A 114298-nucleotide genomic window follows, 5' to 3' on the forward strand; every position below is an offset into this window, starting at 1 on the left:
CAGCCCGGGGACGGTGAACGACTGGATGGGGTCGACCTGCGGGGAGTTCTTCGGCGAGCCGCCGATGTCGCCCAGCGGCTCGAACCAGCGCTTGGCCAGATAGGTGGTGGCGCCGAGGGCGAGGATGTTCATCGCCACACCGGAGATGATGTGGTCCACCCCGAAGGTGACCGTGGCCACCGCGTGGATCAGCCCGCCGAGCGCGCCGCCGAGGACGCCCGCGAGCACCCCCACCCAGGGGTTGGTCTGGTAGCCGGCCCAGGCGCCGAAGAAGGTGCCGAGGATCATCATGCCCTCGAGGCCGATGTTGACCACACCGGCCCGCTCGGACCACAGCCCGCCGAGGCCCGCGAGGCCGATGGGCACGGCCATGGAGAGCGCGGCGCCGATCTGCCCGGCGGAGGTGACGCGGTCGAAGTCCGCCTGCTGGGCGGCGTCGACGAGCGTCCGCAGCACCGACAGCGCGACCAGCGCCCCGGCGATGATCAGCAGCACCTTGCCCAGGGACATCCGGGAGGCGGGCCCGTTCCCCTTGCCCGGCGCGCTCGTGCTCTTGGTGGTGGTCACCGTGGCACTCATGCCGGCACCTCCTGCTTGTCCGTACCCTTGTCGGCCTTGGCCTGGGCGGCGAGCTCCGCGCCCACCCGCTGCTGCTGGCGCTTGAGCCCGTAGCGGCGCACCAGTTCGTACGCGATGACGACGCACAGGACGATCACGCCCTGCATCACACCGACGATCTCCTTGTCGTAGCCCTCGAACTCCAGGCGGTTGGCGCCGCGCTCGAGGAAGCCCCACAACACGGCGGCCAGGCCGATGCCGACCGGGTTGTTGCGGCCGAGCAGCGCGATGGCGATACCGGTGAAGCCGATGCCGGTGGGGAAGTCGGAGGTGAACTGGTGGGTGTCGTTGAGCAGGGTCGGCATGCCGATCAGACCGGCCATCGCGCCCGACAGCAGCATGCTGGTGAGCACCATGCGCTTGACGTTGACGCCGCTGGCCTGGGCGGCGGACTCGGAGCGGCCCACCGCGCGCAGATCGAAGCCGAACCGGGTGCGCCCGAGCAGGAACCAGAAGCCGACGCCCGCGAGCGCCGCGACCACGATGAAGCCCCAGATGGGGTCGAGGTCGCCGCCCGCCGGGATGGTGAAGAAGTGGCTGGAGGACGGCAGCGGGTCGGTGGCCACGATGTTGGTCTGCTTGTCGAGGTCGGCCAGCCGCCCGTCCACCAGCAGATAGCTGATGACGATGCCCGAGAGGGAGTTCAGCATGATGGTGCTGATCACCTCGCTGACGCCCCGGTAGACCTTCAGCAGACCGGCGATGGACGCCCACATGGCGCCGACGAGCATGCCGACCAGCAGGATCAGCGGGATCTGCACCAGCCCGGGGAGCTTCAGCGCCCCGCCGACGACGGCGGCGAAGAAGGCGGCGAGCCGGTACTGGCCGTCGACGCCGATGTTGAAGAGGTTCATCCGGAAGCCGATGGCCACCGCGAGCCCCGCCAGGTAGTACGTGGTCGCCTTGTTGAGGATGTAGACCTGGCTGTCGGCCTTCACGCCGTAGTCGAACATGATGCCGAAGGCGTTGAACGGCTCCTTGCCGGTCGCCAGCAGCACCAGCGCGGTCACCACGAACGCGGCGGCGAGCGCCAGCACCGGGGCGGCGACCGCGAGCAGCACCCGCTCCTTGTCCAGCTTCTTCATCGGTCCTCTCCCCCGGTCGCGGCCTCGGCCTCGGTTCCGGCCTCGCTCTCGGCCCCGGTCGCGGCCCCGTCACCGGAGGCGGCCCCGGTCCCGTCGTCCGCCGGGCCCTCCAGATGGCCGGAGGCGGCGCCGGTCATGGCCGAACCCAGCTCCTCCGGGGTGATCGTGGCGGGGTCGGCGTCGGCGACCAGCCGGCCGCGGTACATCACCCGCAGGGTGTCGGACAGGCCGATCAGCTCGTCCAGGTCAGCCGAGATCAGCAGCACGGCCAGGCCGTCCCGGCGCGCGGCGCGGATCTGGTCCCAGATCTGCGCCTGGGCGCCCACGTCCACACCCCGGGTGGGGTGCGCGGCGATCAGCAGCTTGGGGTGGTGGCTCATCTCCCGGCCGACGATCAGCTTCTGCTGGTTGCCGCCGGACAGCGAGGCCGCGGTGACCTCGATCCCGGGCGTACGCACGTCGTACTCGGCGACGATCCGCTCGGTGTCCCGCCGGGCGGCGGCCGGGTTGAGCAGCCCGCCCTTGCTGTTGGGCTCCTCGGTGACATGGCCGAGGATCCGGTTCTCCCACAGCGGCGCTTCCAGCAGCAGTCCGTGCCGGTGGCGGTCCTCGGGGATGTAGCCGATGCCGTCCTCGCGCCGCTTGCGGGTGGGCGCGTGGGAGATGTCGGCGCCGTCGAGGGTGATGGTGCCGGCGTCGGGGTCGCGCATGCCCATGATGGCCTCGACCAGTTCGGCCTGGCCGTTGCCCTCCACACCGGCGATGCCGAGGACTTCGCCCTTGCGGATGGCGAAGTCGATGTCGTCGAGCACGGCCCGCTCGACCCCGTCCACATCGGTGGCGGTCAGCCGGAGCGCGTCCACGACGAGCATGTCGGTGTCGGTGACGGTGGATTCGCGGGTCTCGGGCGAGGGCAGCTCGCTGCCGACCATCAGCTCGGCCAGCTGCCGGGAGTTGGTCTCGGACGGCACGACGGAGGCGACCGTGGTGCCGCGCCGGATGACGGTGATGTCGTCCGCCACGGACAGCACCTCGCCCAGCTTGTGCGAGATGAACAGCACCGTCAGGCCCTCGGACTTGAGCTCGCGGAGGTTGTCGAAGAGCGCGTCGACCTCCTGCGGGACGAGCACGGCGGTCGGCTCGTCGAGGATCAGCGTCCGGGCGCCCCGGTAGAGGACCTTGAGGATCTCCACGCGCTGACGGTCCGCCACGCCCAGGTCCTCGACGAGGGCATCGGGGCGGACGCCCAGCCCGTAGGCGTCGGAGATCTCCTTGATCCGGGCGCGCGCCTTGCCCGCGATGCCGTGCAGCTTCTCGGCGCCGAGGACCACGTTCTCCAGCACGGTGAAGTTGTCGGCGAGCATGAAGTGCTGGTGCACCATGCCCACGCCGCGGGATATGGCGTCCGCCGGGGAGTGCAGTTCCACCGTCTCGCCGTCGATCGCGATGGTGCCCTCGTCCGGGCGCTGCATCCCGTAGAGGATCTTCATCAGGGTCGACTTGCCCGCGCCGTTCTCGCCCACGAGGGCGTGCACGGTGCCGCGGCGCACGGTGATGTCGATGTCGTGGTTGGCGACGACTCCGGGGAACCGCTTGGTGATTCCGTGGAGTTCTACGGCGACGTCGGTGACGGCACCGGCGGGAGCGCCCTTGGGTGGGCTGGCGGCTTTGATGGCGCACTCCTGAGGGGCGGAGGGGGGTGGGGCTGGCCGGGGGCCGGACCGGCCGGGGTGCGCCACGGACCCGGGCGGACCGGGGGCGGTTGCCCCGGCGGCCCCTGGGCGGTTGCCCGGGCCGGACCCGGGGCGGTTGCCCGGGGGTCTCGTCGCGGGTCCGTGGCGCGAGGGGTCAGTCCTTGTAGGTGTCCTGCACCTTGATCTGACCGTCGATGATCTTCTTCTTGGCCGCCTCGATCTTCGGCTTGATGTCGTTGATGAAGCCGCCGGAGTAGGAGAGGGAGACGCCGCCGCGCTTGAGGTCGTAGGTCTGGACGCCGCTCTCGGGCTTCTTGTCCTTCACGACGCTCTTGATGAAGTCGTAGACCGAGCCGTCCACGGTCTTGACCATGGAGGTCAGGATCGACTTCTTGTACTGGGCCAGGCCCTTGTCGTAGTACTGGTCGCCGTCGACGCCGATCGACCAGGTGCCCTTCTTGCCGGCGGTCGCCTCGATGGCGCCCGCGCCGGAGCCGCCGGCCGCGGAGAAGATCACGTCGACCTTGTTGGAGAGCATGCCCTCGGCGATGTCCTTGCCGCGGTCCGGCATGCCGAAGCCCTTGGGCGAACCGACCTGCACCCACTGGACGTCCAGGGACGCCTTGGGGTTGGTGTCCTTCAGGCCCTGCTGGAAGCCGCCCGCGAACTTCTTGATCAGCGCGCTGTCGGTGCCGCCGATGAAGCCGACCTTGTCGGACTTGGTCTTCAACCCCGCCGCGACGCCGGCGAGGTAGGAGCCCTCGTGCTCGGCGGAGACCAGGCTGGCCACGTTCTTGGCGTCGACGACCGAGTCGACGATGGCGAAGTCGGTGTCCTTGTACTTCTTGGCGGCCTTGGTGAGCGAGGGGGTCCACGCGTAGCCGACGCCCACGACGGGGTTGTAGCCCGCCTCGGCGAGGCTCGCCAGCTTGTCGTAGCGGTCGGCGTCGGTGTCGCCGTCCTTCGCCGTCAGCTCCTTGCCCTTGACGTCGAAGTCCTTCAGGGCCTTGTCATAGCCCTTGGCGGCGGAGTCGTTGAAGGAGTGGTCACCGCGGCCGCCCACGTCGTAGGCCAGACCGACGCCGGCGTCCTTGCTTCCCTCTTCGGAACTGCTGCCACACGCGGTGACGGAAAATGCGAGAGCCGCGGTGGCAATGCCCGCGACAGCTATCGTGGATACCCGGCGCACGAGGGTCCCCTCTGATGATCTCGAAGCGCCCCTTGCGGCGCTGGCTCCGCCGCATCGTAACGCGCGTAGATGCCAGATAAAGGCCCCCTCGGAAGCCGTTATCGGATCGTCGCGAACCTCTCGTGTCCGCCGGGTCTACACAACGTTTCGGGCGGGCAAAACGGCCGCGATTGCGCCCGGTACGTCCCGGTATGAACCCACCGGACAAGCTCCGGGATCGAGGAGGAGGGCCGGGTTGGCCCGGCCCTCCTCCCCCACCACTGGACGGGCGGGCCCGTCTGTCAGCCGAGGGGTGCGTCAGATGAGCGGAGCCAGAGCCGCTGCCCGCCGGGGGACACGGTCAGCCCGAAGTCGCCGGAGTCCGGACTGCCGTCGCTCACGTAAGCGTCGTGCACGACAGCGGCCTCCTCCCACAGCCACCGTGGGCCGTACTGCCACACCTCCTCCTGGGTCACCGTGGCCGCCGACCCGTTCCCATCGCGGAGCCAGATCCGATAACTGCCGTCCCCCGCCGCGCCGCCCGGTTCCGCTGTCCACTGGGAGGTCTGGGCCGGGTCGCTCCGAGCGCGTCGGCATGAACCGCGCACCGCCGACGAACCGGCCGGAGGCCACCCCATCACCGCCCACATCGAGCGGTACCAGCGCCCCGGACCAGAAGTCTCCCGCCAGCGGGGCGAGGATGCGCCCGCCCGGCTTGGTCTGCCGTACCCACGCGTAGGGGATGCGGCGCACCGAACAGGTCGCGATGATCCGGTCGTACGGTGCCCCGGCCTCCCACCCCCGCGCGCCGTCGCCCCACACGACGGCAGGGCTGTACCCGGCCTCCTCGATGACCTTCGCGGCCTTCCGCGCCAGCACCGGATCGACCTCGACGGTGGTGACGTTCCCGCTCCCCAGCCGCGCGGCGAGCAGCGCCGCGTTCCAGCTACTGCCGGTGCCGACCTCCAACACCCGCTGCCCGTCGGCGACCTCCAGCGCGGTGAGCATGCGCGCCACCATCGTGGGTATGGAGCTGGACGAGGTCGCGATCCCCGGGCCGTCCCCTTAGCCCGTCGTCCACCTGCGTCACGATCGGCGCATCCCGGTAGACCAGGTCCCACCACGCCGCGTCCGTCGTCATGGGAACGCAGGTGGCCCGCTGCTCCCAGATCTCGCCGGGGATGAAGTGGTGGCGCGGGACGGCGTCGAAGGCCGGGCGCCAGGCTTCCGGCAGCTCACCGGACGCGGTGAGGGCTTCCAGCAGCGCCGCGTGACGCGGTCGCCAGTCCTCGGCCATGGGCCCTCACTTCTCCCTCGGGGGCGGCGTGCCGTCCGGCGGGGGCGGGGGCGTCCACGGCTTGATCGGAGCGGGATCGCCCTTGTGCTTGTTCTCGACGGTCACAGTTCCACCTCCTGGGTCCGGTCGCCTGGGCGCCCGCGTAAAGGCCCGCTCCGGCCGGTCCGTCCCCACCGACAAGGGAGCGGCCGGGGGGCTTTCTCGTACGGGCACTCCAGCCCGCGGTTCGGATCGGGACTGCCGCGCAGCCTCCTCATAGGCACGGAGCAACCGCTCCCCGGTCTCGCACCCGGCGCCGGGCGTCCGGCAGGCCGGGCAGCCCGCGGCGTGTTCGATGGCGGCGCGCCACGCCTCGTCGGCGAACGGATCCTTGGTTTGCTCGGCGGCCGTCCATCGGGTCCTGCCCTGGTCGAGCACGCGGCGCCTTGCGACGGCCTCGGCGACGGCAGCGCGCTGGTAGGTCCGGGTGTGGCGCGGGCAGGCGTAGATGGTGCGTCCGGCCCCGCTGCCGCCGTGCTGGACGTCGACGATGACCGGTTCGTCGGTGGGGAGTTCGCAGCGAAAACAGGTCTGGCGGCCCTGCGGGACCGGGCCCAGCTCGGCGCGGTCGGCCTCGGCCAGCGCTCCCCATAGCTTGACGGCGTCGGTGAGGTAGTACTCGGCCGAGAGCGGCACACGCCAGTGGGTGCCGGGGCCCTCCGTCCTGGAGGTGGGCGGCACGCCGATGTAGGTGCGCTCATCCGTCAGCTCGGTGAGGACGCGGACCTGCCGCAGGCGCCAGCTCGTGGCGGAGCCTACGTCGACGAGCCAATAGAGAGGACCGTGCTTGTCCTGGATGACGGCGCCGGTCTCGTCGCCGAGAAGTTCCAGGGCGCGTTCGCCGACGGTCGGGGCTGCGCGGACGGCATCCCACCATGTGCCCACTGGTAACGCCTCAATGTCCTTGGTGTTCTGCGGTGTCCACAGCGCGTCTGCGGCCTTCATAGGGATGCCTCCGGAGGTGCGTTTCGCCTCATGCGTCAAGAGAAACGCGCACGCCACGTCGCCGTCCCCACCTCATGCATCACACGCTGTGCGTATGCGGAACCTGCATACGCATGTAGCTGGACCGCTACGGTGGGTACCTCCTTATTGAGGATGTCACCGCAGACCGGGACCGTGTATGGGGCAGTTGGCGCAGCACGCCAGCGCAGGTGAGACCATCTCAGCCGCTCGACGCGCGCGTGGATGGACCCAGAAGCAACTGGCCGATATGTGCGGGTACAGCCAAAGCACCATCAGCCGTCTAGAACGCGGCCGCCAGTCAGCACGCGACATCGATGTACTCGCGCTCGTCGCCGACCGGCTCGGTATGGCCCCCTCCGAAGTCGGGCTGGCGGGGGACGCGCTACACAATGCTGACGTGAATCGTCGCGACTTCCTGGGCACAACCGCAGCAGTAGCCGGTCTCGGCATCCTTCCCACCTCGACCAGCGTCGCGACCCGTCGCCCGGTCAATCCGGCGGTCGTTGGTCACTTGCAACAGCTCCGCGTCACTCTCGTCCAATCAGACGGGCTTTACGGACCGCACGCCGCGATCAGCGCCGTCCATGACCACCTCGTGGTCATCGAGCAGCAGTTGCTTCCCGGAGCACATGGCCCCCTCCGCAGGGAGATCCTTCAAACCGGTGCGGAGTGGGCCGAGTTCGCCGGCTGGTTGTACGAGGACCTCGGCCGCCCCGAGCAGGCTCTATGGTGGTCCGACCGGGCGATGGAATGGGCGCAGGAAGCGGACGATCCCGTGCGGCAAGCCTTCATTCTGATGCGCAAGGCACAGCAGTCCGTCGGGCTTGGACAGCAGCAGCGGGCAGTCGGCCTGGCGTCGGCCGCCCTCCGGGTACGCGGCGATGTGCCCGCACGTGTCCGCGCCTCCGCCCACCTTCAGGCAGCACACGGCCTTGCCCTCATCGGAGGCGAACTGCCAACCCTCCGCGCGCTCGATGCCGCTCAGGCCCTCGTCGAGGGACACGCGGCTGTAAACGATCAGCTCGGCGGCTACTGCAACCACGCCTACGTCCACGCTCAGCGAGCAACGTGCTACCTCCGGCTGGGCAAGCCCACGGACGCCGTGACCACCTACCGGCAAGCCCTGGACCACTGGCCGGCCATATACCAGCGCGAGCGCGGCCTCCACCTGGCCCGGCTCGCCATCGCACACGCCGCCGACCGTGCCCCGGACGCAGCCTGTGCCACCGCCATGCAAGCACTGGAGATCAGTCGTGAGACCGAGTCGCGTCGCACCACGGCAGAGCTCCGGCGAGTCATCACCGGCTTGGCACCGTGGCGACGCACAGCGATGGTGCAAGAACTGACGGAAGCAGTCGCTGCCGTGTGACTAGGCTGCCCGGGACCAAGATCTGTCTGGAGGAGCCCATGCACATCAGCGAGCTGGTTGGCGCGGACGAGTGGCACACGGTCGATGGGCGGCCCTTCGTCGTCTACAAGTACGCGGCCACGCTGGATGGCCGGATCGCCGCGGCGGACAGCACCAGCCAGTGGATCACCAGCGCGGAGTCCCGGGCCGAGGTTCACGCGCTACGTGCAGCCTGTCAGGCAACCGTCGTCGGTTCCGGCACCCAGCGGGCCGACAACCCCCACCTCGCCGTGCGCTCGGTGAAGGACGACCCCAACCTGAAGGTGGCCGTACCGGTTGATGAGCAGCCGTGGCGCGTGATCGTCGACACCAACGCCCGGACCCCAGCTGATGCCCGGGTCCTCGACGATGCCGCACCCACCATGATCGCCGTGGCCGATGACGCCGACGCGTCCCACCTGGACGGCGTGGCCACAGTCGTACGGCTGCCCCGTGCGAAGGTCGGCCTGGACGTGGAAGCGCTCCTCCGTGAACTGCACCAGCGCGGCGTGCGCGGGATGTTCCTCGAGGGTGGCCCCACTCTCGCCGCGTCGTTCGTATCGGCCGGGCTGGTGGACCGCATCGTCGCGTACATCGCGCCCGCGCTCCTCGGCCGCGGAAAGAGCGGGCTGGAGGGTGGCACCATCGAGACGATCGACGACATCCTCCGGTGCGAGCTGGTGGACGTGGCCCGGTCCGGCCCGGACGTCAGGCTGATCGCACGCCCGCAGCGCTGAGCGGTACCCACGCAGAGCGCGGCCGACTACTCGCGACGCGCTGTCGACGCGTCGTCCGGCCTTCGCCCTGGTCGACCAGCGCTCCAGCAGTACGGCGTTCGCCGCTTCGTACGCTTGGCGGTTTGCCGTGCGCCGGGCATGACGAAAGCCCCCCGCCCGGCACGCGGGCTCGACGAGGGGGCGTACGTCAGAAGCGCCCGGCGGTCCGGTGCGAGCGCGGGCCGGGCGGCGTACGCCACCCGGGCGCCAGAACTACGCGTTCCGCTCCAGCAGCACCGCCGCCGTGAACAGTTCCACGCCCACCGCGATCGCGCCCTCGTCCACGTCGAAGTCGCCCGCGTGGAGGTCGCGCCGGGTGGTGTCGCCGGCCTTGCGGACGCCGAGGCGGGCCATCGCGCCGGGCACCCGCTCCAGGTACCAGGAGAAGTCCTCGCCGCCGAGGGACTGCTCGGTGCCCTCGACCGCGTCCGCGCCACGGCGGGCGATCATCGCGTCCCGCAGCAGCTCGGCGGAGCTCGCCTCGTTGACCACCGGCGGGACCCCGCGGATGTAGTTGATCTCCGACTTGGCGCGGTGCAGGGTGGCGATCTCGTCCACCGCGGCATGGACCAGGTCGGGCGCCTCCCGCCAGGCGGGCAGGTCCAGGCAGCGGACGGTGGCGGACAGCTCGGCGTGCTGCGGGATCACATTGCAGGCGTGGCCCGACTCCACCCGGCCCCAGGTGACGGCCAGACCCGAGCGGGCGTCCACCCGGCGGGCCAGCAGCGCGGGCACCTCGGTGATCACCTTGGCGACCGCGGTCACCAGGTCGGTGGTCAGATGGGGGCGCGCGGTGTGGCCGCCCGGTCCGTCCAGCGAGACCTCCAGCCGGTCGCAGGCCGAGGTGATCGGCCCGACCCGCAGCCCGATCCGGCCGACCTCGACCTTCGGGTCGCAGTGCAGGGCCAGGATCCGGCCGACGCCGTCCAGCACGCCCGCCTCGATCGCGTCGGCCGCGCCGCCGGGCAGCACCTCCTCGGCGGGCTGGAACAGCAGCCGCACCGGACGCGCCAGCCGCCCCTCGCGGGCCAGCTCGGCCAGGACCAGACCGGCGCCGAGCACCACGGTGGTGTGCACATCGTGGCCGCAGGCGTGGGCGCGGTCGGCGACCGTCGAGCGGTAGTCGACCGTCTTGGTGTCGGGGATGGGCAGCCCGTCGATGTCCGCGCGCAGCGCCAGCAGGGGCGCTACGCCGTCGCGCGGGCCGATGTCACAGATGAGACCGGTGCCGGAGGGCAGTACCCGCGGCTCGAGTCCCGCCTGCTCCAGCCGCGCCTTGATCGCGGCGGTGGTACGGAACTCGCAGTTGCCGAGCTCGGGGTGCATATGCAAGTCGCGCCGGAAGGCGATGAGTTCGGCACGCAGCTCGTCGGGGAGCGTACCGGGCAGCGCGGGCGCGTCGGCGGGTGTGACATCGGTCGCATCGAGGGACATCAATTGCTTCACCTGAAGAAGCGTAGAACGCCAGGTGGGTCCACCGAATGTCGATCAACAAAATTTCAATCTGTTCGGGTACGCAAAAGTACCCACCCCGCTGCATGATCCTCCTAGTCAGGGGGTATAACAGCGCTTTTCCCGGTCGGCCGCGGGTGAGATGTGCCACACGGCCGTACGGGCGACGAGCTCAGAAGCTGAGACGCCTCAGGACGCCGCGACCGGTCTCAGGACGCCGCGACCGGTGCCGCGGGCGGTCCCGGGTTCGCCGGCGGGGCCGCGTCCCTCGGCGGGGGTGGCCCCGGCTGCGGCCCTGTCTGTGGCCCCGGCTGCGGCCCCGAGTCCAGTCGGCGCACATCGCGTGCCGTCCCGGTGACCCCGGACAGGAAGCCCTGGGCACGCGGGGAGGCGTCCCTGGTCAGCCAGGCGGGGTCCACATCGCAGACCGCGACCTGGACGCCGGTGCCGACGAGCGCGAGCGGCAGGGTGTGCACCACGGTCGATGGGAAGCTCACGATCGTGTGGCCGATGGGGCCGCGGCGGGCTATCAGCTCGAGCGGCAGATCGGGCCGTACGATCTCCAGACCCACCTCGGCCGAGACCCGGTGCAGCTTCTCGGCGCTCTCCCGGCGGTGGGCGAAGTAGCGGGTGGCGCCGTGGGCGCGGGCCAGTGAGCCGACCGCCTCCAGATAGCGCTCCAGGTCCACCACGCCCGTCTCGACCAGGGACGTGCCCACCAGGTCGGTGCCCCCGGTGAGCCGGGGCGGGCCGAACCGGGCGCGGGTCCAGGCGAAGTCGTTGGCGGTGATGGTGACCCCTGCGGGCGGCTCCACCGGCATCGAGCTGAAGACCTCGACCCGGCGCTTCGTTCCGGGGGTGAGCCGGCGGCGCGCGGTGGCGGAGACCGGCGCGAAGACCATGTCGCGCGGCCCCTTGCTGCCGCGCCGGTGCCAGCGCACCAGGGGCTCCCCCTTGGCCAGCTGGGAGATGAACTCCATGGTGGCCGTGCCGTCGTCCACCACGACCAGGTCCTTGGCCCGGGTGAGGGTCAACAGCAGCTGGACATAGCGGGAGAACGGATCGCCTATGACGATCCGCCCGGCCCGGCGCAGCGGTCCGCGCAGCCCGCCGATGGTCTTGATCGGCGCACCGGCCCCGCCGCGCGCGTCCTCCCAGCGCACGGCGAAGCCCTCGTCCCGCGCCAGCTCGGCCATCCGGCGCAGCTGGCCGCGGGTCATCGGATCGTGCGGGGAGAGCACCACCACGGTGAGGTCCTGGGGCGCCGTGGCCCCGGGGCCACCGGCGCGCTGGGCCTCTGGTCCCCCCGCGCGCTGGGCCCTGGGGCCCGCGGCGCGCTGGGCGTCGGCGTACGCCCACTCCAGCACGTTCAGCAGCTGGACCGGGCTCTCGACGAAGGCAAGCGTGGCCGGAGAGGCAGGGGCCGGAGAGGCAGAGGGAGCAGCGGAGACCATCGCACCGTCCAAAGGCAGGGCCCGGAAGCGGCGGGCAGCCCCCGACGAGTCAGGGGTGCCCGCCGCTTCCGGGCGAGGGCCGGGCTCACCGGCCGGTGGATTCACGGCAGAGTGCCTCAGACCGCGGCGGGCTCGCGGTCGGCGGACTCGGACTCGGACTCGGCGACGACGCCCGCGACACGGCGGAGCTTCTTCATCGGGCCGAGCTCGCTCTCGTAGACCTTCTTGACGCCGTCACCGAGGGACTCCTCGATGGTGCGGATGTCCCGCACCAGCCGCGTCAGGCCCTGCGGCTCGACCGAGGCGGCCTGGTCCGAGCCCCACATGGCGCGGTCGAGGGTGATGTGACGCTCGACGAACGCGGCACCGAGCGCCACGGCGGCCAGGGTGGTCTGGAGACCGGTCTCGTGGCCGGAGTAGCCGATCGGCACGTTGGGGTACTCGGCCTGGAGCGTGTTGATCACGCGCAGGTTGAGCTCCTCGGCCTTGGCCGGGTACGTGGAGGTGGCGTGGCACAGCAGGATGTTGTCGCTGCCCAGCACCTCCACCGCGTGGCGGATCTGCTTGGGGGTGGACATGCCCGTCGACAGGATGATCGTGCGGCCGGTCGCCCGCAGGGCGCGCAGCAGCTCGTCGTCGGTCAGCGAGGCGGAGGCCACCTTGTGCGCCGGGACGTCGAACTTCTCCAGGAAGGCGACGGCCTCGGTGTCCCACGGGGAGGCGAACCAGTCGATGCCGCGCTTGGCGCAGTGCTCGGAGATGGCGCGGTACTCGTCCTCGCCGAACTCCACGCGGTGGCGGTAGTCGATGTAGGTCATCCGGCCCCAGGGGGTGTCACGCTCGATGTCCCACTGGTCGCGGGGGGTGCAGATCTCCGGGGTTCGCTTCTGGAACTTGACCGCGTCACAGCCGGCCTCGGCGGCGGCGTCGATCAGCTTGAACGCGTTCTCCAGGTCGCCATTGTGGTTGATGCCGATCTCACCGGTGACGTACACCGGGTGGCCGGGGCCGGCGGTCTTCGCGCCGAGGGTGCGGAGGCGAGAGTTGGAGCTCACTTAAGACAGTTCCTTTCCGAGAATCCACGAGGCGATCTCGCGGATCGCGCCGTCCCCTCCGGGGGTGGAGGTGACCGCACGTGCGGCGCCGCGCACGACGTCGTGCGCACCTGCGACCGCCACGGGCCAGCCGACGAGGCCGAAGCACGGGAGGTCGTTGACGTCGTTGCCGACGTAGAGCACGCGCTCCGGCGCGATGCCCTGCTCCTCGCACCACTGCTTCAGTGCGAGATCTTTTCGGTCGATGCCGTGGAGCACGGGGACCTGGAGTTTGCGGGCCCGTGCGGCGACGACCGGGTTCTTTTCCGTGGAAAGGATCAGCAGCGCCAGCTCAGCGCGGCGCAGGGCGGCGATCCCGAGCCCGTCGCCGCGGTGCACGGCCACGAGCTCGCGTCCATCGGAGTCGACGAGCACCCTGTCGTCGGTCTGGGTGCCGTCGAAGTCGAGTACCACCGCGTCGATGTCGTCGCGGGTGGGGAGGGCGCCCGGCCGCTCGGCGTCGAACAGCGGGGCGAGCGCGCGGGCGCGGGCCAGATCGTGCGGATCGTCGATCTCCAGCACCCGGGCGGGGTCGGTGCGCACCAGGTCGGTGCGGCCGAAGAACCGGTGCCCGGCCTTGCGGAAGCCGCGCGCGTCCATCGCGTAGGCGGCGCCGGTCTCCAGGAAGTCCTGGGGGCGGTCCTGGCGGCGCGGGCGGTACGACTTGTCGTGGTTGACCCCGTCGCCGCCGTCGTCTTGCGGGTTCTCGCCCTCGCGCCAGACGAAGCCGTGGAAGGTGGCGACAGTCAGGGCGGTGTCGGCGCCCTTCTCGGCGACCGCCGCGGCCACCCCGTCGATGTCCTCGCTGATGACGAAGGGGCTGGTGCACTGCACCAGGAGCACCACGTCCACGGTGGTGCCGTGCGAGGCCTCGTAGGCGTCCATCGCGTGGATCACCGCCGCCTCGCTGGTGGCGGTGTCCCCCGCGATGTCGGTGGGCCGCTGGACGACCACCGCGCCCGCGCCGCGCGCCGCGGCCGCGATGCCGGTGTCGTCGGTGGAGACGACCACGTCCGTCACCAGGCGGCTCGCCCGGCACTCCATGACCGCGCGGGCGACCAGCGGCACGCCGCCGACGGCGGCGAGGTTCTTCGCGGGGACGCCCTTCGATCCGCCGCGGGCGGGGATCACGGCGAGCACACACGGGCTCGGGGCGGTCATGGCGGCTCCTTCAGGGGTTGCAGAGGTGATCGAGGCCGTCCCGGCCTCCTCTTGAGAGGCCCCCAGGGCCTCCTCTTGGTTCGCGCGCGAGTCGCCGCTCACAGCTCCCCCATCCGCCGGATGACGGGAGCCACCCGCTGGACGCCATGGCGGTAGGCGCCGCGGGCCGCTTCCCGCATCGTGTTGCGCACCACCCGCCGCAACGCGGAGACCTGCGCCTCGTCCTCGGCGGAGGCCCCGGGGCGGGGTGAGCCGTCCGGCTCGAAGCCGTACCGGGCGAGCCGGCCGGGCAGATAGCCGGGTGCGGTGACGGGGGTGTAGAAGGGGGCGAGCGGCGGCAGGGCCGGTGCGGCGGCCAGCTCGGCCACCCGCTCCCGCGCGGCGTCGAACCAGGTCTCGTACGGCCCGTCGGCGGCCACGCCCTGGCGGCTGAGCCACTCGGCGTCCGGCTCGGGCCGGTACCCGGCGTCCAGCTGGTCCCAGGAGGCAAGGCAGCCGGAGCCGAGGAAGTGGTGGTTGCCGAGCGTCTCGCGCACCCCGAGGTCGGTGAGGACGGCGGTCGGTACGGAGCGGTGCAGCGACTCCAGGGCGGCCGTGGAGCTGACCGTGACCAGCAGGTCGGCGGTGTCCAGGACCTCGCCCATGTTTCCGTAGGCGAGCCGGAAGTTGGCGGGCAGGTTGTCGCCGAACTTCGCGATCAGCTTCTGGTAGGGAAGCTCCTCGATATGGGTGGTGTGCTCGCCCGGCTTGGAGCGCAGCTTGACCACGACCTCGCGGTCCGGGTGGCGGCGCGCGTGCTCCACCGCGCGGCGCAGCAGATAGGTGCGGTCGGCGCGGTTGTCCGGGACGGACGGCTGGACGGCGAACACCACCGTGCCGCCCGGGTACTTCCGGCCCAGCCGCGCCTTCTCGTCGTAGCGGTCGCCGCCGAGGAAGGGCAGCGCGCACTCCACGACGCTCTCCGCGTCGGCGCCGACACCCTTGTAGACATCGCGGAAGCGCTCGGCGTCATGGCGCGAGTTGGCCAGCACCACATCGGCGCCGTGCCGCAGCAGCAGCCCGTCGGCCAGCTTCTCGTAGACGACCCCGACATAGCCGGTGACGACCACGGGGCGGCGGTCGGCGCCCTCCCAGGCGTGGCGCAGCCCGTGCAGCATGGCCTGGACGGCGCCGCCCACCAGGGACAGGACGATCACGTCATAGCGCTCACGGTCCACCGCCCGTACGAATTCCACGCCCGTGACCTCGCGCATCGCGTCGGCGCGCACCCCGACCTCGGTGAGCTGCCGGGCGGTCGGCGTGGCGCGGCCGCGCAGCAGGAAGCCGTCGAGGCGGCGCTCCGAGGCAGAACCCGACCCATCCGGTACGAGGCGATGCGCGGTGAGCGCGCCCCATTTCCACCGGGTGTCGGAGTCGGCGAGCACGGCGACTCGCACAGGGGATTTGGTACGTGAGGACACGTCGGAGACGCTAGGAAGCGTTGTCGATTCACGGCCCAACGCAAGAGCAACAAAGGGTTAACAGAACGTCGACGGTTGGAGAATCAGCTGGCGGGAGCGGCGGGTTAACCGTTCCGACGTCCTTCGTTCACCTTTACGTACACCCTAGGTCAAGACGAATGCCGACCGGCGACCTAGCGTCACCCGCGTGGTTAAGCTCTCCGTCATCGTGCCGTTCTACAACGTGCAGACCTATGCCCCCGACACGCTCAGAAGTCTGCGCGCGAACGCGCGTGAGGACTTCGAATTCATTCTCGTCGACGACTGCGCCACCGACGGGACCCCGGAGATCCTGGAGCGGGCAGAACGCGACCTTCCGGGGGCCGTCTACGTACGGCATGAGAAGAACGGTGGGCTGGCCACCGCGCGGAACACCGGCCTCGACAACGCCACCGGGGAGTACCTCGCCTTCCTCGACGGCGACGACTGGCTGGCCCCCGGCTACTACGCCCAACTGCTCGCGGCGATCGAGGACTTGGGGTGCGACTTCGTCCGCACCGACCATGTCCAGTGCACCGCCCGGGCGCGCTCCATCACCCGGGTGCCGCACGGCCGCCGCGATGAGGTGATGAACCCTCGGGACGTGATCCTCCCGGCCGACCGCTCCACCTCGGTCGACTACCCCTACGCCTGGGCGGGCATGTACCACCGCCGCCTGGTCGACGAGGGGCTGCTGCACTTCACCCACGGGCTGCGCACCGCCGAGGACCGGCCCTGGATCTGGCGGCTGCACCGCGAGGCCCGCAGCTTCGCCGTTCTCGGACTGGCCGGGGTGTTCTACCGGCGCGGGGTTTCCTCCTCGCTCACCCAGATCGGCGATGTGCGGCAGCTCGACTTCATTCGCGCATTCGACCAGGTGATCGAGGAAACCGCACGGGACCGCGACGCCGACGCCCTGCTGCCGAAGGCCGTCCGCACCTATTGCGCGATCATTTCCCACCACCTCGGCAACATCGAGAGATTCGAACCACAAGTGGCACGCAAACTCCGTTCCATGTCGGCGGCGGCGATGAAACGCATGCCCCAGGACGTATTGAAGGACGCACTGGATTCCATGGACTATGAGCGCGCCGCGCGACTGCGGCGAGTCAAGCGCCGGTCCGCGGGGGCGGAGGTGGCGGCCTGATGTCCGCCTACAAGCCCCTGGCGGAGCGCAAGCGCACCCAGATCTTCCTCTCCTCGACCCTCTACGGGGCGGCGACCCTCGCGGCCGCGATCGACGCGGGCAGCGTCGGCCCGGCCGACCGCCGACTGCTGCTGATCAGCAACAACGCCGCGACGCCCGAGACCACCCCGCCGGTGGACGAGATGCCGGGCTTCGAGCGGCTGCGCGGCCGCTTCGACCGGGTGCTGTCCTGGAACGAGACGATCTCGCCGTTCCACCCCGGCGGCTGGGCCCCGCGCATCGACGACGCACCGCTCTGGGAGCGCCATCTGCGGCTGCTGTGGAACCTCGGCGACGACAAGGTCGAGCTGATCCTGGAGTCCATCCAGGTCAACCCGGCGATGGCGGTCGCCAATGTGTTCCAGGGCGCGCCCATCGACGTCTACGCGGACGGGCTGATGAGTTACGGCCCGACCCGCAACAAGCTGGACCCGCTGATCGGCACCCGCATCCGCCGGCTGCTCCACCTCGATCTGGTGCCCGGGCTGCGGCCGCTGCTGCTGACCGAGTTCGGCGTCGAACCGGAGATCCTGCCGACCGAGGTGTTCACCAAGGTGCTCACCGAGGTGGCCGAGGCCGCCCCGCGCGGCGTCGCCTCGGCCAGCGAGCGGATCGCGGTCGGGGGTGGCCCGGCGCTGATGCTCGGCCAGTACCTGTCCGCGCTGGACATCCTCTCCCCGCAGGAGGAGGAAGAGCTGCATCTGCGGATGCTGCGCGGCGCCGTGGCGCTGGGCCACCGCACCGTCGTCTTCAAACCGCACCCCACCGCCCCGGCCCGCTGGTCGCGGATGCTGGAGAAGAAGGCCGCCGAGCTGGGCGCGGAGCTGACCGTCATGGACACCCCGGTCCTCGCCGAGGTGCTGTACCAGCGGATGAGCCCGTCCCTGGTCATCGGCTGCTTCTCCACCGCGCTGCTCACCGCCGACGTCTTCTACGGGCTGCCGGTGGCCCGGATCGGCACCGACACGCTGCTGGAGCGGCTCACCCCGTACCAGAACAGCAACCGCATGCCGGTGACGATCGTGGACGCGCTGCTGCCCGACCTCGAGGACCACAAGGCGGTGGCCGCCGCCCAGCCGGTGGACGAGCGGGCGGGCAAGCGGCTGACCGGGCTGGTCTCCGCGGTCGGCTTCTGCATGCAGGCCAAGATCTACCCAGATCTGCGGCCCGCGACCGAGCGCTATCTGGCCACCCACCTGGACGACACCACCTGGCGCTACTTCAAGAAGCGCCGGCTGACCGCGCTCGCCCTGCCCGGGGCGGTGCCCTCCCAACTGGCGTTCATCCCGCGCAATGAGACGGTGCGCAAGGTGGCGCGCCGGGCCCGGGCCCTGAAGCGGGCCGCCCTCAAGCGGACGGTCACCGGATGAGCGCGCCGCCGGCCCCCGACACCGGGCCGATATCCGACTCGGACACCGAGCGGACATCCGACTCGGACACCGGGCCGATATCCACCGCCGACACCGGGCCGATATCCACCGCGGCGGCGACGGCTCCCACACCGGCGCCGCCGCGCGCTCCCGACATGGCGTCGCGCGCCCCCGACACAGCCCTGGAGCGATCCGCCGAGCGCACCGCCAAGGCGGCAGCGCGCGGCGGAGGCCATCCGGTGCGGCTGCGGGCGCTGGACGGGCTGCGCCTGCTCGCCGCGCTCATGGTGGCCGCGTACCACTACGGCGGCCGCGACGGTGAGATAACCGAGGCGTGGGGCTCCTCGCCCCGCGCCCAGTTCCCCACCCTCTCCAGCTACTTCGCCTACGGCTGTCTCGGCGTCCAGATCTTCTTCGTCATCAGCGGCTTCGTCATCTGCATGAGCGGATGGGGACGGCCGCTGCGCTCGTTCTTCGCCTCCCGCGTCTCCCGCCTCTACCCCGCCTACTGGGTCGCGATCATCCTGGTGACCGGCGTCTTCGCACTGCCCTGGGTCGCCTACAAGGCGGTGTCGCCCAGCGACGCGCTGGTCAACCTCACCATGCTCCAGCAGCCGCTCGGCGTGGACCGGGTGCTGGGCGTGTGCTGGACGCTGTGGGCGGAGCTGCGCTTCTACGCCCTCTTCGCGCTGTTCGTGGTGCTCCCGGGCGCGACTCGGCACCGCGTGGTGCTCTTCTGCGCCGTCTGGACGCTGGGCTCGGCGTTCGCCGAGGCGTCGGACCTGCCGCTGCTGGACGTGGTCCTGATGCCGGAGTACTCCTCGTACTTCATCGGCGGCATGGGCATCTATCTGCTCCACCGCTTCGGCCATGACGCCCTGGCCTGGGGCATCATCGGGATCAGCTTCCTGATCGGCCAGCACTACGCGATCCGCGAGCTGTGGCACCCGGCCAACATCGACGCCTTCTCCTACCGGTCGGCCACCGGCATCATCGCCGTGGTCGCCTTCGGCTATGTGGCGGTCACGCTGATCGCGCTGTCCAAGCTGAACTGGGCCGACTGGCGCTGGCTCACCATTGCGGGCGCGCTGACCTACCCCTTCTACCTGGTCCATGAGCATCTGGGCTGGGTGGTCGTCTGGGTGCTCCACCAGAAGCTGGGCATCCCCTCCTACGGGACGTTCGCCCTGACCGTGCTGGTGATGCTGGGCCTCGCCTGGTTGCTCTACCGCTTCATCGAGCAGCGGTTCACGCCGATGATCAAGCGCTCGCTGAGCGCGGTTCGGCTGTAAGGGCCGCACGCTCTCAGGGCTCCCCTCACTGTTCCGCGGCTCGCGGCTCGCGGCGAGTGGAGCCCTACGCGTTTCGCCTACGCGTTTCGCTGGGCCAGCACCTGGTCGATGACATGACGTGCGTTGGCCGCCATCACCGGATTCGTCTCGCGGTAGTACGGGAGCTGGATGAGCGCCATGCTCAGGGCCCAGCCCCGGCCCCGCGCCCAGGTGGCGTCGTCCACGCCGAGCGCGGTACGGAAGTCCTCCCGCACCGACGCCGGGAGCAGATTCCAGGCCGGGATCAGATCGCAGGCGGGGTCGCCCACCCCGGCGGTCCCGAAGTCGATGACGGCGCTCAGCCGCCCGTCCACGACCAGCAGATTGCCCGGCATCAGATCGGAGTGCACCCACACCGGCGGCCCGTCCCAGCCGGGCGCCGCCAGCGCGTCCTCCCACGCCGCGGTGGCCGCGTCGGTGTCGATCGTGCCCGCTGGTCCGCGCAACAGGCCGATCGCGGTACGGGTCTCCTCGTCCACCTCCCGCAGGGGTCCGCCGCGGTACGCGGGCGGGCCGTCCGCGGGCTCGATCGCGCGCGCAGCGCGAGGATGAACTCCGCGAGGTCGGCGGCGAGTGCCCCGGGCCGGGCGACCCGCCCCTCGCGCGGGTTCTCCCCGTCGAGCCAGCGGTGCACGGTCCACGGCCAGGGAAAGCCGTCGCCCGGCGCGCCCCTGCCGAGCACCGCGGGGATGGCGACTGGCAACGCGGGCGCGAGCCGGGGCAACCAGTGGTGCTCCCGCTCCACGTCCCCGGCGCCGCCCGGGACCCTCGGCAGCCGTACGGCGAGATCGTCGCCGAGCCGGAACAGGGCGCCCGCCGTGTGGTGGGGCTCCGCCCCAGACCCCGGACGGGCAGCCGGGTTGTGCGCGGGCATCCGCCGCACCGCGTGCCGACCGCCACCAGCCCGCCGGTGCAGGTGCTCATAGCGCTATGGTCGGCCCGTCAACCCCCAGGGGTTCGATCAGGGCGAACCCCAGGGCTCCGCCCCCGGACCCTGGCCAGGCGGCCAGGGTGTGCGCGGGCGCCTGCCCGGTCATCCGGCTCGTCCGAGCCCCGGGGTCCAGGGGCGGAGCCCCTGGTTACGGGAAGGGGCGGGTAGGGGAAAGCCTCGATGTGCGGCTCCGCCGCGTGGTCCGCCGGACATCCCGTGGGGGTGCCCGGGGTCAGAGCCAGCGCGGGGCGTCGGCTCCCAAGTGGCCCGGTGGGCGGGCCCAGTTGAGCGGACCGTCCGGGGTGGCTATCGGCGAGCGGGCGTGGTGCAGCGTGCCCAGGTCGGAGGCGGTCTCGGTCAGCCAGGGCGCCGGGTCATGGGCGGGGCCGCCCACCGGGGCGGCCGGGGCGATGCCGTGGGTCAGCCAGGACGCGGTGCCCGCGAGGGAGAGCCGCAGATGGCGTCCGCCGCCGGTGTCCTGGCGCTCGGTCAGCGCCCGCAGCACCGCCGCCGCCAGCAGATAGCCGGTGCCGTGGTCGAGCGCCTGGGCGGGCAACGCCCCCGGGTGGCCGTCGCCGTCGCCATCGCCCTTCGCCTCGATCGCGGCGATGCCGGTGGCCGCCTGGACCAGGCTGTCGAAACCGCGCCGCCCGGCCCAGGGCCCCGACCAGCCCCATGCGCACAGCTGGGCCACGACCAGCCCGGGGTGGCGCTCCAGCAGGGCGTCCGGGGCGAGCCCGAAGCGGTCGAGCGCACCGGGGCGGTAGCCGGTGACCACCACATCGGCGTCGGCGAGCAGCGCCTCGAAGGTACGGCGGTCCTCGGGCGCGGCGAGGTCGAGTGCGGCGGAGCGCTTGCCGAAGCCGGTGTCGGCGTGGGCGTCCGGATCCTCGGGCAGCCGGGGGGAGTCGATACGCAGTACGTCGGCGCCGAGCAGGGCCAGGGTGCGGGTGGCCACCGGCCCGGCGATGACCCGGGTCAGATCGAGTACCCGCACGCCACTCGCGGGCAGTGCTCCGGTCGCCGTCGATGCACCGCCCGTGGGCAGCCCTCCGCTCACGGGCCCCGCGCCCACGGGCCCCGCGCCGCTTGCCGACGGATCGCCGTTCGCGGGCCGGGGGGCCTCCCCGAGGCCGCGCGGGGCGCCAGCCCCGACCCTCCGCGTCTCGATCAACGGCAGTGCGCCCAGCGGGATCTCGCTCTCGCCCGGCTCCGCCACGGCCACGGCCAAACCGCCCGCCGCGTAGACGGTCTCCTGGATCGCGCGGGCGGGGCGGGCCGCGAGCGCCGCCGCGAGTTCGTCCGGCCCGCTGTCGCCTGGCAGGCCGAGGGCGGTGAGCAGCCGGGCGCGGTGGTGCGGGTAGTTGGCGTGCGTACGGACCCAGCCGTCGGCCGCGCGCCAGAAGCCGGACAGCGGGGCGAAGTTGGTGGGTTTCCGGCCGTCGATCCGCAGGTGCCGTTCGCTGACGAACGCGGTGGCGACGGCGCCCTCGTCGACCCGTACCGCCGGAACGGCCCCGCCGCCGGAGCGCCGCGCGCCCAGTTCGGCTGCGGCCAGCGAGCACACGCCCACGGTGGCGCGGGCCAGTTCGGCCACGGGCAGCCGGGCGGGCAGCCCGCCGCCCACCGGGCGGTACGTCACCTGCTCCAGCAGCGCCGGGTCGCCGCCGAGGGCGGCCCAGGCGTGGGCGGTGGCCGCGTCCCGCGTGTCCCGCGTGCCCCGTGGTGGTACATCGCTCCTCGTCATGCGCTCATTGTGCGCCTGGGCGCCGGAGGGCCGGAGGGCCGGAGCGTCTGGGCATCTGGGCGCCCTACGGTTGGTGCCCCGCCCCCTCCTCCTGGTCGGGGACGGAGAGGGCGGGCCGTGCGAGGTGGGTGACGGGGCTACGCGGCGCCCGCCTGCCGGTAGAGGCCGAGGGCCTCGTTGCCCAGCGTCGGGTGGTATTCGTTCGTGCCCGCGCTGACGCTGATGTTGCCGATCAGATAGCCCGCGCCGCCCGAGAAGTCGGCGAGGAAGCCGCCGCCGCTCGACCCACCGGTCTGGACGCAGTCGATGCCCCACATCGTGGAGCCGGGGCGGCCCGCGTCGGCGAACTCATTGCCCTCGCAGTGGTTCAGCCGCTCGCCGTTGCCCTCGGCGGCGGAGCCTCCGTAGCCGAAGGAGTGGACGTGGCGGCCGGTCTGCGAGTTGAAGGCGATGCCCTGGGCGCCCACGGTGTCGGCCAGGGTGCGGCCGTTCAGCGTGTTCATCACGGCGAAGGCGTAGTCCCAGTTGGCGTTGCCCCGCGTGGAGACGTACTGGGCGTCCCAGAAGAGGCGGCGGGCGGCGAAGGTGCCGTAGGGGCGGTTGCCGTTGTTGTAGCCCGGGATGAAGACCCAGTTGCGGTAGCCGGTGCCGGTGGCCGCGTCCACGGTGCAGTGGCCGGCGGTGAGCACGACGGACTCGTTGTCGCTGTTGGCGACGGTGGCGGAGCACGCGAAGGTGCCGCCGGAGGCGTTCTGGAAGAAGACCTTGCCCGCCGTGGTGCTGATCAGGCCGCCGCCGGTCCAGGCGGTGGGGGACGTGGCCCGGGGCGAGGGCGCGGAGGCGGGGGCGGTGGGGCCCGGGAGCGGGGGCACGCTCACCCGCTCCCCCGTGGTGGGCGCCGGGTCCGCGAGCTTCGCGGTGCGGGCGGCGGGCAGAGTGGTGACGTCCCTGGCGGTGCGCAGCCGTTCCGCCGTCCAGAAGCGGACGGCGGCGCGCTGCTCCTCGGTGGAGATGGAGGTTCCCTGAGCGGAGGGAGCAAGGTGGGATGGGGATGTGACGGCGTGGGCGGCGGTTCCGGCGGTCCAGCTGAGGGTGGCGAGGGTGAGGGCGCTGAATAAGGTGGCGACACGTCTCATGCGGTCGGCTCCAAGTCCGTTGGAGGTGCCCGAGAGCGTCGGACAACGTTGTCCGACGCTTTGTCGCCGGTAGGGTGCCACGACTGGTCCAGACCTGCCATGAGGCCGGACATCACAATTAGGGATCCCCCTAGCGCATGCGCGATGCGCCCTCCCACCGCAGCGGTGCCTGTTGCGGATGCTGGTCCGGGCCCCGGCGGAACCGCAGGGAGTGCCACCTCCCGGACCGCCGGAAGCGCCAAGACCGCCAGGCGCGCCGGGCTCAGTTCCCCACGCCGAGCCCGGACATGAACACGGCCGGGTATCGATCGCCGCGCGCCGCACCCAGCGGCACCGCCTTCTCGATCTCGGCGAAGTCGTCCGCGGTGAGCTCCAGCTCGATCGCGGGCAGCGCCTCGGCGAGCCGTTCACGGCTACGCGCGCCGATCAGCGGCACGATCTCCTCGCCCCGCGCGGCCACCCAGGCGATGGCGAGCTGGGCGACGGTGCACCCCTTCGTCTCGGCCACCCGGCGCAGGGCCTCCACCAGGGCGAGGTTGTGTTCCACGTTCCCGCTCGCGAACCGCGGGCTGAAGGCGCGGCTGTCGCCGGGGCCGCCGGTGTGGCCGGGGGACCAGTGCCCGGAGATGAGACCACGGCTGAGGACGCCGTACGCGGTCAGGCCGATGCCCAGCTCCCGCAGCGTGGGCAGGACCTCCGCCTCCACCGCGCGGGAGACCAGCGAGTACTCGATCTGGAGATCGGCCACCGGGTGCACGGCGTGTGCCCGGCGGATCGTCGCGGCGTCGACCTCCGAGAGGCCGAGGTGGCGTACGTACCCCGCGTCGATCATCTCCTTGATCGCGCCCACCGTCTCCTCGATGGGCACCGCCGGGTCGAGCCGGGCCGGGCGGTAGATGTCGATGTGATCGGTGCCCAGCCGGTTCAGCGAGTAGGCGAGGAAGTTCTTCACCGCCTCGGGCCGGCCGTCCATCCCGCCGAACTCCTGGCCCGGCCCCCGCAACATGCCGAACTTCACGCTCAGCTGGTAGCTGTCCCGGTCCCGGCCGCGCAGCGCCTCGGCCAGCAGCAGTTCGTTGTGGCCCATGGCGTAGAAGTCACCGGTGTCGATCAGCGAGACGCCCGCCTCCAGCGCGGCGTGCACGGTGGCGATGCTCTCCGCGCGGTCGGTCTCGCCGTAGACACCCGACATGCTCATCGCGCCCAGTCCCAGCGCGGAGACGGCCGGACCGGTGCTGCCCAGGGTTCGTGTCTGCATCGTGTTCTCCTCGCGTTGTCTCACGTCGTCCACGTCGTCTTACGTCGTCGATCCGCCGCCCACTGTGGGCCCTCGCCGCGACGTACGGGAGCGGAGCGTTCATCCAGGGATCGGCGCTCCCTGGATGGGCCCGTCCGCCGCGAGGACCATGAGGGCATGCAGCGTGACCAGCTCGCCGACTTCCTGCGCCGCCGCCGTGAGGCGATCCCCCCGGCCGAGGTCGGTATCGCCGAGGGCCCCCGCCGCCGCACCACCGGTCTGCGCCGGGAAGAGGTGGCCATGCTCGCCGGGGTGTCGGTGGACTACGTCGTACGCCTGGAGCAGGGCCGCAGCAGTCAGCCCTCGCCCCAGTTGCTCGGGGCGCTGGCCCGCGCGCTGCGTCTGTCCGACGACGAGCGCGACCATCTGTTCCACCTCGCCGGGCACCGGCCCCCGCTCGCCGACGGGGCGGCCCGACTGGCCCGCGCCGGTCTGATGCGCATGCTCGACCTGCTCGGCGACACCCCGGCCATGGTGCTGTCCGACCTGGGCGAGGTGCTCGCCCAGAACCGGATGGGCATCCTGCTGGCGGGCGACCACAGCGGCTTCACCGGCGACCGGCGCTATACGGCCTACCGCTGGTTCACCGACCCCGCCGCCCGCGCCGTCCACCCGCCCGAGGAGCGGGAGCACTACGCCCGCAGCATCGTGGCCGACCTGCGCGCGGCCGCCGGCCGTCGCTCCGGCGACCCCACGGTCACCGGCCTCGTCGACCGGTTGCGGGCCGCGAGCGCCGACTTCCGCCGGCTCTGGGCCGAGTACGAGGTGGCGGTCAGGCGCGCCGACCGCAAGACCGTGCTGCACCCGAGGGTGGGGCGGCTGGCGATGGACTGCGAAACCCTCGTCACCCCCGACCTGGGGCAGCAGTTGCTGGTGCTCACCCCGGCGGACGCCGAAACCCGCGAGCGGCTGGACCTGTTGCGGGTGCTCGGCATCGAGGAATTCCCCGCAGAGGAATTCCCCATGGATTTCCCCCCGGAGGAGGCGGGCCCGGGCGAGCGGTGAAGCGGGCCGCCCGCAGCGAGCACGGTCGCGGTACTGAGTACTGACTACTGGCGTGAGGCCGCCGGGGCCAGGGTCGCCTCGCATCGGCATGACGGGCGAGACGGTCGACCCGGCGCCGACGCCGACGCCGACGCTGATCGCGGACGCGGTGATCGACGGCGCGGCCGTGTTCGACGGCGACGCGGTGATCGACGGCGCGGAGCGCGGCCTGGGCCACCTGAACCACCTGGGCCGCCTGGGCCGCGACCACTGGCACGTCTGGCAGCACGCCAAGGGCGGCGCCATCGCGATGTGCCCGCTCCCCGGGACGGACCAGTTCCGCCCACGCGCGGCGATGGCCGACCGCTTCCGCGCGGACCGGACCTTCCTGATAGGCGACGCCGCCCACATCCACTCCCCGGCGGGCGGCCAGGGCCTCAACACCAGCGTCCAGGACGCGTACAACCTGGGCTGGAAGCTCGGGCAGGTGCTACGGCACGGCGCGGACCCGGTGCTACTCGACAGCTACGAGGCCGAACGCCTGCCGATCGCGGCGGGCGTCCTCGGCATCAGCACCCGCATCCACCGCGCCCACCGCGCGGGCGACGCGGAGGGGCGGCGCCGCACGAGCGAGGTCCACCAGCTGGGCCTGTCCTACCGGGAGGGCCCGCTGGCGGTGGACGAGCGGAACGACAGGGACGAGCAGCACCGGTTGGGAGCCGGTGACCGAGCCCCGGACGCACCGTGCGCCCTGCCGGACGGAACGCCCATCCGGCTCTTCGACATCCTGCGCGGCCCGCACTTCACCCTGCTGATCGTCGGCGACGCGGCGCCGCCCGCGCCGGACGCCGACTTCGGGGGCCTCGCCCCGACGCTGGGGGCGGCCGGATGCGTGCGCACGATCCGGGCAGGCGGCCCGTCCCCCGATCTCCTGGACCCGAACGGCCACCTCACCACCACCTACGGCCCCGCCCCGGCCCTCTTCCTCATCCTCCCGGACGGCTACGTCTGCTGGGCGGCGGACGGCGCCCGGGTGCGTCCCCTACTGACGCGTTGACCGAACTCAGGTCGGCGGATCTTTCCCCTCCCCGCCCCTTCCCTCAACCATGGGTTCCACCCCCGGCCCCCGGAGCCGACGAACCGACCGCCGTCACGAACACCTGCACCGGCGGGCTGAACGCAGTCGACACGCCGACGCAGCGGACGACCGGACAGACACCCGCCCACATCCGGGCCGCTCCGACAGAGCCCGGGCCAGAGCCCTGATTCCACTCCGCCCCTCCCCCCCGGGCCGAGCCCCGTTTCGCTCCACCCCTCGCCCCCGGGACCGACGAACCGACCCTCGTCGCGAACACCTGCACCGGCGGGCTGAACGCAGTCGACACGCCGACACAGCGGACGACCGGACAGACACCCGCCCACATCCGGGCCGCTCCGACAGAGCCCGGGCCAGAGCCCTGATTCCACTCCGCCCCTCCCCCGGGCCGAGCCCCGTTTCGCTCCACCCCTCGCCCCCGGAGCCGACGAACCGAGCGCCGTCGCGAACACCTGCACCGGCGGGCTGAACGCAGTCGACACGCCGACGCAGCGGATGACCGGACAGACACCCGCCCACATCCGGGCCGCTCCGACAGAGCCCGGGCCAGAGCCCTGATTCCACTCCGCCCCTCCCCCCCCGGGCCGAGCCCCGTTTCGCTCCACCCCTGGACCCCCGGGACCGACGAGCCGACCCTCGTCGCGAACAGCTCACCGGGCAGGGCGCCAGCCGCGCCACCCGGGACGCGGCCGGGGTCTGGGGCGGAGCCCCAGTTGCGGGAAGGGGCGGGGAGGGGAACAGCCCGCCGCAGGCGCCAAGGCACGCCGCGCCGCGCAGACCCGAGCCCCCCGACGCAGCCCGGCCTACGCGAAGTCCAGCAGCACCTTGCAGGACTGGCTGCGGTCCGCCGCCAAGGCAAACGCCTCCGCCGCCTCCCCCACCGACCGCACCCCGCTGATCAGCGCGTCGAACGACGGCTCAGCCGCCAGCAGCCGCAACGCATCGTCGAACTCGGCGTGGAAGCGCAACGCGCCCCGCAGTTCGATCTCGCGGCTGACCAGTACGTTCCCGGCGAACGGGCTCTGCCCCGGTGGCAGCATGCCCAACTGCACCACCACCCCGCCGCGCCGCACCCTCCGCAGGCAGGTGTCGAGTCCGGCGGCCACGCCCGACGCCTCGATGGCGACGTCGAACTCGGCCGAGGGCCAGTTGGGGTCGTCCGGGTCGTCGGCCCGTACGCACGCGGTCGCCCCGGCCGCCGCCGCGAACTCCAGGGCACGGGGCAGCAGATCGGTCGCCGTGATGGTCGCCGCGCCCGCCGCGCGGGCCGCCGCGATGGTGAGACAGCCGATCGGACCGGCACCGGTGACCAGCACATGACGGCCCTTCACCGCGCCCGCCCGCCGCACCGCGTGCAGCGCGACGGACAGCGGTTCGGCGAGCGCCGCCCGGCGCGGGTCCAGCCCATCGGGCAGGGCGCGCAGTTGCGCCGCCGGGACGGTGATACGGGAGGCGAAGCCGCCCTGGACGTGGGGGAGGCGCGCGGCGCTGCCCAGGTAGCGGGTGTCGCGGCAGACGTTGGCGCGGCCGTCGGCGCACTCGGGGCACACCTCGCACGGCGTGGCCGGGTGCACGGCGACGGGGGTGCCGACCGAGGGCCCGGTCGCGCCCTCGCCGTACGCCATCACCGTGCCCACGACCTCATGTCCCAGCACCATCGGCTCCTGGAGCCGGAAGTCGCCCACCCCACCGTGCCGGTGGTAGTGGAGATCCGATCCGCAGATCCCGCCGTAGCGGATCGCCACGAGCGCCTGCCCGGACGCCGGTTCCGGCTCCGGGAGTTCCTCGACCCGTAGATCACCCTGTCCGTGGATCACACAGCCCAGCACCATTCGCCCAGCCTCCTCAAGCTCACCTGGTATCCCAGCGTTCACAGCCCGTCAGGGCTCACAGCACGCTCGTCATGCCGCCGTCTACGTACAGCACCTGTCCGCTCACGAAGTCCGCCGCCGGGGACGCGAGATACAGCAGCGCCCCGATCAGGTCCTCGGTGCGGCCCCAGCGCCCGGCCGGGGTCCGGCCGCGCACCCAGGCGCTGAACTCCTCGTCCTCGACCAGCGGCCGGGTCAGCTCGGTCTCGATGTAGCCGGGGCCGAGCCCGTTGACCTGGATTCCGTACCGGCCCCAGTCCGCGCACATGCCCTTGGTGAGCATCTTCAGCGCGCCCTTTGTCGCCGCGTAGGGCGCGATGCCGGGGCGGACCACCTCGCTCTGGAGGGAGCAGATGTTGACGATCTTGCCGTGGCCGCGTTCGGTCATCCGGCGGGCGGCCTCCCGGCCCACCAGGAAGGCGCTGGTGAGATTGGTGTCCAGGATCTGCCGCCAGGCGTCGTCGGTGAACTCCAGCAGCGGCGCCCGGTTCTGCATCCCGGCGTTGTTGACCAGGATGTCGAGCGGGCCCACCCGCTCCTCGACATCGGCGATACCGGCGGCGACGGCCGGGCCGTCGGTGACGTCGAACGCGGCGGTGTGCACCTCCGCGCCTCCCGCCCCTCCCGCGCCTCCCGCGCCAACTCCGCCGTCGGCGCCCCCGAGTTCGGCGGCGGCCTTCTCCAGGGCCCGCGGATCGCGCCCGTTGAGCACCACCGTGCAGCCGGCCTCCACGAGCCCCCGCGCGAGGGCGTGGCCGATGCCCCGGCTGGAGCCGGTGATCAGCGCGGTGCGGCCCGCGATGTCGAAGAGCGGATGTGTCGCCATGGTGTACGTACCCCTACCTCTTACTCGGTGCTAGATCACCAGTGACAGCAGCAGGACGAAGACGAGCCCGACGACGGAGATGATCGTCTCCATCACCGACCAGGTCCGCACCGTCTGCCCGACGCTCATCCCGAAGTACTCCTTGACCAGCCAGAATCCCGCGTCGTTGACATGGCTGAAGAAGAGCGACCCGGCACCGATGGACAGCACCAGCAGCGCCACATGAGTGTTGGACATATCGGCGGCCAGCGGTGCCATCAGCCCGGCGGCCGAGATCGTGGCCACCGTCGCCGAGCCCGTGGCCAGCCGGATGGCGACCGCGATCAGCCAGGCGAGGAGCAGCGCGGAGACGTTCCAGTCCTTCGAGATGTCCATGATCATCTTGCCGACGCCGATGTCGATCAGCGTCTGCTTGAAGCCGCCGCCCGCGGCGACGATCAGCAGCATGCCCGCGATCGGGGCGAGCGAGTGCTCGACGGTGGAGGAGAGCCGGTCCCGGGTGAAGCCCGCCGGCCGACCCAGCGTGAACATGCCCACGAGCACGGCCGCCAGCAGGGCGATCAGGGGGTTGCCGATGACGTCGGCGACCCGCTGGACGCCGTTCTCCGGGTCGTCCACCACGATGTCGACCAGTGCCTTGATCAGCATCAGCACGACCGGCAGCAGCACGGTGAACACGGTGACGCCGAACCCGGGGCGCCGCTCCAGCTCCTCCGACGGACGCGTGGGCATCAGCCGGTCCGGCGGGGTGACGTCCACCCAGCGGGCGGCGACGCGCGAGAAGACCGGGCCCGCGATGATCGCGGTGGGGATGGCGATGAGGACGCCGAGCGCCAGGGTGATCCCCAGGTCCGCGTGGACCGCGTCGATCGCGGCGAGCGGGCCGGGGTGCGGCGGCACCAGGCCGTGCATCACGGAGAGGCCCGCGAGCGCCGGGATGCCGATCCGCATCAGGGAGAAGTTGCCGCGCTTGGCGACCAGCAGCACCACCGGGATCATCAGCACCATGCCGACCTCGAAGAAGAGCGGCAGCCCGATGATCCCCGCGATCAGCACCATGGCCCAGGGCATCGTCCGGTTGTTGGCCCTGGCGAGGATCGTGTCGACGATCTGGTCCGCGCCGCCGGAGTCGGCGAGCAGCTTGCCGAGGATCGCGCCGAGTGCGATCAGCACGCCGACGCCCGCCACGGTCGATCCGAGACCGGCCGAGAAGCTGGTGATGACCTTGTCGAGCGGGGCTCCCGCGACGGCGCCGAGCGCCAGCGAGCCGATCGTCAGCGACAGGAAGGCGTGCAGCTTGGTCTGGGTGATGAGCAGGACGAGAACGGCTATGCCGACGAGGACGGCTATGCCGAGCTGTGCGTGACCGGCCGACGTGATCGGGTCGACGGTGTCCGCTGCCAGCATCTCGGCGCTGAGTCTGGTCACGGGCGGGTTTCCTAACGTGCGTTACTGATGTTCGAGCCGCCGCAGTTCGGCGGCGGCCCGCTCGGTGATGACCTCGGGTTCGGGGGAGATGTCGACGGCGACGCCGTACTCGTCCGGCTGGAGCGGTTCGAGCGTGGCGAGCTGGGAGTCGAGCAGGTCCCCGGAGAAGAAGTGGCCCTTGCGCTCCTTCATCCGCTCGGCGATCCGCTCGCGGTCACCGGTCAGGTGGAGGAAGACGATGCCGGGGGCGGCGGACCGCAGCCGGTCGCGGTACATCCGCTTGAGCGCGGAGCAGCTCACCACTCCCCCGCCCTCGGCGTGGGAGTGGGCCCAGGCACCGATGGCGTCGAGCCAGGGGCGACGGTCGTCGTCGTCCAGCGGGGTCCCGGCCGACATCTTGGCGATGTTGGCCGGTGGGTGGAAGTCGTCCGCCTCGGCGTACGGGACGCCGAGCTCCTCCGCCAGCAGAGGGCCGATCGTGGTCTTGCCCGTACCGGACACTCCCATGACCACGACTACCTGGGGGGCGTGCATTGTGTGAACCTCGCTGTCTTCTTCGACCTCGGCGCCGCCGGACACTCAACCCCACAGATACGACGTATTCAAGAGTCCGTGACTTAAAAGTCATACTTATTTGATGGACGGGTGGCCGCGTAGGCTGAGCCCATGGACGAACAGGGGCCCGAGGGCCGTGGTCAGAGGCCCAGGGGCCGGGGGCTGCACGACCGCGTCCTGGAATCCCTCGGCCCCGCGATCACGGCGGGCGACTACCCGCCCGGCACGGTGCTACGCACGGACGAACTGGAGCGGCGCTACGACGTCTCCCGCACGGTCGTCCGGGAGGCGGTGCGGGTCCTGGAGTCCATGCACCTGGTGGAGTCCCGCCGCCGGGTCGGGGTGACGGTGCGCCCCACCGAGGAGTGGGACGTCTTCGACCCCCAGGTCATCCGCTGGCGCCTGGCCGGCCCCGACCGCCCCCGCCAGCTCCGCTCCCTCACCGCCCTGCGCTCGGCCATCGAGCCCGCCGCCGCCGGGCTGGCCGCCGAGCACGCCACCCCGGAGCAGTGCGCCGAACTCACCGGGCACGCGCTCAACATGGTGGCCACCTCGCGCGGCCAGCAGCTCCCCGCGTACCTGGTCCACGACGTGGCCTTCCACCGCGTGATCCTGCGCGCCTCGGGCAATGAGATGTTCGCCCGCCTCGGCGACGTCGTCGCGGAGGTCCTCACCGGCCGCACCCAGCACCGCGTCATGTTCAGCGACCCCGACCCGGAGGCGGTCACCCTCCACGTCCGCGTGGCCGAGGCGGTCCGCGCGGGCGACGCGGAGGCGGCGGAGCGCTATACGAAGGAGATCACCGTGGGCGCGCTGCGGGAGCTGGACATCCTGGCGCCCTGAGGACGACGGGGCGCGGGTTGCGTCGCCGGGCGCCGGAGCCGCGGGGGTGGGCGCCGGTGGCGGCCTCCGTACGCCGATGGCCCGGGGTGCCTCCGGACTGCGGGCAGCAAAGGGGTCCGGGCACCCCTTCGAAAAATGCTTGATATGGCGCAACTAATACGTCAAGCGATTTCGGAGGAGGTACCCCAACCTCGTGGCACTCCGAGTCTGCCCGAGGGCAGACCGTGCGCTCCGGTCAGATCTGGTTCTCACCCCCGTCGACGTAGAAGTTGGCGCCGAGGACGAAGCTGCTCTGCTCGGAGGCGAGGAACGCCACGAGCCCGGCGACCTCCTCCGGGCGTCCCATCCGGCCGATCGCGGTGGTCGTGGCGAGGTGTGCCTTCAAGTCGGCCGCCTTGCCCTCGCCGGCGAGGGCCGTGATCGCCGGAGTCTCGATCGGGCCCGGCGAGATCGCGTTGACCCGGATGCCGCGGCCCTTGAGCTCGTTGGCCCAGGTCCGCGCGAAGGACCGGATCGCGGCCTTGGACGCCGCGTAGACGCCGAACGCCTCCGTGCCGTTGTCGGCGGCGGTGGAGGCATTCAGGATCACCGAGGCGCCCTCGTTGAGCAGCGGTAGCGCCTTCTGCACGGTGAACAGCTTGCCCCGCACATTGACGGCGAAGGTCCGGTCGAGGTGCTCCTCGGTGACCTCCTCCAGCGTCGCGAAGTCGGCGGTCGCCGCGTTCGCGAAGACCACGTCAAGGCCCCGGCCCCGGGCGCGGACCGCGTCGTAGAGCCGGTCCAGATCGGCCAGGTTCGTGACGTCACCCGCCACCGCGGTGGCCCTCGCCGGGCCGATGGCCTCGATGGCCGCGTCCAGCTCGGCCTTCCGCCTGCCGGTGATGAACACGTGCGCTCCCTCGGCCGCCAGCCGTACGGCGGTGGCCAGGCCGATCCCGGTGCCGCCGCCGGTGATGACGGCGGTCTTGCCCTCAAGCTGTCCCATGTCAATGACCTCCATAAATTTCGGTACCGTTCGGTACCGAAATCGAGCGTAGCGCACTTCTGCACCGACCGGTACTGAAGAGGTATCCTGAAGGGCATGAAGACGCGGCAGCAGGCACCGATCGGCCGACCGAGGGGGTTCGACGCCGACGAGGCCCTCGAACGCGCCATGCGGGTCTTCTGGGAGCAGGGTTACGAGGGCGCCAGCCTCACCGACCTGACCAGCGCCATGGGCATCACCCGCACCAGCATGTACGCGGCCTTCGGCAACAAGGAGGACCTGTTCCGCAAGGCCCTGGAGCGCTACTCCGAGGGCCCCGCCGCGTACGCGGACCGGGCCATGCGGGAACCGACCGCCCAGCAGGTGGCCACCGCGTTCCTCCACGGTTCCGTCCGGGCCACCACCCGCCCCGGCTGCCCCGCCGGATGCCTCGGCGTCCAGGGCTCCCTCGCCGCCGGCGACCCCGGGCGCAGCGCCCGCGACGCCCTCGTCGACTGGCGCAACGAGGGCACGGCCCGCCTCCGCGACCGGTTCCGGCGGGCCGTCGACGAAGGCGACCTGCCACCGGACACCGATCCCGGAGTGCTCGCCCGCTACATCATGACCGTGGCGAACGGCATGGCCGTCCAAGCGGCCAGCGGCGCCACGCGGGACGAGCTGCGGCAAGTGGCCGACGTGGCGCTGGGCAACTGGCCGCCCGCGCCCTGAGTCCGCCCGTGAGCGGTTCCGACCTCAGCGGGGAGCCGCGAAGACGTCGGGCTCCGCGAGGTCCGAGAGAAGCGGCGCGGCCGTCCAGCCGCTCAGCGTCGCGCGCGAGCGCTGGATGGCTCGAGGAGGCCATCGTCGGAGAGCCGGGTGCCGGCCTGCTTGACGTGCCTCAGCACGGGTGAGACCTCCATGCTCTGAAGTCCGGTCAGGGGCCCAATGCGATCCGAGGTGAACTCGAACAGTTCGTCGAGGTCCCGGCAGTGTGCGACGGCGTGAATGTTCCAGGGCCCGGAGATGGCTGCGACGAAGGCGACTTCGGGTTCCTGCGCGAGTGTGCGTCCCGCGCGCTTCACCGCTGACGGGTGCACGCGAAGCCAGAGGTTCGCGCGAGCGTGATAGCCCAAGGCTGCTGCCGCGATCTCGACGTCGATGTGGACGACGCGGTGCTGGAGCAGAACAGCAAGGCGTCGCGAGACGCGCCCCGGGGTGAGGCCGGCGGCTGTGGCGAGATCGACGAGACTGGTGCGGCCATCCGCAGAGAGCGCATCGAGCATCTTCTCGTCCTCGGGGGTGAGGCGCAGGGGCTCGCGAGTGACAACCGGAAACTCGGTGAAGGGAGGCCCGCCGCTCCCCAACGCTGCTTCCTCCTCCGGGGACAGTGCGCCCTCCAGGGCGGACCAGTAGTGGCCGCGGCCTCCGAGGAATTGGCGGAGCATGGCGAAGGCGTTGATGTCGATCACCGCCGCGGTGCGGGGAAGCCGCTGCCCCAGGAGGTCCTCGCGTTGTTCCCGCGTCCGGGATTGCGTCGCACAGGTGATCTCACAGCCCGCCGCACTCAGGGCTACCCAGTTGACGTCATCACGCTTGGCGAGCGCGTCGGCGATCGCCGCGACACTGCCAGGGCGGCAGCGCAGTCTCACCAGCCATCTGCTCTGCCCCAGGGCGCCCGGGTTGACCACACCGGCCACGCGGATGACGCCGTCGGCGCGCAGGCGGCGATACCGGCGATTGACGGCGCCCTCGGTCAGGCCGAGGGCGGACGCGATCGCGGCGAACGAAGCCCGCGGAGCGATCTGTAGCGCCCGAATGATTCGTACATCATCAGGCCCTACCGAAGCGGATTCCGTCATGAGCGTCCTTGCCATATCGGCAATCGTACAAACGAGCGCTCGTGGCTCGCCTGTGATGCGGTGCGGGCGAAACACTTGAAGCGCACGGGTTGAGGGGCCACCGCGGCGTGCACCGCCCTGTGCCGATCCCGGGGCCTCGACGATGCCCGAACGGACAACAACGCTCGAAGAACGGAGTTGACGCTGGATGCCATCGACCAGCACCGAACAACACCCATCGACGGCTCTCATCATCGGCGCCTCGCGCGGCCTCGGCCACGCGATGGCGGCGGAGCTCCTCGACAGGGGCTGGCACGTCGTCGGCACCGTTCGCGACACCACTGCCCGAACGCCGCTGCACGATCTCGCGGACCACGCCGACGGGCGGATAACCATCGAACATCTCGACATCAACGACCCCGGCCAACTGCCCCCGCTCCACGAACGTCTGGCGCACCGCCGACTCGACGTGCTCTTCGTCAATGCGGGCACCACCAACAATGAGCAGACGCCCGTCGGCGCGGTTGCGACAGCCGACTTCATCGACGTGATGGTCACCAACGCGCTCAGCCCCATGCGCGTCATCGAGGCCCTCGAAGACCTGGTGTACCCGGCCGGGCTCATCGGGGTGATGTCCTCCGGGCAGGGCAGCATCACGAACAACACGACCGGAGGCCGCGAGGTCTACCGAGGGAGCAAAGCAGCCCTGAACATGTTCCTGCGGAGCTTCGCGGCCCGGCAAGGTGAGACGCAGCGCGCCTTCGTGCTCATGGCGCCGGGCTGGATACGCACCGCCCTGGGTGGTCCGGATGCGCCGTTCACCATCGAGGAGACCGTCCCCTTGCTGGTGGATGTCCTGCTCTCCCGACTGGGCACGCCCGGTCTGGCGTATCTGGACCGCTTCGGCCAGACCGTCCCTTGGTAAACCCCTCGACCACCGGCCACGGCACCGAGGCCGGAGAACTCAAGCCCCAGAACTCCTACCGGCTACAGCTGCTCTTCGCCGCCGTCATGCGCGAGAGCACCGCCGTCACCAGATGTCCGGTGCCGGGATCGCCCGGCTGAAGTCGCCACCACGCAGTGCGTCGGCGGGGATCGACCAGTGCATCCAGCCGCCGTCGCCGCCGATCCACCACTCGTCCTGCCCGGACAACTGGAGCAAGTGCTGGTAACGGCTCGACTCTTCGCCGTCCGGCAGCGTCGGCGAGGATCCCGTGGGGAACAGCGGCCAGCCGAAGGCCATGTCCTCGGCGTGGAGTGCGTACGGCTGCTCCGGCCAGTCGGGGAGCAGATCGGTGATGTCGTAAACGGGCATGTCGTCGACCACGGATCCCAAGTCGACCGTGTCCCAGGCCGGGTCGAATGTGTCGGGGAAGGCGAACCCGGGCGTCGCCGTCCACGCGACCGGCTCGAAGACGCTCGACCGGGCCGGTGCGTCGGTCTCCACGGCGTGGGCGGAACGGGCCGGGACGACCGCCCCCAGCCGCGGGTCGGTGAGGTCGAACTTGAGCGACAGTCCAGGGGCGGCGGGATCGCCCCGCTCCGACTCGGAGTCGAGGGCGAAGAAGTTCAGCAGGCCCGTCCCGGCGGGGAGCAGGCCACCGAGCCAGGGCGCCAGGGCGTCGGTGTCGAGGACGGCGAGCAGGCTCAGCGGTACGCCCTCACAGTCGGGCCACGGCGTGCCCGGTTCGAGCATCGCCCGGCCGCCGAATCGACTGTGCCCGGCCGCCTCGCCCGGCCCGGCTTCGGTGAGCTCGAAACCGGGCCGGGCGAGACGTACCAGGCGCGCGGCCAAGGGGGCGCCGAGTCGCTCGGCGCAGAAGCCGTGCAGGGCGGAAAACGTAGCCTCAGGATCCATCCGGGAAGTCAAGCACCCACCTGTGACAGGCGGGACGACTCAGCTCCCGATCTCCGCTCACACCCCGGTCCTTCCCACAGCATCGATATGCGGCTCCGCCGCGGAGCCCCAGTTACGGGGAGGGGCGGGGAGGGGAATGACCTACCGGCTGATCGTTCCGCAGCCGCTCAAAGAGCCGCTTCGCCCGCCCCTCGTCCCACTTCAGCGCGTCGCCCTTGGACGTCGCGAACGCACGACGCGCCACAGGAACGCTCAGCCGGTTGCCGCTGCCGCCCGCGACACGCTTCATCGCCTGGAACAACGACACCAGCGTCCGTAGATCGGACCCCTTGTCCACGATGAGCGTGTCCAGGCCCGCGCCGACGGTCGGCAGGGACTTCCACGGGACGAAGACCTGGTCCGGCTGCGCGGCCCGCTTCGCCAGTGCCGCGAGGAACTTCTGCTGGTTCTGGCTGCGCCCCAGGTCACCGTTGGCCTCCTGGTGGCGCTGGCGGACGAAGGCCAGGGCCTGGCGGCCGTCCAGCGTCTGACAGCCCGCCTTCAGATCGGCGCCCGACTTCTTGTCCTTGATGGGCTTGTCGAGGCACATCCGCACGCCGCCCACCGAGTCGACGACGTTGACGAAGCCCGCGAAGCCGATCTCCGCGTAGTGGTCGATCCGCAGCCCGGTGTTGTACTCGATCGTCCGCACCAGCAGTTCGGGACCGCCCAGCGAGAACGCGGCGTTGAGCTTGTTCTTCGATGGCCCGGGACGCTTACCGGTCATGGGGTAGGTGAACGGCGGGAGGGTCACCCAGGAGTCTCGCGGCAGGCTCACCATCGTGGCGCCGTGGGCGCCGGTGTGCAGGATCATCATCGAGTCGGTGCGGCGGCCCTCGGCCGAGCCGGTGTGCAGGTTCTTCTTGTCCTGCTGGGAGAGGCCGTCACGGCTGTCGGAGCCCACGATGAGGTAGTTGGTGCCCTTGCCCGGCGCGGGGCGGTGCTCGACCTTGGCCAGGTCGACGTCGTTGTTCAGCTGGGACCAGGCCCAGCCGTACGTGGAGGCGGCCCCGACCAGGACCACCGCGAGCACGACGACCACCGTGCGCCGCAGCCGCCGGGGCCACCGGCGGCCGGGGGCGGGTTCGTCGGCGCCGTCGCCCTCGTCACGCGGCCGGTACGGGTCCGGCGGTATCCGGTGGCGCGGTGTCAAAGGCGCGTGCCCCTGCGCCAACGGCTGCGGGTCGCCGCCCGGCCATGCGTTCTCGCCCGGCCACCGGCTCTCACCCGGCCACGAGCCACCACCCGGCCACGAGCCCTCACTTGGCCATGGGTTCGACATGCTTCTCCAACCCCCGCTCACTTGGACAGGCCCTGGCGCGCAACCGGTTCGACGATCCGCTGCTCCCCGGCGGAGCCGGATCGCTGCATGCGGTGCCAGCGCAGCCTCGTGCCGAACAGGGCACTCACCACGGACTGGATGATCACGAGGTACATCAACTGCCGGTAGATGACGAGCTGGAAGGGCATCGCCCACAGCGCCCGCAGCCGTTCGTTGTCCAGCCGCAGCGCGTATCCGGCGCCGAACAGCTGCACCACGAGGAAGACCAGCCACACCCCGATCGACTCCACGGGATCGGCGAACGCCACGCCGTACAGGGCGAAGACGTCCACGACGGGGGCGAGCAGCGGCAGCACCACCTGGAAGAGGAAGAGGTAGGGCAGCGCTCGGCGGGCGAAGCGTCCGGCGGGGCCGACCTCGCGGAGGGCGCGGCGGTGCTTCCACATGGCCTGGAGCGTGCCGTAGCACCAGCGGTACCGCTGCCGCCACAGCTGGCGCAGCGAGGTGGGCACCTCGGTCCAGGCGATCGCGGACTCCTCGTACACCACCCGCCAACCGGCCCGCCACAGCGCCATCGTGAGGTCGGTGTCCTCGGCGAGGGTGGCCTCGCTGACCCCGCCGACGCCCATCAGCGCGTCCCGCCGGAAGGCGCCGATCGCGCCGGGCACGGTCGGCATGCACTCCAGCACCTCGTACATCCGGCGGTCGAGGTTGAAGCCGAAGACGTACTCCAGATGCTGCCACCTGCCCAGCATCCGACGGCGGTTGCCCACCTTGGTGTTGCCGCTCACCGCGCCGATGGCCGGGTGGGCGAGCGGCTGGATGAGCTGGTGGATGGCGTCCGGTTCGAAGACGGTGTCGGCGTCGACCATCACCACGATGTCGTACTGGGCGTGGACCAGGCCGGTGTTGAGGGCGGCCGCCTTGCCCGCGTTGGGCTGGCGGATCACCGAGACCCGAGGATCGTCGATCCAGGTGGCGAGGTCCGCGGTCTGGTCGGTCGAGCCGTCGTCGATCACGATGATCTGAAGCCATCGGTGGGTGGAGGCGAGCAGCGACCGCACGGTGGTCTCGATGCCCGCCTCCTCGTTGTAGGCGGGGACGAGCACCGTCACCGGCTCGTTGACCTCGCGCAACCAGGGCGAACCGGGCCGGAAGCGGTGCAGGCGCCGGACGTGGGCCCGCGCGAAGAAGAGCAGCAGCACCAGCCGCAGCAGGGCCAGGGTGCCCGCGATGCCGAGCACCCAGGTCATGGCCTGGACGAAACCGTGTCCGATGGACTGGACCTGGAGCAGCGCCTTGCCCTGCAACTCGCCGACGGTGGAGGCGGGGGTGTTGACGGGGGCCTGGCCGAGCCCCTCGGACACCGTCGTGTACTTCTCGATCTTCCGGTTCCGGAAGAGCTTCTTGATCTCGCTGTAGGCGCTGTCCGTCTGGCTGTACTGCTGGATGACGCCCCGCTCCGGCTTCCGATCCGGCCGGTCCGCCGCGACCAGCAGATACCCCTGTTCGGCGGCGCGCCGGGCGGCCGTCCACTCGCCGTCGCACATCGTGTCGGCCTGGGTGGTGAGCGGCAGCCGCAGCAGTTTGGTGGTGGTCCCCGCGCTGCCCGCCAGTGCCGTCTGGGTCAGGGACAGTTCCAGCCGGGTGCGTACGGCGGAAGCCGCGCCCAGGTCGGAGCCGGTGTAGGTGAGCGAGCCGATCTCATGGCCCGCGTCGCGGATGCGGCGCACCAGTTCGGGGTGGCGGGCCGTCTGGACGCCGGAGAGGAAGAAGGTGGCGTGCGCGTGGTGCGCGCGCAGCAGGTCCAGCAGGCGTGGGGTCCATACGGGGTCGGGCCCCCCGTCGAAGGTGAGGGCGACGGTGCCGGCCGGCATCCCGGCCGTCTGCACCCTGCCGCCGGCGATGCGCACCACCGGTTTCCCGGTGTCGGCGGCCTTCGGGATCGGGCTCGTACAGGGACTGCGCGTGGGCTTTGAGGCGACCTCGTGGGTGGTCCAGCCTTCGAAGACCAGCGCGGCGGCGACCGCGGAGACGACGACGATCAGCAGCAGCCAGTGGCCGCGCGGCTCGGGGCGGTGTGCGTGCCGGCTCACCAGTGGCCGCCCCCGGATGGCGAGTCGGCGGCAAGGGGAGCGGTCACCGCGGTGCCGTAGGTGTATGAGCTGGGCCAGGGCCGTCCGGTCGGGGCGCTGCCGTTGGTGGACCGCTCGGCGGTCTTCGGCGGCTCCTGGCCGCCCTGCCACACCACTCCGGACAGGGCGGCCACGAGCAGCAGCAGATAACCGAGGCAGGCACAGCCGACAGCCAGCGCCGCGAGCGCCAGGAGCTGTCTCCGGCCACCGGAGGCATTGACGAATATCTGACCGGTTTGTTTTCTTCGCCGACGCTTTTCGGTCACCCTCTTCACCATGTGGCGGAAGTGTAGCGATGCGTTCGCATGCCCGTGACCACTCGGAAGAGTGCCCTCCTCGTTACCGGAGGTAGCCGTGACCTGGTCTTCTCTCTCAAGCGGGTATGTCTGAAAAGTGTGAGAGAAGGGTCACTGTGGGCCGGGGCGGGACACCTGGGGCCAGCGCTCGTACCACCGCTGATCGGCCTCCAGCTGGGCCGCCAGCGAGATGAGCACGGGCTCGCTGTTGGCCGGGCCGAGGAGCTGGGCGCCGAGCGGCAGCGTGCGGTGCTCGGGGTCGGCGAACCCGGCGGGGACGTTCATCGCGGGCCAGCCCAGCACGTTCCACGGCCAGGCGTACGGGCACGCCGCGATCATGGCCCGATCCGTACGCCACCCGGACAGACCGGCCATGGCGCCGATCCGCAGCGGGGGCGTGGCCGTCGTCGGGGAGAGGACCACGTCGAAGCGGTCGAAGACCGCCCCGACCTGGCGCCGCAGCGGCTCCTCGTACGACCGCGCCCACCGCAGCGCGGCACCGCCCAGCAGGCGGCCGTTGCGGACGGCGCCGCGGGTGCGGATGTCCAGCAGCAGCGGATCGGGGACCCGGCCGGACCATTCGGTGAGCCCGGCCGTGGCGCGCGGCAGGAAGGAGAAGCCCACGAGCCCGTAGCGCGGCTCGGCCTCCACCACCTCGTGGCCGAGGGCCGCCAGCCGGTCGGCGAGCCGGACGACGGCGGCCCGCACCACCGGGTCCAGCCTCTTCGGCGTACCGGTGAAGGCCGTCTTGAAGGACAGGGCGATCCGCAGCCGCCCCGGGTCGCGACCCACGGCCGACAGCACGTCCACCGGCTCGGGGCAGTGCAGATCCCCCTCGCAGTTGCCGGTCGCGGCGTGCAGCAGCAGCGCCGCGTCGGCGACCGTACGGGCCAGCGGGCCGTTGCAGGTGATGCCGTTGAAGGCCTCGGCGTCCGGCCAGGTGGAGATCCGGCCGCGCTGGGGCTTGATGCCGATGAGGTGGGTCCAGGCGGCGGGGATGCGGACCGAGCCCGCGCCGTCCGAGCCGAGCGCGGCGGGGACGATACTGGCGGCGACGGCGGCCGCGGCGCCGCCGGAGGAGCCGCCGGGGGTGTGCTCCGGGTTCCAGGGGTTGCGGGTGTCGCCGAAGGCGGGGCCCTCGGTGAACGGCCACTGGCCCAGCTCGGGGGTGTTGGTCTTGCCGACGATCACGGCCCCGGCCGCCTTCAGCCGCCGTACCGCCTCGCCGTCCTCGGCCTTGGCGGGGAAGTCGCCGCAGCAGCCGAAGGCGGTGGGCTCGCCCGCCACGTCCGTGTCGTCCTTGACCGCAAGCGGGACGCCGAGCAGTGGCAGCCGCTCCCCCGCCGCAAGCCGCCGGTCCGCCTCGGCGGCCTCGCGCAGGGCGGCCTCGGCGCGGACGCGGCGGAACGCGTTGAGCGTGGGCTGGGTCTCGGCGATGCGCTGGAGCGACTGCTCGACCAGCGCACGGGAGGTCACCTCGCCCCCGGCCAGGGCGCGGATCTGCTCGCCCAGACCCTTGGGAATGACGCTGGTCACCGTGGACCTCCTCGGGTGAGTTCGGCCACTCCCCCTTTACCCCAGGTGGCCGCTCGGCGCACCCTGGGCAACGGTGGTGACCTTTTTCATCATGTCCATCCCGTCCATCACTTTCATCACGATCATCGCTGAGCACAGAGGACACCCGCATGACCGACATCGCGGCGCGCCGCACCGGCCGCACCGGCCTCCACGCCCGCACCGGAGGCCCCTCCGACGGCGATGACAACCTGTTGGAGCATCTGCTCGGGTGGTCGCTCGTCGTAGTCCTCGCATTGCTCATTACACGACTGGGGCTGTTCTGAGCCCATACGTCTCTGAGCCCATACGTCACGGTCCAGTGCACTGCACTGGACCGTATGCCATAGTGGACTACATGACGTTCGACGCCGCAGCCTGGCTGGAATCCGCCACCATCGACCCCGCCGTACTCGCCCTGCGCCCCGACTACCGGGCGCTGCTCATCACCGCCGAGGGGCTGCTTCCCGGGCCCAGCGACGAGCTGAGCGAGCGACTCCTGGCCGACGCCGAGTCGGCGGCGCGGAAGCGGTTCGGGGACGGCCCGGTGGAGGAGCATCCGCATCTGGCCGCCTGGCGCGAGGCGTTCCGCGCCTTCGGCGCGAAGCCACAGCGCACCCGGCCCAGTGCGGAGGCCCTGCTGCGGCGGGTCTCCGCCGGGCTGCCCCGGGTGGACCGGCTGACCGACATCTACAACGCGATCTCGGTCGGACATGTGATCCCGCTCGGCGGCGAGGATCTCGACCACTACGTGGGCGCGGCTCGGCTGGTGCGCGCCGAGGGCGACGAGACCTTCGAGACGACGGCCGGCGGCGAGCCCGTGGTCGAGCACCCTGCGCCCGGCGAGGTGGTGTGGCGGGACGAGGCGGGCGTCACCTGCCGCCGCTGGAACTGGCGCCAGTGCACCCGCACCCGGCTCACGCATGACACCACCCGGGCGATGTTCGTACTGGACGCGCTGGGGCCGATGGACGACACGGCGCTGAAGGCGGCCGGTGACCAGCTGATGGATGCGCTGACGGAGGCGAGTCCGGGGGTGACGATCGCTTCGTGGCTGGTGGGCGCGGGCTAGAACAGGGCCTGCTGGCCCGGGGTCGGGGGGTCCTCCTCGCCGAACAGCTTCGGCGGAGTGGTGAGCAGCGGCGCGATCCGCCGCGAGCCGGGGCAGGAGATCAGCTCGTACGCGGAGCGCCGCCCCGGCGGGTCATGGCGGGCGAAGCGCCCGCCGACGACCGCGATCTCTCGGGTGCAGACCGGGCAGGTGCGGCGGGGTGACGACGACATGCGTCCAGTGTCACCCAGCCCTCCGACAACGGTCCCAGGGCGACGCCCGGGGAGTACGACGCCCGGGGAGTACTCAGAACGCGTCCACCGGCTTGTACGCCCCCCACACCTCCCGCAGCGCGTCACAGACCTCTCCGACCGTGGCCCGCGCCGCCAGCGCGTCCTTCATCGGGTACAGCACATTGGCCGTGCCCGGCTCGCTCTCGGCCGCCTTCCGCAGTGCGGACAGCGCCGCGCTCACCGCCGACCGGTCGCGTCCGGCGCGCAGCCGGGCGAGCCGGGCGCGCTGCCGGGCCTCGATCTCCGGGTCCACCCGCAGCGGCTCGTACGGCGCCTCCTCCGCCAGCTGGAAGCGGTTGACGCCGACCACCACCCGTGTCCCCGCCTCCGTCTCCCGGGCGATCCGGTAGGCGTTGCGCTCGATCTCCTCCTTCTGGAAGTTCCGCTCGATCGCGGCCACGGCGCCGCCCAGGTCCTCGACCCGCCGCATCAGGTCGACGGCGGCCTCCTCGACGGCGTCGGTCAGCGACTCCACGGCGTAGGAGCCCGCGAAGGGGTCCACGGTGGCCGTCACATCGGTCTCGTGCGCCAGCACCTGCTGGGTGCGCAGCGCCAGCCGGGCGGAGGCATCGGTCGGAAGCGCGATGGCCTCGTCGAAGGCGTTGGTGTGGAGGGACTGGGTGCCGCCGAAGACGGCGGCCAGGCCCTGGACGGCCACCCTCACCAGGTTCACCTCGGGCTGCTGGGCGGTGAGTTGGACGCCCGCGGTCTGGGTGTGGAAGCGCAGCATCTGGGACTTCGGATCGCGGGCGCCGAACTCCTCCCGCATCACCCGCGCCCAGATCCGCCGCGCGGCCCGGAACTTGGCGACCTCCTCCAGCAGCGAGGTGCGGGAGACGAAGAAGAAGGAGAGCCGGGGCGCGAAGTCGTCGATGTCCATCCCCGCCGCGACGGCCGTACGGACGTACTCGATGCCGTCGGCGAGGGTGAAGGCGATCTCCTGCGCGGGCGAGGCCCCGGCCTCCGCCATGTGGTAGCCGGAGATCGAGATGGTGTTCCACTTGGGCAGCTCGGCCTTGCAGTACTTGAAGATGTCCGCGACCAGCCGCAGCGAGGGGACGGGCGGGAAGATGTAGGTGCCGCGGGCGATGTACTCCTTGAGGATGTCGTTCTGGATGGTGCCGGTCAGCCGGGCCCCGGACACGCCCTGCTCCTCGGCCACGAGTTGGTGGAGGAGCAGCAGCAGGGCCGCGGGCGCGTTGATGGTCATGGAGGTCGAGACCCGGTCCAGCGGGATGCCGCCCAGCAGCACCCGCATGTCCTCGACCGAGTCGATGGCCACCCCCACCCTGCCGACCTCGCCGTGCGCGAGGGGCGCGTCGGAGTCGTAGCCCATCTGGGTCGGCAGGTCGAAGGCCACCGAAAGACCGGTGGTGCCGTGCTCGATCAACTGCCGGTAGCGGGCGTTGGACTCGGCGGCGGTGCCGAACCCCGCGTACTGCCGCATCGTCCAGGGGCGGCCGGTGTACATCGTCGGATAGACCCCGCGGGTGAAGGGGTACTCCCCCGGCTCGCCCAGCCGCCCGGCCGGGTCCCAGCCGCTGAGCGCACCGGGCCCGTACACCGGCTCGACGGGGAATCCCGACTCCGACTCGCGCGCCATGGGTCACGCCTCCTGATGGCTGATACCGGGTGTTCTCCCGGTACGGGGCCCTGTTCACAGCATGCGTCGATGTTCGCCCCACGGCAGCCCCGGGAAGCATTCAGAGCAAAAAGATCAGGGGAGGGGTTCGGATGCACCGGACAGCGGTGGTCGGCACCGCGCTGGCCACGGCCACGGCGGCGGCACTGGTCGCCGGGTGCCGGCCGGGGGAGGCGACCGTGAACGGCCGGGGGCAGGAGCGACCCCAGGCCCGGGCGAGTACGAGCGCGCCCGCGCGCGAGACGCCGCCCCGGCCGCATCGCACATACACCCACAAGGCCAAGCCCAAGCGGGTGGCGGCGCGCCCGCCGCGCACCACGGCCCCTGCCGTGCCGCGGCGCACCGCGCCAAGGGTGGCCCCGCCGGTGATCCCCTTCGGCAGCAGCGGGGACCGGGTGCGCGAGCTCCAGGCCCGGCTGCGCGCGCTCGGCCTCTTCCACCGGAACCCGACCGGGTACTTCGGCACGATCACGCAGGCGTCGGTCAGCGCGTACCAGCGGGGTCACGGCCTCGCGGTCACCGGCTCGGTGAGCCGGCGCACCTGGACCTCACTGCGCTCGGCCACGAAGACGCCCACGCGCGACCAGCTCTACCCGCCGACCACCCTTCCACTGGCCAAGCCGGACCCGCGCTGCCTGACCGGCCGGGCGCTGTGCATCAGCAAGACCAGCCGCACCCTGGCCTGGATGGTGAACGGCCGGGTGGTGTCGGCGATGGATGTGCGCTTCGGCTCGGAGTACACCCCGACCCGGGAGGGGCTGTTCCAGGTCAACTTCAAGAGCCGGGACCATGTCTCGACGATCTATCACACGCCGATGCCCTACGCGATGTTCTTCAGCGGCGGCCAGGCGGTGCACTACTCCTCGGACTTCGCCGCCCGCGGCTACAGCGGCGCCTCACACGGCTGTGTGAACGTCCGCGACAAGAAGAAGATCGCCGCCCTCTTCGACAAGGTGAAGGCCGGCGACAAGGTCGTTGTCTACAAGTAGTCCCGCCAGGACCGCAACCATCAATTGAGGAACCCCGACGGCGAGGACCCGGTCCGCGAGAGCGGCGCCGGTTCAGGCGCGAAAACAGGGGCGGCGCGGGCAGAGCCGGGGGAACGTGCTCTGCCCGCGCCGAATGCGCGGAGCCGTCGGTACGGGGGGAACCTCGGCTCCCGCGCGGCCGATGACCAGTCGGCCCGTTTCTTTCAGCGTCACCGCTGAAAAAAACGTCACACCTGGGTGCCGGAGTCTCAGTCGGCACCCGTTTCCGCGGTGGTCGTGGGGTCCTCCGAAGCGGGTGGCTCCGTGGACTTCGGCGACTCCGTGGACTTCAAGGGGTCAGCGGCGGTCGTGGGAGTGGTGGCGTCGCTCGGCGTGTCGGTGGTGTCCGGCGGAGGGGGCGGCGGGGCCGGATCGCCGTCCCCGCCACCTTTTCCCGGATCGCCACCGGAGTCGCCGCTGCCCGAACCGGCGCTGTCACCGGAGCCCGAGCCGGACCCGGAACCGCCGTTGCCGGTGGAGCCGCCGTTGCCGCTGTCCGTACCGCCGCTGTCGCCGCCGCTGCCGGTGCTCTCGTCGCTGCGCGGAGTGCTGCCCGTAGCGTTGTCGCCGAGGATGTGCGTGCAGTAGCCGTGGATGGCGGACGCGCTGCCCGCCGCCTTCGTCAGCTTCTTCAGCGACTTCTTGTCGAGGTCCGCGCCCACACCCGTTTCCGAGTCCAGATAGCGCGGGCAGCTGGCGAGGGCCCACTCCGGGACGCCGGGCTCCCCCTTCGAGGAGCCCTTCGACTTGCCGTTCTTGCCCTTGCCGTCGCCCTCCGGGTCGGAGGGAACCGTTCCGCCCTGCGCGCCGTTCGAGCCCACGTCGCTGGCATCGTTGTCGCCCGAACCACTGGGATCGGGCGTCGTCGTACCGCCGTCCTCGGAGATCTCCGGATGGGCGGAGTTCCCGCCGGGGCCGCCGTTCGGCATGCTCACCGAGGGGCCCGGAGTGTGGTCGCTCTGCCCGAACGGTGTCGGCAGTACCCCCGCGGCTGCCGCCACCGCGAATCCGCTGAGCGCACATCCGGCCACGACCGCGACCATGCCCGCGCGCAGCGGGCGCCGCAGCCGCGGCTGTCTCTCTCTGAACCGCCGGATCCGATGCGGCCGCCGGGCCATGTCCATTTCGGCCACCCCGGCCATTGACCCCGCCCCGGCCCCGGCACCGGTTTCGGCACCGGCCTCGACCCGGGCCGCCCGGAAGGCGGCCACGGCCGCCTCCTCACCGGGGAGCGCGGACGCGTCGGAGGGGCCCGCCGTACGGCCCACACCGGCGGCGGCGCTGAGCACGGCCGCCAACCGTTCCGCGTCGGCATATGACTGGTCGCTCCGGCCGTCGGGAGCGACAGGCTGCCCCCCGACCGGTTCGCCGCGAAGCAACCGCTCCGCGGCACTGTCATCCAGCCAGCTGTAGCGGTGGTCTTCGGCCATCACATGTCCTTCTGCGTTGGCGCGCGTGAATCCGTCACACCAGCAGACTTCGCCACACCCGGCTTGGTTGCACCGCCGCCGTGTGACTCGCGTTGCCCCGGCACCCCGTCGAGCACCGAATCGCCCCCGGCCGCGGGGCCGATCAGATCGGCGAGCCGCCGCAGCCCCCGGTGGGCGGCGGTGCGCACCGCCCCGGGCCGCTTGCCCAGCACCGCGGCCGCGCTCTTGGCGTCGAGGCCGAGGACCACCCGGAGCACCACCGCCTCGGCCTGGTCCTGTGGCAGCTGGGAGATCAGCCCGAGCGCCTTGCCGGTGCCGATGGCCTCCATCGCCTCACCGGCCGTATCCGCGTCGGACGGCCGGAACTCCAGCTCCGACTCATCGCCGCCGATGGCCGGGCGGCGGCCGCGCATCCGTATGTGGTCCAGCGCGCGATTGCGGGCTATCCGGGCCGCCCAGCCGCGGAAACGGTCCGCGTCTCCGCTGAACCGTTGCAGGTCACGGGCGATTTGCAGCCATGCTTCCGAGGTGATGTCCTCCGCGTCGCCATCACCGACCAGCGTGCGTACATAACCGAGGAGGCGAGGGTGCACGGACCGGTAGACGGTCCGGAAGGCGGCCTCGTCCCCTTCCTGCGCCGCGAGCACCGCGGCGGTCAGTTCCGCGTCGTCCCCCTGCACGCTCTCTTCCTGCCCCACTCGGAGAATCCGTGGTCCAGTCGATTCCGGCGTAACCCGCGGGCTAGCCCTGCCCGTAGGGCGGGTACTGCTGACCGGGCTGGCCGGGCGGCGGGGTCGGCGGCATCTGAGGGGCACCATACGGCGTGGAGCCGGGGGCCGGGGAGCCATACGGATTCGCGGAAGGCATCCCGTACGGGGCCGGACCGGCCATCTGCGGGGGCAGCGAGGCCCGCTGCTCCTGCATCGCGGTGATCTGCCGGACCAGCAGCAGCGCCAGGACCGCCGCGGCCATGAAGATCACGATGGCGAACATGTCGAAGGCCAGGATGGAGTGCAGGCTCTCGATGTCGCTCTTCGCCTCCGAGGGAGAAGGGGAGTAGTCGTCGCCCTCCACCTTGCCCCGCAGCAGGTTGTACCGGATCCCGCCGACGGCGTTGGTGACCAGCGCCACGATCCAGGTGACCCACCAGCCGTTGAGCACACCGCGGCTGACGGCCTGCGGCCCCTGCGGGGAGCTGGCGCGCCAGATGTCGTTGGCGATCTGCTTGGGGAACCAGAAGTTGACCACCGGGGTGAACCAGGAACCGGCCGCCCAGCCGCTGCTGAAGCGGTGCTGACCGGGGGCGAAGACCTCGGCGTTCAGCCGCAGCCGCCGGAACCAGATCGCCCAGACCACGGCGATCGCGACGGTGAGCAGCGAGTAGATGACCTGGGCCGCCGTGAACATGTCGTCGGCGTCGTTGAGGTCGTCCTCGGTGATGGAGACCGACTTGCCCTCGACCGCGTCCAGCATGTCCCCGATCACGCTGTACTGGCCGGATCGCGCCACCAGGAGGAAGATGAGCGCGGGCAGCGCCAGCCCGAACAGCACGACGAGCGTGGTGGAGAGCCCGCGCCGCAGATCGACCCCGCCGGTCGGCATGCCCATCGGCGGGGCGGCCGGATAGCCGTAGCCGCCGGCCATCGGCGGGCCCTGCGGGGGGACGGACGGCTGCGGAGGCCCGGATGGCTGCTGGAGCTGCTGCTGGTAGGTCCCGCATGCGGCACAGCGCCCGTCGGGGCCGACGGCGACAGCGCGGCAGTTCCCACACGGATACATGGTCTTTTGAGTCCCCCTGGGAACGTGACCGCTCCGGGCCACGCGAGAAGATAAGCCTCTGATCGCGCCCAGAGCGCGGACCTGCACGTTACGGGCATCCGACCGGTCCCGTCCAGAGTGGAACGAGCCCCGGACAACGGGGTGAAGTCCCCGGTTTCGTCCAAGGGGAGGTGTGACGCAATCGAGGCGTGCGACGCTGTAAGGGGTACGAGCCTCTTGCGGGCTCTCCTGATCGACGGTCGGGGCCTCTCCTGTGGGGGGTGGCGGCCCCGACCGTCCTTCTTTTCTCCCTTCTTTTCTCCCTCCCGGAACGCGCGCTCGGCCCTCGGTGGCCCCCGCGCTCAGACCCCCAGCCGCTCCGCGAGCCGGGTGAAGCCGGACCAGCTCAGCGGCGGTTTCCCGGGGTTCCACACCCGCTGTGCCAGCGCCGCGAGCGGCAGCCGGATGCCCTGGGCCACCTGAGCGGGGGTCTGGGCCTCGGGCCGGTCGCCCCAGATCGCGAAGCGGGCGCCGAGAATCCGGTCGGGCCCGGTCAGGCTCTTGTCGGCGATGGGCGTGGAACCGCGCAGAACCGTCGGGGACCAGTCCTCATATATGCGTTCGCCGGTCGGATAGGTGAACCCGCCGGGCTCGCCGAGCACGTAATAGAGGAAGGAGTCGTTGAGGTTGACCACCTTGCGGCCCTCCTTCAGATACTCCAGCGGCGGGCGCGCCGTCTCCTTCAGCCGTCCCGTCCAGTACTCGACCTCGATGTCCTTGGCGGGCTGGACGACGCCGCCCGCGAAGAAGCCGTCGTTCCACGCCTTGGGCCGCTTGCCGAGCTGCCGCGCGAGCCGGGCCCGGTCGTTCAGCCAGCCGGTGACCAGATCCTGCACCCGGGCGCTGGGGCCGTATTTCCGCTTGGCGGCGGCCGCCAGCTTGGGGAACGACGCCTGGGGGTCCTTGACGGTCAGCGCGAGGTACTCATCGGCGCCCAGGTGCCACCAGCGGCCGGGGAAGAGCGGGGCGTACTCGCGCATCAGGTCGTCGACGACACGGGCCGCGGCCGGATTGGAGATGTCCACCGAGCCCTGGAACGTGGTGCCGCCCGCGTTGCGCAGCTGGAGCTGCGGATGGGCCCGGATGACGGCGCCGAGGTGGCCCGGCGAGTCGATCTCGGGGATGACGGTGATGTGCAGCCGCTGCCCGAGCGCGACGATCTGCCGGACCTGGTCCTTGGTGAGGTGCGGGGACGAGACGATCTCGGGGTGGCTGGTGCTCTGGATGCGGAAGCCCTGATCGTCCGAGAAGTGCAGGGCCAGCTGGTTGAGCTTGAGGTCGGCCATCTCGCGCATCCGGGCCTCGATCCACCCGACCGAGAAGAATTTGCGGGCGATGTCCAGGTTGAGGCCGCGCTGGGCGCGTCCCGGCCGGTCGTGGATCACGCCCTCGGGGAGCCGGCCGCCGGAGCGCAGGGCCTGTTTCACGGTGCGGGTGCCGTAGAAGACGCCCGCGTCGGCCGGGCCGGTGATCCGGGCGCGGCCGCTCGCGACCTTCAGGGTGTACGCCTCGCCGCCGCCGCTCTCCTTCGGGGCGAGGGCCAGGGAGAGGTCACCGCGGCGGGCGGGGCCGGAGGTGGTGCGCAGCCCCAGCTCCGCGGCGATCATGCGGGCCTCGTCGGCGAGCGGGCCCTTGAGGTCGGCCACCACCCGGCTGTTGTCGCCGGGCCGCCAGCCGGGGCCCGAGGCCGGGGTGAAGTCGCGGACGGAGGGGATGGTGCGGGGCGGTTCGGAGGCCGCCGTGGCGTGCGGCGGGACGGCCGAGGGGGACCGCGCCGAGGTGGCGGTCGTGGCGTGTGGGGAGGACCGCGCGGGCGAGTGGGTGCCCGGCGGGCGCTGCCCGCCGTCCGTCTGCTGACAGCCGAGGGACGTCAGGAGGAGCGTGGCGACGGCCCCCGCGGCGAGACCGCGGACGCAGGACGCCTTGGTGGCTCTGAGCGGCAATCCCATGGCGGTGTACCTCCTCCTCGGGCCCTCCCCGCTTCACACGTTCGGCCGCTTATGGCCGAAAAAAGCCCTGCGCCCCGAATGCCGTCCACCGCATGCGGTAAAACCTCCCCGTTCGGGTGATATCGCGTTCCCTCCGGCACACCCACCTCCCCGCGTCGTTAGCGTGTACTGCTCACGCGCCCAGCCCATGTGTCCCACGCCTCCCCCGGGTCCGTCTCTCCCGGGTGTCCGTTCCCATGCGCGCCTCATGCGTGTCCGAGGAGTCCACGCTGTCCAGGTCCAGGTCCCGCGCCGCCGCCTCCCGCCTCGACCGGCTCAACACCGCCCCCGCCGACGCGGCCGAGGCGGCGCTCCTCGCCTGTTGCGGCAGCCGCCGCTGGGCCCGGCTGATCGCGGCCCACCGCCCGTACCCGGACCTGGAGGCGCTGCTGGCCGCTGGGGACGAGGCCAGCTATGACCTCACCCCCGCCGATCTGGACGAGGCGCTCGCGGACGAGTCGGTCGTCGGCCATGAGCTGCCGCCCGCGGACAGCCTGGGGTCGCCGGCCGCGCACACCGCGCTCCAGGCCGCCCACGACGCGTACGAGCGTCGATTCGGTCACGTTTTCGTCATCTGTCTGGATGGTCTGCCGCCCGGAGAGCGGCTGGACCGGCTGCTGACCGGGATCCGGGACCGGCTGGGCAACGAGTGGGAGCGGGAGCGGGACAACACCGCCGAGGAGCTGCGGCGCATCGCCCGCGGCAGACTGGCCCGACTGACCGGGAATCCGTCCCGTTCGCCGGAAGTGCCCGGGTCCCGGATCGCATGATCGCCCGTCCGTGCTTGATCGATCACACTTGAGCCCCCCGGAGGAACCCTCCGACAACACGTCGGTACGATGGCCAGGGCCGGTGGACCGTACCCGGCCGGGCCCGACCGACCGTGAAGCCGGCAGGCCCCAATCCCGCTTCCGGAGGGTTTTTCCGTGCCGGCTGGAACGCTGTATCGCGGCCGGGAAGGCATGTGGTCCTGGGTGGCTCATCGAGTCACCGGCGTCCTCATCTTCTTCTTCCTGTTCGTACATGTGCTGGACACCTCGCTGGTCCGCGTCTCGCCCGAGGCGTACGACGACGTGGTCGCCACGTACAAGAATCCCGTCGTGAACCTGATGGAGTACGGCCTGGTGGCCGCCATCCTGTTTCACGCCCTCAACGGCCTTCGCGTCATCGCCGTCGACTTCTGGTCCAAGGGCGCGAGGTACCAGCGTCAGATGCTCTGGGGCGTCGTCGGTATCTGGGTCGTGCTGATGGCCGGTGCCTTCTACCCGGTCCTCCAGCACACGCTGCGCGAACTGTTCGGGAGCTGACGCACATGTCCGCCGAGACCACCACCCCCGCGAGCGACGCGGTCAGCGCGTACGACGTGGATCACCCGGCCCCGGTCATCGAGCCGCCGCGGGCCCGCACCCGTAAGACGCCCAGGGCGACCCGGACGAACTTCGAGATGTACGGCTGGCTCTTCATGCGCCTGTCCGGCGTCCTGCTGGTCGTCCTGGTCCTGGGCCATCTGCTGATCCAGCTGGTGCTGGACGGCGGTGTCACCAAGATCGGCTTCGCCTTCGTGGCCGGCCGCTGGGCCTCGCCGTTCTGGCAGGCATGGGATCTGATCATGCTCTGGCTCGCCACGCTGCACGGCGCGAACGGCCTGCGCACGATCATCAACGACTACGCGGAGCGGGACAACACCCGCCTGTGGCTGAAGGCGCTGCTCTACACGGCGGCGGGATTCACCATCGTGCTCGGCACTCTGGTGATCTTCACCTTCGACCCGAACATCCGCTAGGCCCCGGGGCTGAGGTATCCACTCATGAAGATCCACAAGTACGACACCGTCATCGTCGGCGCCGGCGGGGCCGGAATGCGCGCGGCCATCGAGTCGACCAAGCGCAGCCGCACCGCGGTGCTCACCAAGCTCTACCCGACCCGGTCCCACACCGGCGCCGCGCAGGGCGGCATGGCCGCCGCCCTCGCCAACGTCGAGGAGGACAACTGGGAGTGGCACACCTTCGACACGATCAAGGGCGGTGACTACCTGGTCGACCAGGACGCCGCCGAGATCCTGGCGAAGGAGGCCATCGACTCGGTCCTGGACCTCGAGAAGATGGGCCTGCCGTTCAACCGGACCCCGAACGGCACCATCGACCAGCGCCGCTTCGGCGGCCACAGCCGCAACCACGGCGAGGCCCCGGTCCGCCGGTCCTGCTACGCCTCGGACCGCACCGGCCACATGATCCTCCAGACGCTGTACCAGAACTGCGTCAAGGAGGGCGTGGAGTTCTTCAACGAGTTCTACGTCCTGGACCTCCTGATGACCGAGGTCGACGGGGTCAAGCGCACCGCCGGTGTGGTGGCGTACGAGCTGGCCACCGGTGAGCTGCACGTCTTCCAGGCGAAGGCCGTCGTCTTCGCCTCGGGCGGCTGCGGCAAGTTCTTCAAGGTGACCTCCAACGCCCACACCCTCACCGGTGACGGCCAGGCGGTCGCCTACCGGCGCGGGCTGCCGCTGGAGGACATGGAGTTCTTCCAGTTCCACCCGACCGGCATCTGGCGGATGGGCATCCTGCTGACGGAGGGCGCCCGCGGTGAGGGCGGCATCCTCCGCAACAAGGACGGCGAGCGCTTCATGGAGAAGTACGCGCCGGTCATGAAGGACCTCGCCTCGCGCGACGTGGTCTCGCGGTCGATCTACACCGAGATCCGCGAGGGCCGCGGCTGCGGTCCCGAGGGCGACCACGTCTACCTCGACCTCACCCACCTGCCGCCGGAGCAGCTGGACGCCAAGCTGCCCGACATCACCGAGTTCGCGCGGACCTACCTCGGCATCGAGCCGTACACGGACCCGATCCCGATCCAGCCCACCGCGCACTACACGATGGGCGGCATCCCGACCAACGTCCAGGGCGAGGTGCTGGCGGACAACGACACCGTCGTGCCCGGCCTGTACGCGGCCGGCGAGGTCGCCTGCGTCTCGGTGCACGGCGCCAACCGCCTGGGCACCAACTCGCTGCTCGACATCAACGTCTTCGGCCGCCGGGCGGGCATCGCCGCCGCGGAGTACTCCGCAACGGCCGACTTCGTCGAGCTCCCGGAGGACCCGGCCGGGTTCGTCCAGGCACAGGTCGAGAACCTGCGGGACGCCACCGGCACCGAGCGGGTCACCGAGGTCCGCAAGGCGCTCCAGGAGACCATGGACAAGAACGTCATGGTCTTCCGCACCGAGCAGACGCTCAAGGAGGCCGTCGAGGAGATTGGCCACCTGCGCGAGCGCTTCAAGAACGTCAGCGTCCAGGACAAGGGCAAGCGGTTCAACACCGATCTGCTGGAGGCCATCGAGCTGGGCAACCTGCTCGACCTCGCCGAGGTCATGGCCATCTCCGCCCTGGCCCGCAAGGAGTCGCGCGGCGGTCACTACCGCGAGGACTACCCGAACCGCGACGACGTCAACTTCATGCGGCACACCATGGCGTACCGAGAGGTGGGCGCGGACGGCTCCGAGTCCATCCGCCTCGACTACAAGCCGGTCGTGCAGACCCGCTACCAGCCGATGGAGCGTAAGTACTGATGAGCACCCCCACTCTTGAGAAGTCCGACCAGGCCCCCGAGGCGGCCGACGCCACCGCCTCGCACCTGATCACCGTCACCTTCCGGATCCGGCGCTTCAACCCGGAGGTCTCGGACCAGGCGGTCTGGGAGGACTTCCAGATCGACCTGGATCCGAAGGAGCGCGTCCTCGACGGTCTCCACAAGATCAAGTGGGAGCTGGACGGCACCCTGACCTTCCGCCGTTCCTGCGCCCACGGCATCTGCGGATCCGACGCGATGCGGATCAACGGCCGCAACCGGCTGGCCTGCAAGACGCTGATCAAGGACATCAGCCCGGAGAAGCCCATCACGGTCGAGCCGATCAAGGGGCTCGCGGTCCTCAAGGACCTGATCGTGGACATGGAGCCGTTCTTCCAGGCGTACCGCGATGTGATGCCCTTCCTGATCACGACGGGCAACGAGCCGACGCGTGAGCGGCTCCAGTCCGCGGCGGACCGTGAGCGGTTCGACGACACCACCAAGTGCATCCTGTGCGCCGCGTGCACCTCGTCGTGCCCGGTGTTCTGGAACGACGGCCAGTACTTCGGCCCGGCGGCGATCGTCAACGCGCACCGCTTCATCTTCGACTCGCGCGACGAGGGTGGTGAGCAGCGGCTGGAGATCCTGAACGACAAGGACGGCGTCTGGCGCTGCCGTACGACCTTCAACTGCACGGAGGCGTGCCCGCGGGGGATCGAGGTCACGAAGGCCATCCAGGAGGTGAAGCGCGCGCTGATCACGCGGCGCTTCTAGGAAAAGTACGGCCGAGGGCCCCGCTTCCCGGGTTTCCGGGGGCGGGGCCTTCGTCGTTCCGGTGCCGCCTTCGTGGTTCCGGTGCCGCCTTCGTCGTTCCAGCGCCGCCTTCGTCGTTCCAGCGCCGCCTTCGTCGTTCCAGCGCCGCCTTCGTCGTTCCGGTGGGTGCTGGGGAACTATGCACAGGGGGTATACACATCGCGTATAGTCGTGCTCATGGCCACCGCCTACGTTCTCCCGATCAAGACCGCTGCTGCGCTCTTCCCTCTGCTGGCGCTCTTACTGTTGCTGCCGACAGCCGTCGCCCTGTACCGTCGTCACGGCGTGATGTCCCGGGGGCGGGCACTGTCGCTGTACGGCTTCCTCTACTACTCGCTCACGGCCCTCTGCATGACGATCGTGCCGCTGCCGAAGCAGACCGCCGATATGTGCCAGCGGTTCGCGATGGTGGCCCATCCGCAGTGGATGCCCGGGAACACCTTCAGAGACATCTGGAAGGAAGCCGACCACAAGGTCGGGCTCAACGCGCTGGTCCTCCAGAACCCCGCCGTCGCCGGAACCGTCTTCAATCTGCTGCTGCTCCTGCCGCTCGGCGTCTTCCTGCGCTATCACTTCCGGCGCTCACTGCCCGCCACCGCCGCGATCGGCTTCGCGGTCTCGCTGTCCTTCGAGCTGACGCAGTGGACCGGGGTCTGGGGCCTCTACAGCTGCCCGTACCGGCTGTTCGACGTGGACGACCTGATCGTCAACACGGCCGGGGCCATGGCCGGTTGGCTGCTGGCCGGGCCGGTCGCGCGGATGCTGCCGACGCTGGAGACGCTGGACGGGCGGGCGCTGGCGGCACGTCCGGTTCCGTTCGGGCGGCGGCTGACGGCACTGGTCGTGGATGTGGCCGGATATGTCGTCGCCTCGGTGTTCACCACCGCCGTGCTCTACCGGGGCGGGTCGGCCCCGACCGGGACGCTGGTGGGAATCTTCCTGGCATGGTTCGTACTGCTGCCGCTGGCGACGGGGGCGACCCCCGGAAAGCGGCTGTTGCTGCTGAAGCTGGTGGCGGAGGACGGCGGCCCGCTGGTGGTCTGGCGGCTGACCCTGCGCGCGCTGCTGATCGGGGCGCTGGTGATGCCATTCCTGGCGGGGCTGTTCCTGGCGGTGCTGACCCTGCTGAACGAGCCGTATCCCGCCCATCTGTTCGCCACCGTCCGCGACTCTGGCACGCAGGGCGCGGCGGCGGTCCTCATGGCGCTGAGCCCCGCTCAGCTGCTGGCGGTGATGGTCGGGTTCACGCTGACGGCGTCCTGCGTACGGAAGACGCTGCGCCACCCGGACCGGCTGGCCCCGCACGACCGCATCTCGGGCGTCCGCAACGCGACGCTGCCGCACCGGCGGGCGGTGCGGGCGGCCGCAGGGACGGCGACGGCCGACCGGGCCGCTGCCCCGTCCGCTGACCGGGCCGCTGCCCCGTCCGCTGACCAGCTCGCTGACCAGCCTGCGTGACCGATCCGTTTCGGTCGCGGTAGGCGCGGGCCAGGGCTGAGGTGGCGGTCGCTCAGGCGCGGGTCGAGGCGAGCTCCACGACGGTGACGTCCGGGGGCGCCCCGACCCGTACCGGCGGGCCCCAGGCGCCCGCGCCACGGGTCACATAGAGCTGGGTGTCGCCGTACCGCTCGAGCCCGGCGGCGGTCGGGTTGGCGAGTTCGGCCACATAGGTGCCGGGCCACAGCTGACCGCCGTGGGTGTGGCCGGAGAGCTGGAGATCCACGCCCGCCTTCACCGCGTCGTGGATCACCACCGGCTGATGGGCGAGCAGCACGGAGGCGCGCGAGCGGTCGCGGTCGCCGAGCGCCTTGCCGAAGTCGGGACCGTGGCCCTCGCTCTCGCCCGCGACGTCGTTCACCCCGGCGAGATCGAAGCCGGGCAGCTCGGTGCGCTCGTTCTCCAGGGGCCGCAGGCCCAGTTCGCGGACGTGGTCCACCCACTCGGCGGCGCCCGAGTAGTACTCGTGGTTGCCGGTGACGAAGTAGCTGCCGTGGCGGGCGGTCAGCGCGCGCAGCGGCTCGGCGGCAGGGCCGAGGTCGGCCACGCTGCCGTCCACGAGGTCGCCGACGACGGCGACGAGGTCGGGGTTGGTGCGATTGACCGCCTCGACGATCCGCCGGGTGTGGTCGCGGCCCAGGATCGGCCCGAGGTGGATATCGCTGACGACGGCGATCCGGAAGCCGTGCGCCCGGCGCGGCAGCTTGGCGAGCGGCACGGTGATCCGCTTGACCCTCGGCCCACGCAACACGGTGTACGTCCCGTATCCCACCGTCCCGGCCGCCACGGCGGTGGCCCCGACGGCGACGGCCCGCGCGACGAAGAGACGGCGAGAGGGCGAGGGGGTGGCGTCCCCGGGGTCCGCCGCGCCGCCTTTGGCGGCCTCGGCGGCCGCCACGCCATCCCCGGCGGCCTCGTTGGCCTCCGTAGTGGTCCTGGCGGCCTCCGTAGCGGTCTTGACGGCGTCCGTAGCGGTCCTAGCTGCCCCGTCGACAACGGCCTTGGCTTCGCTCACACCAGCGGCACCCGCGCCGTCGGACACCACCGCACCTTCGGGAACCGCCGCCCCCTCGGGAACCGCCGCAGCGCCGACCAACCCGCCCACGGCCGCGGCAGCGGCCGGAACGTCGGCCGACCGCACATCAACGGACTCGCCGCGGCCTAGCCAGGCGCGCAGCAGGGGCCGTACCGCCTCGCCCGCGAGGAGGGCCAGGGTCAGGTACAGCAGGAGGGCGAGCCAGAGGTAGCCCGGCCAGGCGAGGGCGCGCTGGAGGGGGAAGGGCGCGCCCGCGCGGCCCGCGATCATCGCGCCGACGCTGATCAGCGGCAGCGCGAAGACCGCCGCCGTGCCCGTACGGCGCGCCCACCCCCCGCGCGCCGTCGTATCGCGGACGAGCCGCCGCCACACGTACCAGTGGACGCCGGTCAGCAGACCGACGACGACCAGCGCGATCAGGACGTAGAGCACGACCATCCCCGGTCCCCTCCCAAGCGACTACGTGACGACGCGACTACCAGCCATGGCTGCGGCCGCCTGCCGCAGCTGCCTGGAACGACTACTGGGAGGCGTCGTTCCGGCGCAGGGCGCGCACACCACGCAACCCGATCACCCCGATCGCCGTCCCCAAGAGAAACGAGGTGATCGCGAGCAGCAGATGCACCCAAAAGTACGCGGTGGGGTCACCGGAGTCGTCGAAGGCGAGTCCGCTGGCGTCCTTCCACAAATTTTTGACAAAGGTGAACCAGATGACCCAGCTCCAGACCCCGAAGGCGAGCAGGAACCAGGACACGGGGCGGCTGAGCTTCATGGTCTCCAGTATGGGCACGACCTCCCATACCTCCACGCGGGGGTCTGCCGTCAATACATCGGCGCTGCTGTCGCTCTCCTCAGCGACGCCAGGTACGTTCACCTCCGTGCCCACACCTTCCTTCACCAGCACTCACGTCCGACACAGCACCCGTAAGAGCACCGGCAGGAGCACCGACAAGATCTCCGGCAAGATCTCAGGCAAGGGCCGCACCCCCGCCCGTCGCACCGTGGCCCCGCTGGCCGCCACCGCCGCCGCCCTCCTGCTGTGCGGTCCGCTCGCCGCCGCCCCGGCGCACGCCGCCGACCAGCCGGGCGGCTCCACCGACGCGGTCAAGCCGCCCGCGCACATGTCCACGGTGGGCGGGAAGCGGCTCGGCCGCCCCGACACCCAGGTGGACCCGAAGCCGGGCGCGCCCGCGCTGCCCAAGGGGCTCAGCGGGAAGTCGTGGCTGGTGGCCGACGCCGAGTCGGGCGATGTGCTCGCCTCGCACAACGCCCACTGGCAGCTGCCGCCCGCGTCCACGCTGAAGATGCTGTTCGCGGACACGCTGCTGCCGAAGATGCCGAAGACGAAGACCCACAAGGTGCAGCTGTCCGATCTGGAGGGGATGGGTGAGGGCAGCAGCCTGGTCGGGGTCAAGGAGAACTACACCTACTCGGTCCACGACCTGTGGCTCGGCGTCTTCCTGCGCTCGGGCAACGACGCGGTGCATGTGCTGGCGGCCATGAACGGCGGGGTCCCGGCGACCGTAAAGGAGATGCAGGCACACGCGAAGTACCTGAACGCCCGGGACACCCATGTGGTCACCCCGGACGGCTACGACGAGAAGGGCCAGGTCAGCAGCGCGTACGACCTGACCCTCTTCGCCCGCTCGGGGCTTCAGAAGGCGGATTTCCGGGAGTACTGCTCGACGGCGACCGCGCAGTTCCCCGGTGTGTTCGAGAAGGACAAGAAGGGCAAGAAGACCCGCTCCAGCTTCGGCATCCAGAACACCAACCGGCTGCTGACCGGACTCGGCGTCGCCCCCTACAAGGGCATCGCCGGGGTGAAGAACGGCAACACCACGAACGCGGGCGCCACCTTCACCGGGGTCGCCCAGCGCGGCAACCGGGTGCTGCTGGTCACCGTCATGAATCCGCAGCAGAAGGAGGCCAACGAGGTCTACAAGGAGACCGCGAAGCTCTTCGACTGGGGGTTCAAGGCGTCGGGCTCGGTGAACCCGGTCGGCACCCTCGTCCGGCCGGGTGCGGCGGGCGCGAACCAGCCCTCGGCCGGTGGCGAGGACAGCCACAAACACGCCCAGGCGTCCGTCTCGACGGACGACGGAAGCTCGGGCGGTATGTGGACCGCGATGGGCATCACGGGCGGCTCCCTGGCGCTGCTGGGCGCGGTGGCCTTCGGGGTGCACCGCCGCTGGCCGCTCCCCGAGCTGGTGCGCCGCCGCTCGCGCGACTGAGCGAAGCCCCTTAAGCCCTTATGGTCGCTGTGGGCCGCTCACGGCCGCCGTAGCCGCCTTAGGGCCGCCATGGCCGCCTTACGGTCGCCGCCGTCCGTTGTCACGCCGCCGCCGGCGGGCCTTCCGGTCCGCTGGCGCGGTGCTTCTGGACCTCCGGTTCGGGCGGCCCGGACAGCTCGGGCGGCCCGGGCGGCTCCTCCGGTTCGGACGGCTGGGCCTTGTCCGCCTCGGCCGCCCATTCCGCCTCGTGCTCGGCCCGGGCGGCGGGCGGTGTGGCGGTCCAGGCGGCGCAGTACAGCGTGAGTTTCGCGGTGAAGTTGATCCACAGCAGCAGCGCGATGGGCACCCCGAACGCCCCGTACATGCTCTTGGCCGCCACGTCCTTCAGATAGCTGCTGAGCAGCAGCTTGAGCAGTTCGAAGCCGATCGCCCCGATGAGCGCGGCGACCGCGACCGTACGGCGGGGCGGCTCCACGCCCGGGAGCCAGGTCAGCACGTAGCACAGCAGCAGGAAGTCGGCGGCGACGGCGATGAGGAACGCGGCGACCCGCAGCAGCCAGCCGCCGACCCCGTTCTCGGGGATGCCGATGAGCCGGGCGACCCGGCCCACGGCGGTGGCGGCCAGGGCGGACACGGCGAACGAGACGAGCGCCACCCCGCCCAGCCCGATCAGCACGAACGCGTCCTTGACCTTCCGCACCAGCGGGTTGCCGGGGTCCTCCTCCAGCTCCCATACGGCGCGCAGGCACTCGCGCAGCGAGCCCACCCAGCTGATGCCGGTGAACAGCAGCAGGGCGCCCGCGACGACCCCGATCGTGGCGGCGTTCTGGACGAGTGCGCCCAGGTCGAGCTGGCCGGAGATCCCGGGGATCTGCTGGGCGAGCTTCTTCTGGAGCTGCGCCATCTGCGCCTGGCTGAGCGTCGCCGCGCCGATCGCCGCCCCGACGGCGATGAGCGGGAAGAAGGCGATGAAGCTGGTGAACGTGATCGCGGCGGCGAGCCGGGTCCAGTGGACGCGGTCGAGCCGTTCGTACGTACGCCAGGCGTGGGTGCGCATCAGCCAGGCCAGGGCGGGGCCGACGACAGGCAGCCGGGTCAACGATTCCATGATCAGCAACTACCCTTCTGCGCGTTGTCGCTCCTCGGCGCGCCGGGCGCGCGGTACGGATATCCGGGTTCCCCGAACCGGCGCTCCCCTCATCACTCTTTTCGGTGAGGGGCGTGCATACGGACGCACGACAATTGCGCGGCCTCGGTGCCGGCACCCTTACGGCACCCTCGACAGGCTCGGTGGCACACCGCCTGCTGCCCGCGCCGCCTCCGGGCGTACGCGCCGCCTCCGCGCGTACCGCGGGAACGCTCAGTGAGAGGGCGCCGCCGGGCGCGAGAGATCCACCTGACGGGGCACCACGGGCGGCGCACCGCCCGGCCGTTCATCCGCCCCGAAGGGATATTCGCGGTCCAGCTGCCAGACCCCGTCCGCCCCCTGCTCGTACAGCGCGAAGCCGGTGATCGTCCAGGCGGCCTCGTACTCCTTGAGCTCCACGAACGCCCGGTCCATCGCCTCCTCGTCGATGCCGTGCGCGATCGTGACATGCGGGTGGTACGGGAACTGCAACTCACGCGCGCACGGCCCGGACTCCGCGCGGATCCGCTCCTGGAGCACCGCGCACTCCTCCGCGCCCTCGACGATCCTGACGAAGACCACCGGCGAGAGCGGCCGGAAGGTGCCGGTGCCCTCCAGCCGCATCGGGAACGGCCGCCCCTCGGCCGCGACCCGCGCCAGATGGTCCTCCACGGCGGGCAGCGCCGCGACGTCGACCTCGGTCGGCGGCAGGAGGGTCACATGCGTGGGGATGCCGTGGGCGGCCGGGTCCCCGAAGCCCGCGCGCCGCTCCTGGAGGAAGCTGCCGTACGGCTCCGGGACCGCGATCGAAACGCCGAGCGTTACGGTCCCCACTGCGTTCTCCCTCCTGGCCCTCCCGGGCTGCTGGGTTCTGGCCGCTGCACCCGTGTCAGTGTGGCGGCTGCGCCGCCCTCGCGGCTAGATTCCTCGGTCCTTTGGCACACCCGTCCAAAGGCCCCCTGGTCAGGGGGCCGGACCGGTGTGTTCCGCTGTCCGCGCGGGTCCGTATTCATACGTGCGCGGGGCGCGCCGTGCTCACCGGGCGGTGCGCACGGCGCTCGGTGTGCCGCTCAGCGCACCGCGGGCAGGAAGCCCACCTTGTCGTAGGCGGCGGCCAGCGTGTCGGCGGCGACGGCTCGGGCCTTGTCCGCGCCCTTGGCCAGGATTCCGTCCAACGTCGCGGGGTCGCCCAGGTATTCCTGGGTCCGCTCGCGGAACGGGGTGACCCACTCGACCAGCACCTCGGAGAGGTCGGTCTTGAGCGCGCCGTAGCCCTTGCCCTCGTAACGGCGTTCCAACTCCGCGATGGCGGTGCCGGTCAGGGTGGAATAGATGGTCAGCAGATTGCTGACGCCCGGCTTCTTCTCCTCGTCGAAGCGGATCTCCGTCTCGAGGTCGGTCACCGCGCTCTTGATCTTCTTCGCGGAGGCCTTGGGCTCGTCGAGGAGGCTGACGATGCCCTTCGGCGTGGACGCCGACTTGCTCATCTTGATCGTCGGGTCCTGGAGGTCGTAGATCTTCCCCGTCTCCTTGACGATGTACGGCTCGGGGACGGTGAAGATCTCGCCGAAGCGGCCGTTGAAGCGGTCGGCCAGATCGCGGGTGAGCTCGATGTGCTGGCGCTGGTCCTCGCCGACGGGGACGTGGTTGGCCTGGTAGAGCAGGATGTCCGCGACCTGGAGGATCGGGTAGGTGAAGAGGCCGACGGTGGCCCGGTCGGCGCCGTGCTTGGCCGACTTGTCCTTGAACTGCGTCATCCGGGACGCCTCGCCGAAGCCGGTGAGACAGTTCATCACCCAGCCGAGCTGGGCGTGCTCGGGCACATGGCTCTGGATGAAGAGCGTGCAGCGGTCCGGGTCCAGACCGGAGGCGAGCAGCTGGGCGGCGGCGAGCCGGCTGTTGGCGCGCAGCTCCGCCGGATCCTGCGGCACGGTGATCGCGTGCAGGTCGACCACGGTGTAGAACGCGTCGTGGGTCTCCTGCAACGCGACGTACTGCCGGATCGCGCCGAGGTAGTTGCCGAGGTGGAAGGAACCTGCGGTGGGCTGGATACCGGAGAGCGCACGGGGACGATCGAGGGCCATGACACCCATTCTCTCAGGTGTGGAACCAGACTCCGTCCGCCGGTGTATGAGATGTGTGAGGACTGGTGAAGCACAGATCATCGCGCGGGTGCGGGCCGGCGACGCCGAGGCGTATGCCGAGCTGGTGCGGGCCCATGCGCCGATCGCGCACCGCACCGCCCGGCTGCTCGGGGCGGGCGCGGATGCCGAGGATGTGGTGCAGGACGCCTTTGTGAAGGCGTATCTCGCGCTCGGGCGGTTCCAGAGCGAGGCGGCGTTCCGCCCCTGGCTGCTGCGGATCGTCGCCCATGAGACGAGTAACGCGGTGCGCTCGGCGCGCCGGAGGCGCACGGCGGCGGACCGGGAGGGGGCGCTGCTGACCGGAGCGGAGCCGGTGATACCGGAGTCGGCCGATCCGGCGGCCGTGGCGCTGGCGGGCGAGCGGCGGGCGCGGCTGCTGGCCGCGCTGGAGGAGCTGAGCGAGCCGCAGCGGCGGGTGGTGATCTACCGCTATCTGCTGGATCTGGACGAGGCGGAGACCGCGGAGGCGCTGGGCTGGCCGCGCGGCACGGTGAAATCGCGGCTGAGCCGCGCCCTGAGGCGGCTGGAGCGGCTGCTGGGGCCGTCGGAGATGTCGGAGACGTCGGAGACCGAGAGGGAGACGGCCGATGAGATGGAGTGCGGAGGCGATGGAGATGGCCGAGGAAGGGCTGCCCGGCGAGCTGCGGGCACTCGGGCGGGGGCCGGGGATACCGCCGTCCGGCGGACCGTCGCGGCACGGCGTGTCCCCGGCGGGCGGCATGGAGCTGGAGGGCGGCGTGGAGCCGGAGGACGGCGCGCCCTCGGGGGCAGCGGAGGACGGCGTCCCGCCGGCGGGCGGGGAGACGCTGGTCGAGCGGGTGCTCGCCCGGATCGTGGGTCTGCCGGTGCCGGTGGCCGAAGACGACCGGATCCTGGAGGAGCAGTGGTGGCGGCCCCTGCCCGGCCTGGAGGCCGGGCAGGGCCCCGCGCCGGGGGTCAGCCGGTCGGCAGACCGGGCGCCGGGTAGGCCGCCATCAGCTCGGACACCTCGGCCCTGATCTTGGTGAGGGCGCCCTCGTCACCGCTCTTCGCGGCGGTCACCCCGCGGCCGATCCAGTCGGCCACCGCGGGCATGTGCTCGGTGGTCAGACCTCGCGAGGTGAGGGAGGGGGTGCCGATCCGAATGCCGGAGGGGTCGAAGGGCTTGCGCGGGTCGTACGGGACGGTGTTGTAGTTCACCACGATCCCGGCCTGATCCAGGGCCTTGGCCGCGACCTTGCCCGGCACCTCCTTGGGCGTCAGGTCCATCAGGATCAGATGGTTGTCGGTGCCGCCGGAGACCAGGTCGAAGCCGCGGGCGAGCAGTTCCCCGGCGAGCGCCTTGGCGTTGGCGACCACGGCCCGGGCGTAGTCACGGAAGGCGGGCTGGGCGGCCTCGTGCAGGGCCACCGCGATGGCGGCGGTGGTCTGGTTGTGCGGACCGCCCTGGAGCCCGGGGAAGACGGCCTTGTCGATGGCCTTGGCATGGGTCTCGCGCGACATCAGCATCGCGCCGCGCGGACCCCGGAGCGTCTTATGGGTGGTGGTGGAGATGACATCGGCGTATGGGACGGGCGAGGGATGGGCGCCGCCGGCGATCAGACCGGCGATATGCGCGATATCGGCCACGAGCACCGCGTCCACCTCGCGGGCGATCTCCGCGAAGGCGGCGAAGTCGATCGTGCGGGGCACCGCCGTGCCACCGCAGAAGATCAGCTTGGGCCGCTCCTTGCGGGCCAGCCCGCGCACCTGGTCGAAGTCGATCACGCCGGTGTCCTGCCGCACCCCGTACTGGACACCGCGGAACCAGGTGCCGGTGGCGGAGACGCCCCAGCCGTGGGTGAGATGGCCGCCCATGGGCAGTGACATGCCCATCACGGTGTCACCGGGACGGGCGAAGGCCAGATAGACCGCGAGGTTGGCGGGCGAGCCGGAGTAGGGCTGGACATTGGCGTGCTCGGCGCCGAAGACGGCCTTGGCCCGGTTGACCGCCAGGGTCTCCACCTGGTCGATGACCTGCTGGCCCTCGTAGTAGCGGCGGCCCGCGTAGCCCTCGCTGTACTTGTTCTGCAACACCGTCCCGGAGGCCTCCAGGACGGCGGCGGAGACATAGTTCTCGCTCGGGATCAGGCGCAGGGTCTCGGACTGGAGCAGTTCCTCGGAGCCGACGAGGGAGGCCAGTTCGGGGTCGGCGGCGAGAAGGGCGGGATGGGACAGGGGCAGGCTCATCGAGTCCTCCGGGGCGATCGGTGACGGTCCGGTCGTGTCCCGGGGTGCCCAGGCGGGCGGCACCTCGTGGCGCTGTGGCCGCGCATCGCTTCCTCGTGGTCGGTTCCACGCTCGGCTCGCCAGTCACGATGCGCACCCCCACTCTAGCTAGTGAGACAAGGAGGACAAGATGGGACCGGGACGCTCCGCGGAGCGGGCCATCGCCGCCGCCGAGGCCCATGGCGCGCACAACTACCATCCGCTGCCGGTCGTCGTCGCGTCCGCCGAAGGCGCCTGGATGACCGATGTCGAGGGCCGCCGCTATCTCGATCTGCTCGCCGGATACTCGGCGCTCAACTTCGGGCATCGCAACCATCGGCTGATCGAGGCCGCCAAGGCCCAGCTGGACCGGGTCACCCTCACCTCCCGCGCCTTCCACCACGACCGCTTCGGCGCCTTCTGCTCCGAGCTGGCCGAGCTGTGCGGCATGGAGATGGTGCTGCCCATGAACACGGGCGCGGAGGCGATGGAGACGGCCGTCAAGACCGCCCGCAAATGGGGCTATCGGATCAAGGGCGTCCCGGACGGCCGGGCCAGGATCATCGCCGCCGGGAACAACTTCCACGGCCGGACGACCACCCTCATCAGCTTCTCCACCGATCCCGAGGCCCGTGCCGACCACGGCCCCTTCACCCCGGGGTTCTCGATCGTGCCGTACGGGGATCTGGCGGCGATGGCGGCGACGCTCGACGCCGCGCCCGAGGAGACGGTCGCCGTGCTGCTGGAGCCGGTCCAGGGCGAGGCGGGGGTGGTGGTGCCGCCGCCCGGCTATCTGGCCGGGGTCCGGGAGCTGACCCGGGAGCGGAATGTGCTGTTCGTCGCCGATGAGATCCAGTCGGGCCTCGGCCGTACCGGCACCACCTTCGCCTGTGAGCACGAGGGCGTGGTCCCCGATGTCTATGTGCTGGGCAAGGCGCTGGGCGGCGGGGTGGTGCCGGTGTCGGCTGTGGTGTCCTCCCGCGAGGTCCTCGGGGTGCACCGCCCCGGGGAGCACGGCTCCACCTTCGGCGGCTCCCCGCTCGCCTGCGCGGTCGCCCTGGAGGTCATCGCCATGGTGCGGACCGGGGAGTTCCAGCGGCACTCGGCCACGCTGGGCGAGCTGCTCCACCGGGAGCTGGGGCTGCTGCTGGGAAGAGGCGTCCAGGAGGTGCGCGGCCGGGGGCTGTGGGCGGGGGTGGACATCGATCCGTCACGGGGCACCGGGCGGCAGATCTCCGAGCGGCTGATGGACCGCGGAGTGCTGGTCAAGGACACCCATGGCGCCACGATCCGGATCGCCCCGCCCCTGGTGATCAGCGAGGAGGATCTGGAGTGGGGGCTGGATCAGCTGAGGGCGGTGCTGGCCGGATGATCCGGTTCGCTCAGAGGATGACATGCGGGATGAAGCGCGCGTACTCATCCGTCACCAGCCCCGCCGACTCGCGGATGCCGAGCCCCGCGGACTCGCCCTCGACCACCCAGGTGCCGAGCACCACGCGGTTGCCGTCGAAGTCGGGCAGCGGCGCCAGTTCCTGGTAGCAGCACGGCTCGTCGCGCACGACGGGCTCCTCGCCCGGCGGATGCACGGTGACCCCCGCGCCCTCGCGGCCCAGCAGCGGTTTGGCCACATAGCCGGTGGTGCGGGCCAGTTCCCGGGGGCCGTCGAGGTAGGCGGGCAGCAGATGGGGGTGGTCCGGGAAGAGCTCCCACAACACGGCCAGCAGCGCCTTGTTGGACAGCAGCATCTTCCAGGCCGGTTCGATCCACAGAGTGGATCCGGTGCCGCCCCCGTTGTCCAGCGTGTCCAGTACATGCGGACCGAACCGGTCGGTGGCCAGCCACTCCCAGGGGTAGAGCTTGAAGCAGCTCCGGATGAAGCGGAACCGCTTGTCCACGAAGCGGCCCGACAGCCGTTCCCAGCCGATGTCCTCCATGGAGATCGCCTCGGTCCTCAGCCCGGCCTGCTCGGCCGTCTCGCGGAGGTAGGCCACCGTCATCAGGTCCTCCCCCAGCTCGTCCCCGGCCGAATGGGCGAAGTACAGGGGTGTCCCCGGCGGCAGCAGCGCCGCCTGGGCGCGCCAGGCGTCCACCAGCCGTTCATGGAGGGAGTTCCACTGGTCGGCGCCCGGGAAGCGGTCCTCCATCCAGAACCACTGGGCGCTGGCCGCCTCCACCAGCGAGGTGGGTGTGTCGGCGTTGTACTCCAGCAGCTTCGCCGGGCCCGACTCACCGTCGTAGCGCAGATCGAACCGGCCGTAGACGCTGGGCTGTTCGGCCCGGCGGTGCCAGGACTCGGCGATCAGCCCGGCCAGCCGCGGATCGTCGATGCCGAGGTCGGCGAAGCGGCCGGTCTCGACGATATGGGCGGCCGCCGCCAGCGACATCCGGTGCAGCTCCTCGACGACCTCCTCCAGCGCCTCGACCTCGGGCAGCGAGAACGCGTAGTAGGCACTCTCGTCCCAGTAGGGGCGCAGCGAGCCGTCCGGGTAGCGGGTCAGCGGATAGATGACCCCCTGCTCCTCCACCGTGGACTGCCAGTCGGGGCGGGGGTCGATGGTGTGGCGCTTCATCGTGGGGCGGCCCGCTCAGCCGCCACTGGAGCCCGAGCAGCCGAAGCCGCCCCGGTCGGCCGCTTTGCTCTTGTCGAAGGTGCCGTAGTCCGCCCAGCGGCCGCTGACGTCGGAGTCGTAGTACCACTCGCCGTCCACGCCCGATGTGCCCCGGCTCTTCTTGCCCTTGCCGCCCGTGGTGGACGAAGAGCTCTTGCAGGCGCTGGAGTCGACGACCCGATAGCCGTTCACCGCGTCATAGCTGTCCCGGTCCACACAGCGCTTGTCCGGTTCCGAACCACAGGAGGTGAGCGCCGCCGCCAGCGCGCCCATACCGCCCAGGATCACCGTGCTCGACCGCAGCCGCCGCGTCGTCTTCCGTTCCATCCCCGTCTCCCCGTTCCTCTCCCCCGAGGCCGTCATCTCCTCCGAGGCAGTAGTACCGCCCGCGGCCGCCCTCTCCCGGGCCCCCGGGACCGCGACCGCCCACCCTAGGGCAACGGCAGTGTGGCCTTCATGGCAGCACCCGGCACAGGGCCTCCAGCGCGCCGGTGAAGGCGTGGTCGGGCGGGGCGCCATAGGCGAAGACCAGCGCGTCCGGCTGCTCGTCCGGCCCCGGTCCGGGCTCGTTCGGCTCCCGCTGCTCGCGGTAGCGGTAGCGGGACAGCCCCTCCAGGGCGAGGCTCTGCCAGGCCGCGCCCTGGACCACGGACCGCTCGGTACCGGGCGGCAGTTGGAGCACCGCGTGCAGCCCCGCCGCGATGCCGGTGACCCGCACCCGCGGGACGCGTTCGGCGAGCGCCGCCACCAGTTGGTCGCGGCGCCGCCGATAGCGCATCCGCATGCCACGCACATGGCGGTCGTACGCACCGGAGTCGATGAACTCCGCGAGTGTCAGCTGGTCCAGCGCGCCCGACTGCCACTCCCCGGTTGACTTGGCCGCCAGGACGTCGTCCAGCAGATGGTCCGGCACCACCATCCACGCCAGCCGCAGCGCGGGCGCCAGGCTCTTGCTGGCGGTGCCCAGATAGACCACATGCTCGGGGTCGAGCCCCTGGAGCGCCCCGACCGGGTGACGGTCATAGCGGAACTCCCCGTCGTAGTCGTCCTCCAGGACCAGCCCGCCCACCCGCGAAGCCCAGTCGACCACGGCGGCGCGCCGGTCGGGGTGCAGCGAAACCCCGGTGGGGAACTGATGCGCCGGGGTGAGCAGAACGGTCCGCAGCCCGGCCGACCGGTCCAGCTCAGCCGTCCGCGCGCCCCGCTGATCGACCGGCAGCGGCACCGTGCGCAGCCCGGCCCCGCGCATCACGTTCCAGTGGACGTCGAGCCCGTAGGACTCCACGCCCACCTCACGGTGACCGGCCTTCGCCCGCACCCTGCTGAGCAGGGCCAGCCCCTGGACGAACCCCGCGCAGACCACGATCCGTCCGGGCGCGGCCCGCACCCCGCGGGCGCGCGCCAGATAGTCGGCCAGGACCCGCCGCAGCTCGGGCCGTCCGGCGGGGTCGCCGTAGCCGAAGGCGTCGTTCGGCGCGGCGGTCAGGGCGCGCCGGGCCGCGGAGAGCCAGGCGGACCGGGGGAAGGCCGAGACATCGGGCTGACCGGCCCGCAGATCGTAAGTCGGCCGGGTGGCGGCCGCGGCGGCGGGCGGGGGCGTGCGCGGCGGCGCGGGCTCCGGCGGCACGACGCGCCGGGCGACCCGGGTGCCCGAGCCCTGCCGGGCCGTCAGCCAGCCCTCGGCCACCAGCTCCCCATAGGCATCGGCCACGGTGTTCCGGGCGATGCCGAGGTCGGCGGCGAGGGAGCGGGAGGAGGGCAGCCGGGTGCCCGGGGCGAGCCGCCCGCCACGGACGGCGTCACGGAGGGCGCGGATGAGCGCGTCCCGCACTCCGGTCCCGCCGCCCCGCGGCAGATCCAGATGGAGATCCGCCCCCGGCCCGGCCGAGCCGCCTGCCCGCCGTCCGGGTTCATCCCTCGGAGTGGCCCAAGATTCCGCCATGGAAATGGACCATACCCCTGGGCCGCCCGGCCTCTAGCGTGGAGGTATGACGACCGGAACTTCTCATGCGCACGGCCCCAGGATGCAGTTCGCCAAGGCCGCCCCCGAGGTCTACAAGGCCATGGTCACCCTGGACGCGGCCGCCAGAAAGGGCGTCGACCCGACACTGGCCGAGCTGGTCAAAGTCCGTGCCTCACAGCTCAACCACTGCGCCTTCTGTATCGACATGCACACCAAGGACGCCCGCGCGGCGGGCGAGGCCGAGGACCGCCTGTACCTCCTCAACGCCTGGGAGGAGGCCGGTGACCTCTACACCGAGAAGGAGCAGGCCGCCCTCGCCCTGACCGAGGCCGTCACCGTCCTGACCGACGGCTTCGTCCCGGACGAGGTCTACGAGCGGGCCGCCAAGCACTTCGAGGAGCGGGAGCTGGCCCAGGTCATCGCCCTGATCTTCACGATCAACGCCTGGAACCGCATCGGTGTGACCACCCGTATGGCCCCCGGCGCCTATAAGCCGAACGTGTGACCATCCGCCCCCGTCGTCGTTGATGACGACGGGGGCCATTGTCCGACGTCGGAGCCATCACGTAACGCATGATGGTGGCAGGCCCCCGCATGGCAGTACGGCACGAAGGCAACACAGCCAGAAGGGGGACCCGCCAATGGGAGGTCTCGTGATGACGGCGCCACTGCCCGACCAAGAGTTCGTAAATCTGCTCGACATCCATGCCCAGCTGGAGCTGCCGGATGGAATGCGTGCAGAACTCATCGGGGGGGAGATCGTCATCTCACCGACGCCTGCGAATTTCCACAACTGGATCTACGGCCGACTCCAGCGTCGTCTCAACCGTGAGGTACCGGAAGACTGGATCATTACCAACACCGCCACGGTCTTCCTCCCCGCAACGGAGGAGAGGTTCATTCCGGACCTGCTCATCTGCGAGTCGGAAGCGCTGAAGAGCATGGAGGAGTGGCAGGTCCAGGCCGATGACGTCCTGCTCGTCGCCGAGATCACATCGCCCTCAACCAGAGCGCGCGATCTCCAGGCCAAGGTCAAGGGCTACGCCCACTCCAATGTGCCGATCTATTTGGTGATCGACCCGCACGACGACGATGGAAGCACGACTGTGTATTCGCATCCGGACGGGAAGGGCATCTACCGCGATGAGCACCGAGCGATGTTCGGGGAGAAACTGACGCTCCCCGAACCGCTCGGCCTCGATCTCGACACCGCGGGCTTCCTCAAGTAATCCGGTCGCCCATGCTGCCCTGAGCACGATCCGGACTCAGGGCAGCCACTTCTTCCAGACGTCCGGATGCGCCTCGACCCACTTCTTCGCGGCGTCCTCCGGCGACATCCCCTGCGAGGCGATCAACTCGGACACCTCGTTCTGGTCCTTCTTGGTCCAGTGGAACTTCTTCAGGAACGCCGCCGCCTTGCCGCCCTTCTTCGCGAAGTCCGCGTTCAGATACTTCTGTAGCGGTGTGGTCGGGTAGGCGCAGTCGAAGGAGTCGGGGTCCTTGGCGCCCTCAGCAGCGCACTTGTCCGTGTACTTGGGCAGCTTGACCTCGACCATCGGCACCTGGTTGAACAGCCACTGCGGCTCGTACCAGTACGACAGGAACGGCTTCTTCGCCTTGGCGAACTGCTTCATCTGGGTGATCTGCGCCGCCTCCGAACCCGCGAAGACGACCTGGTAGTTCAGCTTCAGATTCTTCACCAGCGCCTTGTCATTGGTGACATACGACGGTGAACCGTCCAGCAACTGGCCCTTGCCGCCGCTCTCCGCGGTCTTGAAGGTCTTCGCGTACTTGTTGAGGTTCTTCCAGTCCAGGACGTCCGGATGGGCGTCGGCGAAGTACTTCGGCACCCACCAGCCGATATGGCCGGTGACGCCGAGCCCGCCGCCCGGCACGATCGTCTCCTTGTCCTTGATGTAGCGCTGTTCCTGGTCCGGGTGGCCCCAGTCCTCCAGAATCGCGTCCACCCGGTCCTGGCTGAGCGCGTCCCACGCCGGAACCTCGTCCACCTGAACGGTGTCGACGCGATAGCCCAGCTCGTGCTCCAGCAGATACTGGGCGACCGCGACATTGGCCTGGGCGCCGACCCATGACTGGACCGAGAGCGTGACGCTCTTCGCCCCGCCCACATTGGCGTACGGCGAGGTCTGCTTGGTCATGTCCGCCGCGCCGCAGCCGGTCGCGGTGAACACGGCCAAGGCCCCGGCGGCGGCCATCAGCAGCTGAGTGCGGGTGCGAGCCATCTCAGGCCCCCTTCCTGTCGCGGCGCGACGTCGGCTGGGTGACCCGGTCCAGCATCAGACCCAGGCAGACGATGGCCGCGCCGGCGACCAGACCGGTGGCCAGATCGCCCTGGGCCAGGCCGAACACCACGTCGTAGCCGAGCGCGCCCGAGCCCACCAGACCGCCGATGATCACCACGGCGAGCACCAGCACCACGCCCTGGTTGACGGCCAGCAGCAGCGCCGGACGGGCCAGCGGGAGCTGGACCTGGCGCAGTTGCTGGCCCTGGGTGGCGCCGAGCGAACGCGCCGACTCCAGCGCCGCCGGGTCCACGTTCCGCAGCCCCTGGGTGGTGATGCGGATGACGGCGGGCAGCGCGTAGACGATGGCCGCGGCCGCCGCCGGGGCGCGGCCGACGCCGAACAGCGCGACCACCGGGATCAGATACACGAACTGCGGCATGGTCTGACACACATCCAGCACCGGCCGCAGCAGCCGTTCCAGCCGGGTGGACCGCGCGGCCGCGATGCCGATCGCGAAGCCGAGCACCAGCGTGACGAAGACGGCCGCCAGCACCTGGGAGAGGGTGTCCATGGACGGCTCCCACACCCCGAGCACACCGATCGCGGCCATGGCGGCGGTGGCGGTCAGGGCGGTGCCCCACGTGCCGATCAGCCAGGCCAGCGTCGCGACGATCAGCAGCACCGCGTACCACGGGAGGCCCTGGAGCCCCTCACGCAGCGGGTCCAGGATCCACTTGACGTAGTCCGAGGCCCAATCGGCGGTGCCGCCGACGACCGGCACACCCGTGTAGAGGTGGTCGACCATCCAGTCCTTGAACTGGTTGACGGGCTCCTCGATGGGGACCGTCCAGCCGGTCGGCCAGGTCTGGGACCCGGCCAGCCGTCCGACGAGGGTCACCACCACGGTGATCACCCCGACGCCCGCCCAGGCTGGCCAGCCGCGCAGCAGCCGGGGCCCGCCCTCGGCCGGGGGCTCGCCCAGGCGCTCGCCCGCCGAGGCGGTGGTGCGGTCCATCACGACGGCGAGCAGCACGATCGGGAGGCCGGCGGCGAGCGCCTTGCCGACGTCCACGCTGGACAGCGCCTGGTAGACGCGGTCACCGAGACCGCCGCCGCCGATCACGGAGGCGATGACGGCCATGGACAGCGCCATCATGATCGTCTGGTTGACGCCCAGCAGCAGTTCCTTACGGGCCAGCGGCAGCCGGGCCGACAGCAGCCGCTGCCGCCAGGTGGCGCCGAGCGAGGCCACCGCCTCCAGCACCCCGGCGTCCGCGCCGCGCAGGCCGAGGGCGGTGAGCCGGGCCATCGGCGGAGCCGCGTAGATCACCGTGGCCAGCACCGCGCCCGGTACGCCGATGCCGAAGATCAGCACGACGGGCAGCAGATAGGCGAACGCGGGCAGCACCTGCATGGTGTCGAGAATCGGGCGCAGCGCCCGGAACGCCCGTTCCGAGAGCCCGCCGGCCAGACCCAGCAGTCCGCCGATGACGACGGACGCGGTGACGGCGACGGCCATCAGCGCGAGCGTCTGCATCGTCGGCACCCACATGCCGAGCAGCCCGCACACGGCGAAGGACACCAGCGTCGTCACCGCGACCCGCACCCCGGCGACCCGCCAGGCCACCAGGGTCGAGGCGGCGGTCACCCCGGCCCAGCCGAGGGTGAGCAGGACGACGTAGACGGCGCGCACACAGATGATGACCGCGTTGCTGATGTGGCCGAAGAAGTAGAGGAAGATCCAGTGGCTGTCGCGGTTGTCGATGATCCAGTCGCTGGCCTTGCCGAGCGGTTCGGATACATCGACGGTCAGCGCGTCCGGCCAGCTGCCGCTCGCCCACTTGGCGTGCGCGAGGGGCACCAGCACGGCGGCGATCACCACGAGCACCGCCAGCTTGCGCGCGGCACGGCTGTGCACGACGGCGCTCAGCAGGGACGGGCGCGTCTCGTCCGCCGCCGTCCCGGTGGCCGCCGGTTCGGTGGCGGGATCGGTGGAGGGGCGGGTGGCGGTGGCACTCATACGCGCCCCCCGGTGCGGCCCGGCGGAGAAAGGGTCGAGGTGGAGCTCATGCCGCGGCCACCTCCTTGCCGTCCAGGCCCGCGACGACGCTCAGCAGACAGGCGTGGTCGACGACGCCCAGGCAGCGGCCGCCGTCCACGACGCGCGCCGGGCCGCCGGTGCGGGCCACGGCCTCGATCGCGTCGGCGACCGTAGTGCTCGGGGCCAGCGCGGGCCCGCCGTCCTGCTCGTCGGACTTCGCGGGACGCATGGCGCGGCGCACGGTCAGCACCTGCTCGCGCGGCACATCGCGGACGAAGTCCCGTACGTAGTCGTCCGCCGGGGAGCCGACGATCTCCTCCGGGGTGCCCAGCTGCACGATCCCGCCGTCGCGCATCAGCATGATGCGGTCACCGAGGCGCAGCGCCTCGCTGAGGTCATGGGTGATGAAGACCATCGTCCGGCCCTCCTCGTGGTGCAGCCGGATGACCTCCTCCTGCATATCGCGGCGGATCAGCGGGTCGAGCGCGCTGAACGGCTCGTCGAAGAGCAGCACCTCGGGGTCGACGGCGAGCGCCCGGGCCAGGCCCACGCGCTGCTGCTGACCGCCGGAGAGCTGGCCGGGGCGGCGGCGCTCGAGGCCGGTGAGGCCGACCTTCTCCACCACCTCGGCGGCCTTGGCCCGGCGCTCGGCCTTACCCACGCCCTGGATCTCCAGCCCGTAGGCGACGTTGTCGAGGACGGAGCGGTGCGGCAACAGCCCGAAGTGCTGGAAGACCATGGCGGCGCGGTGCCGGCGCAGATCGCGCAGCCGGGCCTTGTCCATGGCCAGGACGTCCTCACCGTCGATCTTCAGGGTGCCGGAGGTGGGCTCTATCAGCCGGGTGAGGCAGCGGACGAGGGTGGACTTGCCGGAGCCGGACAGCCCCATGACCACGAACACCTCGCCCGGCTGGACGTCGAAGGAGACCTCGCGGACGGCGGCGGTGCAGCCCGTGCGGGCACGCAGCTCAGCGGCGGACAGCTTCGCCTCGGCGGAGCCGGGGATCCGGTCGGCCTTGGGGCCGAAGACCTTCCACAGGTCGCGGACCGAGAACACCGGGGTGCGCTCGCCGTTCTCGGGGGTCTCGGGGGTGCCGGGCGTCTCGGGGACCACGGTCGTAGCCATCACGCCTCACCTCCCGGCGCAAGCGTGGCGGCTCGGTCATCGGGCCTGTGCCGTTCCCGATCGCGCTCCTCGAACAGCAGCTCAGCGCACTTCTCGCCCACCATCAGGACTCCGATCATCGGGTTCACGGCCGGCATCGTCGGGAAGACGGACGCGTCGGCGATACGGACGCCGTTCAGGCCCCGGATCCGCAGATCGGGGCCGACCACGGCGAGTTCGTCCGACGTGGCACCCATACGACAGGTGCCCGCCGGGTGGTACACGGTGTGCGCGACCTTGCGGGCGTACTCGCTGATCTCCTCGTCCGAGGTGATCTCCGGGCCCGGGCACACCTCGCGCTTGAGCCAGCTCGCCAGCGGTTCGGTCTTGGCGATCTCGCGCGCGACACGGATGCCGTCGACCAGCGTGCGGCCGTCGTAGTCCTCCTCGTCCGTGAAGTACCGGAAGTCGAGGGCGGGCTTGACGGATGGGTCGGCGCTGGTGAGGTAGAGCCGGCCGCGGCTGCGCGGCTTGGGGATGTTGGGGGTCATCGACACGCCGTGCTCGGGCTTTTCGTAGCCCAGCCGCTCCGGATTGTCGGTGAACGGGATTTGGTAGAAGTGGAACATCAGGTCCGGGCCCCGCGATTCGGGGTCCCGCCGGATGAACAGCCCCGCGTCGGAGTCCATCGCGGAGTTGTCCGGAATCGGGCCGTCCGTCTCCCACACGATGACCGACTCGGGGTGGTCGAGCAGATTCTCACCGACGCCCGGCAGATCGTGGACGGTGGGAATGCCCAGCGCCTCGAGATCGCCCTTCGGCCCGATACCGGAGTGCATCAGCAGCCGCGGGGTGTCCACGGCGCCCGCGCAGACCAGGACCTCGGTCTCGGCCCGGACCAGGATCTCCTCGCCGTCCTTGGTGCGGACGTGCACACCGGTGACCCGGCCGGTGTCGTCCAGCTCCAGCTTGTACGCCCAGGTCTCCAGCATCAGATGGAGGTTGGGCCGGTCCAGGAACGGATGCAGATAGGCGACCGACGCCGAGGAGCGCTTGTTGTTCTCCGGGTGGTAGGCGAGGTCGAAGAAGCCGACGCCCTCGTGGAACGGCTTCTTGTTGAACCCCTCGACCCTCGGCACATCGGCGGCGGCCTGGGCGGCGTCGACGAAGTCCCGCGCGATCGCGTTCCGGTCCTTCTCGTCCACCGGGACGATGTTGTTGCGCAGCCGCTGGAAGTACGGGTCCATGGACTCCGCGTCCCAGCCCTCGGCGCCGGCCTCGGCCCACTCGTCCCAGTCACCGGGCAGCGGCTTGAAGGAGATCAGGGTGTTGTGCGAGGAGCACCCTCCGAGCACCCGCGCCCGGCTGTGCCGGATATGCGAATTTCCGCGTGGCTGCTCGGTGGTGGGGTAGTCGTAGTCCAAGTCGCCGCCGAGCAGGCCGAGCCAGCGGCGCAGGGTGAGCACATCGGGCCGGTCGACATCCGACGGTCCGCCCTCGATGACGGCGACACGGATGTCCGGGTCCTCGGTGAGCCGGGAAGCGATCACCGAGCCTGCGGTGCCGCCGCCGATCACGACGTAGTCGTATGCGACAGGTACGGACATGTGGGGTTACTCCTCGCGGTCTTACCCAAACGGCTCGCGCCGCTGCGGGCCGGGGGCTGCTGCCGCCCCTGGGGGTGGGGGTGTTGCCGGGTGTCTCAAGTGCCTACGGCTTCTCGCCGCCGGTCGCCGCGATCGGGCGCGGCCGGGTCCGGGCCCCGGGGGACGAGTCCGGGCCCGGCCGTGCCCCGGGCGGGGCCGGCGGCGGAGGGTCAGCCGGCGAACCAGCGCACCGGGCTCGGTCGCAGGTTCTCGTAGACGTGCTTGGTCTCGCGGTATTCGTCAAGGCCCGCGGGACCGAGCTCGCGCCCGACCCCGGACTTGCCGAATCCGCCCCATTCGGCCTGCGGAAGGTAGGGGTGGTAGTCGTTGATCCACACGGTGCCGTGCCGCAGCCGGGCGGCGACGCGCCGCGCCCGTGCGGTGTCGGCGGACCAGACGGCGCCGGCCAGTCCGTACTCCGTGTCATTGGCGAGTGTGACTGCCTCGTCCTCGGTTTGGAAGGACTCGACCGTCAGAATCGGCCCAAACGTCTCCTCCCGCACCACCCGCATCTCGCGGTGGCACTGGTCGAGCACGGTCGGGAGGTAGAAGTAGCCGGTGGCCGGGCGGACCTCGTTGGGCTCCGGCTGCTTGCCGCCGCAACGCAGCAACGCGCCCTCCTCGAGGGCGGACGCCACATACGCCTCGGTCTTGTCCAGCTGCTGGGCCGAGACCAGCGGACCGCACTCGACACCGTCCTCGGTGCCGCGGCCCAGCTTGATCTTCTCCGCCCGGCGGGCGAGCTCGGCCACGAACCGCTCGCGCACCGACTCCTCGATGATCAGCCGGGCACCGGCCGAGCAGACCTGGCCGCTGTGGATGAAGGCGGCGTTCAGCGCCTGGTCGACGGCGGTGTCAAAGCCCTCGGCGGTGGCGCAGGCGTCGGCGAAGACCACATTGGGGTTCTTGCCGCCGAGCTCCAGCGCGACCTTCTTGACCGTCGGCGCGGCGGCCTGCGCGACCTTGGTGCCGCTGACCAGGCCACCGGTGAAGGAGACCAGATCCACATCGGGGTGCTCGGACAGCCGGGCGCCCACGGGGTCGCCCGCGCCGGTGACCACATTGGCCACCCCGGCCGGCAGCCCGGCCTCGGCCAGCAGCTTCACCAGATGGACGGTGGACAGCGGGGTCACCTCGCTGGGCTTGATCACAAAGGTGTTCCCGGCGGCCAGCGCCGGGGCGACCTTCCAGCTGGCCTGGAGCAGCGGATAGTTCCAGGGGGTGATCATCGCGCAGACGCCGATCGGCTCATGGACCACGACGCTGTGCACATCGGGGGTGCCCGCGTCGACCACGCGCCCGGCCGACTCGCCCGCGACCAGGTCGGCGAAGTAGCGGAAGGCGTTGGTCACATCGTCGACGTCGACCCGGCCCTCCTCCAGGGTCTTGCCGGTGTCACGGCTCTCGATGAGCGCGATCGTCTCGCGGTCGCGCTGGAGCAGGTCGGCGACGCGGCGCAGCAGCGCCGCCCGCTCGGCCACCGGCGTCCCCGGCCAGGGCCCCTGGTCGAAGGCGCGACGCGCGGCCGCGATCGCCGCGTCGGTGTCCTCGACACCACCCTCCGCGACGACGGCGAGGGTCTTGGCGTCCGCGGGGTCGAGGACCTCCCGCTGCGCCCCGGATGCGGCTGCCTGCCACACCCCGTCCACATGAATGGTCTCGACTGCCGCCACGTGATTTCTGCCTTCCGGTTCCGCCTGCTGTGCCACTGGGCCAAGCCAGCAACTTGGACCCCTAACCGGAAGGCGGGAACCTATGCGCGATTCGCAAGGGAAAGTGGGCCGGCTCACGTGATCCGAAGGCGGAACCGGCCCCTCGGCTCATGATCGGCCTGTCTGTCAAGGGGCCGTGCGGTCAAGAAGTGGTTCGGGTCACAACGGGGCCGGGGGTGTGATCACGACGCGGTGCAGTAGGCGGTCGGGCAGAAGGTGTCCACCGCCGCCTGGTGGACCTCCCGCTCCTCCGCCCGGTCACCGGCCCCGGAGGGGCCGCTCACCAGCACCGCGTACATGGTGCCGCCGGGGGCTGCGAAGCGGCGGTCGAGCATCCGGCGGTGGCCGTCGCTCTTGGACTCGTATGTGTACTCCAGCTGGGCCGGGTCCATGGCGGCCGAGCCCAGCCGGGTGAGGGCGATCTGCTCGTAGTCGCGGTGGGTGGAGGCGATCCGCTCGGCCTCCTGGGCGGACTCGTACGGCGTCGACTCGGGGCCGTGCAGCTCAAAGATCTGGATCACGGTGCTGTCGTCGGGCGAGGTGTAGTAGACGCTGGGGCCCTGGGTCGTCCGTCGCCATCCGTCCGGGACCGCGAGGTGGTATCCGGCGGGGTCGGCCTGGGTGCTGTAGCCCGCGGGCGGGGCAGCGCCCGTCAGGGAGGGTGAGGACGGGGTGCCGAACGGCGTCGCGGACGGGGACCCGGAAGGCGCCCCGGTCGGAAGGTCCGTGGGGAGATCGGTCGGGAGATCGGTCGGCCCGCTGGTCTCGGGGCCGGGCGAGGGGTAGAGATCGCTCGGCTGGGAGGCGCCCCCGCTCGGCGTGGCCGTAGGGCTCTCCCGGTCCCAGGGCAGCGGACCCGCCTGATTCCGGGAGGTGCCATCGCCCCCGAAGGCCACCCAGCCGGAGAACGCGATCCCCGCGACCAGGAAGATCGTCACCGCCAGCGCCCGTAGCGCCCGCCTGGAGTCCTGCCCCGGCGCTCCCCCGTTGTCCATGCTCATCTATGCCCCCCGGTGATGGATCTCTGCTCCCATATGCGGATAAGCCGTGTCGGCTCACATCGGTGTACCCGGTTCGGGGGCCACCCCACCCCCTGTCACCGCACCGGTACTCATCCGTCGCCCGGCCGCCGGTCAGGTGGCCGGGCAGTAGGCCGCGCGGTCAGGTGGCCGGGCAGTAGGCCGTGGGGCAGAAGGACGCCAGCACGATGCCCTGCCGCTCCCGCTGCTTCGGCCAGTCGCCGGCCGGGCCCGCGACCAGCACCGCGTACTGCACCCGGTCCGGGCCGGTGAAGGCCCGGTCGAGTATCCGGCGCGGACCGTACTTGGCGCTGCGGTAGCCGTACTCCAGCTCCGCGTCCGCGTCATCGCCGGGCCCGAGCCGCTTGAGCTCATACCGCTTGTAGCCGGGGTTCTTCTTGAGCCCCGTCTCCGCCTGGCGCAGCGCCTCATACGGCGTGATGTCGGGCTCGGTCAGCGCGAAGACCTGGATCAGGCTTCCCCCGTCGGACGACTCGTAGAACACCCCGGTGTCGCGCTTGACCCGCTGCCAGCCCGTGGGCACATCCAGCCGGAAACCCTCCGGGTCGGTGGTGCGCACATAGTCCGCCGGCGGCCCCTGGGTGCTGTCCTCGGACACCGACGGCGGCGCCGAGGTCGGCTCCGCGTACGGCCCCGACGACGATGCCGAAGGCTGCTCGGCCGAGGGCGACCAGGACGGGGCCGAGGGCGAACCGCCGTCCGCCCGGGGCTTGTCATCCCCGCCGCCCGACACCAGCTTCCAGGCGCCGAACCCGATCCCGCCGACCAGCACCACGGCGAGCACCGCCAGCAGCACCGTGCCCAGATGCGGATTGGGTGGTCTTCGGCCCGGGGCCGGTGGCTCCGCACCCGCTCCCACCCAGCGCTGGGCCTCCTCGTCCCATCGACGGCCCTCCTCGCCGCCCGGGGTGCTCATCTCACCCGCCCAACAGCGCGCCGACCGCCTGTCCGACGGCGACGCCCGAGGCGAGCATGCCGACACTGGCGCTCGCGTCCTGCAACATCACCCGGATCCGGGCCAGTCGGCCGGCCCCCGCCCGGCCGGTGCGCTGGATCTCGTCCTCGGTCCGGTCCAGTTCGTCGGAGAGCGCGCCGACCTCCGGGCTCGGGACCACCCGCCGCAGATCCCCGGCAAGCTGCCGAACGGCTTCCAGCAGCTCCTGATAGGCGGGGTCGCAGGGGGCCTCCGCCTGACGCCCGTTCACGATGTGGTTGTGGTCGCCGAAGCCGATGGCGCTGCCCTGCACCTTGCCGAACCGGATGTTTCCGAACTTGCTCCCGCCGCCCGCCGCCGGGGTCGCGCCGCCACCGCTCGCGCCCGCCGCGTGGTCCGCGCCGCCGCCCATGTCGCTACCGTCCTCCGTGTCAGCCATCGCCATGGCCGCCTCCCGCTCCATTGCTTCCGGTGGTGTTGCTGATGGTGTTGTGGTCACCGAAGCCGAAGGCGCTGTGCTCCGCGGACTCGATGAAGACTCCGCCGCCGCTCACATTGATGACCTTCTGCTCGAACTCACCGGTCTCCCAACCGGCTTCGTCGAGCGCCCTTCGCACGCCGTTGGCCACCCGGTCCTCGACGCTCTTCAGATAGCGGCTGACATCCATCTCCTGGAAGAGCGATGCGCCGGCGTCACTGCCCAGCTCCCGCACCGAGGCCCAGGGCCCGTCGGGGATGGCCGCCTCATAGCCCCCCGCGTACATCCGCCAGAGGAAGGCGGCCGAGCGGAAGGCGTGGATGACCGCCCGGCCCGCCGCCGTGGGCGTCCGCCCCAGCGCCCAGATCACCTTGCCCGGCAGTCCGCCGCGGCGGTGGGAGTCGGAGAGCCGGTCGACCGCCCGGAAGTCCGGGCGGATCGGGCGCAGCACATGCGGGGCGAACTCCAGCATCAGCATGCCGCCCTGCGTATGCACCCGCACGAAGACCGTGGTGACGACCTCTTCCCGCCATGCGCCGACGCGGATGCGCAGAAAGTGCCGGCGGATCTCGCCACCCTCCTCGACGGCCTCCGCCCGCTCCCGCGCGAAGTCCGCCTCTCCATACGGCACGAAGGAGCGGCTCCGTAATCCGGTGACCTTGAGGAAGACGCATTCGTCGAGCTCCAGGCCGCGCAGCCGGTCACGGCTCTCGGCGGCGGCACGAGCGGCGCCTTGGGCGGGGGCGGTGCTCTGAGCGGGGACGGCGCCTTGAGCGGAGGCGGTGCCCTGGATGGAGGCGGTGCCCTGGGCGGACGGGGTGCGCAACTTCTCGACCAGCGGCCGGATCCGCTCCAGGATCACCCGGTTGTCCAGCGGCACCGGATCGCCGCCCTCGCGCGGCCGCAGCTCCACGGCGAGGGTCCAGGTGTCATGCGCGGTGCCCGCGCCGAGGAAGGGGTGCCGATCGTGGTAGAGGATCACCGGTGAGTGCTGCTCACGGCGGATCAGGGCCCGCACCCGCTGGAACCGCCCGCCCTCGAACCGCTCCGCGGGGTCCGCGGCGGGATCGGCGAAGGTCTCCGGCTCCAGATCGGTGGCCAGCACCCGGGCCACATGCTCACGGTGCAGGGCCACCGCGGCGGCCATCGCGGCCGGGATCACCAGCGCGAACCAGGCGGCGGTGGTGTCCGACCCGGTGGCCAGGACCGGTACGAAGTCCTGGAGCACGCCCGGATCGGACTGCCCGTCCGTGAGCGCCTGCGTCAGGGCGGAGATCACATAGGACAGCAGGGTCAGACAGCCGAGCACCCGCAGCACCGCGGCCGCCCGCCGCCGGGTGACGGTGACCCTGTCGGCCCCGGGATAGTCGGCGCGGAAGGCGCCCATGGCGCCGCCCCTGGCCCAGGCCGCCAGCAGTAGCAACGCGCAAGAGAGCAGGAAGAGATAGAAGAAGCCCTGGGCCAGCAGGAAGTCCAGCACCCATAAGGACACCAGCAACGCGGTCCAGCACGCCTCCAGACGTCGCGCGCGCAGCGCGTGCGCGAGCACCCGGACCGCGTCGATGCCCAGCGAGGGCGCCACGGCGCGCTCCTCGTGGACGTACAACTCGTCCACGACCGCGTCCCGGAAGTCGTCGTCCAGATAGGCGCCCGCACATAACAGCCGGGTGGCCTCGCTGGTGGCGTAGGGAGACTCGTCAGCGGCAGTACGAGGAGAAGGGACGGCCGGTGCCGGTGCCGGCTCCGACCGCGACCGCGGCAGACGAGCGGAGTGATCCCCTACAGAAGGATGAGCGCCGCCGGAAGAACTAGCACCACCGGAAGAGCGAGCACCGCCGGAAGAATCAGCACCGCCTGAAAAATGGTCACCGCGCGTATTGGCCATGTTTCCCCCCGAGGCCGTAGCAACTGCCTCCACGGTAGGGGAAGATGGCCCGCGATTACAGTGCATGGCCGAAGGGTCACACTCCGGAGTGAATACCGGAATGTGACCCTTCGGAAATGGCCGCGCCGGGCGGGCCGGGGCGCGTCAGATCAGGCCGAGGCTCCGCACGGCCTCGCGCTCGTCCTCGAGCTCCTTCACCGACGCGTCGATGCGGGTCCGCGAGAACTCGTTGATGTCCAGGCCCTGGACGATCTCGAACTTCCCGTTCTTGGCGGTGACCGGGAACGAGGAGATCAGGCCCTCCGGCACCCCGTACGAACCGTCGGAGACCACACCGGCGGAAGTCCAGTCGTCGGCGTCGGTGCCGTTCACCCAGGTGTGGACGTGGTCGATGGCGGCGTTGGCGGCGGAGGCGGCCGACGAGGCGCCGCGCGCCTCGATGATCGCGGCACCGCGCTTGGCGACGGTCGGGATGAAGGTGTCGGCCAGCCACTGCTCGTCGCTGACGACCTCGGCGGCGTTCTTGCCCGCGACCTCGGCGTGGAAGACGTCCGGGTACTGGGTGGCGGAGTGGTTGCCCCAGATCGTCAGCTTCTTGATCTCGCTGACCGGCGCGCCGGTCTTCTTGGCCAGCTGCGACAGCGCACGGTTGTGGTCCAGCCGGGTCATCGCGGTGAAGCGCTCGGCCGGTACGTCCGGCGCGGCGGCCTGCGCGATGAGCGCGTTGGTGTTGGCCGGGTTGCCCACGACCAGGATCTTGATGTCGTCCGCGGCGTGGTCGTTGATGGCCTTGCCCTGCGGCTTGAAGATGCCCCCGTTGGCCTCCAGCAGATCGCCGCGCTCCATGCCCTTGGTGCGCGGCCGGGCACCGACCAGCAGCGCGACGTTCGCACCGTCGAAGCCCACGTTCGGGTCATCGGAGATGTCGATGCCCTGGAGCAGCGGGAAGGCGCAGTCGTCGAGCTCCATCGCGGTGCCCTCGGCCGCCTTCAGTCCCTGCGGGATCTCCAGGAGACGCAGTTTGACCGGCACGTCCGCGCCGAGGAGCTGGCCGGAGGCGATGCGGAAGAGCAGCGCGTAGCCGATCTGGCCGGCCGCGCCGGTGACGGTGACGGTGACGGGAGTGCGGGTCATGGCGGTCTCCTGCGCTGTGTTGTCAGTCCAAGATCTCTTGGTGTCGAGATACCTGCGTCAGGCTATCCGACGGCACCTGACCCACGTTCTCTCGGGCCATTGTGTAACCGCTCACCGTGCGTTCCGGACCACCGCGCGCATGACACCACGGCGCACACGGAAACACCGCGCACATGGCACCACCGCACAGATGGGACCACCGCGCACTTTGGCGGCCGCCTGCCAGGAGGGGGAGTGCAGGCGGCCGCCCAGTGCCGCACCCGTGGGGGGGCTCGGGCAGCGCCTGCCCCGATTCCCCCGGCTCATTCCCCCCGGTTTCACGAATTCCTCCGGACGGGCCTCACTCCCCCGCGCTCAGCCCCGGGGACCGGGGGTCGTACAGGCGCGCGTACCGCCGCCGAGGGTGGCGCACGCGGTGGCCCGCGCGGCCGAGTCCACCGAGATCATTTTGGTGTAGGCATCGCCGTCGGCGCCGACCCTGCCGCTCTGCGAGCGGGCCGCACCGCCGTTCGCACCCGGCGCCTTGACCTGGACGGCGTCGCCCGGGGTGGCCCGGGCGATCCGGGCCCAGGCCGCCTCGCAGGTCTCGCTGTAGCGGACCTCGACATACGCGGTGCCGACGGTGACGTCCGCCGTCGTCGTCGCGGCGGTGCCGCACCCCATGGCCTGCGGATCCTGGCCGGTGCAGTCCTGCCCGACGCATTTCACGCCCTCCGGGAGCTGCTGACGCGCGCTGGTGGCCGGTGCGGTGGTCGGCCGCTCCCCCCGCTTCTCGCCGTCGCCGTCCGCGTCGATCAGAAGGACGGCACCGGCGACGAGCAGGAGCGCGCCGACGAGCCCCCCGGCGAACAGCGCGGCGACACGCTTCCGCCCCCTCGGCGACGCCGACGACGGCGGTGGCGACGATGACGGAGGGGACGATGACGGAGGGGACGACGCGGGCGACGGCGGTTCGGCGGAGACCGGTCCCCGCCCGGCCGACGCCGCGCGAGCCGGGAACACCGGAGCCGTCGCGACCAACGGCTGTTCCGGGTCGGGCGGTTCGACCCTCGGCAGGCCCTTCCCCGGGGAGCGGCCGTTCCTACGGGCGTCCATCCCCTGCCCCTGCGCCGCCGGGTCGAACCGCTCGACGGCGGTCCGCGCCTGCGCGACGCCCATGGCCTCCATCGTGACGTCGTGCCGCGCCTCGGAGCGGCTCCAGGCCCGCTCCGCCAGCTCCCACAGCGTGCCGAGGTGGTGGACGTCGGCGCCGGTGGTCTCGGCCAGGGCCTCCACCGCGCCCCGCGGGGGCAGCAGCCGCCCGTTGAGATAACGCTCCCAGGAACTCTTGCTGTAGCCGGTGCGGTCGGCGATGGCGACGATGCTCAGCCCGCTGTGCTCGACGAGCGTACGCAGTCGGCCGGTGAACTCCCGGACCTGCGGATCGAGTTCTTCCGGTAAGTCCCTCCAACGAGGCATTGCCTCCCCCTGTCCCCGCCCGTACCTGTCAATCTCCCGCGCTACGGCCGCTGTTGGCCTCCCCTGGCCCCGAACTGACTACCCAGAGGGATGCCTTGTCCCAGGATGTCAGCTCTTCGGGCGGGGGCGCATCGGAGCATTTCGCGCACCGGTATCCACTCCCTCACACCCGGCTCGTCGTTGCACGGCCGAGACCTCGTGCTGGAACGGTCACTTCCGCGCCACAGGGTTCCCACGCTCATTGATCCGGCACAGCTCACACACAACCCTGATTACCAGGCGGTCCGTCCTTCTTCGGGGGAGAGGGCGGATCGCCGCCGGACCGTTCGGATCCGGCCACAACGACGGCGGCCCGTCCTTCCACGGGGGAGAGGACGGGCCGCCGTTTCACGTCGTCGGCTAGCGCACCGTGAAATGCACCACGTCGTCAAGGAACGGGATCGACACCCACGGATCCGGCTGGGCCATCAGGGACAGCAGCACGATCGCCGCGCCCAGCAGTCCGTAGGTCAGCATGTCGGTGAAGCGCGACCGCACCGCGAGCATCCCCACCTCGGGCAGCGCCCACCGGAAGAACGATCCCGCCAGCAGGGACAGCCCGATCAGCACCGTGCCCGCACGGAACGCGTCCAGGGCGACGATCAGCAGCCCCAGACCCACCCCGCCCATCACCGCGAGCAGCGGCCACTGCCGGGCGGGCGCCGGAGCGGCGCCGGGCGCGGCCCGGCCGCCGCCCTCCGGACGCGCGGTGTCCCGGGTGATCAGCGGGAAGCGGCGCGACCTTCGGATGAACCGGCCGGGCCCCGCGGACGACGCGGGCGGCTCCTGCCGCTGCTCCCCGGCCGCCGGTTCGCTCGCCTCAGCCGTCATGGCCGGCACCGGCGTCGGCGGCCGCCTTCGCGTCCCGCTCCGCGGCCTCCACCACGTTGACCAGCAGCTGGGCGCGGGTCATCGGGCCGACCCCGCCCGGGTTCGGCGAGACCCAGCCCGCGACCTCGGTCACACCGGGGTGCACATCGCCGGCGATCTTGCCGTGTTCGTCCCGGCTGACGCCCACGTCGAGCACCGCCGCGCCCGGCTTGACGTCCTCCGGCTTGACCAGGTGCCGCACCCCGGCGGCCGCCACGATGATGTCGGCCTGGCGCAGGATCCCGGGCAGGTCGCGGGTGCCGGTGTGGCAGAGGGTGACCGTCGCGTTCTCCGAGCGGCGGGTCAGCAGCAGCCCGATCGACCGGCCGACGGTGATGCCGCGGCCGACGACCACCACATGCGCGCCGTTGATCTCCACACCGTGGTGGCGCAGCAGTTGGATGACGCCCTGGGGCGTGCACGGCAGCGGGCCGCTCTCGTTGAGGACGAGGCGGCCGAGGTTCATCGGGTGCAGCCCGTCGGCGTCCTTGACCGGGTCGATCAGCTCCAGCACCCGGTTGGCGTCGATGCCCTTGGGGAGCGGCAGCTGGACGATGTAGCCCGTGCAGGACGGGTCCTCGTTGAGCTCCCGGACCGCCGCCTCGATCTCCTCCTGGGTGGCGGTCTCGGGCAGGTCGCGCCGGATGGAGGCGATGCCGACCTCGGCGCAGTCGCGGTGCTTGCCCGCCACGTACCACTTGCTGCCGGGGTCCTCGCCCACCAGCACGGTCCCGAGGCCGGGATGGATGCCCTTGGCCTTCAGCGCCTCCACGCGGCTGACGAGATCGGACTTGATCGCGGCTGCGGTTGCCTTGCCATCGAGAATCTGGGCGGTCATGACTTCATCCTCCCGGATGCGGGGACGTCGGATCCAATCAGGGGCCGGTCGGGGCCGGACCGGCGAAGGCCGCGCCCCGTGATCAGGTCGGGGCGCGGCCTCCTGTGCTCACTCAGCGATCGCCTGTTGCTCGCGCAGCGATCGCCCGGTGCTCGCTCGCCGTCGCTCGGTGCTCGCTCAGTGGAAGAAGTGGCGCGTGCCCGTGAAGTACATGGTCACACCCGCCTTCTGGGCGGCCTCCACCACCGCCTCGTCACGGACCGAACCGCCCGGCTGCACCACGGCCTTCACGCCCGCCTCGGCCAGCACCTCGAAGCCGTCCGGGAACGGGAAGAAGGCGTCGGAGGCGGCGTACGAACCGGCGGCCCGCTCGGCACCGGCCCGCTCGACGGCCAGCTTCGCCGAATCCACGCGGTTGACCTGGCCCATGCCGACGCCAACCGTGGCACCGCCCTTGGCGAGCAGGATCGCGTTGGACTTCACCGCGCGGCAGGAGCGCCAGGCGAAGGCCAACTCGGCGAGGCCGTCGGCGTCCAGGGCCTCACCCGTGGCGAGGGTCCAGTTGGCCGGGTCGTCGCCCTCGGCCTGGAGGCGGTCCTTGACCTGGACGAGCGTGCCGCCCTCGATGGGGCGCTGCTCGGCGGCCGCCACCGGCGACTCCGCGCAGCGCAGCACCCGGATGTTCTTCTTACGGGCGAGCACCTCGACCGCGCCGTCCTCGTACGCCGGGGCGACGATCACCTCGGTGAAGATCTCGGCGACCTGCTCGGCCATGGCGACCGACACCGGGCGGTTGACGGCGATCACCCCGCCGAAGGCCGACAGCGGGTCGCAGGCGTGCGCCTTACGGTGCGCCTCGGCGACATCCGCCCCGACCGCGATCCCGCACGGGTTGGCGTGCTTGATGATCGCGACACAGGGCCCGGTGTGGTCGTACGCGGCCCGGCGGGCGGCCTCGGTGTCCGTGTAGTTGTTGAACGACATCTCCTTGCCGTGCAGTTGCTCGGCCTCCGCGAGCCCCTTACCGCTGCCATCGGTGTAGAGGGCGGCGGGCTGATGCGGGTTCTCGCCGTAGCGCAGCACGTTCTTACGGGTGATGGTGGCGCCCACGAAGTCCGGGAAGGACGAGTCGTCCGCCGCCGCGTAGTCCGCCGCGAACCAGTTGGCCACGGCCACGTCGTAGGCGGCGGTGTGCTGGAACGCCTCGGCCGCCAGCCGCTTGCGCCGGTCCAGGTCGAAACCGCCCTCCGCGGCGGCCTTAAGGACGTCGTCGTACCGCTCGGGGTTGACGACCACGGCCACGGACGGGTGATTCTTGGCGGCGGCCCGGACCATGGAGGGGCCGCCGATGTCGATCTGCTCGACGCACTCGTCCGGCGCGGCGCCCGAGGCGACCGTCTCGCGGAACGGATAGAGGTTGACGACGACCAGCTCGAAGGGCTCCACGCCCAGCTCCCGCAGCTGCTCACGGTGGGAGTCCAGCCGCTGGTCGGCCAGGATGCCCGCGTGGACGCGCGGGTGCAGCGTCTTGACGCGGCCGTCGAGACACTCGGGGAAGCCGGTCAGCTCCTCGACCTTGGTGACCGGGACCCCGGCGGCGGCGATCTTCGCGGCCGTCGAGCCGGTCGAGACGAGCTGGACACCCGCCGCGTGCAGCCCTCGGGCCAGCTCCTCGAGACCCGTCTTGTCGTAGACGCTGACCAGCGCGCGGCGGATGGGCCGCTTGGTACCTTCGGCGGTCACGGGATCCTTACCTTTCGTCCCTCTATGCGGTAGCCGTGACGGGCCAGACGCCCCACGACCTCGATGAGCAGCGAGCGCTCGACTTCCTTGATCCGCTCATGGAGAGCGGACTCGTCGTCCTCGTCCCGGACCTCGACCACGCCCTGGGCGATGATCGGGCCGGTGTCGACGCCGTCGTCGACGAAGTGGACGGTGCATCCGGTCACCTTCACACCGTGCGCGAGCGCGTCGCGCACGCCGTGGGCGCCGGGAAAGCTGGGGAGCAGCGCGGGATGGGTGTTGACGCACCGGCCGCCGAACCGGGCGAGGAACTCCTGGCCCAGGATCTTCATGAACCCGGCCGAGACCACCAGGTCCGGCTCGTGGGCGGCGGTGGCCTCCGTCAGAGCCGCGTCCCACTCGGCACGGCCGGCGTGGTCCTTGACCCGGCACACGAACGTGGGGATCCCGGCGCGCTCGGCGCGCGCCAGGCCCTCGATGCCGTCGCGGTCGGCGCCCACGGCCACCACCTCGGCGCCGTAGCGGGCCACCCCCTCGGCGGCGATCACGTCGAGCAGCGCCTGGAGATTCGTACCGGAGCCGGAGACGAGAACGACGAGGCGGACCGGGCGCCCGGGGCGCGCAGGACTGGCGGGGGAAGGCGGGGAGGCCACGGCGGGGCTCTTTCTCGCGGGCGGTGCTGCCGTTTGTGTGGTCGTACAAGGTCGCGGACTCATCAATTCCGGGGAACTCTACGAAGCCGCCGACCGTCAGCAACGATACCGGCACACGAAGCGGCCCCCAGGGGACGGGGGCGGGCACGGGAGGTAGCGTCTGGACTGCGAACGCAACCGACGCCACTGACGCCGTGGGAACGACCGCCGTGCCCGCGCCCCGAGCCGTACGGCACCGGCCGTACCCGCGCCGTACGGCACCAGGCCGTACCCGCCCCGGCGTGCAGGACGACGACACAAGGGGAAGACACACTCCACATGCCGGACCGACGCCGCCGCGCGGCTCATCGCCCCACTCCGCCCCCCGCCCAGGCCCGGGGGCGGCGATGAGGCGCGCCCGCATGTCGCGTACGACGCCGCTGCTCCGGGAGCAGCAGTCGTCGTCCTCCTCGTCCTCGTCCGCCCCCGGCGGACCGAACGGGGACCAGCACGAGGACAATCCGTTCGCCCCGCCGCCCGAGGGCAGGCCGGACCAGCCCTGGCGGCCCCGCCACCGGCCGGACGGCTCCGGCGGCGAGAGCGGCGAGGGCGGCGAGGGCCGCCCAGGGACCGAGGGCGGCCAGGACGGGCCGAATGGGCCGGACGGGCCGGACGGCGACCAGAGCGGTCAGCAGCCGCAGCAGCCCCCTGCCTGGGGCAGCCAGTGGAGCAGCCGCCAGCCCGGCCGCCAGAGCGGCGGCTTCGGCGGCGCCCCGGGCTCCAACCGCCCCTCCGGCCCCGGCGGGCCCGGCGGCCCGCGCTGGGACCCCAACGACCCGGCCCAGCGGCGCGCCCGGTACGCGCTGCTGTCGGGCATGTGGGCGTTCTTCTTCGCGCTCTTCAGCCTGCCGCAGATCGCGCTGCTGCTCGGGGTGCTGGCCCTGTACTGGGGCATCAGCTCGCTGCGGGCCAAGCCGCGCCGTACGGCGCCGTCCCCGGCCGCGGCCGCGCCCCTGAACGCCCCGCCGCCGCCTCCGGGCGCCGCCCGGGCGCCGCTGCCCGCGCCCGGCAGCGGCCCGTCGAAGCCGCAGTCGACGGCGGCGATCAGCGGTCTGGTGACGGGCGGGCTCGCGCTGGCGATCGTCGCGGCGACGTTCAGCTTCCAGGTCGTCTACAGCGACTACTACACCTGCGTGGACGACGCCCTTACGCAAACCTCGCGCCACGACTGCGAAACCTTGCTCCCCGAGCAGCTCCGCCCCCTGCTGAGCACGCAGGACTGACGGCGCCGAGCCCGCACGGCGGACGGCTCGCGCCCGCTTGCCGTCCGCCTTACGGTTCGCGCTTACGGTTCGGGCTCATGGTTCGCGGCGGGCGTCGTCCGGCGGGGACGGCTGCGGCGAGGGCTCCGTGCGGAGGGGGTCCGGGGGCGGCTGGGACTCAGTGGGCGGCTGCGGCTCGGGAGCGCGCTTCCGGCTCAGCGCCCAGCGGCGCGGGCGGGCCGCCCCGGCGGCGTCCGGGCTGCCCGCGGGGGTCGCGAGCCCGGCCATCGTGCCCACACCGGTTTCGCGTCCCGTCTCCCGTCCCGTCTCCGCACCGGCGCCGGTGGCCGCCTTACGGTTCCGCTTGCGGTCGGCGCCCGACGCCCCGGGGCGCAGCCACTGCCACCACGGCTCGGCCATCGCCTCCCGTACCTCGGCGGACTCCATGGGCGAGACCGTGGGCAGCACCGCCGCCCGCGCCTCCGCCTCGGCCGCGGCCCGCGCCGCACGGGCGGCCTTGGCCTCCGTACGGGCCTCCCTGGCCGCCGCACGGGCGTACGCGCGGGCTGTACGGCGCTCCGCCCGCGCCGCCTTCCACTCCGGCCAGGAAGCCCTGGTGGGGACGCAGAGCCGGTACCAGCGCAGCACCATCGCGCCCGGCACCCCGATCACTCCCGTCCAGGCCAGCGTGATCACGCCCGTACGCCACCAGCTCGGCCCGAGCTCGGCGAGGATGCCGATGCCCAGCGGTCCGCCCGAGACCCCGGCCAGCAGCGCCATCGCGGCCGCGCAGCCGACCGCCGCCAGCGCGGCGAGCACAAGTGTCTCGACCCAGCCCCAGGGCGGCCTGGGCTCGCCCTTGCCGGGCCGCCGCACCGCGGCGATTCCGATGAACCAGGCCACCGACGCCCCGGCCGCGATCCCCGTGAGCCAGACCAGCGGACCGCCGGAGCCGTCCGTGGGCAGCGCGGCGACCAGGGGGAAGTGCGGCAGCTGGGGGTAGGAGGTGATGCCCAGCGGTGCGACCACACTGCCGCCGCCCACCGTGAACCCCGCCCCGACCCCGTACGCGGCGCCCCAGACGATCGCGTTCGGCAGCAGCGTCAGGCTCACCAGGAGCACCGCGAACCGCCCCGACCACACATCGCTGAGGTTGAGGAACGTCACCTGCACGGCGCCCGCGTGGCTCAGCATCGATGTCGCCGTAAGGAGCGCACCGCTGCCCAGCAGGACGACGAGACCGCTGGTCCCGGCCCGTAGCGCGGCGGTCAGCCGACGGCGCCGGCACCAGCTGTGCGCGGCGAGGGACGCCGCCGTCCTTACGGTGCGTTCGGCACCGGGGAGCCGCCGCAGTCCCTCGCTCACCCGTCCCGGCAGCCGGAGCGGGAACCGCCCGTCGGCCGTCCACACGCCGACGGCGGCGATCGCCCCGGCGACGACCGGCAGATGCAGCAGCGCGCTGAGCGGGTCGACACGCAGCGGCCCGGTCGAGGCGTACACCGCGGCGGCGGTGCCCACCAGCAGATAGCCGCCGGTCACCCAGGCGAAGGCGGTGCGCGGATCGACGACGGACTCCTCGGGCACCCACTGCCCGCCGCCCTCGTCGGGCTCCGCCTGGTAGACGGAGTGCTGGGCGGCCCGGTAGAGCAGCCAGCACGGCACCACGCTGAGCAGCAGCGGGGTCAGCCCGACGGGCGCGGTGTGGCCGGAGAGCGTCTCGGTGCGCACGAGGTCGGCTCCATGGCCGAGCAGCCACAGGTCGGCGGCGACGTGCAGGGCCCCGTCGGGGCTGCTCTCCGGGGACGAGGAGGTGATCCACAGCAGCAGTACGACCACGGCGAGCGTGCCGAGGCCGAGCCCCGCGGCGACCACACCGCCGAGGAACGCCTCCCTGATGGCGGAGGAGCGCCGGGGCGCTGAGCGGTCGCGTGCGGACACCGACGGACTGCGATCGGTCGTTTGCGTCACATGACCATGCTGCCAATAACAGCCGTTTCATCCCCACATCAAGGGTTTGGTCGCCGTGTCGCGGCTAGTCCTCTTATGCGTCTTTTATGGCGCGATGGGATGGATGGGTGGCTTGCCGCGTTCCGCCCGGGTATCCGTCGCCCGGGAACGCCGCGGGCCCGCACCACCGTGGGGTGGTACGGGCCCGCGGCATCGAGCCGTGGCGGCGTCGTCAGCCGGCCAGCGCGGCGCGCGCCAGGCGTGCGGTCTCGGACGGGGTCTTGCCGACCTTCACGCCCGCGGCCTCAAGGGCCTCCTTCTTCGCCTGGGCGGTGCCGGAGGAGCCGGAGACGATGGCACCCGCGTGGCCCATCGTCTTGCCCTCGGGGGCGGTGAAGCCCGCCACATAGCCGACGACCGGCTTGGTGACGTTGGCCTTGATGAAGTCCGCGGCCCGCTCCTCGGCGTCCCCGCCGATCTCGCCGATCATCACGATCAGGTCGGTGTCGGGGTCGGCCTCGAAGGCGGCGAGGGCGTCGATGTGGGTGGTGCCGATGATCGGGTCACCGCCGATGCCCACACAGGACGAGAAGCCGATGTCCCGCAGCTCGTACATCATCTGGTAGGTCAGCGTGCCGGACTTCGACACCAGACCGATCCGGCCGGGCTTGGTGATGTCGGCCGGGATGATGCCCGCGTTCGACTGACCCGGCGTGATCAGACCCGGGCAGTTCGGGCCGATGATGCGCGTCTTGTTGCCCTTCTTGCCCGCGTAGGCCCAGAAGTTGGCGGAGTCGTGGACCGCGATGCCCTCGGTGATCACGACGGCGAGCGGAATCTCGGCGTCGATCGCCTCGATGACCGCGCTCTTGGTGAACTTCTCCGGGACGAAGATGACCGTGACATCGGCGCCGGTGGCGTCGATGGCCTCCTTGACGGAGCCGAAGACCGGGATCTCGCTGCCGTCGAAGTCCACGGTGGTGCCGGCCTTGCGCGGGTTCACACCGCCGACGATGTTGGTGCCCGAGGCAAGCATCCGACGGGTGTGCTTCTGCCCCTCGGACCCGGTCATCCCCTGGACGATGACCTTGCTTTCCTTGGTGAGGAAGATAGCCATGGTTTCTGGTGACCTCGTCCCTTACTTCGCAGCCAGCTCGGCGGCACGCTCGGCCGCGCCGTCCATGGTGTCCACCTGCTGGACCAGCGGGTGGTTGGCGTCGGTGAGGATCTTGCGACCCAGCTCCGCGTTGTTGCCGTCGAGGCGCACGACCAGCGGCTTGGTGACGTCCTCGCCCTTGGACTTCAGCAGCTCCAGGGCCTGGACGATGCCGTTGGCGACCGCGTCACAGGCGGTGATGCCGCCGAAGACGTTGACGAAGACCGACTTGACGTCCGGGTCGCCGAGGATGATCTCGAGTCCGTTGGCCATCACCTCGGCGGAGGCGCCACCACCGATGTCGAGGAAGTTGGCGGGCTTGACATTGCCGTGGGTCTCGCCCGCGTAGGCGACGACGTCGAGGGTGGACATGACCAGACCCGCGCCGTTGCCGATGATGCCGACCTCGCCGTCGAGCTTGACGTAGTTGAGGCCCTTGGCCTTGGCGGCCGCCTCGAGCGGGTTGGCCGCGGCCTTGTCCTCGAGCGCCTCGTGCTCCGGCTGCCGGAAGGCGGCGTTCTCGTCCAGGGAGACCTTGCCGTCCAGCGCGATGATCTTGCCGTCTTCGGTCTTGACCAGCGGGTTGACCTCGACGAGCAGGGCGTCTTCCTTGATGAAGACGGTCCACAGCTGCTGGAGGACCGCGACGACCTGGTCCGCGATCTCGGCCGGGAACTTCGCGGCGGCGACGATCTCGGCGGCCTTCTCCTGGGTCACGCCCTCGATGGCGTCCACCGGGATCTTGGCAAGCGCCTCGGGGTTCTGCTCAGCGACGACCTCGATCTCCACGCCGCCCTCGACGGAGGCCATGGCGAGGAAGGTGCGATTGGTGCGGTCCAGCAGGAAGGAGACGTAGTACTCCTCCTTGATGTCCGCGGTCTGGGCGAGCATCACCTTGTGGACCGTGTGGCCCTTGATGTCCATGCCCAGGATCTGGGTCGCCTTCTCCACGGCGTCGGCCGGGTCGGAGGCCAGCTTGACGCCGCCCGCCTTACCGCGGCCACCAACCTTTACCTGCGCCTTGACGACCGCGCGGCCGCCCAGGCGCTCGGCCACCTCGCGCGCCGCCTCAGGCGTGTCGATGACTTCACCGGCCAGCACCGGTACACCGTGCTTGGCGAAGAGGTCCCTCGCCTGGTATTCGAACAGGTCCACGCGCGTCCGTCCCTTTTCCATGGATATCGCGGTCGTTATCAGCGCGGGCGTGCCGCGGGGGCAGCGTGAGGACGCGATCTTTAACGAGGGCGGCACACGTTCGCCGGGTACGCGGCATGTCCGTCTCGCAGGTTATCTCCGTGGACCGTGCGGCCCTAAATCGCAGATCACACTGGAGCGGTGATTACGGTCACAGATCGCGACCGTTTCCATCTATCTCGGTGCGACAACCGGGCAGCCCCCTCCCCAACGAGGGCTGCCCGGTCGATGGCGCTTGCCTTACGGTTTTACGGTTTCGCGGCCTGCATGGCCTTCACGGCCTGACTGCCTGACGCCCGCCGGAGCGATCAGACGGTCGGGAGCGTGCCCGGAACGGTCGGCAGCTGGACCGGGACGGAGGGCAGGTCCGCCGGAACCTGCGGGAGGTCGGCGGGGAGCTGCGGCAGGTCAGCCGGAACGGTCGGGAGCTGCGGCAGGTCGGCCGGGACGGTCGGCAGGTCGGTGGGGAGCTGCGGCAGGTCGGTGGGCAGCTGCGGCAGGTCGGCCGGAACGGTCGGCAGGTCCGCGGGGAGCTGCGGCAGGTCAGCCGGAACGGTCGGGAGCTGCGGCAGGTCGGTGGGCAGCTGCGGCAGGTCGGCCGGAACGGTCGGCAGGTCCGCGGGGAGCTGCGGCAGGTCAGCCGGAACGGTCGGGAGCTGCGGCAGGTCGGTGGGCAGCTGCGGCAGGTCGGCCGGGACGGTCGGCAGGTCCGCGGGGAGCTGCGGCAGGTCGGCCGGGAGCTGCGGGAGGTCGGCGGGGACCTGCGGCAGGTCGGCGGGCAGTTGCGGCAGGTCGGCCGGGAGCACCGGGAGAGCCGGGATGTTGGCGACGTCGCTCAGGTCGGTGGGCACCGCCGGGAGCAGGCTCAGCGCACCGTCCTTGGCGTTCCCCACGGTGGTCTGGGCGTTCGCGACCACGCCGGTGGCCAGCCCGTGGGCGAAGGGCACGGTGGTGCCCGCCACGTCCTGCGCGAACGGAACGGCGGTGGACGGCACGCTCACCACGACCGGCACCAGGCGGTCGACGGTGTCCTGGGCGGCCGGAACCACGTTGGAGGCGGTGCCCAGCGCGAAGCCCTCGGCGCTGCCGGACACGACGTCCACGTACGGGGTGGTGCGGGCCACGGCGTCGTCGGCCAGCGCACCGGTGTCACCCACGGTCCGCTCGGCGACCGGGACGACCTTGACCACGAGGCGGTACACGGCGGGCGGCAGCACGTCCGAGGCCACACCGTCCACGGCCGGCTTGGTGGTGCCGACGACACCCTGCACCTTGCCGGTCAGCTCCTCCGGGCGGACGCCGGCGCCGGAGAGGGAGGCGAGCAGGTCATTGGCCGAGCCCGGGGCGGTGGGCAGCTTCGGGGCGGCGGGGAGCTCGGTGGGCAGCTGGCCGGTGACGCCGTCGACGTTCGGCAGCGTGGAGGTGTCGGGCAGGGTCGGCAGCGAGCCGAGGCCGGGCAGGCCGGGCACGACACCGGGGACCTCACCGGTGGGCAGGTCGAGGTCGGTGGTCTTCTTGACGGTCTTCTCGACGCCCTTGACGGCCTTGTGGGCCTTCTTGACGATCTTGTCCGGCTTGCCGGCGACGTCGCCGGTCAGGCCGTCGGTGGTGTGCTCGACGGTCTTGGTGACATCCGAGACCCGCGGCAGGTTCTCGGCGCCGGGGACGCTGTCCCGCACCGGAGCGGTGACGCCGTCGACGGTGGAGGCGGCGCCGTCCACGGTCTTCTTCGCGGTGTCGGTCACCTTGGAGGTGTCGGCCACGCCGCCGGTCACACCGTCGACCGTCTCGGTCACCTTGTCGGTCGACACGGTCTTGGTCACGCCGTCCACGGTGCTGGTGACACCGTCGGTGGAGGGAACGGCCGGGTTCTCGGCGGCGGAAGCGGCGGCCGAGCCGAGTGCCCAGATACCGGTGGCGGCAGCGGCTACGAGGATGGAGCGGCGAAGGTTGTTACGCATGGTGGAGGAAGTCCTTCGAAAGTCAAGAGAGGTTTCGGACGGGCAGACCTGACCCGCCCCCGCGCGGCAGGTCTCATACAGACGGGGGTGAGGTCTGCCCTAGCCGGGGAATTCGAGGACTTCGTTGAACCGCTCGCGCGTCGGCGCCGAGCTCTCCGCGCGGACCGTACCGGGCTTCAGCCCGAAGGACGGCACGCCGGACGGCGTAAGAGCGGCCTGGGTGTTCCCACCACGGGAAGCGCCGCTGTCGCCGGTGTACTGGGAGGTGGCCCCGAGCGGGGACCGCGGAAGGGGCAGCGGCGCCGGGGCGCCACCGTCCGGACCGGTGCCGGAGACGGCTGCCTGGACGACGGGCCCGTGCCCGCCATGGGAGACGGCCGCGTCAACGTGCGCGAGGACGGCCTGGGCGTGTGCCCCGGGCCCCATCGGCTCCGACGCCGCGGGCGCCGACTTGTGCACGGTCGCCGACCCGGCCTTGGCCGCGTGGTGCTCGGCGGCCGGGCCGTGGTGCGCCGCGGAGTCCTGGGAGCCCATGCCGATCGCGTCACCGATGCCGACCTCGGGAAGGCGCACCGGCAGCTCGCCGCTGGTGGCGCCGCCGACCAGGTCGTCTATCGGCTTGGTGATCTTCTGCGCCTGGCGCTCGACCGGCTCCTGGATGGGCCGCACGGTCTCCCGTACGACATCCTCCGCCGTGTCAGTGGTACGCGTCACCACGGGCGGTGCGTGCCGCTCCACCCGCTGCCGCGCCCGCTCGACGCCCGAAGGGTCGAGCAGTCGGGACACGTTGGAGCGGTCGACCGACGTGCCTGTGGCCTCGCCCTGATCGCTCCGCTCGGCGGCGTGAGCACTGCCGCCGAAGAGGAACGCCAGGGCCAGGAACCCACCGAGGAAGAGCGCCGCCAGCAGCGCCCGCCGTGCGGCCACCGTGCGCGGCAGGCGCACGGCGACAGGCATGGCGGACGTGACAGACAAGAGCGGGGCCTTCCCTGAGTACGAGGCGTACAACGGGCACGTAAGCGTGGCGATATGGCTTGTGGGCCGCCGGAACAGGACGACATCGCCAACCGGATGGCTGGATTCATGTCCTGGGCGACGGGGATGATCCTTGCACGACCCACAGGGGTCGGCGCAAGCCCCGGATCACTGATGCATCGCCATGTCCGGTATAGGCAGTTGGCGCCGTTCGATGGCCGCGGCCATCACCTCCGGGAAGAGATCGGGGGTACAGGCGAAGGCGGGCGCGCCCAGCGCGGTGAGCGCCGCCGCGTGCTCGCGGTCGTAGCTCGGCGCCCCCTCGTCGGACAGCGCGAGCAGCGTCACGAACTGCACCCCGGACGCCTTCATCGCGGCGACCCGGCCCAGCATCTCCTCGCGTATGCCGCCCTCGTAGAGGTCGCTGATGAGGACGACGACCGTGTCGGCGGGGCGGGTGATCTGCGACTGGCAGTAGGCCAGCGCGCGGTTGATGTCGGTGCCACCGCCGAGTTGGGTGCCGAAGAGGACGTCCACCGGATCGTCGAGCTCCTCGGTCAGGTCGACCACGGAGGTGTCGAAGACGACCAGCCGGGTGGCGAGGGAGCGCATCGAGGCGAGCACGGCGCCGAAGACCGAGGCGTAGACCACGGACGCGGCCATCGACCCCGACTGGTCGACGCACAGCACCACGTCCTTCTTCACCCCGCGGGCCGCCCGGCCGTATCCGATGAGCCGCTCGGGGACGACCGTCCGGTGGTCGGGCAGGTAGTTCTTGAGGTTGGCCCGGATGGTGCGGTCCCAGTCGATGTCCCGGTGGCGCGGGCGGCTGATCCGGGCGGAGCGGTCGAGCGCTCCGGTGAGGGTGGCGCGGGTGCGGGTCGCCAGCCGCTTCTCCAGATCCTCGACGACCTTACGGACGACGGCCCGCGCGGTGTTCTTGGTGGTCTCCGGCATCGCCTTGTTGAGGGACAGCAGGGTGCCCACGAGATGGACGTCCGCCTCCACGGCCTCCAGCATCTCCGGCTCCAGCAGCAGGGCGGACAGCCCCAGCCGGTCGATGGCGTCGCGCTGCATGACCTGGACGACGGAGGTGGGGAAGTACGTACGGATGTCGCCGAGCCAGCGGGCCACTTGGGGCGCGGAGCCACCGAGCCCGCCGGAGCGCGCGCCGCTCCCGGCGCCGCTCTGGGAGCCACCGCTGCGCCCGACGGCCGTGCCGCTGCCGCCCGCGCCGTCGCCGCCTCCGGAGCCGTAGAGGGCCTCGAGCGTGCGGTCCATGGCGGCGTCGGCCCCGCTGAGCGAACAGCCGGTGCCGTCGGCGCCCTGGCCGCCGAGCACCAGCCGCCAGCGCCGCAGCCGTTCCTGGTCGCTCTGGGGGTGGTCGCCCGGGGGTTGGTGGCCCGGGGGGTGGGCGTCGTCGGGGGTGGGGCCGGGGTCGTCGTGGGGGGCGCCGTGCGTCATCGGGCTGCCTCCATGGAGTCGTTGGCGTGCGGGGCGGGATCGAGGCCCAGCAGCAGCCGCACCGTCGGTACGACGGCCGCCGCGCGGTCCGGGTCCAGCCCGGGGCCGAAGCCGGGTGCGGCGGGGGCGCCTTGTCCGCCAACGCCGGTGGGCCCGTCGGCCGCGGGGCCCCGCCGGACCAGCTCGCCCAGGGTGCGGCGCACGCCGGTGTCGTACGCGGAGAAGGTGCGCCGCAGCAGCGGCAGGACGTCGGTGAAGGCCTCGGCGGAAACGGAGGTCAGCCAGCGGTCGACCAGGCCGAGCAGCCGCTCGTCGTGGACGAGCAGCATGCCGCCGCCCGCGCCACCGCCGATGAACCCCTCGATCCAGGAGGCCGCTTCGGGCGGCTGGGTGCCGGGCGAGAGCGCGAGCCCCATCAGCCGGGCCGCCTCGTCCTCGGCGAGCCGGCCGTCGTCCAGCAGCAGCCGCGCAGCGCGGCCCCGGATCAGCCCGGGGGTGGCGGGGGTGCCGTCGCGCCCGGCCAGATTGCGCAGCATGGCCGCCCAGCGGGCTCGTAGGCCGTCGGCGGGCCGGGGCTCAGCCGCCCGCGTCTCCGTTGTCGACATGTCTGTTGTCGACATATCGGTCCGCGTGTGTGGCTGCGTAGCAGTCGCTGTCCCAGTTCCTGTCGCTGTCCCGGTTCCCGTCGCGGTGCCGGTTCCCGTCGCTGTCCCGGCCGTCTCTGTCTCCGACAGCAAGGCGATCGCCCGGTGCACGGCCTCCATATGGCGGCGCATCTCGGCGGCGCCGTCGGCGTCGAGACCGACGCAGGCGGGCGGCAGCCCGACCAGGATCCGCTCGGCCAACCCGACCGCGACCTCGCCGAGCGCGGCCGTGCCGGTGCCCCGTACGTCCCCGTAGCGCACCGAGCGCACCAGGGCGGGCAGCGCCTGGGCGAGATGGCCGACGTCCGCGTCGAGCGCGGCCCGGTCGGCGAGCGAGCGCATCACGGTGGGGAGGGCCCCGGAGAGCCCGGCGAGGAGACAGCACTCGGCCAGCTCGGTCACCTCGGCGAGCCCCTTGGCGCTCCGGGCCTCGGTCTCCGCCTTGGCGGTGGCCGCCGACAGCACGGTGGTGCCCCACACCCCCGCCTCGGCGACCCGCACGGCCAGCTCCGGCTCCCACCGCAGCCGCCAGGTCTCCCTGAAGGTGCCGGTGCTGCCGCGTGAGACGGCCGGGGTGCCCCAGTCGACCCCGAGGAGCCGCAGCCGGTGCAGCAGGCGGCTCCGCCCGGCGTCGGTCTCCTTGCGCAGATCCAGCTCCAGCTCGCGCTCCAGCGCCTCGGGCTTGAGCCGCAGCGAACGCTGGGTGCGTGTCAGATCGCGCTGGAGCGGCACCGCCGGAGCCGACTCGGGCACTTCGCCCAGGATGTCGCCGACCACGAGCCGGTCCCGGACGAGCGCGATCGGCACATCGGAGCCGTCGCACATCACCGCCCTCACGGCGTCGAGGGTTTCGGCGAGCCCGGCGAGCGGGCGTCCGCGCATGGCGGCCAGGGTTTCGGCGAGCCTTACGGCCTCGATGACATGGGCCGAGGAGACCGCGAAGTCCTCGTCCCGCAGCAGCCCGGCGACCTTGGTGAGCCAGCGCTCGACGGGCCGGTCCGGGGCGTGGAAGAGATGGTCGTACCAGCCGGGTGAGGTGATGCCCGCCCCGTATCCGCTGTGCCGGGCCAGCCGCCGGTGGGTCCACGGCACCCAGCTGATCTCGGTCTTGACCTTGGGCAGCCCCTTGAGGAGCTTCCGGTCGGCGGTCGCGGTGGTCCGCTCCCCCAGCGCCGGTACGTGCCAGGCCCCGCAGACGACCGCGGCCTCGTCCCCGAACTCCCGCCGCGCCTCGCGCAGCCGTAGCCGCATATGGGCCTCGCGCACCGCGTCGTCCTCGTGCCCGCCGTGCCCGTACTCGGCGCGCAGCGCCTCCATGGCCTCCGCCACGGCCGTGAACGCCTCAGCGCCGCCGGTGCCGCGGTGCTCGATGACGTCCTCCCACCAGCGCTCCGGGTCGTCGTATCCGGCCGCCTCGGAGAGGACGGCCAGCGGATCGACCCGCATCCGCGCGGCCCGGTCGGCGACCGGAGCCGCTTGGTCGGCCTGTTCGACTTGGTCGCCCGGTTCGACTTGGTCAGCCGGACCAGCCGGGGCGGGTTCGACCGCCGGAGGCTTCTTCGCCGCCATGGCCAGCGAGTTGGCCGCCGGGAGATCGATGAACCGCACCGGAACCTCATGGGCCAGCGCCCACTGGATGGCCGCCCACTCCGGGGAGAACCCGGCCAGCGGCCAGAACCCGGCGCGCCCCGGATCGTCCGCGGCGTGGGCGAGCAGCGCGACCGGCGGGCGCATGTCCTTCTCGGCGGCGAGCCCCACGATCGCGTCCGCCTCCGGCGGCCCCTCGATCAGCACCACGCGCGGTGGGCACGCCTCCAGCGCGGCCCGCACCGCACGCGCCGACCCAGGTCCGTGGTGCCGCACGCCCAGCAGCAGCGGGCCGGCGGCCCGCGCCCGTGGGGCGCCCGTCATGCGGTCACCTCTCGGCACGCACGGTAGAAGTCCTTCCAGCCGTCGCGCTCCCGGACCACCGTCTCCAGGTACTCCTGCCAGATGACGCGGTCGGCCGCCGGGTCGCGGACGACCGCGCCCAGGATGCCCGCGGCCACATCGCCCGACCTGAGCACGCTGTCGCCGAAGTGGGCGGCGAGCGCGAGGCCGCCGGTGACCACGGAGATGGCCTCGGCCGTGGACAGCGTGCCCGAGGGGGACTTCAGCTTCGTACGGCCGTCACCGGTCACTCCGTCGCGCAGCTCACGGAAGACCGTGACCACCCGGCGGATCTCCTCGACGCCCTCCGGGAGCTCCGGGAGCTCCAGCGAGCGGCCGATCTGGGCGACGCGCCGGGAGACGATGTCGACCTCGTCCTCCGGGGTCGCGGGCAGCGGCAGCACGACCGTGTTGAAGCGGCGGCGCAGGGCGCTGGAGAGTTCGTTGACCCCGCGGTCGCGGTCGTTGGCGGTCGCGATCAGGTTGAAGCCGCGGACCGCCTGGACCTCCTCCCCCAGCTCCGGAATCGGCAGCGTCTTCTCGGACAGGATGGTGATCAGCGTGTCCTGCACATCGGCCGGGACGCGCGTCAGCTCCTCCACGCGTGCGGTCATGCCGTCCGCCATCGCGCGCATCACCGGGCTCGGCACGAGCGCGTCCCGGCTCGGGCCGTGGGCGAGGAGCTGGGCGTAGTTCCACCCGTACCGGATGGCCTCCTCGGGCGTCCCGGCGGTGCCCTGGACCAGCAGGGTCGAGTCACCGCTGACCGCCGCCGCCAGATGCTCCGAGACCCATGTCTTGGCGGTGCCGGGCACGCCCAGCAACAGCAGGGCGCGGTCGGTCGCGAGGGTGGTGACGGCGACCTCGACGATGCGACGCGGGCCCACGTACTTGGGTGTGATCACGGTGCCGTCGGGCAGCGTGCCGCCGAGCAGATAGGTGGCGACCGCCCACGGCGACAGCCGCCATCGTGCGGGACGCGGGCGGTCGTCGGCCGCGGCCAGCGCGCTCAGCTCGGCGGCGAAGGCGTCCTCCGCATGTGGACGCAGCGCTTCCGCGGCTCCGGCGGCCTCTGCCGCCCCGCTCGTATCGGTGGATTCGGTTCCGGGCACAGTGACGGTCACAGCTCCCCCACGACTCGTTTCCTCGTTCCGTTTCCGGACGCGTGAACCACACTGCACCACCCCACTGACAACCGGCTGCCCGTCAGCGAACGCGCAGGTCAGAGCGATTGTCAGTGGGTGCCCGTACCGTCGCAGACATGAATCCGCAGGGGGAACGCTGGACGGCGGAGCAGGTGCTGGCCCTGGCTCCTGACACCGCGTCGCGCACGGCGGGCGGCAAGCTCGCCGCGGCCGGCAAGTGGTCGGGCGCGGGCGCGCACGGGCGGGCGGTGTGGGGGCTGTGCTCGGGCAGCGGCAGCAAGCCGTACCAGACGGTGGTCGATCTGAACGGGCCCGGATATAAGTGCAGTTGCCCGAGCCGGAAGTTCCCGTGCAAGCACGCGCTGGGTCTGCTGCTGTTGTGGACGTCCGGCGAGGGGGGCGTGCCCGCGAGCGGGGAGCCGCCGGAGTGGGCCGGGCAGTGGCTCGGCGACCGGCGGGAGCGGGCCGAGAAGCTCGCCACCGGGGCCCGGGATGGGGGCCCGGGCCCCGGCGGCGGGACGGGGGGCAACGCGGGGAAAGGGGGAAGCGGAGGCGCGGCCGATCCGGAGGCGGCGCGCCGCCGCGCCGAGCGGCGGGTCCAGCGCATCGCCGCGGGCGCCACGGAGCTGGAGCGGCGGCTCGCCGATCTGCTCCGCGACGGTCTGGCCTCCGCCGACCGCGCCGGGTACGGGGCGTGGGACGAGACGGCCGCGCGGATGATCGACGCCCAGGCACCGGGCCTTGAGGCGCGGGTGCGGGAGCTGGCGGCGATTCCGTCGTCCGGTCCGGGGTGGCCCGCCCGGCTGCTGGAGGAGTGCGCGCTGACCCACCTGCTCAACCAGGGCTTTCTCCATCTGGACGGCCTCCCGGAGAAGCTGGCCGCCACCACGCGCACCCGCGTGGGCCTCACGACGCCGGTGGCCGAGCTGCTGGCGACGGAGGAGGCGATCCGGGACCGCTGGCTGGTCCTGGGCCGCCAGGACGGTACGGACGGCAGGCTGACCACGCGCCGGATCTGGCTGCGCGGCGAGCGTACGCACCGTATGGCGCTGCTGCTCTCGTTCAGCGCCCCCGGCCAGTCCCCCGAGCTCGCGCTGCCCACCGGCCTGGTGCTCGACGCGGACCTCGCGTACTACCCGGCGGCCCGGCCGCTGCGGGCGGCGATCGCCCCCCGGGAGGAGGAGGCGGAGGCGGCGGAGGAGGAGGCGGCGCCTCCCGTGGCGCCTCCGGCTGCTGAGGGGCGCGAGGTGCCTGGGGCCCCCGAGGGGTGCGACGTCGAGACCGCGCTCGCGGCCTACGGTGCGGCGCTCGGGGAGGATCCGTGGCTGGACGGCTGGCCGGTGGTGCTCGCCGATGTGGTGCCGGTGCCGGGGGACGACGGATGGCAGCTGGCGGACGAGCGGAGCGGCTCGGCGCTGCCCGTCGATCCGCGCTGCGCGGGGCGCACCGATCTGTGGCAGCTGATGGCGATATCCGGCGGTGGCCCGGTCACCGTCTTCGGTGAGTGCGGCCATCGCGGCTTCTCCCCCATCACCACCTGGGACCCGACCCCCGTCTCGCTCATCGGCACGGCAGCGCAGGGAGGCACCCGTTGACCAGTACGACGCCCGTCGCGTCCAGCACGTCCGCCGCATCCAGCACGTCCGCCGCGTCCACTGCGTCCAGCACGTCCCCCGCGTCCTGGGACGGTCTCATCGCGGCCGCGCTGCTCGGCACCGAGCGGCGCACCCCGCCCGTCGCGCCGCGCCCCGGGCAGGACGTGCCGTCCGCCCTGCTGGACGCGGCCGCGCTCAGCACGGTGCGGCGGCGGGCCGGGCTGCGGCCCGCGCCCGCCCGGCCGGGGCCGGGCCGGGCGCCCGAGGATCCGCGGCCGACGCTGCCCGCGGCCGCCCGCAGCAGGCTGGCGCTGCTGCTGGCCGACCGTTCGGCGCCGGGGCGCGGCGGTTCGCGCTCCGCGCCCGACCTCGCCGAGCTGCTGCCGCAGTGGCTCGCGCTGGCCAACCACCACAGCTATCGCGTGCCGGACGCGCTGCTTCCGGCGCTGCTCGACGCGGCCCGCGCCCGCACCGATCTGCGGGGCGAGGCGCTGACGCTGGGCGGGCCGCGTGCACTGTGGCTGGCCCGGCTCAACCCGGACTGGAAGTTCGCGCTGCGGGGCGCGGCGGGCCGGGCATCCGCATCGCTCCCGGAGCCGTCCGGGGCGGCCGTCGCACCGGACGAGGAACAGCGGCTGTGGGAAGAGGGGCTGTTCGCCGAGCGGGTGTCGCTGCTGGCGGCGGCCCGCCACCGCGACCCGGCGGCGGGGCTGGCGCTGCTCAGCGGCACCTGGTCGACCGAGCGGGCCGAGGACCGGCTGATGTTCCTGGACTCGCTGCGCGACGATCTCTCCCCGTCCGATGAGCCGTTCCTCGAACAGGCGCTGTCCGACCGCAGCCGGAACGTCCGGGCGACCGCCGCCGAGCTGCTCTCCGCACTCCCCGACTCGGCGCTCGCCGCACGCATGGCCGAGCGGTCGCGGGGCTGTGTGTCGCTGATCGCGGATGAGCCGACCGCTGATGGGCTGGCCGCCAAGGGGCTGGCCGCCAAGGGAGCGACCGACGGCGGGGCGACCGACGGCGGACTGACCACCACGGGAGCAACCGGCAACGGGGCAACCGGCGATGGACTGACCGCCGAGGGAGCAACCGGCGACGGGGCGACCGCCACGGGACCGACCGCCAAGGGGGCAACCGGCGACGGGCTGGCCGCCGACGAGTTGGCGGCCGACGAACGGGCACCCCGGATAGCCGTCCGTCCGCCGGACGAGTGCGACAGCGGGATGCAGCGCGACGGCGTCGTGCCCAAGCCGCCCTCCGGCCGGGGGGAACGGTCCTGGTGGCTGGGCCAGTTGGTGGAGGCGACCCCGCTGGACCGCTGGACCGAGTGGTTCGGCGGACGGGGCCCCGCCGAGATCGTGGCGCTGCCCGTCGCGGACGGCTGGCAGGCGGATCTGCACGCGGCCTGGTGCCGGGCGGCGGTGCGGCAGCGCAGCGCCGAGTGGTGCCGTGCGCTGCTCGGCACCCCGGCGGTCGCTCCGGTCACCGCCGGGGAGGCGGCCCCCGCCGCCTGGCGGGACCCGGCGAAGCTGCTCTCCGCGCTGCCCGCCCGGGAACGGGCGGAGTGGGTCGCCGAGTTCATCGCGTCCCACGGCCTGTCCGACGCCTTCCGGCTGCTCGGGGTGTGCGCGGTGCCCTGGGCCGAGCCGCTGGGCCGGGCCGTCGTCGACGCCCTGGACATCGCCCGAGACGCGGGCAGCTACCCCTGGAGCTTCAGCGGCGTCATGGGCCTGGCCGAGCGCTGCCTGGACCCGACCCAGGCGGACCGCCTCGAAGTGCTGACGGCGATACCGGACGAGAGAGAGGGAGCGGCCCCGGGAGCCGGGGGCTACTGGGCGGAGGCGTTCCAACGCCTGGTCGGCACACTCCGGCTGAGAGAGGCGATGCGAGCAGAGCTCGACCCGACCTGACCCGAACCGGCCTCCGGCTCGTGGGACGCCCCGGGCCCGGGGTGTGCTCCGGCAACCGGCTTGGCTCAGGGCCCTGGCCTCAGAGCCCTGGCCTCAGGACCCGGGTCGAGAGCGGTGCGGCAGGCCCCGGGTCGAGAGCAGCCGTGCGGCGGGTCAGGCGACTACCGGGCGAACGTTCTTACGGACCCAGTCGACGATGGCTGTCGTGGTCGCGCCCGGAGTGAAGATCTCGGCGACGCCCTGCTCCTTGAGCGCGGGGATGTCCGCCTCGGGGATGATCCCGCCGCCGAAGACCTTGATGTCCTCCGCGTCGTGCTCCCGCAGCAGCTCCAGCACCTTGGCGAACAGGGTCATATGGGCACCGGACAGGATGGACAGCCCGATCGCGTCGGCGTCCTCCTGGATCGCGGTGTCGACGATCTGCTCGGGGGTCTGGTGGAGCCCGGTGTAGATGACCTCCATGCCCGCGTCGCGCAGTGCCCGCGCGATCACCTTCGCCCCACGGTCATGGCCGTCCAACCCCGGCTTGGCCACCACCACACGGATCGGACCGGTCACACCCATCGCAGCCTCCAACCGTCGTGCCCTTGGCCACCCCGACGTGAACGAACGTTATCCCCAGCATCCCCTACCCGGCAGTTTCGCGCCGCGCAGCGAGGGGGAAATCACACGTGGGACACGTTCGCTGAAGGCCGTACCCGTACCTGCATCCGCATCCGCATCCGCGCGGACGCCGCATACGCTCGGGCCGGCCACATCAGGGGAGCCGCAGCGGGGACCGTCGCACCGCGCAGCGCCGCCACGAGCCGCATGGCGCCGCGGTGCGACGGGCGGTCGTCCAGCGTCTCGGCGGGGACGCCCGCGTCCACACCCCGATGACGCTCGGCACCCCGCGCGGCGGCAAACACGTATCGCGCCCCCGTTGTCCGTACATCCACTCGTGCGTCAGATGTGCCCGGACTCCCCGGTGATAGCGGAGTTGCGGCAGCCTGCCCCCGATTGCCGTAGCGATTCATCGCTTTCTGGAGCGATGTGGATCAGTTGATGATCCCGAAGGAGGCGGCCCGGATAGACCATCCGGATGTGATCTCCCAGAACATCCGCGTCAACGGAATCGGACATCTCGCCCTGGCGGTGCTTTTCTCCGTGGCCGCCCGCATCCGCGAGGCCCTGAACGCCGCCGACAAGGCGTCGGCGGGCGCTTCCAGCCCGGTTCCCGAGGGTTCAGAAGCCTCGGAATTGCCGAACGTCAATCGAACATCCGGCCAAGGAAGCACGTACAGTCAGCCGAAAGACGACCAAATGCCCTTTCCCGAGATGCTCAAAACTCACGGAAGATTGTCGCTGCCGCGTACTGCCGGGTACAGTCGCCGCTAATTCTCCTGCAGCCGAGGCGAAAGAGAAGTTGGTGGTGAACGACCGTCACCCGTCGGGGGCCTCTCCGACCGTCCCCGATCCCGACGCCTCGTATCCGTACGGCGAGGCCTACGGTCAGCGTCAGGACACAGCGCACGGCTACGTCGGGTACGACGGGTATGACGGGTACTCCACCGGCAACTTCGCCCACCTGGCCACCGCCTACGGCGACGGCGACCCGCTCTACGGCGACAGCGATCCGCTCTTCGGCGCGCTTCCGGGCGCGTACGACGACGGGCAGGGCGCCCACAGCGGTCAGTACGACGCCTCGCAGTGGACCACGGCCGACCAGCACCACCAGACCGGGTCGTACGCCACCGGCCACTACGACCTGGGCCACGGCACCGGCCACCACGACACCGGCCACTACGACACGGCCGCCCATTACGACTCCGGCGCCTACGACACCACCGCCATGTGGGCCGCCTCCGGCTATCACCTGCCGACCGGCATCCCCGCCCAGCAGGACGCCGACACCGGCGCCCAGTGGGACATCGCCGCCTGGGACACGGGCGCCACCGCCCACACCGAGCTGCCGGATCAGTGGGACCACGGCGCGGGGGGCGCGGGAAGCGCGGGGTACGAGGCCGAGGCGTACACCTCGGGCGTGGACACCGGTCAGACCCAGGTCTGGGACACCTCCGTCTACGGGACCGTGGACGAGGCGCGGTACGACCACTCGGGGCTGAACCAGCCGGGACTCGACCAGCCCGAGCACGAGCCCAACGCCTACGACCAGACGGCCGTCTTCGACCAGGCCGTCATCCCCGACCAGGCCGTCATCCCCGAGCAGCCCGGCGCGTTCGAGCACACCGCCGTCTTCGAGCCGGTCAACGAGCCCGACCAGCCGTACGACCCCGGCCCCGAAGCGGAACCTGAACCCGGGGCGGCGGTCATGCGGGAATCCGCCCCCTCCCCTCGCCGGGAGGTGAACCGCGGCCGCCGCCGTACCCCCTCGTCCCGCCCCAAGCGTTCCGCGCTCCTCACCGTCGCCGTCCCCTCCGTCTGCGCCCTGGGTGTCACCGCCGTGGCCGCCGCCTCGGTCAGCGGTGTGGGAAGCGACAAGAAGGACGAGTCCACCACTCAGGCCGCCTCCGACAACGCGCCCCCCGTGAAGCCCTCCGTCGCCAACAGCAAGCTGGACTCCCAGCTCGCCGGGGTCCGCGAGGACGCCGACGACTTCCGCGACCGCACCAGCCGCGCCCAGGAGCGGATCGACCTCCAGGCGCGCCAAGCCGCCGAGAAGAAGCGCAAGGCCGCCGAGGCGGCGCGCAAGGAAGCGCTGCGGCCGAAGTTCGCGCTGCCCGTCGCCCAGCACGGCCTGAGCGCCCAGTTCGGCCAGGCCGGTATCAACTGGATGTCGGTGCACACCGGCATCGACTTCCCGGTGAGCTACGGGACGCCCGTGATGGCCGCCACCGACGGCACCGTAAAGACGCAGTGGAACGACGCCTACGGCAATATGGTCGTTCTGACCAGCCCGGATGGCACCGAGACCTGGTACTGCCACCTCAGCAGCGCCAAGATCCGCTCAGGGACCGTCAAGGCCGGGGAGACCATCGCGTACTCCGGGAACTCCGGTAACTCCACCGGCCCGCATCTGCACTTCGAGGTCCACCCCGGCGGCGGCGCGGCCATCGACCCGCTGCCCTGGCTGCGCGGCAAGGGCCTCGACCCGACCTGATCCGGGGCCACCGCGCGGCGCGCCACCGCCGCGCCACGTCACCCACCGCCGCGGCGCGCCACCGCCGCGCCACGTCACCCACCGCCGCGTCGCGCCACCGCCGCGCCACGCCCCGCCGCGCGACGCCCGTACGGCCTGCGCCCCCGCTACAGCTTCTCCACCGGTGCGTACCGCAGCAGCAGCCGCTTCGGCTTCTCGTCGCCGAAGTCGATCGTCGCCTCCGCGTTGTCCCCACTCCCCTTGACCGCCACCACCGTGCCGAGCCCGAACGAGTCATGGGTGACCCGGTCGCCGATGGCCAGGGCGACCACCGGGCGCTCCTTGGCCCGCCTGGTGGCGAACCCGCTGCCCCCGGTACGCGAACGCGACGTCGACAGACCGGACGACAGCCCCGACGGCGGGGTGGAGGCGATGCCGCCCATGGACGCGGACGGGGTGGCGGGCCCGGTGCGCCGCCAGCGCACATACTGGTCCGGGATCTCCTCCAGGAAGCGGGACGGCGGGTTGTACGCGGGCTGTCCCCAGGCGCTGCGCATCGTCGAGCGGGTCAGATAGAGCCGCTCGCGGGCCCGGGTGATCCCGACATAGGCCAGCCGCCGCTCCTCCTCCAGCTCCTTGGTCTGGCCGAGCGCCCGCATATGCGGGAAGACGCCGTCCTCCATGCCGCTGAGGAAGACGACCGGGAACTCCAGCCCCTTCGCCGTGTGCAGGGTCATCAGCGTGATCACGCCGGAGCCCTCGGTGTCCTCGTCGGGGATCTGGTCGGAGTCGGCGACGAGCGCGACCTGCTCCAGGAAGTCCGCGAGGGTGCCGGGGTTCTCCTCGCCGCGGTCCTGCTCGAACTCCAGGGCCACGGCGGCGAGCTCCTGGAGGTTCTCGATCCGGGTCTCGTCCTGCGGATCGGTGGACGCCTGGAGCTCGGCCAGATAGCCGGTGCGCTCCAGCACCGCCTCCAGGACGGTGGCCGGGCCCGCCCCGGACTCCACGATGGTGTGCAGCTCCTCCATGAGCGTGTTGAACCGCTTGACGGCGTTGGCCGAGCGGGCCGCCATGCCGTACGCCTCGTCGACCCGGCGCAGCGCCTGCGGGAAGGTGATCTTCTCGCGCAGCGACAGCGCGTCGATCATGGCCTCCGCGCGCTCGCCGATGCCGCGCTTGGGCACGTTCAGGATCCGGCGGAGCGGGACGGAGTCCTCGGGGTTGGCCAGCACCCGCAGATACGCGAGGACGTCCCGGACCTCCTTGCGCTCGTAGAAGCGCACCCCGCCGACGACCTTGTACGGCAGCCCGACGCGGATGAAGACCTCTTCGAAGACACGGGACTGGGCGTTGGTGCGGTAGAAGACCGCCACGTCCCCGGCCTTGGCGTCGCCCGCGTCCGTCAGCCGGTCGATCTCGTCGGCGACGAACTGGGCCTCGTCGTGCTCGGTGTCGGCCACATAGCCGGTGATCTCGGCCCCGGCGCCGGCGTCCGTCCACAGGTTCTTCGGGCGGCGGTTCTCATTGCGCTCGATGACCGCGTTGGCAGCGCTCAGGATGGTCTGGGTCGAGCGGTAGTTCTGCTCGAGGAGGATCGTCCGCGCGGTGGGGTAGTCCTCCTCGAACTGGAGGATGTTACGGATCGTGGCGCCCCGGAAGGCGTAGATCGACTGGTCGGCGTCGCCCACCACGCACAGCTCGGCGGCCGTGGTCTCCTCGGTGTCGGTGCCCACCAGCTCGCGCACGAGTGTGTACTGCGCGTGGTTGGTGTCCTGGTACTCGTCCACCAGGACGTGCCGGAAGCGGCGGCGGTAGTGCTCGGCGACGTCCGGGAACGCCTGGAGCAGATTGACCGTGGTCATGATGATGTCGTCGAAGTCCAGCGCGTTGGCCTCGCGAAGCCGCGCCTGGTACATCACATACGCCTCGGCCAGCGACTTCTCGAATCCGTCCGAGGCCTGCCCGGTGAAGGTCTCCTCGTCGATCAGCTCGTTCTTGAGGTTGGAGATCTTGGCGCTGAAGGACTTCGGCGGGAACCGCTTGGGGTCGAGGTCCAGATCCCGGCAGACCAGCGCCATCAGCCGCTTGGAGTCGGCCGCGTCATAGATCGAGAACGACGAGGTGAAGCCCAGCTTCTTCGACTCCCGGCGCAGGATGCGGACGCAGGCGCTGTGGAAGGTGGACACCCACATGGCGTTGGCCCGCGGGCCGACGAGCTCCTCGACGCGCTCCTTCATCTCGCCCGCCGCCTTGTTGGTGAAGGTGATGGCGAGGATCTGGCCGGGGTGGGTACCGCGGGCGCCGAGCAGATAGGCGATGCGATGGGTGAGCACCCGGGTCTTGCCGGAGCCGGCGCCCGCGACGATCAGCAGCGGCGAGCCGGTGTGCTCCACGGCGGCCCTCTGCTGCTCGTTCAACCCCTCGAGCAGGGCGGACGGGTCCACGGCGGGCCGGGCCGCGCCGTCCCGGTAGTGGGCCTCCCGGGGCACGGGCGCGTCGAAATCGCCGCTGAAGAGGTGATGCGGGACGTCCTCGGCGCCACCGTGGCCAGGGTGCGCCGAATCCTCGGGCGGCGGTGGCCGCTCCTCGTCCGGAGATGGCCCGAGGTCCGCCAGGAAGCTGTCGTCAAAGAGGCTGCTCATCGCTCCCCGAGTCTAGGCCGCCCCACTGACAGCCGACGTCCGAACATCACGAAACGGTTTCGGGCAAAACGGCCACCAGTCTTCACAGGAGCCCCACGTGTTGGCTACCGTCCTGCGTCAGGCGGCCCGGAAGATCCGTCGGCGAACCACGTCGGCACGGGCGCCTCCGCCGAGTCCGGTGCGCCGTGAGGCGTCCGGAGCCGGGGACCCAACAACGCAAGACCGGGGTGAATCGGCCCGAAACGGTACGGCACACACGGTGCCGCCCGGACCCGGCCGTAGGGCAACCTTCCGTACCGCCCGAACCCGACAGCTAACCCGGTAGGCGGTCCACGGAAGGAGTCGCCTCCCTTGGCGTCGCACCGCAAGCCGCGGAGCCGAATACCCGGCCCGCTCACGGGTCACAGCCGCCGTACGGCCGTCGGGTTCACCACTGCCGCCCTCGCATCCGTCACCCTCCTCTCCCAGTCGGCCAACGCCGCGCCCGCCGATCCCAAGCCGGCCGCCCAGTCGATCGAGAAGGTGAAGGAGAAGGTCGACACCCTCTACCACCAGGCGGAGACCGCCACCCAGCGCTACAACGCCGCCAAGGAACGCACCGACCAGCAGCGGGCCAAGGTCGACAAGCTGCTGGACTCCGTCGCCAAGCGCACCGAGAAGCTCAACGAGGCGCGGCGCATGCTCGGCACCTACGCCGCCGCCCAGTACCGCGACGGCGGAATGGCCCGCTCCGCCGCCACCCTGCTGTTCTCCAACGACCCGCAGGACGTCTTCGACCAGTCGCATCTGATCGACCGGATGACCGGCCGGCAGAAGCAGGCCGTCGACGACTTCCAGAAGCAGCGGGTGAAGACCGCCAAGGAGCGCGGTAAGGCCAGCGAGAGCCTCGCCTCGCTGACCGC

At 71.6% G+C, this 114298-nt stretch carries 95 protein-coding genes, 2 pseudogenes and 2 riboswitches (2 of these 99 running past the window's edge); of the genes and pseudogenes, 30 read left to right on the top strand and 67 right to left on the bottom strand.

All coding sequences use genetic code 11. From position 1 onward, the window contains the following. The 7 genes from ACJX2R_RS23005 to ACJX2R_RS23035 all read right to left on the bottom strand — a co-directional run. Positions 1-579, bottom strand: partial view of an ABC transporter permease gene (locus ACJX2R_RS23005; protein ID WP_413101662.1) — the beginning only. 717 nt of this gene lie to the left of the window's left edge; only the first 579 of its 1296 coding nucleotides appear in the window; it begins with the start codon at positions 577-579; the stop codon falls past the left edge of the window. Further along, positions 576-1703, bottom strand: a complete 1128-nt coding sequence (locus ACJX2R_RS23010; RefSeq protein WP_262699047.1) for an ABC transporter permease — start codon at positions 1701-1703, stop codon at positions 576-578. The genes ACJX2R_RS23005 and ACJX2R_RS23010 overlap by 4 nt, the downstream gene beginning before the upstream one ends. Next, positions 1700-3376 (bottom strand): ABC transporter ATP-binding protein, encoded by a 1677-nt coding sequence (locus ACJX2R_RS23015; RefSeq protein WP_413105934.1) that lies wholly within the window; start codon positions 3374-3376, stop codon positions 1700-1702. The genes ACJX2R_RS23010 and ACJX2R_RS23015 overlap by 4 nt, the downstream gene beginning before the upstream one ends. A 175-nt stretch (positions 3377-3551) precedes the next feature. Then, positions 3552-4586: a BMP family lipoprotein gene (locus tag ACJX2R_RS23020; protein WP_413101663.1), complete on the bottom strand. Its 1035-nt coding sequence runs from the start codon at positions 4584-4586 to the stop codon at positions 3552-3554. 297 nt (positions 4587-4883) lie between these two features. Further along, complete coding sequence (locus tag ACJX2R_RS23025; RefSeq protein ID WP_413101664.1) at positions 4884-5573, bottom strand: hypothetical protein; 690 nt, start codon at positions 5571-5573, stop codon at positions 4884-4886. Beyond that, the gene (locus ACJX2R_RS23030) at positions 5512-5862 is read right to left on the bottom strand and encodes a hypothetical protein (RefSeq protein ID WP_413101665.1); all 351 of its coding nucleotides are present in this window, start codon (positions 5860-5862) and stop codon (positions 5512-5514) included. The genes ACJX2R_RS23025 and ACJX2R_RS23030 overlap by 62 nt, the downstream gene beginning before the upstream one ends. 6 nt (positions 5863-5868) lie before the next feature. Then, positions 5869-6846, bottom strand: coding sequence for a hypothetical protein (locus ACJX2R_RS23035; RefSeq protein WP_413101666.1), 978 nt, complete (start codon positions 6844-6846; stop codon positions 5869-5871). Between the two features lie 178 nt (positions 6847-7024). On the opposite strand from ACJX2R_RS23035, the gene ACJX2R_RS23040 reads away from it, so the two are divergent. Together ACJX2R_RS23040 and ribD are read left to right on the top strand one after the other, a co-directional pair. Continuing rightward, the gene (locus tag ACJX2R_RS23040; RefSeq protein WP_413101667.1) at positions 7025-8236 is read left to right on the top strand and encodes a helix-turn-helix domain-containing protein; all 1212 of its coding nucleotides are present in this window, start codon (positions 7025-7027) and stop codon (positions 8234-8236) included. Further along, positions 8233-8991, top strand: coding sequence for a bifunctional diaminohydroxyphosphoribosylaminopyrimidine deaminase/5-amino-6-(5-phosphoribosylamino)uracil reductase RibD (ribD, locus tag ACJX2R_RS23045; RefSeq protein WP_413101668.1), 759 nt, complete (start codon positions 8233-8235; stop codon positions 8989-8991). Before ACJX2R_RS23040 ends, ribD begins: the two co-directional genes overlap by 4 nt. Positions 8992-9243: 252 nt before the next feature. Here the strand turns inward: ribD and ACJX2R_RS23050 are convergent, their stop codons facing one another. The 5 genes from ACJX2R_RS23050 to ACJX2R_RS23070 all read right to left on the bottom strand — a co-directional run bounded on the left by ACJX2R_RS23050 (position 9244) and on the right by ACJX2R_RS23070 (position 15615). After that, positions 9244-10464, bottom strand: a complete 1221-nt coding sequence (locus ACJX2R_RS23050; protein ID WP_262699270.1) for an amidohydrolase — start codon at positions 10462-10464, stop codon at positions 9244-9246. 227 nt (positions 10465-10691) lie between these two features. Next, positions 10692-11936 carry a hypothetical protein gene (locus tag ACJX2R_RS23055; RefSeq protein ID WP_413101669.1) on the bottom strand — a complete coding sequence of 415 codons (1245 nt, stop codon included), beginning with the start codon at positions 11934-11936 and terminating at the stop codon, positions 10692-10694. A 116-nt stretch (positions 11937-12052) separates the two neighbouring features. Then, positions 12053-12991: an N-acetylneuraminate synthase family protein gene (locus ACJX2R_RS23060; protein ID WP_237515336.1), complete on the bottom strand. Its 939-nt coding sequence runs from the start codon at positions 12989-12991 to the stop codon at positions 12053-12055. Next, the gene (locus tag ACJX2R_RS23065) at positions 12992-14191 is read right to left on the bottom strand and encodes a cytidylyltransferase domain-containing protein (protein ID WP_413101670.1); all 1200 of its coding nucleotides are present in this window, start codon (positions 14189-14191) and stop codon (positions 12992-12994) included. A gap of 98 nt (positions 14192-14289) precedes the next feature. Continuing rightward, on the bottom strand, positions 14290-15615 hold the full coding sequence (locus ACJX2R_RS23070; protein ID WP_413105935.1) for a DUF6716 putative glycosyltransferase: 1326 nt from the start codon (positions 15613-15615) through the stop codon (positions 14290-14292). A gap of 223 nt (positions 15616-15838) precedes the next feature. Between ACJX2R_RS23070 and ACJX2R_RS23075 the strand changes: the two genes are divergently transcribed. The 3 genes from ACJX2R_RS23075 to ACJX2R_RS23085 are packed head-to-tail and all read left to right on the top strand — an operon-like array spanning position 15839 to position 19517. Then, on the top strand, positions 15839-16816 hold the full coding sequence (locus ACJX2R_RS23075) for a glycosyltransferase family 2 protein (protein ID WP_413101671.1): 978 nt from the start codon (positions 15839-15841) through the stop codon (positions 16814-16816). Further along, complete coding sequence (locus ACJX2R_RS23080) at positions 16816-18225, top strand: polysialyltransferase family glycosyltransferase (protein ID WP_413101672.1); 1410 nt, start codon at positions 16816-16818, stop codon at positions 18223-18225. Before ACJX2R_RS23075 ends, ACJX2R_RS23080 begins: the two co-directional genes overlap by 1 nt. After that, entirely contained in the window at positions 18222-19517 is a 1296-nt protein-coding gene (locus ACJX2R_RS23085) for an acyltransferase family protein (protein WP_413101673.1), read from the top strand. Before ACJX2R_RS23080 ends, ACJX2R_RS23085 begins: the two co-directional genes overlap by 4 nt. A gap of 77 nt (positions 19518-19594) precedes the next feature. On the opposite strand, the pseudogene ACJX2R_RS23090 reads toward ACJX2R_RS23085, so the two are convergent. The 4 genes and pseudogenes from ACJX2R_RS23090 to ACJX2R_RS23105 all read right to left on the bottom strand — a co-directional run bounded on the left by ACJX2R_RS23090 (position 19595) and on the right by ACJX2R_RS23105 (position 24628). Continuing rightward, positions 19595-20430: pseudogene (locus ACJX2R_RS23090) on the bottom strand (aminoglycoside phosphotransferase family protein). Between the two features lie 289 nt (positions 20431-20719). Then, on the bottom strand, positions 20720-22234 hold the full coding sequence (locus ACJX2R_RS23095) for a CoA transferase (RefSeq protein WP_413101674.1): 1515 nt from the start codon (positions 22232-22234) through the stop codon (positions 20720-20722). 137 nt (positions 22235-22371) lie between these two features. After that, positions 22372-23370, bottom strand: coding sequence for a hypothetical protein (locus tag ACJX2R_RS23100; protein ID WP_413101675.1), 999 nt, complete (start codon positions 23368-23370; stop codon positions 22372-22374). Between the two features lie 262 nt (positions 23371-23632). Continuing rightward, positions 23633-24628, bottom strand: coding sequence for an aldo/keto reductase (locus ACJX2R_RS23105; RefSeq protein WP_413101676.1), 996 nt, complete (start codon positions 24626-24628; stop codon positions 23633-23635). A gap of 156 nt (positions 24629-24784) precedes the next feature. Between ACJX2R_RS23105 and ACJX2R_RS23110 the strand changes: the two genes are divergently transcribed. Both ACJX2R_RS23110 and ACJX2R_RS23115 read left to right on the top strand, forming a co-directional pair. Further along, on the top strand, positions 24785-25672 hold the full coding sequence (locus ACJX2R_RS23110) for a helix-turn-helix transcriptional regulator (protein ID WP_413101677.1): 888 nt from the start codon (positions 24785-24787) through the stop codon (positions 25670-25672). 88 nt (positions 25673-25760) lie between these two features. Next, the gene (locus ACJX2R_RS23115; protein ID WP_413101678.1) at positions 25761-26708 is read left to right on the top strand and encodes an FAD-dependent monooxygenase; all 948 of its coding nucleotides are present in this window, start codon (positions 25761-25763) and stop codon (positions 26706-26708) included. Between the two features lie 842 nt (positions 26709-27550). Here the strand turns inward: ACJX2R_RS23115 and ACJX2R_RS23120 are convergent. From ACJX2R_RS23120 to ACJX2R_RS23135, 4 genes are read right to left on the bottom strand one after another with little or no spacing between them, the layout of a single operon-like run. Then, positions 27551-28579, bottom strand: a complete 1029-nt coding sequence (locus ACJX2R_RS23120) for an L-idonate 5-dehydrogenase (RefSeq protein ID WP_413101679.1) — start codon at positions 28577-28579, stop codon at positions 27551-27553. A 55-nt stretch (positions 28580-28634) separates the two neighbouring features. After that, positions 28635-29444 carry an SDR family oxidoreductase gene (locus ACJX2R_RS23125; RefSeq protein ID WP_413101680.1) on the bottom strand — a complete coding sequence of 270 codons (810 nt, stop codon included), beginning with the start codon at positions 29442-29444 and terminating at the stop codon, positions 28635-28637. A 30-nt stretch (positions 29445-29474) separates the two neighbouring features. Continuing rightward, positions 29475-30872 (bottom strand): gluconate:H+ symporter, encoded by a 1398-nt coding sequence (locus ACJX2R_RS23130; protein ID WP_413101681.1) that lies wholly within the window; start codon positions 30870-30872, stop codon positions 29475-29477. 21 nt (positions 30873-30893) lie between these two features. Further along, positions 30894-31406, bottom strand: a complete 513-nt coding sequence (locus tag ACJX2R_RS23135; RefSeq protein ID WP_413101682.1) for a gluconokinase — start codon at positions 31404-31406, stop codon at positions 30894-30896. Between the two features lie 132 nt (positions 31407-31538). On the opposite strand from ACJX2R_RS23135, the gene ACJX2R_RS23140 reads away from it, so the two are divergent. Continuing rightward, the gene (locus tag ACJX2R_RS23140) at positions 31539-32270 is read left to right on the top strand and encodes a FadR/GntR family transcriptional regulator (protein ID WP_262699071.1); all 732 of its coding nucleotides are present in this window, start codon (positions 31539-31541) and stop codon (positions 32268-32270) included. A gap of 235 nt (positions 32271-32505) precedes the next feature. Here the strand turns inward: ACJX2R_RS23140 and ACJX2R_RS23145 are convergent, their stop codons facing one another. Further along, positions 32506-33255: an SDR family oxidoreductase gene (locus ACJX2R_RS23145; protein WP_413101683.1), complete on the bottom strand. Its 750-nt coding sequence runs from the start codon at positions 33253-33255 to the stop codon at positions 32506-32508. Between the two features lie 96 nt (positions 33256-33351). Here ACJX2R_RS23145 and ACJX2R_RS23150 point away from each other — a divergent pair, with 96 nt between their 5' ends. Next, a complete protein-coding gene (locus ACJX2R_RS23150; protein WP_413101684.1) occupies positions 33352-33963 on the top strand; it encodes a TetR/AcrR family transcriptional regulator in 612 nt (203 codons plus the stop codon). A gap of 92 nt (positions 33964-34055) precedes the next feature. Here ACJX2R_RS23150 and ACJX2R_RS23155 read toward each other — a convergent pair whose 3' ends face one another. Continuing rightward, positions 34056-35093: an Lrp/AsnC family transcriptional regulator gene (locus tag ACJX2R_RS23155; RefSeq protein WP_413101685.1), complete on the bottom strand. Its 1038-nt coding sequence runs from the start codon at positions 35091-35093 to the stop codon at positions 34056-34058. 187 nt (positions 35094-35280) lie between these two features. Between ACJX2R_RS23155 and ACJX2R_RS23160 the strand changes: the two genes are divergently transcribed. Further along, a complete protein-coding gene (locus ACJX2R_RS23160; protein ID WP_413101686.1) occupies positions 35281-35997 on the top strand; it encodes an SDR family NAD(P)-dependent oxidoreductase in 717 nt (238 codons plus the stop codon). 105 nt (positions 35998-36102) lie between these two features. Here the strand turns inward: ACJX2R_RS23160 and ACJX2R_RS23165 are convergent, their stop codons facing one another. The 5 genes from ACJX2R_RS23165 to ACJX2R_RS23185 form a co-directional block, all read right to left on the bottom strand. Further along, positions 36103-36930, bottom strand: a complete 828-nt coding sequence (locus ACJX2R_RS23165; RefSeq protein ID WP_413101687.1) for a DUF1963 domain-containing protein — start codon at positions 36928-36930, stop codon at positions 36103-36105. A 112-nt stretch (positions 36931-37042) separates the two neighbouring features. After that, entirely contained in the window at positions 37043-38122 is a 1080-nt protein-coding gene (locus ACJX2R_RS23170) for an LCP family protein (protein ID WP_413101688.1), read from the bottom strand. 146 nt (positions 38123-38268) lie between these two features. Then, complete coding sequence (locus ACJX2R_RS23175; RefSeq protein WP_413105936.1) at positions 38269-40350, bottom strand: bifunctional polysaccharide deacetylase/glycosyltransferase family 2 protein; 2082 nt, start codon at positions 40348-40350, stop codon at positions 38269-38271. After that, positions 40344-40652 (bottom strand): hypothetical protein, encoded by a 309-nt coding sequence (locus ACJX2R_RS23180; protein ID WP_262699289.1) that lies wholly within the window; start codon positions 40650-40652, stop codon positions 40344-40346. Before ACJX2R_RS23180 ends, ACJX2R_RS23175 begins: the two co-directional genes overlap by 7 nt. A gap of 141 nt (positions 40653-40793) precedes the next feature. Beyond that, on the bottom strand, positions 40794-42218 hold the full coding sequence (locus tag ACJX2R_RS23185) for an amidase (RefSeq protein WP_413101689.1): 1425 nt from the start codon (positions 42216-42218) through the stop codon (positions 40794-40796). Between the two features lie 149 nt (positions 42219-42367). On the opposite strand from ACJX2R_RS23185, the gene ACJX2R_RS23190 reads away from it, so the two are divergent. Further along, entirely contained in the window at positions 42368-42523 is a 156-nt protein-coding gene (locus tag ACJX2R_RS23190; protein WP_413101690.1) for an SCO1431 family membrane protein, read from the top strand. A gap of 71 nt (positions 42524-42594) precedes the next feature. Then, the gene (locus tag ACJX2R_RS23195; RefSeq protein WP_413101691.1) at positions 42595-43308 is read left to right on the top strand and encodes a B3/4 domain-containing protein; all 714 of its coding nucleotides are present in this window, start codon (positions 42595-42597) and stop codon (positions 43306-43308) included. Here ACJX2R_RS23195 and ACJX2R_RS23200 read toward each other — a convergent pair. Further along, on the bottom strand, positions 43305-43520 hold the full coding sequence (locus tag ACJX2R_RS23200; RefSeq protein ID WP_210945650.1) for a hypothetical protein: 216 nt from the start codon (positions 43518-43520) through the stop codon (positions 43305-43307). The two genes, ACJX2R_RS23195 and ACJX2R_RS23200, sit on opposite strands and share 4 nt — an antisense overlap. A 73-nt stretch (positions 43521-43593) precedes the next feature. Next, entirely contained in the window at positions 43594-45183 is a 1590-nt protein-coding gene (locus tag ACJX2R_RS23205) for a methylmalonyl-CoA mutase (protein WP_413101692.1), read from the bottom strand. A 131-nt stretch (positions 45184-45314) separates the two neighbouring features. Between ACJX2R_RS23205 and ACJX2R_RS23210 the strand changes: the two genes are divergently transcribed. Next, entirely contained in the window at positions 45315-46211 is an 897-nt protein-coding gene (locus tag ACJX2R_RS23210) for a L,D-transpeptidase family protein (protein WP_413101693.1), read from the top strand. A gap of 248 nt (positions 46212-46459) precedes the next feature. Here the strand turns inward: ACJX2R_RS23210 and ACJX2R_RS23215 are convergent, their stop codons facing one another. From ACJX2R_RS23215 to ACJX2R_RS23230, 4 genes are all read right to left on the bottom strand, one after another. Beyond that, positions 46460-47680 carry a hypothetical protein gene (locus ACJX2R_RS23215; protein ID WP_413101694.1) on the bottom strand — a complete coding sequence of 407 codons (1221 nt, stop codon included), beginning with the start codon at positions 47678-47680 and terminating at the stop codon, positions 46460-46462. Then, entirely contained in the window at positions 47680-48360 is a 681-nt protein-coding gene (locus tag ACJX2R_RS23220; protein ID WP_210945669.1) for an RNA polymerase sigma factor, read from the bottom strand. Before ACJX2R_RS23220 ends, ACJX2R_RS23215 begins: the two co-directional genes overlap by 1 nt. A 61-nt stretch (positions 48361-48421) precedes the next feature. Next, a complete protein-coding gene (locus tag ACJX2R_RS23225) occupies positions 48422-49324 on the bottom strand; it encodes a DUF4328 domain-containing protein (protein ID WP_413101695.1) in 903 nt (300 codons plus the stop codon). Positions 49325-49800: 476 nt separating this feature from the next. Further along, positions 49801-51447: a beta-N-acetylhexosaminidase gene (locus ACJX2R_RS23230; protein WP_413101696.1), complete on the bottom strand. Its 1647-nt coding sequence runs from the start codon at positions 51445-51447 to the stop codon at positions 49801-49803. Between the two features lie 236 nt (positions 51448-51683). On the opposite strand from ACJX2R_RS23230, the gene ACJX2R_RS23235 reads away from it, so the two are divergent. The 6 genes from ACJX2R_RS23235 to ACJX2R_RS23260 all read left to right on the top strand — a co-directional run bounded on the left by ACJX2R_RS23235 (position 51684) and on the right by ACJX2R_RS23260 (position 57318). Beyond that, positions 51684-52256: a 2-oxo-4-hydroxy-4-carboxy-5-ureidoimidazoline decarboxylase gene (locus tag ACJX2R_RS23235; protein WP_413101697.1), complete on the top strand. Its 573-nt coding sequence runs from the start codon at positions 51684-51686 to the stop codon at positions 52254-52256. 156 nt (positions 52257-52412) lie between these two features. Continuing rightward, entirely contained in the window at positions 52413-52793 is a 381-nt protein-coding gene (gene sdhC, locus ACJX2R_RS23240; protein ID WP_037953444.1) for a succinate dehydrogenase, cytochrome b556 subunit, read from the top strand. Between the two features lie 5 nt (positions 52794-52798). Beyond that, positions 52799-53269 carry a succinate dehydrogenase hydrophobic membrane anchor subunit gene (locus ACJX2R_RS23245; RefSeq protein WP_037953443.1) on the top strand — a complete coding sequence of 157 codons (471 nt, stop codon included), beginning with the start codon at positions 52799-52801 and terminating at the stop codon, positions 53267-53269. A 24-nt stretch (positions 53270-53293) separates the two neighbouring features. Next, positions 53294-55048, top strand: coding sequence for a succinate dehydrogenase flavoprotein subunit (sdhA, locus tag ACJX2R_RS23250; RefSeq protein ID WP_413101698.1), 1755 nt, complete (start codon positions 53294-53296; stop codon positions 55046-55048). Continuing rightward, the gene (locus tag ACJX2R_RS23255; RefSeq protein WP_262699088.1) at positions 55048-55821 is read left to right on the top strand and encodes a succinate dehydrogenase iron-sulfur subunit; all 774 of its coding nucleotides are present in this window, start codon (positions 55048-55050) and stop codon (positions 55819-55821) included. Before sdhA ends, ACJX2R_RS23255 begins: the two co-directional genes overlap by 1 nt. A 216-nt stretch (positions 55822-56037) precedes the next feature. After that, positions 56038-57318, top strand: coding sequence for a VanZ family protein (locus ACJX2R_RS23260; RefSeq protein ID WP_413101699.1), 1281 nt, complete (start codon positions 56038-56040; stop codon positions 57316-57318). A gap of 52 nt (positions 57319-57370) precedes the next feature. Here ACJX2R_RS23260 and ACJX2R_RS23265 read toward each other — a convergent pair whose 3' ends face one another. Both ACJX2R_RS23265 and ACJX2R_RS23270 read right to left on the bottom strand, forming a co-directional pair. Next, a complete protein-coding gene (locus ACJX2R_RS23265; RefSeq protein ID WP_413101700.1) occupies positions 57371-58831 on the bottom strand; it encodes a metallophosphoesterase in 1461 nt (486 codons plus the stop codon). An 82-nt stretch (positions 58832-58913) separates the two neighbouring features. Beyond that, positions 58914-59165 carry an SCO4848 family membrane protein gene (locus ACJX2R_RS23270; protein ID WP_413101701.1) on the bottom strand — a complete coding sequence of 84 codons (252 nt, stop codon included), beginning with the start codon at positions 59163-59165 and terminating at the stop codon, positions 58914-58916. Between ACJX2R_RS23270 and ACJX2R_RS23275 the strand changes: the two genes are divergently transcribed. Next, positions 59164-60624 carry a D-alanyl-D-alanine carboxypeptidase family protein gene (locus tag ACJX2R_RS23275; RefSeq protein WP_413101702.1) on the top strand — a complete coding sequence of 487 codons (1461 nt, stop codon included), beginning with the start codon at positions 59164-59166 and terminating at the stop codon, positions 60622-60624. The two genes, ACJX2R_RS23270 and ACJX2R_RS23275, sit on opposite strands and share 2 nt — an antisense overlap. 100 nt (positions 60625-60724) lie before the next feature. Here the strand turns inward: ACJX2R_RS23275 and ACJX2R_RS23280 are convergent, their stop codons facing one another. The 3 genes from ACJX2R_RS23280 to trpS all read right to left on the bottom strand — a co-directional run bounded on the left by ACJX2R_RS23280 (position 60725) and on the right by trpS (position 63834). Then, entirely contained in the window at positions 60725-61732 is a 1008-nt protein-coding gene (locus tag ACJX2R_RS23280) for a YihY/virulence factor BrkB family protein (protein ID WP_413101703.1), read from the bottom strand. Between the two features lie 252 nt (positions 61733-61984). Beyond that, positions 61985-62584, bottom strand: a complete 600-nt coding sequence (locus tag ACJX2R_RS23285) for a 2'-5' RNA ligase family protein (RefSeq protein WP_413101704.1) — start codon at positions 62582-62584, stop codon at positions 61985-61987. Positions 62585-62820: 236 nt separating this feature from the next. Beyond that, the gene (trpS, locus tag ACJX2R_RS23290; RefSeq protein ID WP_262699094.1) at positions 62821-63834 is read right to left on the bottom strand and encodes a tryptophan--tRNA ligase; all 1014 of its coding nucleotides are present in this window, start codon (positions 63832-63834) and stop codon (positions 62821-62823) included. Between the two features lie 76 nt (positions 63835-63910). Here trpS and ACJX2R_RS23295 point away from each other — a divergent pair. Next, a pseudogene (locus ACJX2R_RS23295) lies at positions 63911-64474 on the top strand (RNA polymerase sigma factor); the annotation flags it as partial. Between the two features lie 356 nt (positions 64475-64830). Here ACJX2R_RS23295 and glyA read toward each other — a convergent pair. Continuing rightward, positions 64831-66102 (bottom strand): serine hydroxymethyltransferase, encoded by a 1272-nt coding sequence (gene glyA, locus ACJX2R_RS23300; protein ID WP_413101705.1) that lies wholly within the window; start codon positions 66100-66102, stop codon positions 64831-64833. A 39-nt stretch (positions 66103-66141) separates the two neighbouring features. Next, a riboswitch (ZMP/ZTP riboswitch) is annotated at positions 66142-66239 on the bottom strand. Between the two features lie 32 nt (positions 66240-66271). Between glyA and rocD the strand changes: the two genes are divergently transcribed. Then, positions 66272-67492: an ornithine--oxo-acid transaminase gene (rocD, locus tag ACJX2R_RS23305; RefSeq protein WP_413101706.1), complete on the top strand. Its 1221-nt coding sequence runs from the start codon at positions 66272-66274 to the stop codon at positions 67490-67492. 10 nt (positions 67493-67502) lie between these two features. On the opposite strand, the gene ACJX2R_RS23310 is transcribed toward rocD, so the two are convergent. The 3 genes from ACJX2R_RS23310 to ACJX2R_RS23320 form a co-directional block, all read right to left on the bottom strand. After that, complete coding sequence (locus ACJX2R_RS23310; protein WP_191068877.1) at positions 67503-68690, bottom strand: glutathionylspermidine synthase family protein; 1188 nt, start codon at positions 68688-68690, stop codon at positions 67503-67505. A gap of 15 nt (positions 68691-68705) precedes the next feature. Further along, complete coding sequence (locus ACJX2R_RS23315; RefSeq protein ID WP_413101707.1) at positions 68706-69056, bottom strand: hypothetical protein; 351 nt, start codon at positions 69054-69056, stop codon at positions 68706-68708. Between the two features lie 127 nt (positions 69057-69183). Further along, positions 69184-70671, bottom strand: a complete 1488-nt coding sequence (locus ACJX2R_RS23320) for a PLP-dependent aminotransferase family protein (protein WP_413101708.1) — start codon at positions 70669-70671, stop codon at positions 69184-69186. A 46-nt stretch (positions 70672-70717) separates the two neighbouring features. On the opposite strand from ACJX2R_RS23320, the gene ACJX2R_RS23325 reads away from it, so the two are divergent. Both ACJX2R_RS23325 and ACJX2R_RS23330 read left to right on the top strand, forming a co-directional pair. Beyond that, entirely contained in the window at positions 70718-71197 is a 480-nt protein-coding gene (locus ACJX2R_RS23325) for a carboxymuconolactone decarboxylase family protein (protein WP_413101709.1), read from the top strand. Positions 71198-71348: 151 nt separating this feature from the next. Beyond that, a complete protein-coding gene (locus tag ACJX2R_RS23330; RefSeq protein WP_413101710.1) occupies positions 71349-71921 on the top strand; it encodes a Uma2 family endonuclease in 573 nt (190 codons plus the stop codon). Between the two features lie 36 nt (positions 71922-71957). Here the strand turns inward: ACJX2R_RS23330 and ACJX2R_RS23335 are convergent, their stop codons facing one another. From ACJX2R_RS23335 to purN, 15 genes are all read right to left on the bottom strand, one after another. Then, the gene (locus ACJX2R_RS23335; protein WP_413101711.1) at positions 71958-72935 is read right to left on the bottom strand and encodes an ABC transporter substrate-binding protein; all 978 of its coding nucleotides are present in this window, start codon (positions 72933-72935) and stop codon (positions 71958-71960) included. 1 nt (position 72936) lies between these two features. After that, on the bottom strand, positions 72937-74958 hold the full coding sequence (locus ACJX2R_RS23340; RefSeq protein WP_413101712.1) for an ABC transporter permease: 2022 nt from the start codon (positions 74956-74958) through the stop codon (positions 72937-72939). A gap of 46 nt (positions 74959-75004) precedes the next feature. Beyond that, entirely contained in the window at positions 75005-76105 is a 1101-nt protein-coding gene (locus tag ACJX2R_RS23345; protein WP_262699102.1) for a quaternary amine ABC transporter ATP-binding protein, read from the bottom strand. Continuing rightward, on the bottom strand, positions 76105-77691 hold the full coding sequence (locus ACJX2R_RS23350) for a GMC family oxidoreductase (RefSeq protein WP_413101713.1): 1587 nt from the start codon (positions 77689-77691) through the stop codon (positions 76105-76107). Before ACJX2R_RS23350 ends, ACJX2R_RS23345 begins: the two co-directional genes overlap by 1 nt. Positions 77692-77900: 209 nt before the next feature. Continuing rightward, positions 77901-79403: an aldehyde dehydrogenase family protein gene (locus ACJX2R_RS23355; protein ID WP_413101714.1), complete on the bottom strand. Its 1503-nt coding sequence runs from the start codon at positions 79401-79403 to the stop codon at positions 77901-77903. 221 nt (positions 79404-79624) lie between these two features. Continuing rightward, on the bottom strand, positions 79625-80443 hold the full coding sequence (locus ACJX2R_RS23360) for a serine/arginine repetitive matrix protein 2 (RefSeq protein ID WP_413101715.1): 819 nt from the start codon (positions 80441-80443) through the stop codon (positions 79625-79627). Positions 80444-80603: 160 nt separating this feature from the next. Next, positions 80604-81398 (bottom strand): hypothetical protein, encoded by a 795-nt coding sequence (locus tag ACJX2R_RS23365; protein ID WP_413101716.1) that lies wholly within the window; start codon positions 81396-81398, stop codon positions 80604-80606. A gap of 1 nt (position 81399) precedes the next feature. Beyond that, on the bottom strand, positions 81400-81855 hold the full coding sequence (locus ACJX2R_RS23370) for a hypothetical protein (RefSeq protein ID WP_413101717.1): 456 nt from the start codon (positions 81853-81855) through the stop codon (positions 81400-81402). After that, the gene (locus ACJX2R_RS23375; RefSeq protein ID WP_413101718.1) at positions 81848-83509 is read right to left on the bottom strand and encodes a hypothetical protein; all 1662 of its coding nucleotides are present in this window, start codon (positions 83507-83509) and stop codon (positions 81848-81850) included. The genes ACJX2R_RS23370 and ACJX2R_RS23375 overlap by 8 nt, the downstream gene beginning before the upstream one ends. Positions 83510-83923: 414 nt before the next feature. Further along, positions 83924-84913, bottom strand: a complete 990-nt coding sequence (locus tag ACJX2R_RS23380; protein WP_413101719.1) for a malate dehydrogenase — start codon at positions 84911-84913, stop codon at positions 83924-83926. Positions 84914-85267: 354 nt separating this feature from the next. Then, entirely contained in the window at positions 85268-86371 is a 1104-nt protein-coding gene (locus ACJX2R_RS23385) for a DUF2690 domain-containing protein (protein WP_413101720.1), read from the bottom strand. Between the two features lie 399 nt (positions 86372-86770). Then, positions 86771-87241 (bottom strand): DUF3017 domain-containing protein, encoded by a 471-nt coding sequence (locus ACJX2R_RS23390; protein WP_413101721.1) that lies wholly within the window; start codon positions 87239-87241, stop codon positions 86771-86773. After that, positions 87231-88118, bottom strand: coding sequence for a bifunctional methylenetetrahydrofolate dehydrogenase/methenyltetrahydrofolate cyclohydrolase (locus tag ACJX2R_RS23395; RefSeq protein WP_037953392.1), 888 nt, complete (start codon positions 88116-88118; stop codon positions 87231-87233). Before ACJX2R_RS23395 ends, ACJX2R_RS23390 begins: the two co-directional genes overlap by 11 nt. Positions 88119-88295: 177 nt before the next feature. Continuing rightward, entirely contained in the window at positions 88296-89861 is a 1566-nt protein-coding gene (gene purH / locus ACJX2R_RS23400; protein WP_413101722.1) for a bifunctional phosphoribosylaminoimidazolecarboxamide formyltransferase/IMP cyclohydrolase, read from the bottom strand. After that, positions 89858-90514 carry a phosphoribosylglycinamide formyltransferase gene (gene purN, locus ACJX2R_RS23405; RefSeq protein WP_413101723.1) on the bottom strand — a complete coding sequence of 219 codons (657 nt, stop codon included), beginning with the start codon at positions 90512-90514 and terminating at the stop codon, positions 89858-89860. Before purN ends, purH begins: the two co-directional genes overlap by 4 nt. 401 nt (positions 90515-90915) lie before the next feature. Between purN and ACJX2R_RS23410 the strand changes: the two genes are divergently transcribed. Next, complete coding sequence (locus ACJX2R_RS23410) at positions 90916-91776, top strand: hypothetical protein (protein WP_413101724.1); 861 nt, start codon at positions 90916-90918, stop codon at positions 91774-91776. A gap of 75 nt (positions 91777-91851) precedes the next feature. On the opposite strand, the gene ACJX2R_RS23415 is transcribed toward ACJX2R_RS23410, so the two are convergent. From ACJX2R_RS23415 to ACJX2R_RS23450, 8 genes are all read right to left on the bottom strand, one after another. Continuing rightward, a complete protein-coding gene (locus ACJX2R_RS23415; RefSeq protein ID WP_413101725.1) occupies positions 91852-93723 on the bottom strand; it encodes a DUF6350 family protein in 1872 nt (623 codons plus the stop codon). A 211-nt stretch (positions 93724-93934) separates the two neighbouring features. Beyond that, a complete protein-coding gene (gene sucD, locus ACJX2R_RS23420) occupies positions 93935-94819 on the bottom strand; it encodes a succinate--CoA ligase subunit alpha (RefSeq protein WP_059143572.1) in 885 nt (294 codons plus the stop codon). Positions 94820-94840: 21 nt separating this feature from the next. After that, positions 94841-96013, bottom strand: coding sequence for an ADP-forming succinate--CoA ligase subunit beta (gene sucC / locus ACJX2R_RS23425; RefSeq protein WP_262699117.1), 1173 nt, complete (start codon positions 96011-96013; stop codon positions 94841-94843). Between the two features lie 347 nt (positions 96014-96360). After that, positions 96361-98013 (bottom strand): hypothetical protein, encoded by a 1653-nt coding sequence (locus ACJX2R_RS23430; protein WP_413101726.1) that lies wholly within the window; start codon positions 98011-98013, stop codon positions 96361-96363. Positions 98014-98112: 99 nt separating this feature from the next. Next, positions 98113-98970, bottom strand: coding sequence for a hypothetical protein (locus ACJX2R_RS23435; RefSeq protein ID WP_413101727.1), 858 nt, complete (start codon positions 98968-98970; stop codon positions 98113-98115). Positions 98971-99156: 186 nt separating this feature from the next. Continuing rightward, the gene (locus tag ACJX2R_RS23440) at positions 99157-100452 is read right to left on the bottom strand and encodes a vWA domain-containing protein (RefSeq protein ID WP_413101728.1); all 1296 of its coding nucleotides are present in this window, start codon (positions 100450-100452) and stop codon (positions 99157-99159) included. Continuing rightward, positions 100449-103007, bottom strand: coding sequence for a DUF5682 family protein (locus ACJX2R_RS23445; protein WP_413101729.1), 2559 nt, complete (start codon positions 103005-103007; stop codon positions 100449-100451). The genes ACJX2R_RS23440 and ACJX2R_RS23445 overlap by 4 nt, the downstream gene beginning before the upstream one ends. Further along, positions 103004-104149: an ATP-binding protein gene (locus tag ACJX2R_RS23450; RefSeq protein WP_413101730.1), complete on the bottom strand. Its 1146-nt coding sequence runs from the start codon at positions 104147-104149 to the stop codon at positions 103004-103006. Before ACJX2R_RS23450 ends, ACJX2R_RS23445 begins: the two co-directional genes overlap by 4 nt. A 137-nt stretch (positions 104150-104286) precedes the next feature. On the opposite strand from ACJX2R_RS23450, the gene ACJX2R_RS23455 reads away from it, so the two are divergent. Both ACJX2R_RS23455 and ACJX2R_RS23460 read left to right on the top strand, forming a co-directional pair. Next, the gene (locus ACJX2R_RS23455) at positions 104287-105765 is read left to right on the top strand and encodes an SWIM zinc finger family protein (protein WP_413101731.1); all 1479 of its coding nucleotides are present in this window, start codon (positions 104287-104289) and stop codon (positions 105763-105765) included. Further along, entirely contained in the window at positions 105762-107675 is a 1914-nt protein-coding gene (locus ACJX2R_RS23460; RefSeq protein WP_413101732.1) for a DUF5691 domain-containing protein, read from the top strand. Before ACJX2R_RS23455 ends, ACJX2R_RS23460 begins: the two co-directional genes overlap by 4 nt. Positions 107676-107828: 153 nt before the next feature. Here ACJX2R_RS23460 and ACJX2R_RS23465 read toward each other — a convergent pair whose 3' ends face one another. After that, on the bottom strand, positions 107829-108239 hold the full coding sequence (locus ACJX2R_RS23465) for a cobalamin B12-binding domain-containing protein (RefSeq protein WP_413101733.1): 411 nt from the start codon (positions 108237-108239) through the stop codon (positions 107829-107831). A 468-nt stretch (positions 108240-108707) separates the two neighbouring features. On the opposite strand from ACJX2R_RS23465, the gene ACJX2R_RS23470 reads away from it, so the two are divergent. Both ACJX2R_RS23470 and ACJX2R_RS23475 read left to right on the top strand, forming a co-directional pair. Then, positions 108708-109052 carry a hypothetical protein gene (locus ACJX2R_RS23470; protein ID WP_413101734.1) on the top strand — a complete coding sequence of 115 codons (345 nt, stop codon included), beginning with the start codon at positions 108708-108710 and terminating at the stop codon, positions 109050-109052. Between the two features lie 31 nt (positions 109053-109083). Further along, positions 109084-110775 carry a peptidoglycan DD-metalloendopeptidase family protein gene (locus ACJX2R_RS23475; protein ID WP_413101735.1) on the top strand — a complete coding sequence of 564 codons (1692 nt, stop codon included), beginning with the start codon at positions 109084-109086 and terminating at the stop codon, positions 110773-110775. Between the two features lie 146 nt (positions 110776-110921). On the opposite strand, the gene pcrA is transcribed toward ACJX2R_RS23475, so the two are convergent. Next, entirely contained in the window at positions 110922-113396 is a 2475-nt protein-coding gene (gene pcrA / locus ACJX2R_RS23480; RefSeq protein ID WP_413101736.1) for a DNA helicase PcrA, read from the bottom strand. Between the two features lie 157 nt (positions 113397-113553). Beyond that, positions 113554-113740: riboswitch (cyclic di-AMP (ydaO/yuaA leader) on the top strand. Between the two features lie 7 nt (positions 113741-113747). Here pcrA and ACJX2R_RS23485 point away from each other — a divergent pair. Next, on the top strand, positions 113748-114298 hold the beginning of the coding sequence (locus ACJX2R_RS23485) for an NlpC/P60 family protein (RefSeq protein WP_413101737.1). The gene runs 613 nt beyond the window's last position; only the first 551 of its 1164 coding nucleotides appear in the window; its start codon is at positions 113748-113750; the stop codon falls past the right edge of the window.

Origin of the sequence: Streptomyces sp. Inha503, assembly GCF_047215865.1 — a bacterium.
GTDB lineage: Bacteria > Actinomycetota > Actinomycetes > Streptomycetales > Streptomycetaceae > Streptomyces > Streptomyces lycopersici.

Coding starts and splice junctions, on each gene's coding strand:
- ACJX2R_RS23010 (WP_262699047.1), bottom strand. CDS start 1,703: ATGAAGAAGCTGGACAAGGAGCGGGTGCTGCTCGCGGTCGCCGCCCCG.
- ACJX2R_RS23025 (WP_413101664.1), bottom strand. CDS start 5,573: ATGCTCACCGCGCTGGAGGTCGCCGACGGGCAGCGGGTGTTGGAGGTC.
- ACJX2R_RS23030 (WP_413101665.1), bottom strand. CDS start 5,862: ATGGCCGAGGACTGGCGACCGCGTCACGCGGCGCTGCTGGAAGCCCTC.
- ACJX2R_RS23035 (WP_413101666.1), bottom strand. CDS start 6,846: ATGAAGGCCGCAGACGCGCTGTGGACACCGCAGAACACCAAGGACATT.
- ACJX2R_RS23040 (WP_413101667.1), top strand. CDS start 7,025: ATGGGGCAGTTGGCGCAGCACGCCAGCGCAGGTGAGACCATCTCAGCC.
- ACJX2R_RS23050 (WP_262699270.1), bottom strand. CDS start 10,464: ATGTCCCTCGATGCGACCGATGTCACACCCGCCGACGCGCCCGCGCTG.
- ACJX2R_RS23055 (WP_413101669.1), bottom strand. CDS start 11,936: ATGGTCTCCGCTGCTCCCTCTGCCTCTCCGGCCCCTGCCTCTCCGGCC.
- ACJX2R_RS23065 (WP_413101670.1), bottom strand. CDS start 14,191: ATGACCGCCCCGAGCCCGTGTGTGCTCGCCGTGATCCCCGCCCGCGGC.
- ACJX2R_RS23080 (WP_413101672.1), top strand. CDS start 16,816: ATGTCCGCCTACAAGCCCCTGGCGGAGCGCAAGCGCACCCAGATCTTC.
- ACJX2R_RS23085 (WP_413101673.1), top strand. CDS start 18,222: ATGAGCGCGCCGCCGGCCCCCGACACCGGGCCGATATCCGACTCGGAC.
- ACJX2R_RS23095 (WP_413101674.1), bottom strand. CDS start 22,234: ATGACGAGGAGCGATGTACCACCACGGGGCACGCGGGACACGCGGGAC.
- ACJX2R_RS23100 (WP_413101675.1), bottom strand. CDS start 23,370: ATGAGACGTGTCGCCACCTTATTCAGCGCCCTCACCCTCGCCACCCTC.
- ACJX2R_RS23105 (WP_413101676.1), bottom strand. CDS start 24,628: ATGCAGACACGAACCCTGGGCAGCACCGGTCCGGCCGTCTCCGCGCTG.
- ACJX2R_RS23110 (WP_413101677.1), top strand. CDS start 24,785: ATGCAGCGTGACCAGCTCGCCGACTTCCTGCGCCGCCGCCGTGAGGCG.
- ACJX2R_RS23115 (WP_413101678.1), top strand. CDS start 25,761: ATGACGGGCGAGACGGTCGACCCGGCGCCGACGCCGACGCCGACGCTG.
- ACJX2R_RS23120 (WP_413101679.1), bottom strand. CDS start 28,579: ATGGTGCTGGGCTGTGTGATCCACGGACAGGGTGATCTACGGGTCGAG.
- ACJX2R_RS23125 (WP_413101680.1), bottom strand. CDS start 29,444: ATGGCGACACATCCGCTCTTCGACATCGCGGGCCGCACCGCGCTGATC.
- ACJX2R_RS23135 (WP_413101682.1), bottom strand. CDS start 31,406: ATGCACGCCCCCCAGGTAGTCGTGGTCATGGGAGTGTCCGGTACGGGC.
- ACJX2R_RS23140 (WP_262699071.1), top strand. CDS start 31,539: ATGGACGAACAGGGGCCCGAGGGCCGTGGTCAGAGGCCCAGGGGCCGG.
- ACJX2R_RS23145 (WP_413101683.1), bottom strand. CDS start 33,255: ATGGGACAGCTTGAGGGCAAGACCGCCGTCATCACCGGCGGCGGCACC.
- ACJX2R_RS23150 (WP_413101684.1), top strand. CDS start 33,352: ATGAAGACGCGGCAGCAGGCACCGATCGGCCGACCGAGGGGGTTCGAC.
- ACJX2R_RS23155 (WP_413101685.1), bottom strand. CDS start 35,093: ATGACGGAATCCGCTTCGGTAGGGCCTGATGATGTACGAATCATTCGG.
- ACJX2R_RS23160 (WP_413101686.1), top strand. CDS start 35,281: ATGCCATCGACCAGCACCGAACAACACCCATCGACGGCTCTCATCATC.
- ACJX2R_RS23165 (WP_413101687.1), bottom strand. CDS start 36,930: ATGGATCCTGAGGCTACGTTTTCCGCCCTGCACGGCTTCTGCGCCGAG.
- ACJX2R_RS23190 (WP_413101690.1), top strand. CDS start 42,368: ATGACCGACATCGCGGCGCGCCGCACCGGCCGCACCGGCCTCCACGCC.
- ACJX2R_RS23195 (WP_413101691.1), top strand. CDS start 42,595: ATGACGTTCGACGCCGCAGCCTGGCTGGAATCCGCCACCATCGACCCC.
- ACJX2R_RS23200 (WP_210945650.1), bottom strand. CDS start 43,520: ATGTCGTCGTCACCCCGCCGCACCTGCCCGGTCTGCACCCGAGAGATC.
- ACJX2R_RS23205 (WP_413101692.1), bottom strand. CDS start 45,183: ATGGCGCGCGAGTCGGAGTCGGGATTCCCCGTCGAGCCGGTGTACGGG.
- ACJX2R_RS23210 (WP_413101693.1), top strand. CDS start 45,315: ATGCACCGGACAGCGGTGGTCGGCACCGCGCTGGCCACGGCCACGGCG.
- ACJX2R_RS23215 (WP_413101694.1), bottom strand. CDS start 47,680: ATGGCCGAAGACCACCGCTACAGCTGGCTGGATGACAGTGCCGCGGAG.
- ACJX2R_RS23225 (WP_413101695.1), bottom strand. CDS start 49,324: ATGGCCGGCGGCTACGGCTATCCGGCCGCCCCGCCGATGGGCATGCCG.
- ACJX2R_RS23230 (WP_413101696.1), bottom strand. CDS start 51,447: ATGGGATTGCCGCTCAGAGCCACCAAGGCGTCCTGCGTCCGCGGTCTC.
- ACJX2R_RS23235 (WP_413101697.1), top strand. CDS start 51,684: ATGCGCGCCTCATGCGTGTCCGAGGAGTCCACGCTGTCCAGGTCCAGG.
- ACJX2R_RS23245 (WP_037953443.1), top strand. CDS start 52,799: ATGTCCGCCGAGACCACCACCCCCGCGAGCGACGCGGTCAGCGCGTAC.
- sdhA (WP_413101698.1), top strand. CDS start 53,294: ATGAAGATCCACAAGTACGACACCGTCATCGTCGGCGCCGGCGGGGCC.
- ACJX2R_RS23255 (WP_262699088.1), top strand. CDS start 55,048: ATGAGCACCCCCACTCTTGAGAAGTCCGACCAGGCCCCCGAGGCGGCC.
- ACJX2R_RS23260 (WP_413101699.1), top strand. CDS start 56,038: ATGGCCACCGCCTACGTTCTCCCGATCAAGACCGCTGCTGCGCTCTTC.
- ACJX2R_RS23265 (WP_413101700.1), bottom strand. CDS start 58,831: ATGGTCGTGCTCTACGTCCTGATCGCGCTGGTCGTCGTCGGTCTGCTG.
- ACJX2R_RS23275 (WP_413101702.1), top strand. CDS start 59,164: ATGGTCTCCAGTATGGGCACGACCTCCCATACCTCCACGCGGGGGTCT.
- ACJX2R_RS23270 (WP_413101701.1), bottom strand. CDS start 59,165: ATGAAGCTCAGCCGCCCCGTGTCCTGGTTCCTGCTCGCCTTCGGGGTC.
- ACJX2R_RS23280 (WP_413101703.1), bottom strand. CDS start 61,732: ATGGAATCGTTGACCCGGCTGCCTGTCGTCGGCCCCGCCCTGGCCTGG.
- trpS (WP_262699094.1), bottom strand. CDS start 63,834: ATGGCCCTCGATCGTCCCCGTGCGCTCTCCGGTATCCAGCCCACCGCA.
- glyA (WP_413101705.1), bottom strand. CDS start 66,102: ATGAGCCTGCCCCTGTCCCATCCCGCCCTTCTCGCCGCCGACCCCGAA.
- rocD (WP_413101706.1), top strand. CDS start 66,272: ATGGGACCGGGACGCTCCGCGGAGCGGGCCATCGCCGCCGCCGAGGCC.
- ACJX2R_RS23310 (WP_191068877.1), bottom strand. CDS start 68,690: ATGAAGCGCCACACCATCGACCCCCGCCCCGACTGGCAGTCCACGGTG.
- ACJX2R_RS23315 (WP_413101707.1), bottom strand. CDS start 69,056: ATGGAACGGAAGACGACGCGGCGGCTGCGGTCGAGCACGGTGATCCTG.
- ACJX2R_RS23320 (WP_413101708.1), bottom strand. CDS start 70,671: ATGGCGGAATCTTGGGCCACTCCGAGGGATGAACCCGGACGGCGGGCA.
- ACJX2R_RS23325 (WP_413101709.1), top strand. CDS start 70,718: ATGACGACCGGAACTTCTCATGCGCACGGCCCCAGGATGCAGTTCGCC.
- ACJX2R_RS23330 (WP_413101710.1), top strand. CDS start 71,349: ATGACGGCGCCACTGCCCGACCAAGAGTTCGTAAATCTGCTCGACATC.
- ACJX2R_RS23335 (WP_413101711.1), bottom strand. CDS start 72,935: ATGGCTCGCACCCGCACTCAGCTGCTGATGGCCGCCGCCGGGGCCTTG.
- ACJX2R_RS23340 (WP_413101712.1), bottom strand. CDS start 74,958: ATGAGTGCCACCGCCACCCGCCCCTCCACCGATCCCGCCACCGAACCG.
- ACJX2R_RS23345 (WP_262699102.1), bottom strand. CDS start 76,105: ATGGCTACGACCGTGGTCCCCGAGACGCCCGGCACCCCCGAGACCCCC.
- ACJX2R_RS23350 (WP_413101713.1), bottom strand. CDS start 77,691: ATGTCCGTACCTGTCGCATACGACTACGTCGTGATCGGCGGCGGCACC.
- ACJX2R_RS23360 (WP_413101715.1), bottom strand. CDS start 80,443: ATGAGCATGGACAACGGGGGAGCGCCGGGGCAGGACTCCAGGCGGGCG.
- ACJX2R_RS23365 (WP_413101716.1), bottom strand. CDS start 81,398: ATGAGCACCCCGGGCGGCGAGGAGGGCCGTCGATGGGACGAGGAGGCC.
- ACJX2R_RS23370 (WP_413101717.1), bottom strand. CDS start 81,855: ATGGCTGACACGGAGGACGGTAGCGACATGGGCGGCGGCGCGGACCAC.
- ACJX2R_RS23380 (WP_413101719.1), bottom strand. CDS start 84,913: ATGACCCGCACTCCCGTCACCGTCACCGTCACCGGCGCGGCCGGCCAG.
- ACJX2R_RS23385 (WP_413101720.1), bottom strand. CDS start 86,371: ATGCCTCGTTGGAGGGACTTACCGGAAGAACTCGATCCGCAGGTCCGG.
- ACJX2R_RS23390 (WP_413101721.1), bottom strand. CDS start 87,241: ATGACGGCTGAGGCGAGCGAACCGGCGGCCGGGGAGCAGCGGCAGGAG.
- ACJX2R_RS23395 (WP_037953392.1), bottom strand. CDS start 88,118: ATGACCGCCCAGATTCTCGATGGCAAGGCAACCGCAGCCGCGATCAAG.
- ACJX2R_RS23410 (WP_413101724.1), top strand. CDS start 90,916: ATGTCGCGTACGACGCCGCTGCTCCGGGAGCAGCAGTCGTCGTCCTCC.
- sucD (WP_059143572.1), bottom strand. CDS start 94,819: ATGGCTATCTTCCTCACCAAGGAAAGCAAGGTCATCGTCCAGGGGATG.
- ACJX2R_RS23430 (WP_413101726.1), bottom strand. CDS start 98,013: ATGCGTAACAACCTTCGCCGCTCCATCCTCGTAGCCGCTGCCGCCACC.
- ACJX2R_RS23435 (WP_413101727.1), bottom strand. CDS start 98,970: ATGCCTGTCGCCGTGCGCCTGCCGCGCACGGTGGCCGCACGGCGGGCG.
- ACJX2R_RS23440 (WP_413101728.1), bottom strand. CDS start 100,452: ATGACGCACGGCGCCCCCCACGACGACCCCGGCCCCACCCCCGACGAC.
- ACJX2R_RS23445 (WP_413101729.1), bottom strand. CDS start 103,007: ATGACGGGCGCCCCACGGGCGCGGGCCGCCGGCCCGCTGCTGCTGGGC.
- ACJX2R_RS23455 (WP_413101731.1), top strand. CDS start 104,287: ATGAATCCGCAGGGGGAACGCTGGACGGCGGAGCAGGTGCTGGCCCTG.
- ACJX2R_RS23465 (WP_413101733.1), bottom strand. CDS start 108,239: ATGGGTGTGACCGGTCCGATCCGTGTGGTGGTGGCCAAGCCGGGGTTG.
- pcrA (WP_413101736.1), bottom strand. CDS start 113,396: ATGAGCAGCCTCTTTGACGACAGCTTCCTGGCGGACCTCGGGCCATCT.